General features: G+C 61.1%; 76 protein-coding genes and 3 tRNA genes (1 of these 79 cut by a window edge). 28 read left to right on the top strand and 51 right to left on the bottom strand.

Annotated features, from left to right (window positions below):
• Positions 1-137: 137 nt before the first annotated feature.
• On the bottom strand, positions 138-2,213 hold the full coding sequence (locus tag B1722_RS22095; RefSeq protein ID WP_041065591.1) for an AsmA family protein: 2,076 nt from the start codon (positions 2,211-2,213) through the stop codon (positions 138-140).
• A gap of 385 nt (positions 2,214-2,598) precedes the next feature.
• On the opposite strand from B1722_RS22095, the gene B1722_RS22090 reads away from it, so the two are divergent.
• The 7 genes from B1722_RS22090 (at position 2,599) to B1722_RS22060 (ending at position 7,865) form a co-directional block, all read left to right on the top strand.
• On the top strand, positions 2,599-3,105 hold the full coding sequence (locus tag B1722_RS22090; RefSeq protein WP_086794262.1) for a hypothetical protein: 507 nt from the start codon (positions 2,599-2,601) through the stop codon (positions 3,103-3,105).
• Between the two features lie 172 nt (positions 3,106-3,277).
• Positions 3,278-3,910 carry a TetR family transcriptional regulator gene (locus B1722_RS22085; RefSeq protein ID WP_007966952.1) on the top strand — a complete coding sequence of 211 codons (633 nt, stop codon included), beginning with the start codon at positions 3,278-3,280 and terminating at the stop codon, positions 3,908-3,910.
• A 244-nt stretch (positions 3,911-4,154) separates the two neighbouring features.
• Positions 4,155-4,655, top strand: a complete 501-nt coding sequence (gene ureE / locus B1722_RS22080) for an urease accessory protein UreE (protein WP_003221180.1) — start codon at positions 4,155-4,157, stop codon at positions 4,653-4,655.
• Positions 4,652-5,326: an urease accessory protein UreF gene (locus tag B1722_RS22075; protein WP_086794261.1), complete on the top strand. Its 675-nt coding sequence runs from the start codon at positions 4,652-4,654 to the stop codon at positions 5,324-5,326. Before ureE ends, B1722_RS22075 begins: the two co-directional genes overlap by 4 nt.
• A gap of 11 nt (positions 5,327-5,337) precedes the next feature.
• Positions 5,338-5,952 carry an urease accessory protein UreG gene (ureG, locus tag B1722_RS22070; protein ID WP_041065601.1) on the top strand — a complete coding sequence of 205 codons (615 nt, stop codon included), beginning with the start codon at positions 5,338-5,340 and terminating at the stop codon, positions 5,950-5,952.
• 27 nt (positions 5,953-5,979) lie between these two features.
• Complete coding sequence (locus B1722_RS22065) at positions 5,980-6,552, top strand: HupE/UreJ family protein (RefSeq protein WP_086794260.1); 573 nt, start codon at positions 5,980-5,982, stop codon at positions 6,550-6,552.
• Positions 6,553-6,731: 179 nt separating this feature from the next.
• Positions 6,732-7,865 carry an AGE family epimerase/isomerase gene (locus tag B1722_RS22060; protein ID WP_086794258.1) on the top strand — a complete coding sequence of 378 codons (1,134 nt, stop codon included), beginning with the start codon at positions 6,732-6,734 and terminating at the stop codon, positions 7,863-7,865.
• 130 nt (positions 7,866-7,995) lie between these two features.
• Here the strand turns inward: B1722_RS22060 and B1722_RS22055 are convergent, their stop codons facing one another.
• From B1722_RS22055 to B1722_RS22010, 9 genes are all read right to left on the bottom strand, one after another.
• Positions 7,996-8,901, bottom strand: coding sequence for a cation diffusion facilitator family transporter (locus B1722_RS22055; RefSeq protein ID WP_086794257.1), 906 nt, complete (start codon positions 8,899-8,901; stop codon positions 7,996-7,998).
• A gap of 198 nt (positions 8,902-9,099) precedes the next feature.
• Positions 9,100-9,864 (bottom strand): SDR family oxidoreductase, encoded by a 765-nt coding sequence (locus tag B1722_RS22050; RefSeq protein ID WP_041065617.1) that lies wholly within the window; start codon positions 9,862-9,864, stop codon positions 9,100-9,102.
• An 850-nt stretch (positions 9,865-10,714) separates the two neighbouring features.
• Entirely contained in the window at positions 10,715-11,431 is a 717-nt protein-coding gene (locus B1722_RS22040; protein ID WP_041065619.1) for an ABC transporter ATP-binding protein, read from the bottom strand.
• Positions 11,428-12,300, bottom strand: coding sequence for an ABC transporter ATP-binding protein (locus B1722_RS22035; protein WP_041065624.1), 873 nt, complete (start codon positions 12,298-12,300; stop codon positions 11,428-11,430). The genes B1722_RS22040 and B1722_RS22035 overlap by 4 nt, the downstream gene beginning before the upstream one ends.
• Complete coding sequence (gene livM / locus B1722_RS22030; protein WP_041065627.1) at positions 12,297-13,598, bottom strand: high-affinity branched-chain amino acid ABC transporter permease LivM; 1,302 nt, start codon at positions 13,596-13,598, stop codon at positions 12,297-12,299. Before livM ends, B1722_RS22035 begins: the two co-directional genes overlap by 4 nt.
• 3 nt (positions 13,599-13,601) lie before the next feature.
• Positions 13,602-14,516 (bottom strand): branched-chain amino acid ABC transporter permease, encoded by a 915-nt coding sequence (locus tag B1722_RS22025; protein ID WP_027613532.1) that lies wholly within the window; start codon positions 14,514-14,516, stop codon positions 13,602-13,604.
• 241 nt (positions 14,517-14,757) lie between these two features.
• The gene (locus tag B1722_RS22020) at positions 14,758-15,891 is read right to left on the bottom strand and encodes an ABC transporter substrate-binding protein (RefSeq protein WP_041065631.1); all 1,134 of its coding nucleotides are present in this window, start codon (positions 15,889-15,891) and stop codon (positions 14,758-14,760) included.
• A gap of 368 nt (positions 15,892-16,259) precedes the next feature.
• On the bottom strand, positions 16,260-17,543 hold the full coding sequence (locus B1722_RS22015) for an FAD-binding oxidoreductase (RefSeq protein ID WP_086794255.1): 1,284 nt from the start codon (positions 17,541-17,543) through the stop codon (positions 16,260-16,262).
• Positions 17,544-17,686: 143 nt separating this feature from the next.
• Positions 17,687-19,177, bottom strand: a complete 1,491-nt coding sequence (locus B1722_RS22010; protein ID WP_041065639.1) for an aldehyde dehydrogenase family protein — start codon at positions 19,175-19,177, stop codon at positions 17,687-17,689.
• A gap of 164 nt (positions 19,178-19,341) precedes the next feature.
• Here B1722_RS22010 and B1722_RS22005 point away from each other — a divergent pair, with 164 nt between their 5' ends.
• From B1722_RS22005 to nadE, 3 genes are all read left to right on the top strand, one after another.
• Positions 19,342-20,247: a LysR family transcriptional regulator gene (locus tag B1722_RS22005; protein ID WP_041065642.1), complete on the top strand. Its 906-nt coding sequence runs from the start codon at positions 19,342-19,344 to the stop codon at positions 20,245-20,247.
• 199 nt (positions 20,248-20,446) lie between these two features.
• Positions 20,447-21,670 (top strand): nicotinate phosphoribosyltransferase, encoded by a 1,224-nt coding sequence (pncB, locus tag B1722_RS22000; RefSeq protein WP_086794254.1) that lies wholly within the window; start codon positions 20,447-20,449, stop codon positions 21,668-21,670.
• A 4-nt stretch (positions 21,671-21,674) separates the two neighbouring features.
• Positions 21,675-22,502, top strand: coding sequence for an ammonia-dependent NAD(+) synthetase (gene nadE, locus B1722_RS21995; protein WP_041065647.1), 828 nt, complete (start codon positions 21,675-21,677; stop codon positions 22,500-22,502).
• A 75-nt stretch (positions 22,503-22,577) separates the two neighbouring features.
• On the opposite strand, the gene B1722_RS21990 is transcribed toward nadE, so the two are convergent.
• Both B1722_RS21990 and azu read right to left on the bottom strand, forming a co-directional pair.
• Positions 22,578-23,498: a hypothetical protein gene (locus B1722_RS21990; protein WP_052510581.1), complete on the bottom strand. Its 921-nt coding sequence runs from the start codon at positions 23,496-23,498 to the stop codon at positions 22,578-22,580.
• Positions 23,499-23,725: 227 nt separating this feature from the next.
• A complete protein-coding gene (gene azu, locus B1722_RS21985; RefSeq protein ID WP_041065650.1) occupies positions 23,726-24,172 on the bottom strand; it encodes an azurin in 447 nt (148 codons plus the stop codon).
• Between the two features lie 340 nt (positions 24,173-24,512).
• Between azu and B1722_RS21980 the strand changes: the two genes are divergently transcribed.
• Positions 24,513-25,100 carry a TIGR00730 family Rossman fold protein gene (locus B1722_RS21980; RefSeq protein WP_041065653.1) on the top strand — a complete coding sequence of 196 codons (588 nt, stop codon included), beginning with the start codon at positions 24,513-24,515 and terminating at the stop codon, positions 25,098-25,100.
• 68 nt (positions 25,101-25,168) lie between these two features.
• Entirely contained in the window at positions 25,169-25,360 is a 192-nt protein-coding gene (locus tag B1722_RS21975) for a hypothetical protein (protein ID WP_041065655.1), read from the top strand.
• A 153-nt stretch (positions 25,361-25,513) separates the two neighbouring features.
• Here the strand turns inward: B1722_RS21975 and B1722_RS21970 are convergent, their stop codons facing one another.
• The 11 genes from B1722_RS21970 to rnr all read right to left on the bottom strand — a co-directional run bounded on the left by B1722_RS21970 (position 25,514) and on the right by rnr (position 42,361).
• Positions 25,514-26,404, bottom strand: a complete 891-nt coding sequence (locus B1722_RS21970; RefSeq protein WP_041065658.1) for a transglutaminase family protein — start codon at positions 26,402-26,404, stop codon at positions 25,514-25,516.
• Positions 26,404-28,890, bottom strand: coding sequence for a circularly permuted type 2 ATP-grasp protein (locus tag B1722_RS21965; RefSeq protein WP_041065660.1), 2,487 nt, complete (start codon positions 28,888-28,890; stop codon positions 26,404-26,406). Before B1722_RS21965 ends, B1722_RS21970 begins: the two co-directional genes overlap by 1 nt.
• Positions 28,891-28,978: 88 nt before the next feature.
• A complete protein-coding gene (locus tag B1722_RS21960; RefSeq protein WP_086794252.1) occupies positions 28,979-32,254 on the bottom strand; it encodes a DUF2126 domain-containing protein in 3,276 nt (1,091 codons plus the stop codon).
• Between the two features lie 296 nt (positions 32,255-32,550).
• Positions 32,551-34,854, bottom strand: coding sequence for a YgiQ family radical SAM protein (locus B1722_RS21955; RefSeq protein WP_041065663.1), 2,304 nt, complete (start codon positions 34,852-34,854; stop codon positions 32,551-32,553).
• A 203-nt stretch (positions 34,855-35,057) separates the two neighbouring features.
• A complete protein-coding gene (gene dnaB, locus B1722_RS21950; protein ID WP_041065665.1) occupies positions 35,058-36,455 on the bottom strand; it encodes a replicative DNA helicase in 1,398 nt (465 codons plus the stop codon).
• Positions 36,456-36,575: 120 nt separating this feature from the next.
• On the bottom strand, positions 36,576-37,022 hold the full coding sequence (rplI, locus tag B1722_RS21945) for a 50S ribosomal protein L9 (protein ID WP_003186385.1): 447 nt from the start codon (positions 37,020-37,022) through the stop codon (positions 36,576-36,578).
• A gap of 19 nt (positions 37,023-37,041) precedes the next feature.
• Entirely contained in the window at positions 37,042-37,935 is an 894-nt protein-coding gene (locus B1722_RS21940; protein ID WP_047290989.1) for a hypothetical protein, read from the bottom strand.
• 36 nt (positions 37,936-37,971) lie between these two features.
• Positions 37,972-38,202, bottom strand: a complete 231-nt coding sequence (rpsR, locus tag B1722_RS21935; RefSeq protein WP_002551829.1) for a 30S ribosomal protein S18 — start codon at positions 38,200-38,202, stop codon at positions 37,972-37,974.
• A gap of 28 nt (positions 38,203-38,230) precedes the next feature.
• The gene (gene rpsF / locus B1722_RS21930) at positions 38,231-38,653 is read right to left on the bottom strand and encodes a 30S ribosomal protein S6 (protein ID WP_003221133.1); all 423 of its coding nucleotides are present in this window, start codon (positions 38,651-38,653) and stop codon (positions 38,231-38,233) included.
• 313 nt (positions 38,654-38,966) lie between these two features.
• A complete protein-coding gene (gene rlmB, locus B1722_RS21925) occupies positions 38,967-39,731 on the bottom strand; it encodes a 23S rRNA (guanosine(2251)-2'-O)-methyltransferase RlmB (protein ID WP_027611421.1) in 765 nt (254 codons plus the stop codon).
• Positions 39,728-42,361 carry a ribonuclease R gene (rnr, locus tag B1722_RS21920; RefSeq protein ID WP_041065679.1) on the bottom strand — a complete coding sequence of 878 codons (2,634 nt, stop codon included), beginning with the start codon at positions 42,359-42,361 and terminating at the stop codon, positions 39,728-39,730. Before rnr ends, rlmB begins: the two co-directional genes overlap by 4 nt.
• A 225-nt stretch (positions 42,362-42,586) precedes the next feature.
• Here rnr and B1722_RS21915 point away from each other — a divergent pair.
• The 5 genes from B1722_RS21915 to B1722_RS21895 all read left to right on the top strand — a co-directional run bounded on the left by B1722_RS21915 (position 42,587) and on the right by B1722_RS21895 (position 45,924).
• Positions 42,587-42,673 (top strand) — tRNA-Leu (locus tag B1722_RS21915).
• Positions 42,674-42,752, top strand: a tRNA-Leu gene (locus tag B1722_RS21910).
• Positions 42,753-42,933: 181 nt separating this feature from the next.
• Positions 42,934-43,020 (top strand) — tRNA-Leu (locus B1722_RS21905).
• A 328-nt stretch (positions 43,021-43,348) separates the two neighbouring features.
• Positions 43,349-44,359: an extracellular solute-binding protein gene (locus tag B1722_RS21900; RefSeq protein ID WP_041065682.1), complete on the top strand. Its 1,011-nt coding sequence runs from the start codon at positions 43,349-43,351 to the stop codon at positions 44,357-44,359.
• On the top strand, positions 44,359-45,924 hold the full coding sequence (locus B1722_RS21895; RefSeq protein ID WP_041065685.1) for an iron ABC transporter permease: 1,566 nt from the start codon (positions 44,359-44,361) through the stop codon (positions 45,922-45,924). Before B1722_RS21900 ends, B1722_RS21895 begins: the two co-directional genes overlap by 1 nt.
• Positions 45,925-46,003: 79 nt before the next feature.
• On the opposite strand, the gene B1722_RS21890 is transcribed toward B1722_RS21895, so the two are convergent.
• From B1722_RS21890 to B1722_RS21835, 12 genes are all read right to left on the bottom strand, one after another.
• A complete protein-coding gene (locus tag B1722_RS21890) occupies positions 46,004-47,938 on the bottom strand; it encodes a methyl-accepting chemotaxis protein (protein ID WP_041065689.1) in 1,935 nt (644 codons plus the stop codon).
• Between the two features lie 139 nt (positions 47,939-48,077).
• Positions 48,078-49,367 carry an adenylosuccinate synthase gene (locus B1722_RS21885; protein ID WP_003221122.1) on the bottom strand — a complete coding sequence of 430 codons (1,290 nt, stop codon included), beginning with the start codon at positions 49,365-49,367 and terminating at the stop codon, positions 48,078-48,080.
• 54 nt (positions 49,368-49,421) lie between these two features.
• Positions 49,422-50,609, bottom strand: coding sequence for an ATP phosphoribosyltransferase regulatory subunit (locus B1722_RS21880; protein ID WP_041065693.1), 1,188 nt, complete (start codon positions 50,607-50,609; stop codon positions 49,422-49,424).
• 313 nt (positions 50,610-50,922) lie between these two features.
• A complete protein-coding gene (hflC, locus tag B1722_RS21875) occupies positions 50,923-51,792 on the bottom strand; it encodes a protease modulator HflC (protein WP_041065696.1) in 870 nt (289 codons plus the stop codon).
• Entirely contained in the window at positions 51,792-52,967 is a 1,176-nt protein-coding gene (hflK, locus tag B1722_RS21870; protein ID WP_041065698.1) for an FtsH protease activity modulator HflK, read from the bottom strand. Before hflK ends, hflC begins: the two co-directional genes overlap by 1 nt.
• Positions 52,968-53,063: 96 nt before the next feature.
• A complete protein-coding gene (gene hflX / locus B1722_RS21865) occupies positions 53,064-54,365 on the bottom strand; it encodes a ribosome rescue GTPase HflX (protein ID WP_003221114.1) in 1,302 nt (433 codons plus the stop codon).
• Between the two features lie 12 nt (positions 54,366-54,377).
• Positions 54,378-54,638, bottom strand: a complete 261-nt coding sequence (gene hfq, locus B1722_RS21860; protein ID WP_003221112.1) for an RNA chaperone Hfq — start codon at positions 54,636-54,638, stop codon at positions 54,378-54,380.
• 94 nt (positions 54,639-54,732) lie between these two features.
• On the bottom strand, positions 54,733-55,704 hold the full coding sequence (miaA, locus tag B1722_RS21855; RefSeq protein ID WP_041065702.1) for a tRNA (adenosine(37)-N6)-dimethylallyltransferase MiaA: 972 nt from the start codon (positions 55,702-55,704) through the stop codon (positions 54,733-54,735).
• A complete protein-coding gene (gene mutL, locus B1722_RS21850) occupies positions 55,704-57,605 on the bottom strand; it encodes a DNA mismatch repair endonuclease MutL (RefSeq protein ID WP_174376993.1) in 1,902 nt (633 codons plus the stop codon). Before mutL ends, miaA begins: the two co-directional genes overlap by 1 nt.
• Positions 57,606-57,610: 5 nt before the next feature.
• Positions 57,611-58,990, bottom strand: a complete 1,380-nt coding sequence (locus B1722_RS21845) for an N-acetylmuramoyl-L-alanine amidase (protein WP_371260346.1) — start codon at positions 58,988-58,990, stop codon at positions 57,611-57,613.
• 51 nt (positions 58,991-59,041) lie between these two features.
• The gene (tsaE, locus tag B1722_RS21840; protein WP_086794250.1) at positions 59,042-59,512 is read right to left on the bottom strand and encodes a tRNA (adenosine(37)-N6)-threonylcarbamoyltransferase complex ATPase subunit type 1 TsaE; all 471 of its coding nucleotides are present in this window, start codon (positions 59,510-59,512) and stop codon (positions 59,042-59,044) included.
• Complete coding sequence (locus B1722_RS21835; protein ID WP_086794249.1) at positions 59,500-60,999, bottom strand: NAD(P)H-hydrate dehydratase; 1,500 nt, start codon at positions 60,997-60,999, stop codon at positions 59,500-59,502. The genes tsaE and B1722_RS21835 overlap by 13 nt, the downstream gene beginning before the upstream one ends.
• Before the next feature lie 63 nt (positions 61,000-61,062).
• Here B1722_RS21835 and queG point away from each other — a divergent pair, with 63 nt between their 5' ends.
• A complete protein-coding gene (gene queG, locus B1722_RS21830; RefSeq protein WP_086794248.1) occupies positions 61,063-62,142 on the top strand; it encodes a tRNA epoxyqueuosine(34) reductase QueG in 1,080 nt (359 codons plus the stop codon).
• On the opposite strand, the gene B1722_RS21825 is transcribed toward queG, so the two are convergent.
• Positions 62,124-62,735 (bottom strand): trimeric intracellular cation channel family protein, encoded by a 612-nt coding sequence (locus B1722_RS21825; protein WP_003221099.1) that lies wholly within the window; start codon positions 62,733-62,735, stop codon positions 62,124-62,126. The genes queG and B1722_RS21825 overlap by 19 nt on opposite strands.
• A gap of 188 nt (positions 62,736-62,923) precedes the next feature.
• Positions 62,924-63,466 carry an oligoribonuclease gene (gene orn, locus B1722_RS21820; protein WP_003221098.1) on the bottom strand — a complete coding sequence of 181 codons (543 nt, stop codon included), beginning with the start codon at positions 63,464-63,466 and terminating at the stop codon, positions 62,924-62,926.
• 107 nt (positions 63,467-63,573) lie between these two features.
• Here orn and rsgA point away from each other — a divergent pair, with 107 nt between their 5' ends.
• From rsgA to B1722_RS21800, 4 genes are all read left to right on the top strand, one after another.
• Positions 63,574-64,605 (top strand): small ribosomal subunit biogenesis GTPase RsgA, encoded by a 1,032-nt coding sequence (gene rsgA / locus B1722_RS21815; RefSeq protein ID WP_041065716.1) that lies wholly within the window; start codon positions 63,574-63,576, stop codon positions 64,603-64,605.
• A gap of 212 nt (positions 64,606-64,817) precedes the next feature.
• Positions 64,818-65,225, top strand: a complete 408-nt coding sequence (locus tag B1722_RS21810) for a TIR domain-containing protein (RefSeq protein WP_041065719.1) — start codon at positions 64,818-64,820, stop codon at positions 65,223-65,225.
• Between the two features lie 2 nt (positions 65,226-65,227).
• On the top strand, positions 65,228-66,187 hold the full coding sequence (locus B1722_RS21805; protein WP_086794247.1) for a caspase family protein: 960 nt from the start codon (positions 65,228-65,230) through the stop codon (positions 66,185-66,187).
• Positions 66,187-66,672: a toll/interleukin-1 receptor domain-containing protein gene (locus B1722_RS21800; protein ID WP_041065725.1), complete on the top strand. Its 486-nt coding sequence runs from the start codon at positions 66,187-66,189 to the stop codon at positions 66,670-66,672. The genes B1722_RS21805 and B1722_RS21800 overlap by 1 nt, the downstream gene beginning before the upstream one ends.
• Positions 66,673-66,724: 52 nt before the next feature.
• Here B1722_RS21800 and motB read toward each other — a convergent pair whose 3' ends face one another.
• Positions 66,725-67,801 carry a flagellar motor protein MotB gene (gene motB, locus B1722_RS21795; protein ID WP_047290970.1) on the bottom strand — a complete coding sequence of 359 codons (1,077 nt, stop codon included), beginning with the start codon at positions 67,799-67,801 and terminating at the stop codon, positions 66,725-66,727.
• 3 nt (positions 67,802-67,804) lie between these two features.
• The gene (gene motA, locus B1722_RS21790) at positions 67,805-68,656 is read right to left on the bottom strand and encodes a flagellar motor stator protein MotA (protein ID WP_007952169.1); all 852 of its coding nucleotides are present in this window, start codon (positions 68,654-68,656) and stop codon (positions 67,805-67,807) included.
• 166 nt (positions 68,657-68,822) lie between these two features.
• Between motA and B1722_RS21785 the strand changes: the two genes are divergently transcribed.
• The 4 genes from B1722_RS21785 to B1722_RS21770 all read left to right on the top strand — a co-directional run bounded on the left by B1722_RS21785 (position 68,823) and on the right by B1722_RS21770 (position 73,994).
• On the top strand, positions 68,823-70,361 hold the full coding sequence (locus B1722_RS21785) for an HDOD domain-containing protein (protein ID WP_086794246.1): 1,539 nt from the start codon (positions 68,823-68,825) through the stop codon (positions 70,359-70,361).
• Positions 70,362-70,403: 42 nt separating this feature from the next.
• On the top strand, positions 70,404-71,237 hold the full coding sequence (gene rhdA / locus B1722_RS21780) for a thiosulfate sulfurtransferase (RefSeq protein ID WP_086794245.1): 834 nt from the start codon (positions 70,404-70,406) through the stop codon (positions 71,235-71,237).
• Positions 71,237-72,097 (top strand): archaetidylserine decarboxylase, encoded by an 861-nt coding sequence (asd, locus tag B1722_RS21775; RefSeq protein ID WP_041065746.1) that lies wholly within the window; start codon positions 71,237-71,239, stop codon positions 72,095-72,097. The genes rhdA and asd overlap by 1 nt, the downstream gene beginning before the upstream one ends.
• A gap of 142 nt (positions 72,098-72,239) precedes the next feature.
• On the top strand, positions 72,240-73,994 hold the full coding sequence (locus B1722_RS21770; protein ID WP_086794244.1) for a molecular chaperone: 1,755 nt from the start codon (positions 72,240-72,242) through the stop codon (positions 73,992-73,994).
• A 59-nt stretch (positions 73,995-74,053) separates the two neighbouring features.
• Here the strand turns inward: B1722_RS21770 and serB are convergent, their stop codons facing one another.
• Entirely contained in the window at positions 74,054-75,268 is a 1,215-nt protein-coding gene (gene serB / locus B1722_RS21765) for a phosphoserine phosphatase SerB (protein ID WP_007967407.1), read from the bottom strand.
• Positions 75,269-75,402: 134 nt separating this feature from the next.
• Here serB and B1722_RS21760 point away from each other — a divergent pair, with 134 nt between their 5' ends.
• A complete protein-coding gene (locus B1722_RS21760; protein ID WP_041065751.1) occupies positions 75,403-76,917 on the top strand; it encodes an AhpA/YtjB family protein in 1,515 nt (504 codons plus the stop codon).
• A 248-nt stretch (positions 76,918-77,165) separates the two neighbouring features.
• Here B1722_RS21760 and B1722_RS21755 read toward each other — a convergent pair whose 3' ends face one another.
• The 9 genes from B1722_RS21755 to B1722_RS21710 all read right to left on the bottom strand — a co-directional run bounded on the left by B1722_RS21755 (position 77,166) and on the right by B1722_RS21710 (position 86,620).
• Positions 77,166-77,876, bottom strand: coding sequence for a membrane integrity-associated transporter subunit PqiC (locus B1722_RS21755; RefSeq protein WP_041065754.1), 711 nt, complete (start codon positions 77,874-77,876; stop codon positions 77,166-77,168).
• Positions 77,877-78,062: 186 nt separating this feature from the next.
• On the bottom strand, positions 78,063-80,327 hold the full coding sequence (gene parC, locus B1722_RS21750) for a DNA topoisomerase IV subunit A (RefSeq protein ID WP_003221074.1): 2,265 nt from the start codon (positions 80,325-80,327) through the stop codon (positions 78,063-78,065).
• A gap of 7 nt (positions 80,328-80,334) precedes the next feature.
• On the bottom strand, positions 80,335-80,859 hold the full coding sequence (locus tag B1722_RS21745; RefSeq protein ID WP_041065757.1) for a TIGR02281 family clan AA aspartic protease: 525 nt from the start codon (positions 80,857-80,859) through the stop codon (positions 80,335-80,337).
• Positions 80,856-81,845 (bottom strand): esterase-like activity of phytase family protein, encoded by a 990-nt coding sequence (locus tag B1722_RS21740; protein ID WP_086794243.1) that lies wholly within the window; start codon positions 81,843-81,845, stop codon positions 80,856-80,858. The genes B1722_RS21745 and B1722_RS21740 overlap by 4 nt, the downstream gene beginning before the upstream one ends.
• Positions 81,845-83,752, bottom strand: coding sequence for a DNA topoisomerase IV subunit B (gene parE / locus B1722_RS21735; RefSeq protein ID WP_041065763.1), 1,908 nt, complete (start codon positions 83,750-83,752; stop codon positions 81,845-81,847). Before parE ends, B1722_RS21740 begins: the two co-directional genes overlap by 1 nt.
• A gap of 42 nt (positions 83,753-83,794) precedes the next feature.
• Positions 83,795-84,403, bottom strand: coding sequence for a YqiA/YcfP family alpha/beta fold hydrolase (locus B1722_RS21730; RefSeq protein ID WP_041065766.1), 609 nt, complete (start codon positions 84,401-84,403; stop codon positions 83,795-83,797).
• Between the two features lie 241 nt (positions 84,404-84,644).
• Positions 84,645-85,460, bottom strand: coding sequence for a 3',5'-cyclic-AMP phosphodiesterase (cpdA, locus tag B1722_RS21720; protein WP_086794242.1), 816 nt, complete (start codon positions 85,458-85,460; stop codon positions 84,645-84,647).
• Between the two features lie 99 nt (positions 85,461-85,559).
• Positions 85,560-86,012: a DUF1249 domain-containing protein gene (locus B1722_RS21715; protein ID WP_086794241.1), complete on the bottom strand. Its 453-nt coding sequence runs from the start codon at positions 86,010-86,012 to the stop codon at positions 85,560-85,562.
• Positions 86,003-86,620 (bottom strand): NUDIX domain-containing protein, encoded by a 618-nt coding sequence (locus tag B1722_RS21710; RefSeq protein WP_041065772.1) that lies wholly within the window; start codon positions 86,618-86,620, stop codon positions 86,003-86,005. Before B1722_RS21710 ends, B1722_RS21715 begins: the two co-directional genes overlap by 10 nt.
• 230 nt (positions 86,621-86,850) lie before the next feature.
• Between B1722_RS21710 and B1722_RS21705 the strand changes: the two genes are divergently transcribed.
• A complete protein-coding gene (locus B1722_RS21705) occupies positions 86,851-87,597 on the top strand; it encodes an RsiV family protein (protein WP_041065775.1) in 747 nt (248 codons plus the stop codon).
• Here B1722_RS21705 and cytX read toward each other — a convergent pair.
• On the bottom strand, positions 87,566-88,858 hold the full coding sequence (cytX, locus tag B1722_RS21700; RefSeq protein ID WP_086794240.1) for a putative hydroxymethylpyrimidine transporter CytX: 1,293 nt from the start codon (positions 88,856-88,858) through the stop codon (positions 87,566-87,568). The two genes, B1722_RS21705 and cytX, sit on opposite strands and share 32 nt — an antisense overlap.
• Before the next feature lie 220 nt (positions 88,859-89,078).
• Positions 89,079-89,853, bottom strand: the 3' end of a protein-coding gene (gene thiC / locus B1722_RS21695) for a phosphomethylpyrimidine synthase ThiC (RefSeq protein ID WP_086794239.1). It continues 1,115 nt past the right edge of the window; 775 of the gene's 1,890 nt are visible here — the last part of the coding sequence; its start codon lies beyond the right edge, outside the window; it ends in the stop codon at positions 89,079-89,081.

The raw sequence follows: 89,853 nt of genomic DNA, 5'->3' as shown, positions 1-89,853 counted from the left end.
GCCCACCCCTTCAAGTCTAAACATACAAGCGAGCCTGCTCGCGAACGGGCCGCTACAGAAGCAAAAGATCGCAGCCTGCGGCAGCTCCTACATTCCACTGTAGGAGCTGCCGCAGGCTGCGATCTTTTGCTCTTGCCTTACTTGGTTGGCTTGACGGTCACTGGCGCCTTGCCCGCCTTCATCTGCTCAAGCAGAGGCGCACACTGATTCGGCTCCCCGCCACTCGGCGCCACCAGCGCCAGCAGCCCCGCCGCTGGTGCAGCGATCACGCCCAGTGCAACCATTCCCGCCCCGCGCAGCATCAACGGTACAGCCTTGACCCCGGCGTCCGGCTTGATGAACTTACCGCGCACGTACAGCGGTGAACGCAGCGAAATCAGACGCCAGCCCTTGGATTCCGGGGTCACGGTCAGGTCCAGTTGCTCGGTGGCCATGTTCGCCGTGCCGTCGATGTAGATGATCGCGTTCTCGGTATCGAACACAAACAGCCGCGTGGTCGCCAGGCCGGTCTTGATGTCGAAGTCCGCCGCCGCGCAGTTGATCTTCACTTCCTTGTCGCCAAAGATCTTGCCGACCACGTAGTTGCCGACGTTAAGCCCAGCCAGTTCCATCAGCTCGCGGCTGATTGCACCGTCGTTGATCAGCATCTTCAACTGGCCATTGGCGCCGCCGAGCAGCTTGGCCACCGAATTGCCACGGCCGCTGATATCAGCGTCGCCATTGAGCTCACCGAAACTGGTTTTCATCGGTTCGAAGGTCGGGAACAACTGCTTGAGCTTGAACCCGCGCGCGGTCAGTTTGGCCCGGCCTTCCAGCGGTTCGGCGCGACCGTTGAGGCGGATCTGCGCGTCCAGATTGCCGCCGGCCACGCCGAAGCGCAGTGGTTCGAGGCTGAGTTCGCCGTCGTTGAGTTTCAGATGGGTATAAAGGTCGGTAAAAGGCAGTTTTTCGCTGTGCACGATGCGCTTGCCGGTGAACTCGACGTCGGCATCCATCGCGCGCCAGCGGTCGGTCTTGAACTCTTCAACCGGCAGCACTTTGTCGGTCGGCTGCTTGCTCTCGCCGCCGCGGGCCTTTTGCTTGTCATTCGAGTCGGCGCCGATCAGCGGCGCGAGGTCGGCGAACAGCAGCTGATTGGACAGCAGCGCACCACTGAGTTTTGGCCGAGGCTGACTGGCGACATAGGTCAGATCGCCATGAATGTCACTGCCGCCGATCTTGCCGTTGAACTGCTCGTAGGTGAATTTCGCCCCGGCGGCGTCATGCAGTTTGGCGATCAAGTGACCGTCGGTGGAATACGGCGGCGTGTCCGGCAGGGTCACGCCGGTTAGCGGATAGAGGTTGCCGAGGCTGGCACCGGCCAGTTTCAGCCGCAGATCGAGGGCACCGAGGTTGAGCGGGTCGGTCAACGTGCCGGCGAGTTCGAGGCTGGTGGCGCCGATCTTCGCCTGGGCCTGCAGCGGGAACGGTTTGTTCGCGTCCTGCAACGCCAGCAATCCGCCGATTTTGCCCTGACCAGTGAGACTCTGGCCGTGGTATTGGCCTTTGACCTTCAGCGCGAACGCATAGTCCTGTGGCGCGGTGCCTTTGTCCTGGGCCGTTTTCGCGGCTTTGTCACCGACGATTTCGCTGAACGGAATCGGCTTGCCCAGTGGATCGATCACCACGTCGAGATTGGTCTTCAGCGTCTGGTCGTCCAGCGTGACGTGGCCCTTGTCGAAACCGATGGCGCCGATGTCCACCACCCAGTTCGATGGTTCGGCGTTCGGGTCTTTCGGGTCGAACTTGAAGGTCCAGTTGGCGCGGCCATCGGCCAAGCGTTGCAGTTGCGCGTTGGGCTCGGTCAGGTCGATGCGCGGGATCGTCACCCGTTGCGCCAGCAGGGCCAGCGGCGAGATGCGCAGCTCCACGCGTTTGAGCGTGACCATCTGCGGCTGCTTCGACCAGTCCGGATTACCCAGCGTCAGGTCTTCAGCCACCACATGCGGCCACGGCACCCAGGCCCGCCAGCCGCCCTCGTCCGGCTCGCGCTGCCAGATCACCGCGAGGTTGCCATTGATGGCAAACGGTCGATGCAGTTCTTCCGAGACTTTGGCGTTGAGCGGCGGTTTGATCCGATTCCAATCGAAGAACACGATGATCAGAACGAGTACCGCCAGCAGCAGTACGAGGATGGCGAAGGTCCAACTGAAGATTTTCCCGGTGCGCGTCATGCACAAAACTCCTGATGACGACCGCACGCCGACTTCGCGACGCACAGCTGAAACGGCGGGCCAAAGCGGCCCTCATGAAATCTACGACTGGCAAACAGTGCGCAGGTTTAATCGGAATATAGATTCCGTGGCAAAAAATCGCCCGAATGCTGACCGATTGGTCGAACAGCGTTACCGCCACCCGCACATTTGCGAGGCGCGAGTGAGTCGAAAATACCCACCGCGGTGCAAAACCGCCGCCCGCAAACGCCCGAGCTAGAGCGCCTCGGCAGAACAATCAATTCTGTTGATTATTACCATTGCGTTTATGAACTTTTATATCGACTTATCGAGAGTAGCATTGGCTTCGTACCCACTTTATCGCCCTCCCAAGGAGCAACCCATCATGAAACGCCAATTACTGCTCAGCCTTACCCTGTCGATGCTAGCCAGCACTGCTTTCGCCTTGCCCGCTGCCGATCAGGCTACCCCACAAGTGAAATCCAACCACTCGGTGTTCAGCCAGACTGTGGCTGCTGATGGCGGCAACCGCACGCCACAAGGCCAGACCTTGGCTGAAAACGGCCGTAATCGTCTGGAAGAGAAAGGCCTGGTACAAGATGGCTACGACAAGACGCCACAAGGCCAAGCTGTAGCAGAAGGTGGCCGTGATCGTCTGGAAGAGAAAGGTCTGGTGCAAGACGGCTATGACAAGACTCCACAAGGTCAGACCCTGGCTTCAGATGGCAGCGACCGCACTCCACAAGGCCAGACCCTCGCTGAAGGTGGTGGTGACCGCACCCCACAAGGCCAGACCCTTGCCGAAGACGGTTTCGACAAAACCCCCCTGGGCCAAGCCGTTGCCGAAGGTGGTGGTGACCGTGTGATCGAACGCAACAGCGCTTTGAGCTAAGCCCATGGCGGCCTGGAAAAAAAGCCCAATCACCGGATTGGGCTTTTGACTTTTTCAGCACTGGCAATCTGCAAAACCCTTTTTACCGCCGACATTCCCCCTGCCGTTCGACGCCAGCAAAGCCGATTTGCTAGAGTGCGGCGCTTGTCCCGCTCAAGAAAACGCCTTTGCGATGCTGCCCCGCGCCGAACAGAAACAACAGACCCGCAATGCCCTGATGGACGCTGCCCGCCATTTGATGGAAAGCGGCCGAGGATTCGGCAGCCTGAGCCTGCGCGAAGTAACCAAGACCGCCGGCATCGTGCCCACCGGTTTCTATCGGCATTTTGCCGACATGGACGAGCTGGGGCTGGTGCTGGTCAGTGAAGTCGGCCAGACCTTCCGCGAGACCATCCGCCTGGTGCGCCACAACGAATTCGTCATGGGCGGCATCATCGATGCGTCGGTGCGGATCTTCCTCGACGTGGTCAGCGCCAACCGCTCGCAATTCCTGTTTCTCGCCCGCGAGCAGTACGGCGGCTCGCTGCCGGTGCGTCAGGCAATCGGTCGTCTGCGCGAGAACATCAGCGCCGACCTCGCGGCCGACCTGACGCTGATGCCCAAGTTGCAACATCTGGATGCGGCCGGCCTGAGCGTGATCGCCGACCTGATCGTCAAATCGGTGTTCGCCACCCTGCCGGACATCATCGACCCGCCTGCCGAGGCCCTGCCAGAACATCTGACACCCCAGGCGAAGATCACCCAGCAACTGCGCTTCATCTTTATCGGCCTCAAGCACTGGCAAGGGCTGGGCAGTACCGAGTAAAGATCAAAAGATCGCAGCCTTCGGCAGCTCCTACACCAATCCCCTGTAGGAGCTGCCGAAGGCCGCGATCTTTTTTATTGGCTACAAATTGGTGCATGTAAAAATCTTCACGCACCAAAATCTTCCAAAATCCTGCAACATCTTGAAACATCCTCTACGCTCCGACAGGGATTTCCTACATCTCGCACGGTTGGCAAGCCCCTTGCTCTAGCCCTCTCTACAGTCCACTGCTGGAAGCTTTCCGATGCTGGTGATTCATCGCAGAATCGACCCTCAACCTGTCTGGTCCGCCGAGCTGCACCTGACGTTCGAAGCGCGGAGCAAAAGCCGTCTGCGCTGTTTCAGTGCCGACGGTGAAGACGTCGGGTTGTTTCTGGAGCGCGGTCAGGCACCGTTATATGACGGCGAATGCCTGCAGGCCGAGGACGGCCGCATCGTTCGCGTCTGCGCCCGCCCCGAGCAACTGCTGCACGTCACCTGCGCCAATGCCTTTGAACTGACCCGCGCCGCCTATCACCTGGGCAACCGCCACGTCGCTCTGCAAGTCGGCGATGGCTGGCTGCGTCTGCTCGATGATTACGTGCTCAAGGCCATGCTCGAACAGCTCGGCGCGCAGGTCGAAGCGATTGAAGCGCCCTTCCAGCCGGAGCACGGTGCCTACGGCGGCGGCCATCATCATTCGCGGCATGGCGACGAAGACTTCAACTACGCGCCCAAACTCCATCAGTTCGGCGTTCGCCTGTGAATCCGGCCTGGGCGCTGCTGCGCCTGGCCAGTCCGCAACTGCCGATTGGCGGCTACAGCTATTCGCAAGGACTGGAAATGGCGGTGGATAACGGCCGGGTGAACAACCCGGACAGCGCCCGGCGCTGGATCAGCGATCAACTGCTGCTCAACCTCGCCCGTTTCGAAGCGCCGCTGCTGCTCGCCCACTGTCAGGCCGCTATCGACGAAAACTGGCCCGAGTTGCTGCGCATCTGCGAAACCCACCGCGCCAGCCGCGAGACCCGTGAGTTGCATCTGGAGAGCCGGCAGATGGGTTACTCGCTGCAGCAATTGCTCAATGGCCTGCCGGAACTCGACGCGCCGGCCCGCCGCTTTCTTGAGCAATGCGCGGAACCGCATCTGGCCCTCGGCTGGGCACTCGCCGCCCGCGCCTGGGGCATCAGCCCGCAAGACGCCCTTGCCGCGTGGTTATGGAGCTGGCTGGAAAACCAGCTCGCGGTACTGATGAAAACCCTGCCGCTGGGCCAGCAAGCCGCCCAGCGCCTGACCAGCGAACTGCTGCCGCTGCTGCAACAGGCGCAGCAGGACGCCACGCGCATTAATCCCGAACACATCGGCAGCGCCGCGTTCGGCCTGTCCCTGGCGTGCATGGCGCATGAGCGCCAGTACAGCCGACTGTTTCGCTCTTAGGAGAACAAACCATGAACACACAACCCCTGCGCGTCGGCATCGGCGGCCCGGTCGGTTCCGGCAAAACCGCATTGACCCTGGCCCTGTGCCTGGCGCTGCGTGATCGCTACAACCTGGCCGTCGTCACCAACGACATCTACACCCGCGAAGACGCCGACTTTCTGGTGCGCAACGAAGCACTGGCACCGGAACGCATCATCGGCGTGGAAACCGGCGGCTGCCCGCACACGGCAATCCGCGAGGACGCCTCGATCAACCTCGAAGCCGTCGATCAACTGAACCGACGCTTTCCGGGGCTGGACCTGATTCTGGTGGAATCCGGTGGCGACAACCTGTCGGCAACCTTCAGCCCGGAGCTGTCAGACCTGACCATTTACGTGATCGACGTCTCTGCCGGCGACAAGCTGCCGCGCAAGGGCGGGCCGGGGATCTGCAAGTCCGATCTGCTGGTGATCAACAAGATCGATCTGGCGCCGCTGGTCGGCGCGTCGCTGGAAATGATGAACAGCGACACCCAGCGCATGCGTAACGGCAAGCCGTTCGTCTTCAGCAACCAGAAAACCGGCCAGGGCCTGGAAGACATCATTGCCTTCATCGAACGCCAAGGCCTGCTGAACGCCGCCTGATTCATTGACCAACAAGGAAGCTTCTCCATGACACTCAAACGCATTCTCGGCGCCGTGGCGCTGCTGCTGACCCCAACCCTCGCCTTCGCCCACCCGGGCCACGGCGACAGTGGGCTGGTCGCCGGTATCAGCCACCCGATCGGCGGCCTCGACCACTTGCTGGCGATGATTGCGGTCGGCCTGTGGGCGGCGCAGCAACAAGGTGCGGCGCGTTGGGCGCTGCCGTGCACCTTCGTCGGCACCATGCTGATCGGCGGCATGCTCGGTTTTGAAGGGCTGGAGCTGCCGGCGCTGGAAAGCGGGATCGCCGCTTCGGTGCTGGCGCTGGGTCTGGCAGTGGCACTGGCGGTGCGTCCACCGCTGGTGATGGCGGTGGCGGCGACGGCGTTGTTCGCGTTGTTCCATGGCGTGGCGCACGGCCTGGAACTGCCGGACATGAGCAGCCCGTGGGCGTATGCCGCCGGTTTTGTCGCGGCGACGGCAGCGCTGCATGCGGCGGGTTATGGCCTGGTGCGCGTGTTGCCTCAGGCTGCCGCGCCGCTGGTGCGACTGGCCGGTGCTGCTTCGGCGCTGACCGGCGCCTGGTTGCTGGCCGGCTGATCTCTACCGCCTGAACCGGCCCCATCGCTGGCAAGCCAGCTCCCACAGGTTTGTGGTTGATAACAATCCTTGTGGGAGCTGGCTTGCCAGCGATGACGGCCGATCAGACACCGAGACTCTAACAGCAGTCTCTCTGCTACCATGTCGCGCAATCGCCCCAGCCGTGACGACGTCCGCCAATGCCCCATGCTTGCCGCTCCACCTCCCTGCCCGAATTGACCGCCCTGTTCAGCGACGTGCAACAGCACTTTCTGAACGTGATCGTGCCGCTCTGGCAAGGCCCGGGCTGGAACGCCGACATGGCGCTGCCTTACGAGGCACTCGACGCGACGCATCAACCCTTGCCACCGCAACGCTACCGGGCGATGGCCTGCGCACGGCAGCTGTACCTGTTTTCCAGCCTGATCGGGGTTGTGGATAACGCCGAGGTGCGCGCCGCCGCGCTGTTCCGCTCGCTGCAACGGCACTTCCATGATGCCGAGCACGGCGGCTGGTTCTACAGCATCGACGCGCAGGGCCAGCCGCTGGATCAGCGCAAAGACCTCTACACCCACGCCTTCATCCTGTTCGCCTGCGCCCATTACTGGGCCAAGTCCCGCGAGCCGTTGGTGGAATCCACGCTCAACGCTGCACTGGAAGTGATCGGCCAGCGCTTCGCCACTGGCGATGGCTTGTACGAAGCGTGCCTGGACCGCGACTGGAGCAACCTGCAAAGCGGTCCGCTGCAAAACCCGCTGATGCACCTGGCCGAAGCGTTCCTCGCCACGCTCGCCGTGCGCGAGGATGCGGCAACGCAGCACGCGCTCGTCAAGTTATGCACAGGCATGCAGCAACACTTCGTCGATCCACAGCACGGCGTACTGATGGAGAAACCGCTGGGCGCTGTGGATAACTGGTACGAGCCGGGGCATCAGTTCGAATGGTATTTCCTGCTGGAGTCGTCATCACTGCTGCGCGGTTCGAAACTGCACTCGGCGCTGGAGCGAGCCTTTGCTTTCACCGAGCAATTCGGCGTTGAACAGCCTTCAGGGGCGGTGCGGGCGATGCTCGATCTGGAACTGGACGGTCGCCCGAAAGATTCGACTCAGCGCATCTGGGCGCAGGCGGAATACCTGCGCGCCCTGACCTTGCGCCCTAACAGCGAAGGCACCGTGCTGCGCCAGTTGCAGGCGCTGCAGCAGCGTTTTCTGCACGCGGGCGGGTGGCATGAATGCCGAGATGAGCTGGGAGAGGTCAGCCGCAAGGACATGCCTTCAACAACGCCTTATCACTTGGCGACGTGCTACAGCGGGCTGGCTGAATACCTGAACTGATTGACTGAACTTATCCTGTGGCGAGGGAGCTTGCTCCCGCTTGAGTGCGCAGCACTCACAAAAATCCGGGGCCGCTTCGCAGCCCAGCGCGAGCAAGCTCGCTCGCCACAGGAGATTCAGCAGCTCTGAATCAGGCAATCCACTTCTTGTCGCCCGTGAAGCTGATGGTCAACCAGCGCGCCGCATCCGGCTCGCCCAACTGCGCCGAAATCTCCTCCCGCAACGCATCCAGTTGCCCAACGCTGTGCAACCGGTAATTCGCCGGCAACACCACATGAATCTCGATGAACCGCGCCCGTCCGTGCTTCTGCACGTAGGTCACGTAATCGTCGAAACCGTGTTCGACCTTCGCCGCCTCCATGACCTGACGCACCTGGTCATCCAGCGTGTCCGGGGCAATACCCAGCACATCGCGCAGCGCGGGGCCGAGGATCTTGAACGCCGGCGGCAACATGGTCAGCGCCAGCACGATCAGGATCAGCGGGTCGACAAATTTCGCCCACGCCTCAAAGCCCTGGGCCTTGAGCAGCAGCGCCACGAGAAAACTGATCAACAGGCCGACCGAGAGCATCGCGTCCACCAGCCAGCTGATGTTGTCGAACTGGATCAGGCTGGACTTGAGTTTGCGATTGCGCCGACGCACGTAGAAGAAATAGGCGAATTCAACGACGGTGAACACCGCCGCATAAATGATCACCAGCCCCAACTCGATGTCGCGACCGCCGTTGATGATGCCGAACACACCGTTAAGAAACGCATAGATAGCGATCAACAGCAGGAAGCTGCCTTCGATCAGCAGCACCATCGGCTCCAGATGCCAGAACCCGAACTGGAAGCGATGATTGCTTTCTTTGGCGATCAACCTGGCGGTGATCAACATCAGTACTTTGATGAACGTTGCGATCAGCGAGAAAAAACCATCGAAAAGGATGGATTGCGAACCTGAAACAAAACCGGTGACGATCCCGGCAATCGACACCGCGAACATCAGGATGGTCGATTGTTTGAGCAGTGACTGCTCACCTCGGTTACTCACGTAGCCTCCTCTAAAAACCCTTGAACCGCGGGGTGCGGTGGGGTTGTTGAGGAGAGAGTTTACCTTATCGCCATGTTTTGCCTGTTACGGCCTCATCGCTGGCAAGCCAGCTCCCACAGGTACCGAGTCGATTACAAGATTTATGTATACCGACGATCCTGTGGGAGCTGGCTTGCCAGCGATGGCCATTATGCGGTCTTACGCCTTGTTACGCTCGATGGCGAACCCGGCCCAGGTCTGGCTCACCGGCATCAGCTCCAGGCTGTTGATGTTGATGTGCGCCGGGGCGTTGAGCACCCAGAAGATGGTCTCGGCGATGTCCTGCGGCTGGATCGGCTCGGCCCCGGCGTAGGTGGCGTTGTAGCGTTCCTGGTCACCGGCAAAACGCACCAGCGAGAACTCGCTTTCGCACAGGCCCGGCTCGATGTTGCTGACGCGCACGCCGGTGCCCTGCAGGTCGCAGCGCAGGTTCAGCGAGAATTGCTTGACGAACGCCTTGGTCGCGCCATACACGTGGCTGCCCGGGTACGGATAGTTACCGGCGATGGAGCCGAGGTTGACAATGCCGGCGCCACGGCCATGAGCGATCAACCGTGGCAACAGCAGGCGGGTGCTGTACATCAGGCCTTTGACGTTGGTGTCGACCATGGTGTCCCAGTCGTCGAGGTCGCATTTCGGTGCCGGATCGACGCCCAGCGCCAGCCCAGCGTTGTTGATCAAGCCACGCAGCTTGGCGAACGACGGCGGCAGATTGGCAATTGCCTCTTCCATCGCCTTGCGGTCACGTACATCGAGTACCAAGCCATGCACTTCAGTCTGCTTCGACAGTTCCGCGCACAGGGCATTCAGACGCTCTGCACGACGACCGGTCAACACCAGTTTCCAGCCAGCCTCGGCAAATCGACGGGCACAGGCTTCACCAAAACCGGAGGTTGCGCCGGTAATAAACAGGGTGTTGGACATCGTGTTCTCCTTGCGTCGGCCGCCAGCGCAGCCATTGGAATAGAAAATCAGCAGCCAGCATGCCCGGCCCGGCATTTACGAGCAACACCCGCACCGGGACATATTCCGATCAAATTTTGATCAACCGTCGCTACGCCATACCTGCCGTGGCCTGTAGCCATGTGCACGCACGTTATCCACAGTCCCTTCCACAGTTTCCGGGGGCAAGTAGAAACGCGCAAAGCCGCGCCACACAAGGCTTTGCGCGGGAAATAGAAAGTTTTTTGCTTGACCCTGAAGCCGCGGTTGTGCCGGAGATGGCATTTTGCACGACCGGCCGGTCAGTGCGGTGATTGCGCGAGGCCAGTAATTACGGCCCTCAGCGCGGTCTTTCCAGAGTTTAGTCACAGACTTATCCACAGGCTTGTTCACATGGAATAGCCTTTAGCGCGAGGCCTAGAAAAGGGTTGACAACAGCGTCTTCAGCTCCCGCAAAAACGCCTGATCAAAAAGCGATCACCAGCCTGTAAGCCACGTCAAACAAGGGCTTGAGCCAGCTACTCCCACGTTATTCACAGCCAGCTCCACAGCAAACGGGGACAAGTCAAAACTGTGGAAAAACAGCCATTTGCAGCGTCTATATGTCGCGCTTTGACAGCGATGGGAATTTGTTTTCCACAATTCTGCCGAAGGTCACAATTTTACCTGTGGGAGCTGGCTGGCCAGCGATGGCGGAGTCACTGCCAAGATCATTGCTGAATGGCAAACCGCTTTCGCTGGCAAGCCAGCTCCCACAGGGGCCTTGGTGAATTTGAGGAATGAAAAAGCCCCGGGACTTTCGTCGCGGGGCTTGTGCACAACTCGGGAAGAATCAGTGCCCGCCCAAATAAGCGTTACGCACCTCCTCGTTCACCAGCAGCTCTTTACCGGTACCGGTCAGGCGAATCTCGCCATTGACCATCACATACGCCCGGTCCGACAGCTTCAACGCATGGTTGGCGTTCTGCTCGACGAGAAAAATGGTCATGCCGGTTTTCGCCAGTTCACGCAGGGTGGCGAAGATCTGTTTCACCACGATCGGCGCCAGGCCCAGGCTCGGTTCATCAAGCAACAACAGCTTCGGCCGACTCATCAAGGCGCGGGCAATGGCGAGCATTTGCTGTTCGCCGCCGGACATGGTCATCGCCCGCTGAGTGCGGCGCTCTTCGAGCCGCGGGAACAGCTCGAACATGCGCTGCATGTCCTCTTTGGCATACTTGTCGCCAATCGGGATGGTGCCCATCAGCAGGTTTTCCTCGACGGTCATGTCGGGGAACACCCGCCGCCCTTCCGGCGACTGCGCGATGCCGTTGGAGGCGATGTAGTGCGAGGACTTGTGGGTGATGTCGATGCCTTGATAGAGGATCTGTCCGCCCGCCGCCCGTGGCTGGCCGAAGATCGACATCAGCAGCGTCGATTTGCCTGCGCCGTTGGAGCCGATCAGGCTGACAGTCTCGCCTTCGTTGATCTCAAGCGACACGCCTTTGAGGGCCTGGATCGGGCCATAGAACACGTCCAGGTCTTTGAGTTCGAGGATCGGTTTGCTCATACCAGTTCCTCTTCGTCGGCGCCCAGGTAGGCGGCAATCACTTTTGGATCGTTGCGAATCGCATCGGGTCCACCCTCGGCGATGACCACGCCGTGATCCAGCACCACGATGTGGTCGGAAATGCTCATGACCATGCCCATGTCGTGTTCGATCAGCACCACGGTCAGATCATGCTCGTCGCGCAGCAGCCGGATCATCGCGCTCAGCGCTTCGGTTTCCTGAGGGTTGAGGCCGGCGGCCGGTTCGTCGAGGCAGATGATCTGCGGCCGCGTGCACATGGCCCGGGCGATCTCCAGACGACGTTGCTGACCGTAGGACAGCTCACCGGCCAGACGGTTGGCGCAGTCCACCAGATCGACCACTTCCAGCCAGTAGAACGCGCAGTCCAGCGCATCGCTTTCCGCTTTGCGGTAGCCCTTGGTGTTGAGGATGCCGGCGAGCATGTTGCGGTTGACCCACATGTGCTGCGCCACCAGCAGGTTTTCCAGCACCGACATTTCCTTGAACAGGCGAATGTTCTGGAAGGTCCGGGCCAGGCCGGCGCGGTTCACCAGATGCGTGCCACCAAACATCTTGTAATACAGGCGACTGAGGAAGCTTTTCGGCGAGACGAAGTCGGTCGGTTTGAACGACTCGCCCAGCAACTGGATGACGTTGGTCTGCTTGCCGCGCACGTTGAGTTCGATCTTGCCGCCGGAGGCCTTGTAGAACCCGGTCAAACAGTTGAACACCGTGGTCTTGCCGGCACCGTTCGGCCCGATCAGGGCAAAGATCGAGTTGCGTTTGACCTTGAGGCTGACATCGCTCAAGGCCTTGATGCCACCGAAGTGCATCATCAGTTTTTCCACAGAGAGTACGACTTCACTCATGGCGCAGTCCTCTCATAGTGAATGGCACCTTTGCGTGGAGTAACCCCGGTACGGCTGATGCGGATCAGCCCTCGAGGTCGCCAGATCATCATCAACACCATCAGGATGCCGAACAGCAGCACGCGGTATTCAGCGAAGCCGCGCAGCAGTTCCGGAGCAACCGTGAGCACGAACGCTGCGATCACCACGCCGATGGTCGAGCCCATGCCGCCGAGCACGACGATGGCGAGGATCAGCGCCGATTCGAAGAAGGTAAACGAGGTCGGGTTGACGAAGCCTTGATAGGTGGCGAAGAACACCCCGGCCAGACCTGCGGTCGACGCACCGATGGTGAACGCCGAGAGCTTGACCAGTACGTGGTTCAGGCCCATCGAGCGGCAGGCGATTTCATCTTCGCGCAGCGCTTCCCAGGCGCGACCCACCGGCATTTTCACCAGACGATGCTTGATGTACAGCACGGCCAGCACCACCAGGAACAACACCGTATAGATGAAGTAATACTTCACGTCCGGGTTGTAGGCGATGCCGAAAAACTCATGAAACGGTACCCCGCCATCCTTGGCCCGCTTGCCGAATTCCAGGCCGAAGAACGTCGGCAAGGGCGCCGGCATGCCGTTCGGCCCGCCGGTCAGCGACAGCCAGTTGTTGAGGATCAGGCGGATGATTTCACCGAAGCCCAGGGTCACGATGGCCAGATAGTCACCGTGCAGACGCAGCACCGGAAAACCGAGGATGCAGCCGGCCAGGCCCGCGGTGATCGCCGCCAGCGGCAGCACAGTCCAGAAGCCCAGCCCGAGGTATTGATAACCGAGCGCCAGACCGTAGGCACCGATGGCGTAGAACGCCACGTAACCGAGGTCGAGCAGACCGGCGAGGCCAACCACGATGTTCAGCCCCAGCCCCAGCAACACGTAGATCAGCCCGAGGATGACCACACCCAGCAGGTACGAGTTGGAGACAAACGGCACAATCACCGCCAGCACTATCAGCAGTGGAATGATCCAGCGCAGGCGTGATTTGTGATCGGCAGGCAGCACATGTACACCGGAACCGGTGCTCTCGAATCCGTCGAGGATCTTCAGGCCCTTGGGCGTCTGCAGAAACAGGCTCAAGGCAAAGCGGCCGATCATGACAATACCGATGATCCACGCCACGCGGGTTGGTTCGAGGTTGAAGCTGTAGCCGTCGAGCACGACACCGACAATCGGGCCGAACACGATCAAGGCAATAAGGCCGGCCAGAATCGCCTCAACCAGGCTTTTTTTGATATCGATGTTTTTTTGAGTGGTTGAAGACATCGCTTACACCTTCGACACAAGAGGACGGCCCAACAGGCCCTGAGGCCGGAAGACCAGAACAAGTACGAGCAGCGAGAAGCTGAACACGTCTTTGTAGTCGGAGTTGACCAGGCCCGAGAACAGCGACTCGGAGATCCCGAGAATGATCCCGCCGAGCATCGCGCCGGGCAGTGAGCCGATCCCGCCGAGCACGGCGGCGGTGAACGCCTTGATGCCGATGACGAAGCCTGCGTAGAAGTCGAACGTGCCGTAGTTCATGGTGATCAGCACGCCGGCCAGAGCCGCCATCGCTGCACCGATGATGAACACGTAGGAAATCACCCGGTCGGTGTTGATCCCCAGGATCGAGGCCATCTTGCGGTCTTGCTGGGTGGCGCGGCACATGCGGCCGAGCTTGGTGTACTTGATCACGTAGGTCAGCAGGCCCATGCCGACGAACGCGGCCACCAGAATGAAGATCTTGGTGTAGGTCAGCTGGACGAAACCGCTGCCGACGTCAATGCGCCAGGCACCGGTGAGCAGCGTTGGAACACCCTGTTGGCGGGCGCCCTGGCTGATCTGGGCATAGTTCTGCAGGATCAGGGAGATACCGATGGCGCTGATCAGCGGTGCCAGTCGGGTGGAGTTGCGCAGAGGTTTGTAGGCGACGCGTTCGATTACCCAGCCATAGACGCCAGTGACGACGATGGTGAACACCAGCGTGCCGAGCATCAACAGCGGGAAGGATTCGATACCGAAGTAAGCCAGCAGAGCCAGACTGATTGCCGCCAGGTAAGCGGAAATCATGTAAACCTCGCCGTGGGCGAAGTTGATCATGCCGATGATGCCGTAGACCATTGTGTAGCCGATGGCGATCAGGCCATAGACCGACCCGAGGGTCAGGCCGTTGACCAGTTGCTGCAGGAAAATACCATCCATAACGCAATCTCACGCAATGAGAACCTGCCCGCCGGGGCGGGCGGTTCTTCTAGGAAAAATACAGATTTACGTCGGAGCAATGTCAGAGCGCGATGAGCCCAGACCCACCGATCTCCTGTGGGAGCTGGCTTGCCAGCGATAGCGGCGGATCAGCCAACCTGTGTGTCGACTGACCTGACGCCATCGCGGGCAAGCCCGCTCCCACAGGTATTGGTGGGGATCAAGCTGATCGCGTCAGCCCTTACTTCTGTTTTTCCAGCTGATGGTATTTGCCACTCGCGTCCCACTGGTAAACCACGTAGTCGGACACTTTCAGGTCGCCTTTCTTGTCCCAGGCTTTCTCACCCATCACGGTTTTCACCGGGTTGGCCTTGAGCCATTCGGCGGCTTTTTCGCCACTGTTGGATTTGGCGCCGTTGAAGGCGGCCGCCAGGGTCTGAACCGACGCGTACGCGTACAGGGTGTAGCCTTCGGGTTCGGTGCCAGCCTTGCGGAACGCATCGACCACGGTCTTGCTGTCTGGCAGCAGACGTGGGTCGGCGCCGAAGGTCATCAGCACGCCGTCAACGTATTGCGGGCCACCGGCGGTGGTCACCAGTTCGTCGGTGACGATGCCGTCATCAGACATGAACTTCACGTCTTTCAGGCCTTCGGTGCGCAGTTGCTTGACCAGCGGCCCGGCTTCCGGGTGCAGGCCGCCGAAGTAGACCACGTCGGCACCGGCCGCACGGATCTTGGTGACCACGGCGCTGAAGTCTTTCTCGCCACGAGTCAGGCCTTCATACAGCACCGGCTTCACGCCACGCTTTTCCAGTTGAGCCTTGGTCGCATCGGCCAGGCCCTGACCGTAAGTGTCCTTGTCGTGCAGCACGGCGACTTTCTTGCCCTTGAGCACATCGACAATGTAATCGCCCGCGACGATGCCTTGCTGGTCATCACGCCCGCACATACGGAACATGGCGCTCAGGCCGCGCTCGGTCACTTGCGGGTTGGTGGAACCCGGGGTGATCGCGATAACACCGGCTTCATCGTAGATTTCCGACGCTGGAATGGTGGAGGAAGAGCAGAAGTGACCGACCACACCGGCCACCTTCTGGTTGACCAGATCCTTCGCAACCGTTACTGCCTGTTTCGGTTCGCAGGCGTCATCGCCCTTGACCAGTACGATTTTCTCGCCGTTGACGCCACCCGCCGCGTTGACCGCGTCCGCCGCCGCCTGTGCACCCTTCATGTACTGCTCGCCAAATGCCGCGTTGGCGCCAGTCATTGGACCCGCTACACCGATTTTCACATCAGCTTGAGCAAACGCAGAAACACCCAACGCAGTAGCCACTGCGAGGGCCAGAAAGCCTTTCTTGTAAAACGTCTGGGACATGAGGTGGTGCTCCAAGGTTTTTTTTAGTTGGCACTGCGACTTCACTTCACTGAATGCTCTGAGCAAGCGCCGTGCCATCGGTTTTTTATTCTTCAAAAAGTCGCTGCTTTCTTGTTATTTCGACTGTTTCGTTCCCATTTTCATTGGGCGTGCAACCGTCTAAACCGCGGAAGGTGAAACCTTTTTAAATCTCAGGCGCAACCCGCTTGCGCCATCATTGCAACCGCGGCACCAAACGACGTGCAACCAGCCTGTAACAGCTCGCGTCACCGAACTGCACACTGCTGGTGCGGGACTGCTACAACCCGCACCATTACAGGCTAGTCGCTACGCCGAAAAGCGCCGCGTTACGCAACATATTTCAACACTCAGATGACGATGCGCAGGCACTGGCCCGCGTGATACAGCGAGAACCCGGCCTCGTACAGGCAACTGCGCAGGCCGACACCGGCCAGGGGCTGCATCGGTGCGAAGGGGATCGGCAAGGCTTGAGGATTTCCGTTACACAGATAGTCGGCGAAGGCTTTGCCGACCACAGTGCCAGTGGTCACGCCACGACCGTTGTAACCGGTGACGGCCACCAGTCCCGGCGCCGGTTCGAACAGGCGCATCAGGTGATCGGGGGTAAAGGCAATGCGCCCGGTCCAGGTGCATTCCCATTCCACCGGTTTCAGGTTGGGGAAGTAATGCTGCTGCACCCGATCGGCCCAGGCCTTGAGGAACCACGTCGGTTTCTGGTTGCCGTTGCCCAGACTGCCGAGCAACAACCGGCCGTCCCTGTCGCGACGGATACTGCTCAGCACCTGCCGCGTGTCCCACGAGCCCTGCCCGCCTGGGAGAATGTCATGGGCGGCATCTTCGGTCAGCGGCACCGAGGCGACCTGATAGTAGTAACCGGGGAAGAAGTTGCGCTTGAGTTCGGTCCAGTCGCCCTCGGTGTAGGCGTTGGAGGCGATCACCACTTGCCCGGCGAGTACCGAACCGTGCTCGGTCTGCACTGACCATTGCTGGCCCACGCGCTCGAGACGGCTCACCGGCGAATGATCGAACATCTGCCCGCCCAGCCCTTTCACCGCATTGGCCAGTCCGGTGACATAGGCCATCGGGTTGAGCGTGCCGGCGCGGCGGTCGAGCAGCGCGGCAGCGATCTTTTGCGTGCCGGTGGCTTGCTCGCAGGCCTTGCCGGTGAGCAACTCGACGGGCGCTCCGCGACGCTTCCATTGTTGCTCGCGACTGCGCAGATCCGCTTCGCCCTTGGCGTTGTGCGCCATGTGCAGGGTGCCTTCGCGGCGCAACTGGCAATCGATGTGGTATTTATCCACAAGGCTGAACACCAGCGCTGGCGCCGCCCCGAGCATGCGGTTGAGCTGACTGCCGACCGCTTCGCCGAACCCGGCCTCGATCTCGTCCGGCGGGATCCACATGCCGGCGTTGACCAGCCCGACGTTGCGCCCGGAGCCGCCGTGACCTGCGCGATGCGCTTCCAGCACGCAGACGCTTTTGCCTTTTTCCAACAGATGCAGCGCCGCCGACAACCCGGTAAACCCGGCGCCGATCACGCAGACATCGACTTTGACCTCGCCCCGTAGCGCGGCGTTATCCGGGCGCTGCGGCGTGAGTTTTTCCCACAGACATTCTTCGCGTAACGGCATTGCCAGACTCCAACAGAAACCTAACCAATTGCGTTGTGGGCACTAAAAAGATCGCAGCCTTCGGCAGCTCCTACAAAACCGCAGCCAACCGCAGCCCTGTAGGAGCTGCCGAAGGCTGCGATCTTTTCAGCTTTTGCTCAATTTCAGTCGAAGGTAATGCCCTGCGCCAGCGGCAACTCCAGCGAGTAGTTCACGGTATTGGTCTGCCGACGCATGTACGCGCGCCAGGCGTCGGAACCCGACTCGCGGCCACCGCCGGTCTCCTTCTCGCCACCAAACGCGCCGCCAATTTCCGCGCCGCTCGGGCCGATGTTGACGTTGGCGATGCCGCAGTCACTGCCGACCGCCGACATGAACTGCTCGGCCTCGCGCACGTCGGTAGTGAAGATGCACGATGACAGGCCTTGCGGCACCGCGTTGTTCAAGCGCAGCGCTTCCTGGAAGTCGCTGTAGCCGACCACGTAGAGGATCGGCGCAAAGGTTTCGCTGCAGACCACATCGCTCTGCTCCGGCATTTCCACGATCGCCGGCGACACGTAGTAGGCATTCGGGAATTGATCTTCCAGTTGGCGCTTGCCACCGAACACCCGCCCGCCCTCGCTCAGTGCCTGCTCCAGCGCGTCCTGCATATTTTCGTAGCTGTGTTTGTCGATCAGCGGGCCGACCAGATTGCCTTCCAGCGGATGGCCGATGCGCACCTTGGCGTACGCGGCTTTGAGGCGGGTGACGATTTCTTCCTTCACCGACTCATGGGCAATCAGGCGACGCAGGGTGGTGCAACGCTGACCGGCGGTGCCGACCGCGCTGAACAGGATGGCGCGCACGGCCATGTCCAGATCGGCGCTCGGGCCGAGGATCATCGCGTTGTTGCCGCCCAGCTCAAGAATGCTGCGGGCGAAACGCGCGGCGACTTTCGGTGCCACTTCGCGGCCCATGCGGGTGCTGCCGGTGGCGCTGATCAGCGCCACGCGCGGATCATCCACCAGCGCTTCGCCAGCGTCACGGCCACCGATGATCACTTGGCACAGGTGCGCCGGCGCATCGCTGAAATTCTTCACCACGCGATCGAACAGTGCCTGGCAGGCCAGTGCGGTCAGCGGGGTTTTCTCCGACGGCTTCCACACCACCGGGTTACCGCAGACCAGCGCCAACGTGGTGTTCCACGCCCACACCGCGACGGGGAAGTTGAACGCGCTGATCACGCCGACCACGCCCAGCGGATGCCAGGTTTCACGCATGTGGTGGCCCGGGCGCTCGGAGGCGATGGTCAAGCCGTACAGTTGACGCGACAGGCCGACGGCGAAGTCGCAGATGTCGATCATCTCCTGCACTTCACCGAGGCCTTCCTGGGTAATCTTGCCCGCTTCCCACGACACCAGCTCGCCGAGGTCAGCCTTGTATTCGCGCAGCACCTCGCCGAACTGACGCACCAGCTCGCCGCGACGCGGGGCCGGCACCTTGCGCCACTGCTCGAACGCATGATCTGCGCGACTGATGTGCTGCTCGACTTCGGCCGGGCCTTCCCAGTTCACGGCGGCGATGCGGCTGCCGTCGATGGGCGAATGCACCGGCACTTTGCCGTTCTGGTACAGGGCCGGGTTCACACCAAGACGATCAAGCAATGCGGCAACCATGGGTCACTCCTCAAGCGAAAAACTGAATGTGTGCGGCCGAATGTTCACGACCGGGCAGGCCTTTAGTTGTAGCTTCCCGAAGGCAAGGCAACAAACGACCTTTACGCGAGATATCATTCCGTTTATTCATGCTGCGCATAGAAAGACAAGAAAAAGGACCACCCATGCTGAACAAACGCCACCTGCCGTCGATCACCGCGCTGCAGTGCTTCGAGGCCGTGACCCGGCACTTGAGCTTCACCCGGGCCGCCGAAGAGCTGAACCTGACCCAGAGTGCCGTCAGCAAACAGGTCGCGCAGCTTGAGGAATTGTTGCAGCACTTGTTGTTTCGCCGGGTGCGTCGGCGTTTGCAGATGACTCCGGCCGGGGATTTGTACTTGGTGGAGGTCCGAAAAATCCTCACCCAGGTGGAAATGTCCACGCATTATCTGCGTTCCTACGGCGGCGAGACCGAAGTCCTGCGCGTCTCCACACCCTCGACCTTCGGCGCGCGCTGGCTGGTTCCGCGTCTGAAAGGCTGGCGTCTGCGCCACCCGTCGATCCATCTCGACCTGTGCAACGAGCAGGAGGCGGATGATCTGCTGCAGGGGCGCAGCGATCTGGCGTTCTATTTCGGCCAGGGTTCGCGCCCCGGCACCGAATGCCTGAAGCTGTTCGGCGAAGAGCTGGTGCCGGTCTGCGCGCCCGGCAGCCTGCCGGATCAGCCATTCACCGATCCGACGCAACTGACCGATCTGGTGCTGCTGCAAAACGCCTCGCGTCCACAGGCCTGGCACGACTGGTTCGACAGTCAGGGTTACCACACCGAACACAGCTATCACGGGCCGCGCTTCGAAACCTTTTATATGTGCATCCGCGCCGCCCAGGTCGGCTGCGGCGTAGCGCTGCTGCCACGGTTTCTGGTGGAAGAGGAATTGGCCGACGGCAAACTGGTCATTCCCTGGCAGCATGCAATGCCCAGTTCCGACGCCTATTACCTGGCCTACCCGGAGCATGCGGCGGAAGTGCCGAAAGTGCGGGATTTTGTGAAGTGGATGCTGGAGCAGATCGATAGCCCCGACGACCACTGATTCTCCTGTAGGAGCTGCCGAAGGCTGCGATCTTTTGATCTTGTTTTTCAGGATCAAAAGATCGCAGCCTTCGGCAGCTCCTACATTAAGCAAAATCCGCTACAGGCCAAAAATTGCTGGCAATCCCCACCGCTGATATGCGCCACTAGCGTCATTGATTGATACCGCGCCTTGCGCGGTGCACCTGGAGACCCCGTTTATGAGCGAGAGTGTGTTTGCCGATCGCATCGTGCAGAACCTGCTCGACACCGACTTCTACAAACTGACAATGATGCAGGCGGTGCTGCACAACTACCCCAACGTCGAAGTCGAATGGGAGTTTCGTTGCCGTAACAGTGAGGATCTGCGGCCGTATCTGGCCGAGATTCGCTACCAGATCGAGCGTCTGGCCGAGCTGAGCCTGAGCGCCGACCAGTTGAGTTTTCTCGAGCGCATCACCTTCCTCAAGCCGGATTTCCTGCGCTTTCTCGGACTGTTCCGCTTCAACCTGCGCTACCTGCACACCGGCATCGAGAACGGCGAGTTGTTCATTCGGCTGCGCGGCCCGTGGCTGCATGTGATTCTGTACGAAGTGCCGCTGCTGGCGATCGTCAGCGAAGTGCGCAACCGCTATCGCTACCGCGAAATCGAACTGGTGCAGGCGCGTGAACAGCTGTATCGCAAGTTCGACTGGCTCAGCGCCAACGCCTCGGACGACGAACTGGCGCAATTGCAGGTCGCCGATTTTGGCACCCGTCGGCGTTTTTCGTATCGCGTGCAGGAAGAAGTGGTGAATGTGCTCAAGCACGATTTCCCCGGGCGCTTCGTCGGCACCAGCAACGTGCACTTGTCCCGCGAACTGGACATGAAACCGCTGGGCACCATGGCCCATGAATGGATCATGGCCCACCAGCAACTCGGCCCGCGGCTGATCGACAGCCAGATTGCCGCCCTCGACTGCTGGGTGCGTGAGTACCGTGGTTTGCTCGGGATTGCGCTCACCGACTGCATCACCACCGACGCCTTCCTCGGCGACTTCGACCTGTTCTTTGCCAAGCTCTTCGATGGTTTGCGCCACGACTCCGGGGACCCGGTGCAGTGGGGCGAAAAATGCATCGCCCACTACCACAAGCTCGGCATCGACCCGATGAGCAAGACTCTGGTGTTCTCCGACAGCCTGACCCTGCCCAAGTCGCTGGAGATCTTCCGCGCGCTGCACGGGCGGATCAACGTCAGCTTTGGCATCGGTACCAACCTGACCTGTGACATTCCGGGTGTCGAACCGATGAGCATCGTGCTTAAAATGACCGCCTGCAACGGCCAGCCGGTGGCGAAGATCTCCGACGAGCCCGGCAAGACCCACTGCAAAGACCCGAATTTCGTCGCCTATTTGCGACATGTGTTCCAGGTTCCTGCCGTTTCCAGCCTATCTAGCAAGGAGTGAATTCATGCAAGCCGTACAGCGTGAGATTGCTGAACAGCTCAAGGTGCAACCGCCATTCGCCGGGCATCAGGCCCTCGAAGCGGAAGTCGCCCGACGCATCACCTTTATCCAGGATTGCCTGGTCAATTCCGGCCTCAAGACTCTGGTGCTGGGCATCAGCGGCGGGGTCGACTCGCTGACCGCCGGTCTCTTGGCCCAGCGCGCCATGCGTGAGTTGCGCGAGCGCACTGGCGACAACGCCTACAAGTTCATCGCCGTGCGCCTGCCGTACGAAACCCAGTTCGATGAGCACGACGCCCAGGCTTCGGTGGACTTCATCGCCCCGGACGAGCGCCACACGGTCAACATCGGCCCGGCAGTGAAGTCGCTGGCCAGTGAAGTGGCAGCGTTCGAAGGCAAACATGCGGTGTCGGTGGATTTCGTGCTCGGCAACACCAAGGCGCGGATGCGCATGGTCGCCCAGTACACCATCGCCGGCGCGGCCCACGGGCTGGTGATCGGCACCGACCACGCGGCGGAAGCGGTAATGGGCTTCTTCACCAAGTTCGGCGACGGCGCCTGCGACCTGGCCCCGCTCAGCGGTCTGGTGAAAAACCAGGTCCGGGCGATTGCCCGCAGCTTCGGCGCGCCGGAATCGCTGGTGGAAAAAGTGCCGACCGCGGATCTGGAAGACCTGTCGCCGGGCAAACCGGACGAAGCGTCCCACGGCGTGACCTACGCCGAGATCGACGCCTTCCTGCACGGCGAGCCGGTGCGTCAGGAAGCGTTCGACATCATCGTCAACACCTACAAAAAGACCCATCACAAGCGGGTCATGCCGTTTGCGCCGTAATGGGTGAGTGAATGAAAAGCCCGCTGAGGAGTGATCCTCAGCGGGCTTTTCTTTGCTCAGGACTCAATGGCAGATTTAACGGGCTTTTGCCGGAACCACCCTGAATGCCCAAGGGGACGAGATTTGACCACCAGCAGTTATCGTTCTAATGGTGTGAACCTTTTCAGCCAGATTCGATATCTTAGCCGTGTAGATTCCATTCGAGTCGGCCGTGAATTCAACCAAGTCGTTATCGTAGTCGACTATTTTTCCTTGTCCATTTGGGTGTGCCGTACCGACAACCGTTAACGATGTATCAGTCGTCTGCTCGTGGTTACCGATCAACTGCCCGCTTTCTCCCAGGAGAAACTGAATGCTGGGCAGTACGGAGGTCTTAATCTCAATGCTCCAGGGTGGAGACTCAACACCGTCTTGTCCTACCACGGTGAAATGATACTGCCCTGGAGATACTCCGTTCATTGCAGCACTCCAACGGGCATTTGCATCGATGTTGAGGGTAGCAACGAGAATTCCATTATCCAGAAGATTTACCGTTTGGTTGGGCTCCCCCCCGCCTACAAAGTACAGATCGACAAACGTAGTGCTTCCACCATTTTCGATAATGACTCCGTCGGGACCATTTACCCAGAAAATAGTGGCACGTAGCGGCACTTGAATGTGAACCGTAAACGTTTCTGACACTTGTCCATCACTGGTATGCACGGCGTACACATGTGAACCGTTCTGTTGATCAGTCACGATCAAACTGAAGTGACCATTGTTATCAACATTTACCGGGGAATGCGCAGGGGCACCGTTGTCGAAAAGCTGCGCCGTTTGATCGGGAGCAGCGAAACCAACAAAAGACAAATCTGCATTTGTGCTGATCCCGCCATGTTCGAGGCGTTCACCATTGCCATTGGTAACGCTCTCAATGCCGGTTTGGCTTAACAGAGCTCTGCTGTCGGGCCCCTGAACCAAGGTACGCTGCTGGGGTAATTTCTCTTGATCGGTCATACGATAACTCCTTTTTCCGGAATGGGTGCGCACAGTTATCTGAGCGCCTCCCCCATCAGAGGGCTCTTCGAAGCCCGCGTCTACTGTCAGAAATTACAGGTTCGGGGGTATTTCAGACCGACGGCCATGATCAGAGAAATGAGGTAATAGATGCAGATTTGATCGGCAGAAAAAAACGCCACTGCAATCAATTGCAGTGGCGTTTTTTGTGTCAGGCGTGAGTCGTATTACTTCAGGGTCACGGTGCCTTTCATCATTGAGATGTGGCCTGGGAACGAGCAGAAGAAGCCGTAGTCAGTGCCAGCGGTCAGCTTCGATACGTCGATGGTCAGCGAGTCTTTCTCGCCGGCACCGATGATCTTGGTGTGAGCGATAACGCGCTCGTCGCCGTCTTTCAGGTAGTTCTTGTCGATGCCAGCGGCCAGGCCGTCGGTAGCGATCGGCTGCATGTCAGCGGTTTTGCTGACCACCAGGTTATGGCCCATGACGTTCTTCGGCAGGCTGCCAGAGTGAGTCAATTCGACGGTGAAGGTCTTGCAGCTCTTGTCGATCACGATCGACTGGGTGTTGAAGGACATCTGATCGGTGGAGTCAACGGTGGTTTTGCACTCGGCAGCCATCAATTGGCTGCTGGCCAGCGCCAGCAGGGATACCGCAACAACTTTGGAAAACATGGTGAATCTCCAAGGCAGGGTTAACAAAAACACGAATGATGGAAAGACTGCCTGAAATCTTCGCAAGTTCCTATGACTTGAGTCAAAAATTGTATACAACTTTCAGGCTATGACACTCATCGAAACAATCTACCGGCCAGATTTCCCGGCCGGGCCTATGATCGGCGCATCTACTGAAACGGAGTGCCGGTCATGTTCTTTAACGGTCTGTTGTGCAGTTTGCTCGCCGCCTACGCCTGTGGCGCCAGCGGTACCTTTGAATCGCCGGAACGCGAAGTTTAGTCCTTGGATCAAGGCGTGCCAGCCATTACCCTGTGACGGATTGACCCAGGAGGAAGGCATGTCTCTCACATCCGTTTGTGTTTTTTGCGGTGCCAACGCTGGCACTGATCCGGCTTACACCGAAGCCGCCAAGGCCCTTGGCCGCGCGCTGGCCGAGCGTCAGCTGACGCTGGTTTACGGCGGTGGCGCCGTGGGCCTGATGGGCCTGGTGGCGGACGCCGCGCTGGCCGCTGGCGGCGAAGTGATCGGGATCATTCCGCAAAGCCTGATGGACAAGGAGATCGGCCACAAAAGCCTGACCCGTCTCGAAGTGGTCGATGGCATGCACGCGCGCAAGGCGCGCATGGCCGAACTGAGCGATGCATTCATCGCATTGCCCGGCGGCCTCGGCACGCTGGAAGAGCTGTTCGAAGTCTGGACCTGGGGCCAGCTCGGCTACCACGGCAAACCGCTGGGGCTGCTGGAAGTGAACGGTTTTTACAGCAAACTCACGGCTTTTCTCGACCATATCGTCGGCGAAGGCTTCGTTCGCGCGCCACACCGTGACATGCTGCAAGTGAGCGAATCGCCCCAAACCCTGCTCGACGCCCTCGATCAGTGGAAGCCGACCGTCACGCCCAAGTGGGTCGACCAAAAACCCGGCTAACCGCCAGGCACCGATACAGGGCAGAATACGCGCCGCTCAACCTCACCTTCGACCCCAGAGGATCGCCCATGGCCAAACCCAATTACTCCTTCGCCAAACGTCAACGAGACCTGGCAAAGGAGCAGAAGAAAGAGGAAAAGCTTCAGCGCAAGAAACAAATGGCTGAAGAAGCGGCACTGAACCCTGACGGTGAAGTGGCGACTGACCTCGATGATGAAGTTGATGTTGATGCACCGAAAGACCAGGCGCCTGACGCCTGAGCTGATTGCTGACTCGCTCCCAGAGGGAGCGATCTGTGGTGAGGGAGCTTGCTCCCGCTGGGTTGCGCAGCGACCCCAAATTGTTTTGCGACTGCTTCGCAGTCGAGCGGGAGCAAGCTCCCTCGCCACATTGGCTCCCGCCAGTGAAATTCCTTACTCCAATGGCATCACCGTGACCCGCACTTCCGGATCATGCGAACCGCCCCCCAGAATCACCCCGCGCAACGGCGACACATCGGAAAAATCCCGGCCCCACGCCAGGGTGATATGCTCCAGCGCCGGCTGCACGTTGTTGGTCGGATCGAAATCCACCCAGCCCGATACCGGACAGAACACCGACACCCACGCATGCGAAGCATCAGCACCGATCAGCCGTGGCTGGCCCGGCGGCGGCTGGGTCAGCAGATAGCCGCTGATGTAACGCGCTGCCAGCCCTCGCGAGCGCACGCAAGCGAGCATCAGATGCGCGAAGTCCTGACACACGCCACGCCGGCGCTCCAGCACCTCGACCAGCGGCGTCGCCACTTGCGTGGCCTCGGCATCGAAGGTGAACTCGCTGAAAATCTTCTGCATCAACGCCTGCACGCCCAGCAACAAGGGCCTTCCCGGTGGAAAACAGCTTTCCGAAAATTCGACGAAACTGCGTTTCAAATGCACGTAGGGTGATTGAAACCGATAGCGACAAGCCTCGAGCATTTCGGCGGACAACGGCTGACTGCTGTAGGTCAGCGCGTTGCGCGTCTGCTCCCACGCCGGGGACAGACTGAAATCCGCCAGTGGCCGCGCCAGCACCTCAACCGTGAGCCGGGCGTTGACCTGCAACTCGTCATGCGGGCGCTCGAAGGCCAGTCGGGTCAGCGGATTGCCGAACACATCCAGCTCATCCCGCCGTGTCGTCGGCTGCGGGCTGATCAGCAATCGCTGCTCGGTGCAGCGTTGCCACGTGCACTCACGCGGCCACAGGTGCGCGAGTTGCTGTGCCAGCGACACCGGGCTGTCGTAGTGGTAACAGGTGTCGTGGAAGATCTGGTAATGCGCGCTCATCAGACGGACACCGTGCGCTGGCTGACATCATCGACATGGGCAAAGTGGCGCAGCGCCAGACGATCGGACACCTGAGCGCTGGCCTCGGCAATCGCTTGCAGCAGATCCGCCAGACCATCGAGCGCCGCACGCACGCTGTTCTCCCCGAACAGCGGGTTCTCCAGACAGCCCAGATCGAACCGCGCCAGACGCTCGACCAATTGCGCCAGCCCGGCCTCGCGAGGCACGCCGAAATCATCGTTCAAGCGTTTTAACGTGCGGGTTACCAGTTTCAACTGGAACAGCACCGCATGCGGGTTCTGCTCATCGAGCAGCAACAGGTCGAGCACCGGAATCAACTGCGCCACCGCCAGGTACCGCGAACGGTAGGTGATACTGCTGTTGCCCAGTTCCAGCAGCCATTCCAGCCCGGCCTGATCGAACGCCCCGGCACCGCGCAGAAACGCCGCCAGACTGCTGCTGAGAAACTGCAAACGTTCGATGCGTCGGCCAATCATCAGAAAGCGCCAGCCTTCGTCGCGGGTCATGTCGTCGAGGGCAAACCCGGACAATGCCGCCAGTGACATCACCAGCCGGTTGAGGAAATCCAGCAACTCGCCGAAGTCCGGCTCCTCGGTGTCCAGTTCCAGCGCCTCGCGCTGCAACTCGACCAACGCCTGCCAGTTCTCCCGCGAAAGCTTGCCGCGCACCTGCGAGGCCGCCCACTGCAAGCGCTGCAGGTTGGAGCGCAGGCTGAACGACCAGTCCTCGCCGAGCAGCGCCGCCAGCAAGCGCTCCGGCAACTCGCCCTCCTCCGGCAACAACATAAGACGCTCGCCCAGCGCCACCGCTGCCTGCAAGGCTTGCGGATCATCACCATCGACATAACGCGCGAGCATGATCCGCAGCAGTCGCGCACTGTCGTCACAACGCTCGCAGTAACGGCCGAACCAGAACAGGTTCTCCACCACCCGCGAGGGCAGGTACGGATCACGGCGCACCAGATCGTGTACGCCGACGTTACGCTGGGTTTTCCATTGTTCGCCACTCGGCGCACGCTCGCCCAGCACCCAAGTGTCCTTGCTCGCGCCACCGCGCTGCATCGACACCACTTCGGCATCGGCCTCGGCGGCCACCCGGGTCAGGCCACCGGGCAGCACGCGATAGCCATCGCGACTGGCCACGGCGTACATGCGCATGCCGATGGCTCGCGGTTGCAACTGGCCGTCTTCGGCTTGCCAGATCGGCGCCTGCGACAGCTGCGCCAACTCTTGCGCGACATAAGCGTAGGGCCGGGCCTGCATGCGCTCGGCGAGCGCCTGACGCTGTTGTTCACTCAGATCGCGGCCGAATACCGGCGCGAAGCTTTGTGAAGGGAATGCCGGTTTGATCAGCAGCTCCGGCAGTTTTTCCAGCGCCTGCGCCAGCACCGGCGCCTCGCCGCACCACCAGGTGGCGATGGACGGCAGCAGCAGTTCTTCGCCGAACAGGTACTGATTGATCTTCGGCAAAAATCCGAGCAATCCCGGCGACTCCAGCACGCCGCTGCCCAACGCATTGGCCACCAGCACCCGGCCCTGACGCACCGCTTCCAGCAAGCCGGGCACCCCGAGTGCCGAGTCGGTGCGCAGCTCCAGCGGGTCGCAGAAGTCATCGTCGAGCCGGCGCATGATCGCGTGCACACGGCGCAGACCGCTGAGGGTTTTCAGGTACACCGTGGCGTCGCGCACCGTCAGGTCGCCGCCCTCCACCAGCGGATAACCGAGCTGACGCGCCAGATAAAGATGTTCGAAGTAGCTTTCGTTGAAGCGCCCCGGCGTGAGCAACACCACCAGCGGCGCGTCGTCAGCACATGGCGCCTGACGTGCGAGGGTTTCCTGCAGGGTGCGAAAGAATCCGGCCAGGTGCTGCACTTTCAGATCGCGGTACAACTCGGGAAACGCCCGCGAAACGATGGTGCGGTTTTCCAGCGCATAACCGGCGCCCGACGGCGCCTGGGTACGATCCGCCGTAACCCACCAGCGCCCGTCCGGCGTGCGCGCCAGGTCCACGGCATACAGATGCAGAAACGCCTCTTCCGGTGGCGCGATGCCCTGACAGGGCCAGAGAAAATTGTTGTGGCCGAACACCAGCTCCGCCGGCAACAGCCCTTCGCGGATCAGCCGCTGCGGCCCGTACAGATCCGCCAGTACCGCGTTGAGCAAACGCGCACGCTGGGCAATCCCTGCCGACAGGTGCTGCCATTCATCAGCAGCGATCACATGCGGCAGCAGGTCCAGCTCCCACGGGCGGTCTGCGCCCTTCGGATCGGCGTAGACGTTATAAGTGACCCCGTTTTCCTGAATCTGTCGGGCGAGCAACGCCTGCCGCTGCACCAGTTGCGCCGGGGTGCTGCGCTGCAATTGATCGAACAGCCGCCGCCAGTGCGGGCGCACTTCCCCGCTGTCATCCAGCAGTTCGTGATAAGTGCCCGCAGTGCGCGGGTAGCGGTCTAGCAGGTCAGGCATGGAAAGCTCGGCAGACAGCAGGGAACGGTCAGACTAACGCAGGCACATGACGTGCGGATATACGAAAAATCCGCATGTCGTGCAGGACTTAGAAACGTCGTAAATCGAGCGTCATCGGCAACTCGTCGGAGATTGTCAGGTTGGGTATCGGAAGTTTTCCCGGCGTGTGTCCGATGCGGAAAAACCGCGCCATGCGCCGGCTCTCCGCCTCGTTGGCGTTGACCGGCAACGTTTCGTAATTGCGCCCGCCCGGGTGCGCCACGTGGTACTGACAGCCCCCCAGCGAACGCTGCATCCAGGTGTCGAGCAGATCGAACACCAGCGGCGTGTGCACCGGAATGGTCGGTTGCAGACAGTTGGCCGGTTGCCAGGCCCGAAAGCGCACACCGGCGACGAACTCGCCGATGCGCCCGGTCGGTTGCAGCGGCACCGGGACGCCGTTGCAGGTCAGCAGATAACGCTGCGGCGGCAGGCCGTTGAGTTTGATCTGTAAACGCTCCAGCGACGAGTCGACATAGCGCACCGTGCCGCCCGCCGTACCTTCCTCGCCCAGCACATGCCAAGGCTCCAGCGCCTGACGCAGTTCCAGTTCGATGCCGTTGACGGCGTAATCGCCGACCTTGGGAAAACGGAATTCCAGGTGCGCGGCGAACCATTCGGCGCGCAGTGGGTAACCGGCATTGTTCAGTTCGACGATGACGTCGGCGAAGTCCTGCTCGATAAAGTGCGGCAGCATGAAACGGTCGTGCAGCTCGGTGCCCCAGCGCGCCAGTTTTGACGGCGCATACGGCTCGCGCCAGAAGCGTGCGACCAGCGCGCGCAGTAACAACTGCTGGGCCAGGCTCATGCGCGCGTGGGGCGGCATCTCGAACGCGCGCAGCTCCAGCAGACCAAGACGCCCGGTAGCGCCATCCGGCGAATACAATTTGTCGATGCAGAACTCGGCGCGGTGAGTGTTGCCGGTGACGTCGATCAGCAGGTTGCGCAGCAGGCGATCCACCAGCCACGGCGCGCACTCTTGGCCCGGTTCAGGCATCTGCGCGAAGGCGATTTCCAGTTCGTACAAAGCGTCGTTGCGAGCCTCATCAACACGCGGCGCCTGCGAAGTCGGGCCGATGAACAACCCGGAAAACAGGTAGGACAGCGACGGGTGGTTGTGCCAGTAGCTGATCAGGCTGCGCAACAGATCCGGACGGCGCAGGAATGGCGAGTCGGCCGGGGTCGCGCCACCGAGGACGAAATGGTTGCCGCCGCCGGTGCCGGTATGGCGTCCGTCGATCATGAATTTCTCGGTGGTCAGGCGGGTCTGCCGCGCCTGTTCATAGAGAAACTCGGTGCGCTCGACCAGTTCGTCCCACGTCGCCGATGGCTGCACGTTGACCTCGATCACCCCCGGATCCGGGGTGATACGGAAGTTGCTCAGGCGCGGGTCACTGGGCGGCTCGTAACCTTCCAGCAGCACCGGGCAATGCAGCTCTTCGGCGGTGGCCTCGATGGCCGCCACCAGCTCCAGATAATCCTCGACCCGCTCCAGTGGCGGCATGAACAGATACAGGCGCCCTTCGCGCGCCTCGGCGCAGAACGCGGTGCGGGTCAGCCAGTCGGCGGACTCGTCGATTGTCGGCGCACGTTCGTCGGTCGCGGCGGGTTCGGCATGACTGTTGAGCCGAATGGTGTCCGGCAGCTCGGGGAAGTCCTGATTCGGATCGTTGGGATGAATGAACGGATACTCGGCAGCCTTCACCCACGGCTGCGAACCGAGCGGCAGACGGTAACCCAGCGGCGAGTCCCCCGGCACCAATCGGCAATGCTCGTCGCGCAGATACCAGCGCCCGCTCTGCCATTGATCACCCTTGGCGGTGCGCGCCAGCGGCAGCACCTGGCCGATCACTTTATCCAGGCCCTGATTGAAGACCTTGCGCAGACGTGCGCGCTCCAGCGGTTCTTCAAGACGCGAGTCTTCAGCGCTGACGTTGCTCGGTAATGCGCCCTCACGCCAGAGGTAATAAAAATGGTCTTCGAAGGCTGGAAACACGAAACGAGCAGGCAGTTTCAGGCGTTCGGCAACACTCGCGAGAAAGCGTCCCGCCAGTTCGCCATCGGCGCCGTAGTCCTGCTGCTCATCGGCGATCAGCGCGCTGTTGTGCCAGATCGGCACGCCGTCGCGGCGCCAATAGCAGTTGAGCGACCAGCGCGGCAATTGCTCGCCCGGGTACCACTTGCCCTGACCGAAATGCACCAGGCCTTTCGGCGCATAGTGCTGGCGCATGCGCTGGAACAGTTCGGCGGAAAGGCGGCGCTTGTCTGGGCCCAACGCTGCTATGTTCCATTCGGCGCCGTCCGGGTCGTCGATGGAAACGAAGGTCGGCTCGCCGCCCATGGTCAGGCGCACATCACCTTCCAGCAGATCGGCATCGATCTGCCGGCCCAGCGCCTGAATCGCCAGCCACTGCTCATCGGTATAGGGCTTGGTCACCCGTGGCGCTTCCCAGATCCGCTCGACCGACATTTCGTGGCTGAACTGGCATTCGCACGGCTCGACCAGACCACTGATCGGCGCAGCTGAGGAAGGATCGGGACTGCAGGCCAGCGGGATATGCCCTTCACCGGCGAACAGCCCGGACGTGGCATCCAGACCGATCCAGCCAGCGCCCGGCAGGTACACCTCGCACCAGGCGTGCAGGTCGGTGAAATCGACGTCGGTGCCGGACGGGCCGTCGAGGCTTTTCACGTCGGCGGTCAGTTGAATCAGGTAGCCGGAGACAAACCGCGCGGCCAGCCCGAGGTTGCGCAGCAACTGCACCAGCAGCCACGCTGAGTCGCGGCAGGAGCCGGACGCCTGTTCGAGGGTGTGTTCCGGGGTTTGCACGCCCGGTTCCATGCGGATCAGGTAGCGAATGTCTTCGCTGAGACGCTGGTTGAGCATCACCAGGAAATCCACCGCCGGCAGCGGCGTGCGATCAATGCTATCCAGATAGGCTTTGAAGGCTGGGGTCAGCGGCAGGGTTTCGAGGTACGGCGCCAATTCCTTGCGCTCATCTGCGGCGTAACTGAAGGGGATTTTCTCGGCATAGGGTTCGAGGAAGAAGTCGAACGGATTGAACACCGCCATCTCGGCCAGCAGATCGACCTCGATGCGCAATTCGTTGGTTTTCTCGGGGAACACCAGACGCGCGAGGTAATTGCCCTGAGGATCCTGCTGCCAGTTGATGAAGTGCTGCTCGGGCGAGACCTTCAGCGCATACGACAAGATCCGCGTGCGGCTGTGGGCGGCCGGACGCAGGCGTACGATCTGCGGGCCGAGTTCGACAGCGCGGTCGTAGCGGTAATGCGTGACGTGATGCAATGCGACATGAATCGACACGGCGTGCCTCCTGCGAGCCTAAGCGTATTCGAAAGCGCGCAAGACTTATGCCATGCAGGGGCTTGGGCGCTTTCCCGGAATGCTCAGGGCAGTACAGCACCAAAATCGGGCGATGCGGGGAAATGGATTGAGGAAGTTGCGCCTAAATGTGGCGAAGATCAAAAGATCGCAGCCTTCGGCAGCTCCTACAGGGAAACGCACGAACCTCTGTAGGAGCTGCCGAAAGCTGCGATCTTTTGATCTTGAAAAAAAAACGCCAACCCGAAGGTTGGCGTTCTGTTGAAACAAAAAGTGACTCAGCGCGGAACGACGGGCTTGCGTGCCGGTTTCGGCCCCTTGCCCTTGGCCGCTTCCTTGCGCTCCTTGGCCGCCTGCTGGTTGCGGGCAAACGCCGCAGCCTTGGCTTGTTCACGCTTGTCCCAAGGGTTGCCACCGTCACTGGCACGCGGCGGCAGGCCGGTGTGCTGGGTGAGAATCTTGGTGGTCTTCTCTTTCGCGACCTTGTGACTGCCAGCCGGCGTCGAGTTCTTGCGACGGGCGCTCTGGTAGCTGTCGGTGGCCGGCTGATGCAGCGGGATCAACTGGTTCTTGCCCGGCCCGATCAGGTCGGCGCGGCCCATGCGGGTCAGCGCTTCGCGCAGCATCGGCCAGCCTTTCGGGTCGTGATAACGCAAGAACGCCTTGTGCAGACGACGCTGCTCCTCGCTCTTGACGATAGTCACACCGTCGCTCTTGTAGGTGACCTTGCGCAGCGGGTTCTTGCCCGAGTGGTACATCGCGGTGGCGGTGGCCATCGGCGACGGGTAGAACGCCTGCACCTGGTCGGCACGGAAACCGTTGCCCTTGAGCCACAGGGCCAGGTTCATCATGTCTTCGTCGGTGGTGCCCGGGTGCGCGGCGATGAAGTACGGGATCAGGTACTGCTCTTTACCGGCTTCCTTGGTGTACTTCTCGAACATGCGCTTGAAGCGGTCGTAAGTACCGATCCCCGGTTTCATCATCTGGTTGAGCGGACCTTCCTCGGTGTGTTCCGGGGCGATCTTCAGGTAACCGCCAACGTGGTGGGTCACCAGCTCTTTGACGTACTCCGGCGACTCGACCGCGAGGTCGTAACGCAGGCCGGAGGCAATCAGGATCTTCTTCACACCCGGCAAGGCACGGGCGCTGCGGTACAGCTGAATCAGCGACGAGTGGTCGGTATTCAGGTTCGGGCAAATGCCCGGGAACACGCAGGACGGCTTGCGGCACGCGGATTCGATTTCCGGGCTCTTGCAGGCGATGCGGTACATGTTCGCGGTCGGGCCGCCAAGGTCGGAGATCACGCCGGTGAAGCCAGGAACCTTGTCGCGGATCTCTTCGATTTCGCGAATGATCGACTCTTCGGAACGGTTCTGGATGATCCGGCCTTCGTGCTCGGTGATCGAGCAGAACGTGCAGCCGCCAAAGCAGCCACGCATGATGTTCACCGAGAAACGGATCATGTCGTAGGCCGGGATCTTTTCCTTGCCGTACGCCGGGTGCGGAACCCGTGCGTAAGGCATGCCGAACACGTAGTCCATTTCTTCAGTGGTCATCGGAATCGGCGGCGGGTTGAACCAGACGTCGATCTCGCCATGTTTCTGCACCAGCGCGCGGGCGTTGCCCGGGTTGGTTTCCAGGTGCAGCACGCGGTTGGCGTGGGCGTACAGAACCGGGTCGTTACGCACCTTTTCCATCGATGGCAGGCGGATCACGGTCTTGTCGCGGGTCATCTTCGGGCTGGCCAGAATCTGTACGACCTTGGCTTCCTCGGGATCGTCCACCGGGCCTTTTTCTTGCTCGATGGCGCAGGCCTGGGTGTCCTGGGTGTTCACGTACGGGTTGATGATCTTGTCGATCTTGCCCGGACGGTCGATGCGCGTGGAGTCGACTTCGTACCAGCCTTGCGGCGTGTCACGGCGGATGAACGCGGTGCCGCGCACATCGGTGATGTCTTCGATCTTGTGCCCATAGGACAGGCGCTGGGCCACTTCGACAATGGCCCGCTCGGCGTTGCCGTACAGCAGAATGTCAGCGCTGGCGTCGATCAGGATCGAGTTGCGCACGCGATCCTGCCAATAGTCGTAGTGGGCGATGCGACGCAGGGACGCCTCGATGCCGCCGAGGACGATCGGCACATGCTTGTACGCCTCTTTGCAACGCTGGCTGTAGACCAGGCTCGCGCGGTCCGGACGTTTGCCCGCCATGCCACCCGGCGTGTAGGCGTCGTCGGAACGGATTTTCTTGTCCGCGGTGTAACGGTTGATCATCGAGTCCATGTTGCCGGCCGCGACGCCGAAGAACAGGTTCGGCTCGCCGAGCTTCATGAAGTCGTCTTTGGACTGCCAGTTCGGCTGAGCGATGATCCCGACGCGGAAGCCCTGGGACTCCAGCAGCCGGCCGATGATCGCCATGCCGAACGACGGGTGATCGACGTAGGCATCACCGGTGACAATGATGATGTCGCAGGAATCCCAGCCGAGCTGATCCATCTCCTCCCTGCTCATCGGCAGGAATGGCGCTGGCCCGAAACATTCGGCCCAGTACTTTGGATAGTCAAATAACGGCTTGGCTGCTTGCATGTCGATAACCGGTGTTGGCTTTCATTGAATTTCGCGGGCGCGGAATATAGCACAAATTTTGACCAATTCCGACGGCTATGGTCGGAAATTGTGCTTTACCTGTGGCGAGGGAGCTTGCTCCCGCCGGGTTGCGAAGCAGCCCCCAGAATTCGACTGCTGCGCAGCCGATCGGGAGCAAGCTCCCTCGCCACAGGTGCTCGACGTTACTCGTCGTCGTCGAAGTTGTAACTGCCCGGCGCGAGGTTTTCGAAGCGGGTGTACTTACCGATAAACGCCAGGCGAATAAAGCCGATCGGGCCGTTCCGCTGCTTGCCGATGATGATTTCGGCGATGCCCTTGTGTTCGGTTTCCGGGTGATACACCTCGTCCCGGTAAACGAACATGATGACGTCGGCGTCCTGCTCGATCGCTCCGGATTCCCGCAAGTCGGAGTTCACCGGACGCTTGTTGGGACGTTGTTCCAGGGAACGGTTGAGCTGCGACAGCGCCACCACCGGGCAGTTGAATTCCTTGGCCAGGGCTTTCAGGGATCGGGAGATCTCGGAAATCTCGTTGGTCCGGTTGTCGCCACTGGAGCCGGGAATCTGCATCAGTTGCAGGTAGTCGATCATGATCAGACCGATATCGCCATGTTCGCGGACCAGGCGCCGGGTTCGCGCACGCATTTCCGACGGGCTGATGCCGGCAGTATCGTCGATGAACAGCTTGCGGTCGTTGAGCAGATTGACCGCCGAGGTCAGGCGCGGCCAGTCGTCGTCTTCCAGCTGGCCGGAACGCACCTTGGTCTGATCGATACGCCCCAGGGACGAAAGCATACGCATGATCAGCGATTCGCCTGGCATCTCGAGAGAGTACACCAGCACCGCCTTGTCGCTGCGCAGTACGGCGTTCTCCACCAGGTTCATGGCGAAGGTGGTCTTACCCATCGACGGACGGCCGGCGACGATGATCAGGTCGGCCGGTTGCAGGCCGCTGGTCTTCTCGTCAAGGTCGGTATAACCGGTGGACAGGCCGGTGATCGAGTCGGCGGTGTTGAACAGGGTGTCGATGCGATCGATGGCCTTGGTCAACAGTTCGTTGACGCCCACCGGCCCGCCGGTCTTGGGGCGCGCCTCGGCGATCTGGAAGATCTGCCGTTCGGCCTCGTCGAGGATCTCTTCGGCGGTACGACCTTCGGGGTTGAAGGCGGCGTCGGCAATTTCAGTGCTGATGCCGATCAACTGGCGCAACGTCGCCCGCTGGCGAACGATCTGCGCATAGGCCTTGATGTTGGCGACGGACGGCGTGTTTTTCGCCAGTTCGCCGAGGTAACCGAGGCCCCCGACCTGGGACGTCTGACCTTCCTTGTCCAGTTGCTCGGCAAGGGTCACGACGTCGATCGGCATGTTCTGATCGGCCAGTTTGGCGATCGCACGGAAGATCAGACGGTGGTCATGTCGGTAGAAATCGCCGTCGGAGACTTGATCGAGCACGCGTTCCCAGGCGTTGTTGTCCAGCATCAGACCACCGAGTACAGCCTGTTCGGCCTCGATGGAATGCGGCGGCACTTTCAGCGCGGCGGTTTGCAGATCGTATTGCTCGGGAGCGGTGATTTCGTTCATGGCCACTTGGAGTCAGGGTTGAAAACGGGAGTACCAGAAAGACAAAGGGCACGACCTGTAAACAGGATCGTGCCCGATGTTACCGGCTAGCACCCGAGGGTGCCAGCCGACAAGTATTGCTTAAGCTGCTACCACGACAACGCGTACGGTGGCTTCAACTTCGGCGTGCAGGTGCACAGCCACGTCGAATTCACCCACGTTGCGGATGGTGCCGTTCGGCAGACGAACTTCGCTTTTCGCAACTTCAACGCCGGAGGCGGTCAGTGCGTCAGCGATGTCGTGAGTACCGATCGAACCGAACAGCTTGCCTTCGTCGCCAGCGGTGGCAGTGATGGTCACTTCCAGCTCGGCCAGTTGGGCAGCACGGCTTTCAGCCGATGCTTTACGGTCTGCGGCGGCTTTTTCCAGCTCAGCGCGACGCTCTTCGAACGCAGCCAGGTTGGCAGCGGTCGCAGCGGTAGCTTTGCCGAAAGGCAGCAGGTAGTTACGGCCGTAACCGGCCTTAACGTTTACTTTGTCGCCCAGGTTGCCCAGGTTGGCGATTTTTTCCAGAAGGATCAGTTGCATGTGGAAATCCTCTTAACTTTTAACCTTCACCGTTCGCGTTGTCGGTGCCTTTCGACACGTGACGACCGCGAAAATCAATCAGGCTGTCGACAATGGCCAGAACCACGAGCAACGGATAGAGCAGCTGCATGAACAACAGCAGCGTGACGTACAACCCCACCAGCCAGAAACCGGCCAGTCGCTTCTGCCCGACCAGCCCGTGAATCAGGGCCAGTCCGGCGAACACCAGCGGTACACTGCACAACGGCGTCAACATGGCCATCTGTGCACCGAGATTCGGGCCCAGAAGCATCAACGCCAGCAGCAACATCGCCGGCCCCAGCGGGATCCGGATGGCGCGAAACTCGCGACCAAAACCACCCGGGTTGTACAACAACGCCTGCCAATGACGCCCGATAATCAGGCTCAGCACGCTGACGATCTGCAACAACGCCGCAATCAGTCCGGTCAGGACTGGCGCAATCAGGGACGCGAAACGCGCTTGCTCATCGACCGACAATTGCTTGTAGGTTTCACCAAGAAGCGCCGGCATGACCTTTATCAAGGCCTGCGCGAGCATCTCGATCTGGGCCGCAAACGCTGCCCCGAGCACCACAGAAAACACCACTCCAATCACTACGCTGACCAGCAGCGTGCGGACCCAGGATTCGCTTGCGCGCAACACCAACGCAAGCCCCGAAGACCCCAGCAGCACCAGAAGTGCCCGCGGATCATCGGCATACAGCCACCAGATCAATGCCGGCAGCAGCCCCAGGGACAGGACGCCAATGGCGTCCGTCAGTCCGCGCCGCAGAAGCACCAGGCTCCCGGCGGCAGCACCCAACCAATACAACAACGGCAATGTTGCACACCCGGCCACTACGAGAGTGGCCTGCATACGGCCGCGCATGATGAACTCAGCTAAGGCACGCATGCATTCAATCCTTTGCTACTTGTCGACTGCCCGGTCTCAGCGGCCGTGGCTGTCGGTGTAGGCCAGCAGGGCCAGGAAGCGGGCGCGCTTGATAGCGGTGGCCAGCTGACGCTGATAACGAGCTTTGGTACCGGTGATGCGGCTTGGAACGATTTTGCCGGTCTCGGATACGTAGGCTTTCAGAGTGTTGAGATCTTTGTAATCGATCTCTTTCACGTCTTCAGCGGTGAAGCGGCAGAATTTACGACGACGGAAGAAACGTGCCATTTGATAGGCTCCTTAAAAGGTCCGTGGATTACTCGTCAGCGTTATCGCTGTTGTCGCTGTCATCACCCTCAACGCCATCAGCGTCGGAGTGCTCAGGACGGTCGCGACGCTCACGGCGCTCACTGCGGTTTTCTTCAGCCTTGAGCATCTCGGACTGGCCGGTAACGGCTTCGTCGCGACGGATGACCAGGTTACGGATCACAGCATCGTTGTAGCGGAAGTTGTCTTCCAGCTCGGCCAGGGCCTTGCCAGTGCACTCAACGTTCAGCATCACGTAGTGAGCCTTGTGAACATTGTTGATTGCGTAGGCCAGTTGACGACGGCCCCAGTCTTCCAGACGGTGGATTTTGCCGCCGTCTTCTTCGATCAGCTTGGTGTAACGCTCAACCATGCCGCCGACTTGCTCGCTCTGGTCAGGGTGGACCAGAAAGATGATTTCGTAATGACGCATGAATGCTCCTTACGGGTTGTAGCCTGCCGCTCAAAAACGGTCAGACAAGGAGTGAATGACACTTATGGACTTGCTGGCGCGGGGCACATGCGTGCCTGCCGTCACAGCAAGGGGCGCAATTGTAGAGAAGGGACTGCAGAGGCGCAAGGCAATTGGTGATTATTTGAACAATCACCGATCTTCGACCTGACACAAAACACTGTGGGAGCGAGCCTGCTCGCGAATGCGATCTATCAGGCAACATTATTGTCGTCTGACACACCCCTTTCGCGAGCAGGCTCGCTCCCACATTTGAACCGATTTCAGCTCAAGATTACTTCTTCGCGGCAACTTTGGCCTTGGCGCCGCGTTGACGCTGCGCTTCGAACAGGCACACGCCGGTCGCCACGGACACATTGAGGCTGCTGACGCTGCCAGCCATCGGCAGGTTCACCAGATAGTCACAGTGCTCACGGGTCAGGCGACGCATGCCTTTGCCTTCGGCGCCCATGATCAGGATGGTCGGGCCGGTCAAGTCCTGGTCATAAATGCTGACCTCGGCCTCACCCGCGGTGCCGACGACCCACAGACCGCGCTGCTGGAGCTTTTCCAGAGTGCGTGCCAGGTTGGTCACCGCCACCAGCGGAATCACTTCCGCCGCGCCGCAGGCCACTTTACGCACCACCGGCGTCAGGGTTGCCGACTTGTCCTTGGGCACGATCACCGCCAGCGCGCCGGCAGCATCCGCCGAACGCAGGCAGGCGCCGAGGTTGTGTGGGTCGGTCACGCCGTCGAGCACCAGCAACAACGGTGCGCCTTCGGTGCGGTCGAGCAGCTCGTCGAGCATCGCCTCGCCCCAGACCTGGCTCGGACTGACGTCCGCGACCACGCCTTGGTGCACGCCTTCAACCCAGGCGTCCATTTCGCGGCGCTCGGCCTGACCGATCTGCACACGATTTTCGTTGGCCAGTTCGATCAGGGTCTGCACGCGCGGATCATTGCGGCTTTCGGCCAGCCAGATCTGCTTGACGCGTTTCGGGTGGTGACGCAGCAACGCTTCTACCGCGTGAACGCCGTAGATTTTTTCCAACTGACTCATGACTTCGCCTTCGGTTTACGCGACCCGCCACTTTTGGCTGGAGCCGAACCCGCTTTCGGCGGGCCTTTACGGTGTTTGCTCGGTTTGGCTGGTTTGCCGCCGACGGCCTTGTCAGGCGCCGACCGCCCGGTCTTTCCCCCAGACGCCGCTTTACCACCGCTTTTGGCTTCGGCCAGCAAGGCCTTCTTCAATTCACGGCTTTTGCGCAGCTCGGCGTTTTTCGCCACGGCATCGCTCGGGCGATAGGCCTCGACGGCTTTCTCTTTGGCTGGACGACGGCTGGCGGTTTTCGCCGGAGCCTTGTCTTCCACAGCCTTGGTCGCAGCCGGAGCGGTGCTTTCGCTGCCGCGCTTCTTACGACCAATCGGCGCGCTGATGGTTTTTTCGGCCATCTCGAAGTCGATCTTGCGCTCGTCGAGGTCGACGCGCATCACGCGCACTTCAACGGTGTCGCCGAGACGGAAACTGCGACCGGTGCGCTCGCCCGCCAGGCGGTGATGCACAGGATCAAAGTGGTAGTAATCGCCCGGCAGCGCGGTGACGTGCACCAGGCCTTCGACGTAGATATCGGTCAGCTCGACGAACAGACCAAAACCGGTCACGGCGGTGATCACACCCGGGAACGATTCGCCGACGCGATCCTTCATGAACTCGCACTTGAGCCAGTTCACCACGTCGCGGGTGGCCTCGTCGGCACGGCGCTCGCTCATCGAGCACTGCTCGCCGAGTTGCTCCAGCGCCGCTTCGTCGTACGGATAGATGCGCGCCTTCGGAATGGTCATCGCCCCTGCGCGGCGAACGTGCGGCGTGTCCTGCTTCGAATGGATCACGCTGCGGATGGCGCGGTGCGTGAGCAGGTCCGGATAGCGACGGATCGGCGAGGTGAAGTGGGTATAGGCCTCGTAGTTCAGACCGAAGTGACCTTCGTTCTGGGCGCTGTACACCGCCTGGCTCAGGGAGCGCAGCATCACGGTCTGGATCAGATGGAAATCCGGACGGTCCTTGATGCTCGCCAACAGGGCCTGATAGTCCTTCGGCGACGGTCCTTCCTTGCCTTTGTGCAGGGACAGGCCGAGCTCGCCGAGGAAGGCGCGCAGTTTTTCCAGACGCTCCGGTGGCGGGCCGTCGTGGACACGGTACAGCGCAGGGATTTCGTGCTTCTTGAGGAATTCGGCAGTGGCCACGTTGGCCGCCAGCATGCATTCCTCGATCAGCTTGTGCGCATCGTTGCGGGTGGTCGGACGGATTTCGGCGATCTTGCGCTCGGAACCGAAGATGATCCGGGTTTCCTGCGTTTCGAAATCGATCGCGCCGCGCACGTGACGGGCAGCCAGCAACACTTTGTACAGCGCATAGAGCTGCTTGAGGTGCGGCACCACGTCGGTGTATTCGCCGCGAAGCTTGCGCGCTTCGGTGGCTTTCGGGGTTTCCAGCATCGCGCTGACCTTGTTGTAGGTCAGACGGGCGTGGGAATGGATCACCGCTTCGTAGAAGCAGTAGTCGGTCATTTCGCCGGACTTGGAGATGGTCATCTCGCAAACCATGGCCAGACGGTCGACATGCGGGTTCAGCGAGCACAGGCCGTTGGACAGCTGCTCAGGCAGCATCGGCACCACGCGCTCGGGGAAGTACACCGAGTTGCCGCGCACCTGGGCTTCGTTGTCCAGCGCCGAACCGATCTTCACGTAGCTGGAAACGTCGGCAATTGCCACGTACAACTTCCAGCCGCCGGAGAACAGACGCAGTTTGCCCGGCTTGGCTTCGCAGTAGACCGCGTCGTCGAAGTCGCGGGCATCTTCGCCGTCGATGGTGACGAACGGCAGATGGCGCAGGTCGACACGCTTCTCTTTGTCTTTCTCTTCGACTTCAGGCTTGAGCTTGGCGGCTTCTTTGAGCACCGCTTCAGGCCAGACGTGCGGAATGTCGTAGGTACGCAGCGCGACATCGATTTCCATGCCCGGCGCCATGTAGTTGCCGACCACTTCGATCACATCGCCTTGCGGCTGGAAGCGCGGCGTCGGCCAGTGGGTGATTTTCACCTCGACGAACTGACCGATTTGCGCGTTGGCGTTGCGACCTGGAGTCACCAGCACTTCCTGCTGAATCTTCGGATTGTCGGCAACGACGAAACCGATGCCGCCTTCTTCGAAGTAGCGACCAACGATACTCTCGTGGGCACGGGACACCACCTCGACGATCACGCCTTCCCGGCGACCGCGACGGTCGAGACCGGAAACCCGAGCCAGGGCACGGTCACCGTCGAACACCAGACGCATTTGCGCCGGGCTCATGAACAAATCGTCACTGCCGTCGTCCGGCACCAGGAAGCCGAAGCCGTCACGGTGACCGCTGATGCGACCGAGGATCAGGTCGAGCTTGTCTACCGGTGCATAGGTGCCACGGCGGGTGTAGATCAGTTGAGCGTCGCGCTCCATGGCGCGCAGGCGGCGGCGCAGGGCTTCGATCTGGTCTTCTGTGGTCAGACCAAACTCTTCGACCAGTTGCTCGCGGGCAGCAGGCGAACCCCGATCAGCAAGGTGCTGAAGGATCAGTTCGCGGCTGGGAATAGGGTTTTCATATTTTTCCGCTTCACGAGCGGCCTCGGGATCGAGGGACTGCCAATCGGCCATTAGAGAGTTTTCACCTTGTCTATATGCGGGTTAGTTTGGCATAGGCGTCATCAAACGGGAAATTTCCGACTCTATAAGGCCCTTCTGAAGCCTTGTATCGACGCCTGAAAGCCCTTTTGAACACCGCCGGTAAAAAAAATCATTTTTTTTGCTGCCGGGGGTTTACAGTTAAAAAGGCGCTCCGTATAGTGCGCGCCATCGACGACGTACACACGTTGACGAGATGCCCAGGTGGTGAAATTGGTAGACACGCCAGCTTCAGGTGCTGGTGACCTTACGGTCGTGGAAGTTCGAGTCTTCTCCTGGGCACCAATTNAAATTGGTAGACACGCCAGCTTCAGGTGCTGGTGACCTTACGGTCGTGGAAGTTCGAGTCTTCTCCTGGGCACCAATTTCGAGTTTGAGACTAGAACAGTTTCAAGACTCACACAAAAACCCGCGAAAGCGGGTTTTTTGCATTCCGGGGAACGGTTTTGTCAAACCCGATTAATTAAAATTAAATCAGGGGTTTACAGATCAAAAAGCGCTCCGTATAGTGCGCCACATCAACAGCGGCAACGCTCGCGATGAATGCCCAGATGGTGAAATTGGTAGACACGCCAGCTTCAGGTGCTGGTGACCTTACGGTCGTGGAAGTTCGAGTCTTCTTCTGGGCACCAATTCAAACTCAAGGTTACGACGTTGAGTTCCCCAAAAACCCGCGAAAGCGGGTTTTTGCGTTTCTGGCGTTTGAAAACCTTCAAGCCCTTGTGGCGAGGGAGCTTGCTCCCGCTCGGCTGCGAAGCCGTCGCAATCTCTGAGCGCAACGTTAATTGAAGCAGAAGCGAGGGCCGCTTCGCACCCCAGCGGGAGCAAGCTCCCTCGCCACAATGATCTTAGCGACCAGCCTCTAGCAAACACTCAACCGACCCGCAAGGCGCACTTGAGAAACAATATCGTTTATCATTGTTGCAAGTTTTTGCAATGCGACAGTGAGGAACCCTGCGAATGATGTTTCGAAATACCCTGCGCCGCGGCTTGACCTTCACCCTGCTCGGCCTGGCACTCGCCACTCCCCTCACCCAGGCAGCCGATGCGGTTTCCCTGACGCTCTACAACGGTCAACACAAGGAAGTCGGCGATGCGATCGCCAAAGCTTTCGAGGCCAAGACCGGCATTCACGTCAACGTACGCAAGGGCAGCAGCAACCAGCTCGCCAGCCAGGTCATCGAAGAAGGCGACCGTTCCCCCGCCGACGTGATCTACACCGAAGAATCTCCTCCGCTGAACAACCTCGGCGAGCAAGGCCTGCTGGCCAAGACCGACGACGCCACGCTGGCCGTGCTACCCAAGCAATACGTCGCCGGCAACGGCACCTGGATCGGTGTCACCGCGCGGGTTCGCGTGGTTGCCTACAACCCGAAACTGGTCGATGAGAAAGACCTGCCGAAGTCGGTGATGGAATTCTCCGATCCAAAGTGGCAAGGCAAAGTCGGATTCGTCCCGACCAGCGGCGCATTCCAGGAACAAGCCGTGGCGATCATCAAGATGCACGGTCGCGACGCCGCCGAGGAATGGCTGACCGGCCTGCGCGCTTTCGGCAAGACCTACAGCAACAACATGGTCGCCCTCAAAGCCGTGGAAAATGGTGAGGTCGCCACCGTATTGGTGAACAACTACTACTGGTTCGCCCTGCAGCGTGAGAAAGGCAAACTCGACTCGAAACTGCATTACTTCACCGGCGGCGATGTCGGCGGACTGATCACCGTGTCCAGTGCTGCCGTACTGAAATCCAGCAAACACCCAAAAGAAGCTCAGCAATTCCTTGCCTACATGGCCAGCGAAGAAGGTCAGCGCGTGATCACCCAGACCACCGCCGAATACCCGCTGCACAAGGGCATGGAGTCGGATCGCGGCCTCAAGCCATTCAGCGAACTGCAAGCGCCGAACGTGACCCCGGCCGATTTGGGCAACGCCGAGGAAGCCCTGGAGCTGGAACGTGAAGTTGGCCTGAACTGATGGCCGCATCGTTATCCGCCCCCGCCGCGCGCGGGGGTTACGTGCCACGACGCAAGCGGCCATCGATCTGGCTGGTGCTGCCGGTTTTATTACTGGTGGTGCTGAGCCTGTTGCCGCTGGCCTATGTCGGTCTGAAAGCCTGGCAGGCTGGTTGGGCCGAGGCGCTGCACTTGCTGTGGCGCCCCTATGTGTTTGGCCTGCTGCGCAACACGCTGGCGTTGATGGTTGGCGTGACGCTGACGTGCGGCGTGATCGGCCTGTCACTGGCGTGGCTGCTGGAGCGCAGCAATCTGCCGGGACGACGCCTGTGGGGCGTGATTCTGTGCCTGCCGTTCGCGGTGCCGGCGTTCGTCAGCAGCTTTACCTGGGTATCGTTAAGCGCGCAGTTCGAAGGCCTCGGCGGGGCGATTCTGGTGATGAGCCTGTCGAAGTATCCGCTGATCTTTCTGCCGGTCGCGGCGACCCTGCGCAACCTCGATCCGTCCCTTGAAGAATCCGCCCGCACCTTGGGACAGAATCGCTGGGGCGTGTTCTTCCGCGTCACCCTGCCGCTGCTCTGGCCGTCGCTGCTGGCCGGTTCGCTGCTGATTGCCCTGCACATGCTGGTCGAGTTCGGCGCGCTGTCGATCATCGGCCTGCAAACCTTCACCACCGCGATCTATCAGCAATTCGAACTGGAATTCAGCAACGCCAACGCGGCGATGCTTTCGGCGGTGCTGCTCGCGCTGTGTCTGATGCTGCTGTGGCTGGAGTTGCGTGTCCGCGGCAAGGGTCGCCATGTGCGCACAGGCCAGGGCGCGGCACGTCAGGCCGAGCAAGTGCGATTGGGGCCATGGGCTATTGTCGGTCAGTTGTATTGCCTGTTGCTGGCGATTGTCGGCAGCGGAATTCCGCTGGGCATGCTCGCGTATTGGCTGGCGGTTGGCTCATCGGCAGCCTTCCCGGTCGCAGCGATCACAGAGGCGCTGCTGTCTTCGCTGGCCTTGTCGCTCGGTGGCGCGGCGCTGTGCCTGCTGCTGGCGGTGCCGGTCGGACTGCTGGTGGTGCGTTACAAGGGCCAACTGGCGATCTGGGCCGAGCGCCTGCCGTATCTGCTCCACGCCTTGCCGGGCCTGGTGATTGCGTTGACGCTGGTGTATTTCGCCCTGCATTACGTGCCGGCGCTGTACCAGACGTCGGCGCTGCTGCTGATCGCCTACGCGCTGCTGTTTCTGCCGCTGGCGCAGGCGCCGATTCGCACGGCACTGAACAAGGCTGCGCCACAGTTGGAAGAAGCGGCACGCACGTTGGGGGCCTCGTCGTTCACCGCGTTTTGCCGGGTGACCCTGCCGATCATTTTCCCGGCCTTGGGTGCGGCGTTTGCGCTGGTGTTTCTGGATGCGATGAAGGAACTGACGGCGACGCTGCTGCTGAGCCCTACCGGGCTTAACACATTGGCAACCGAGGTCTGGGCGCATACCGCGAATGTCGAATTTGCGGCGGCGGCGCCTTATGCGGCGCTGTTGATTGTGGTGTCGGGGTTGCCGGTGTATCTGCTGACGACGCGAATGTACCTGAGCCGCTAAAAGATCGCAGCCTGCGACAGCTCCTACATGGGGATATGCATTTCCCTGTAGGAGCTGCCGCAGGCTGCGATCTTTTGATTTAAGCCCTGAACTGTCCCAGGCTGGCCTTCAACTGCGCCGCCAACCCATCCAGCACCTTGCCGCTGGCCGTGGTTTCCACCACCGCCTGCGCCGCTTTCTCGGCCTGAGCATGGATCGTCTCGACCCGCCCGCGCACTGCCTGCGCGCCCTGCGCCTGATGCGCCGCCGCCTGCGTCGCCAGACCGATCGCCGCGTGCACCTGCTCGACCGAAGCCTGCACCGACTGCTGCAACCGCGCACTGTCGCGCAACACCAGCAACCCTTCGCTGGCCTGCCGCCCGGCCTGACCAATCGCCTCGACCGCCTCACGCGCACCTTGCTGCAACGCGACGATGTGCGCCTGGATATCGCCCGTCGAGCTTTGCGTCTTGCTCGCCAGGGCGCGCACTTCATCGGCGACCACCGCAAAACCGCGCCCGGTCTCACCGGCCCGCGCCGCTTCGATCGCCGCGTTCAAGGCCAACAGGTTGGTCTGCTCGGCGATGCCGTGAATCACCGTCAACACCACTTCAATCTGTTCGCTCTGCTGCGCCAGTCGCTCGATGACTTTCGCCCCGGTATCGACCTGCCCGGCCAGCGCCTCGATCAGACTGCCGACCTTCGCCGAGGTGCGAGTATTTTCATCGGTGGCCTGGCGAATATCCACCACCTGCTTCAACGCCGCCTGCATGGCATGGCTTTCCGATTGCGCCTCGTCAGCCATTTGCGACAGCGCGCGCAGGCTCTCCGCCACTTCATCACGCTGCATCCCGGCCGCGGCATCGGCACCGGCGTTGCGCAGGGTCATGGCGCCGATTTCCACGCCGGTACGCTGGGCCACATCGCCCGCCTCGCGCACGATCGGCTGCAACTTGTCCACAAAGCGATTGACTGCCGAGGCCATGTCGCCGATTTCGTCCTTGCTGTTGATCTGCACGCGCTTGGTCAGGTCGCCCTCGCCTGCCGCCAGATCGTCCATCGCCGCATTGAGCATCTTCAAGCGATTGACTACCCGGTGCCCGAGCACCACCGCCAGCAACAACAGCACGCCACAACCGACGAGCGCCAGGCCCATGCCGATCCGCCAGCGCAAGGTCGCGGCGGCATCCTGCACAGTGCTGCTGGTATTGGCTTTCATTTCGGCAGCGGTGGATTGCGCGGACTGCAGGCGTGCCTGCATGGCTGTCGCGCTGTCCGCTGCTGCGCCCTTGAGGCTGTCGCCCACCAATTGATCGCTGCTGGCGATCAGCGCCGAGAAGCGCTGGTCGAGCGCCGCCAGATCGGTTTCCACCGACGCGGTCGAGACGCCCATCAGCACTTTGCCGATTTCCACGCCGTTAGGGTTGATCGACGCTTCGAGGTAGTAGACCGACGGATCGTTCTTCGCCGCGTCCAGTACCTTGTCCAGCGCACGCTCGCCCTGGCCTTTTTCCAGCAGGGCTTTGTTGATCGGGTTTTCGCGATTGAGATAACGCGTCAGGTGTTGTCCGGTGGCGTCGTCGTAAACCACGAACAACACGTTGGGGTTACGCTGGGCGCGACGGGCGAATTCCGACAGGGTCGGCACGTCGCTGTCCCACATGGCGCGCGGCGCCACTGAGGCGAGCAACTGGGCCATGTCATTGGCCGAATCCTTCAGGTCTTTTTCCAGCGTCGCACGCAGTTGTGCCTGCTCATCCTTCAGACGCGCGGACAGACCAGCGGTCAGACGTTGCCGGGTACTTGAGGAAAGGTTATCGAGGCTTGAGGTGACTTCGCGCCCGGCCTGCTCCAGCTCGCCGGAGAGCTTTTGGCTGTCAGCGCCCAGACGAGTGCCGAGATCAGCCTCCAGCGCCGTGACCGTGCTTCGTGTCAGGGCGACTGCCACCAGCACTTGCACCAAAAGGGCGATACCAAGGGTAACGAACACGGGCCGCAACAAACGGCTTTGTAACAGTGAGAGAACGGCCGACACTGTGAATCCCTCTACGTCTGACGCCATTAATTTGATGGCACTCTTGTAGGAAGATTTACAGCAAAGGTCATGCCGTCCAACAGGCATAAACGACAAAGGCCCCGATGAAGGGGCCTTTGTTATTTACATCAACGACTTATCAAGCGAACGGATGACGCAGAACGATGGTTTCGTTGCGATCCGGGCCCGTCGAAATAATGTCGATCGGCGCGCCGATCAACTCTTCAACGCGTTTGATGTAGGCACGAGCGTTAGCTGGCAGCTCTTCCAGGGTTTTGGCACCCACGGTCGATTCGGTCCAGCCCGGCACTTCTTCGTACACAGGCTGCAGGCCCACGTAGCTGTCAGCGTCGGTCGGCGCCACGGCATTGCCTTGCGCGTCCTTGTAGCCGGTGCAGATGTTGATGGTTTCCAGACCATCGAGGACGTCCAGCTTGGTCAGGCAGATGCCCGAGATGCTGTTCACATCGATGGCGCGACGCAGGATAACGGCGTCGAACCAGCCGCAACGACGAGCACGGCCGGTGGTCGCGCCGAACTCGTGACCTTGCTTGGCCAGGTGCGCGCCCACGTCGTCGAACAGCTCAGTCGGGAATGGACCCGAACCGACGCGAGTGGTGTAAGCCTTGGTAATGCCCAGGATGTAGTCGAGGAACATCGGGCCAACGCCCGAACCGGTCGCCACGCCACCGGCGGTGGTGTTGGAACTGGTCACGTACGGGTAGGTACCGTGGTCGATGTCGAGCAGCGAACCCTGAGCACCTTCGAACATGATGTCTTTGCCGGCGCGACGCAGGTCGTGCAGCTCGGCAGTCACGTCGAGCATAAGCGGCTTGAGCAGCTCGGCGTATTCCTTGCACTCGGCCAGGGTCTTTTCAAACTCGATGGCCGGCTCTTTGTAGTAACCCACCAGCATGAAGTTGTGGTAGTCCACCAGTTCACGCAGCTTGTCTTCGAAACGCGGCATGTTCAGCAGGTCGCCGACGCGCAGGCCACGGCGTGCAACCTTGTCTTCGTAAGCCGGGCCGATGCCGCGACCGGTGGTGCCGATCTTCAGCTCGCCACGGGCTTTTTCACGGGCCTGGTCCAGCGCCACGTGGAAGGACAGGATCAGCGGGCAGGACGGGCTGATACGCAGGCGCTCGCGCACCGGTACGCCTTTCTCTTCCAGCTTGGTGATCTCACGCAGCAGGGCGTCAGGTGCAACCACCACGCCGTTGCCGATCAGGCACTGCACGCCTTCGCGCAGCACGCCCGACGGGATCAGGTGCAAGACGGTTTTCTCGCCGTCGATCACCAGGGTGTGGCCAGCGTTGTGGCCACCTTGGTAGCGCACTACGGCGGCAGCATGTTCGGTCAGCAGATCAACGATCTTGCCTTTGCCCTCATCACCCCATTGGGTGCCCAGGACTACGACATTCTTACCCATAACACTTGTCCTCATTCGCGCAAACTTGGTGCCGGCGATGGCCGGCAGGAAAACTCAAGAAGCCAGTGGCGATACTTGCCAAAGCCCGTTCTGCTGAATCAATTGCCGGTCGCAGTCCGCATCACGGGCGGCGGCCAAAGGTTGTCCAGGCAATGCCTGAACGACACGCTGACCCTCACTGCGCAACTGGCAAACCTGCTGCCAGAGTGCCGCATCCGTACTGTCAGGCATCCAGATACCGCCAGACGGTAGCTCGATCTCAGCACGCCCCAGGGTCACCAGGGTTTTCAAATCGGTAGAGAAGCCGGTCGCCGGACGGGCACGACCGAAGTCGGCGCCGATGTCGTCGTAACGACCGCCCTGAGCGATGGACTGACCCACGCCCGGGACAAACACCGCGAACACCACACCGGTGTGGTAGTGGTAGCCACGCAGCTCGCCCAGATCGAAGTACAGCGGCAGCTCCGGGAAACGCGTCGCCAGACGCTCGGCGATTGCCAGCAAATCTTCCAGCGCCGCCAAAACCGGCGCCGGCGCATTGGCCAGACGCTCACGGGCAGCGCTCAATACTTCACGGCCACCACACAGGTCGACCAGTGCCCGCAGCATGCCGGACAGATCGGCCGGCAGGCCTTCGGTCAAGCTAATGACCTCGTCGATGGCCTTGCGTTGCAACGCATCGAACAACTGCTGCTCAACCTCACCGGACAGACCGGCGGCACGCGCCAGACCACGGTAGATGCCGACATGGCCAAGGTCCATGTGCACATCCGGCACATCGGCCAGTTGCAGCATGGCCAGCATCAGGCTGATGACTTCCACGTCGCTGCTCGGGCTGGCATCGCCGTATAACTCGGCACCCAGTTGAATCGGGCTGCGCGAGGACGACAGCGCACGCGGCTGGGCATGCAGCACGCTGCCGGCGTAGCACAGGCGGCTAGGGCCTTCGCGACGCAGGGTGTGCGCATCGATGCGCGCCACTTGCGGCGTGATGTCGGCACGGAACCCCATCTGCCGACCCGACTGCGGGTCGATGACCTTGAAGGTACGCAGATCCAGGTCCTGGCCCGCACCGGTCAGCAGGGATTCCAGGTACTCGATATGGGGAGTCACGACAAACTCGTAACCCCAGCTCTGGAACAGATCCAACACCTGACGACGCGCGACTTCAATGCGCGCCGCTTCCGGTGGCAGTACTTCTTCGATGCCATCTGGCAGCAGCCAGCGGTCTACCGTTGCCATTACGCCATTCCCCTTTGATCCGGGCGGCCAGCCTGCGGGCGAGCCTTGAGTGAAGCAGAAAATGACCGAACCGTTCAAAACGCACGCGCATGAACGACGCGGCGAAAGGCCTGTTACCGGCTTCGCCCATCACTTTCCTCGAAAAACGCTCGGGCCATTCAACCCGATGCCTGCAACAAAAAACAGCAATCAAACGTGCAGACGCAAAAAAGCCGGGAATTTCCCGGCTGCCGCATCATACACACGTTTTCCCAAAGGATCACCCCGCCCGAGGTTTTAGCCGCCGGGCGGAATGATTCAGGTCAACGTCGTATCAAGGCTTGGACTTTTCCAGGTAACGGAAGAAGTCGCTGCTTGGGTCGAGAACCATGACGTCGGATTTGTTCGCGAAGCTGTCACGGTAGGCACGCAGGCTACGGTAGAAACCGTAGAACTCCTGATCCTGACCGTAGGCCTTGGAGTAGATCGCAGCAGCCTGGGCATCGCCGTCACCGCGAATCTCTTCGGATTCACGATAGGCCTCAGCCAACAGCACGCGGCGTTGACGATCGGCGTCGGCACGGATGCCTTCGGCCAGCTCGTTACCCTTGGCGCGGTGCTCGCGAGCTTCACGCTCACGCTCGGTGCTCATGCGCTCGAACACGCTGCGGTTCACTTCTTTCGGCAGATCGATGGCCTTGACCCGGACATCGACGACTTCGATACCCAGCTCTTTTTCCGCCATCTTGTTCAGCGACGCGGTGATGTCAGCCATCAGCGCATCACGCTCACCCGATACCACTTCGTGCAGGGTGCGTTTGCCGAACTGGTCACGCAGCCCGGATTCCAGACGACGGGACAGACGCTCGTCGGCGATTTGCTTGAGGCCGGAAGTCGCGGTGTAGAAGCGCTCGGCATCTTTCACGCGCCACTTGGCATAGGCATCGACCATCACGGCTTTCTTTTCCAGGGTCAGGAAGCGCTGTGTCGGTGCATCCAGCGTCATCAGACGTGCGTCGAATTTACGCACCTGGTTAACGTAAGGCACTTTCACATGCAGGCCCGGCTGAACATCAGCCTGAACCACACGACCGAATTGCAGCAGCACCGCACGCTCGGTCTGAGCGACGATGTAGAAGCAGTTCCAGCCCACCAGCACCACGACAACGCCAACGATCAGGGCGATCAGCGATTTATTGCTCATCAGCGGCTCTCCCTTGTACGTGTCTGCGGCAGGTCAGTGACATGCGGCGCGACGTCCGTGTTGTTGCTGGCGGCGGCCGAACCGGTCACCGGTGCATTGCTGCCCGAACTGTTCTGGATCATCTTGTCCAACGGCAGGTAAAGCAGGTTGCTCTGGCCGTTCTTGTTGCCGGTCACGAGTACCTTGCTGGTGTTGCTGAAGACTTCCTGCATGGTGTCCAGGTACAGACGCTGGCGGGTGACTTCAGGGGCCTTGCGATATTCCGCGACCAGTTTGGTAAAGCGGTCTGCCTCACCCTTGGCGCGCGAGACCGTTTCGTCACGGTAACCGTTGGCATCCTCGAGGATACGCTGGGCCTGACCACGGGCTTCCGGCACGACGCCGTTGGCGTAGGTTTCCGCCTGGTTGCGCGAACGCTGCTCGTCTTCCCGGGCGCGGATCACGTCGTCAAAGGCTTCCTGCACTTCGCGCGGTGCCGCTGCGCTCTGTACGTTGACCTGGGTGACGGTGATACCGGTGCGATAGGTATCGAGGAAACGTTGCAGACGCTCCTTGATTTCGCTGGCCATCAGTTCACGACCTTCGGTCAGCACCTGGTCCATGGCGGTCGAACCCACCACGTGGCGCAGAGCGCTGTCGGTCGCATGCTGCAGGCTGATTTCCGGCTGATCGACGTTCAGCACGAAATCCTGCAGGTTGCTGATCTTGTACTGCACGGTCAGCGGCACTTCGACGATGTTTTCGTCTTCGGTCAGCATCTGGCCCTGCTTGGTGTAGGCACGCTCACGCGTGACGTTCTCCATGTACTTCTTGTCGATCGGCGGGAAGTAGATGTTCAGGCCGGGGCCGACGGTCTCGTAGTACTTGCCGAAGCGCAGCACCACGGCTTGCTCCTGCTCGTCGACCACATAGACCGCGCTGTACAGCCAGACAGCCGCCAGCACGACGAGGCCGATGCCGAGCAGTCCGCCGAAGCCGCCACCACTCCTGCCCGAACCACCGCCGTCGTCACCACCGCGTTTCTTACCACCACCGAACAACCCGTTCAGGCTTTCCTGCAGCTTTCGGAAGGCCTCGTCGAGATCCGGTGGCCCCTTGCGGTCGCCGTTATTGCGGCGCTTGCCACCCCAGGGATCCTGATTATTCGAGTTGCCACCCGGCTCATTCCAAGCCATAGCGCTCTCCATCTGATAAAGCAAAGACGCACCCACGGCGCGCCGACCAATGCTACAGAATGCCTGCCGTTGCGGCACAACCGCTTTGCCAGGCTTTTATTGCAAAGTGTGTTGCTCGATGAATTCCATCGGCTGCAATCCTTCGCGGCTTACCAGTCGATTCAACTCGACCCGGGGCAAACGAACGGCCAGCAGGCAGATGCCTTCTTCGTCGTGTTCTTCTTTCTGTACCGCGCCGAGTTCGAAGAACTGCGCACGCAGTCGAGCGAACCGTTGCGGCAAGCGCAATGTGCCCACAAACAAATCACTGCCCAGCAACTCGGCAATGGCTTGCTCAAGCAATTCCAGACCCGTGCCATCACGCGCCGACAGCCAGACCCGTTGTGGCTTGCCATCGGCATCGCGCTGGATCTGTGGCTCAACGCCTTCAAGCAAATCGAGTTTGTTGTATACCTCGAGGATCGGCAAGTCCTGCGCCCCGATCTCGCCCAGCACCACCATCACCTGCTCGATCTGCAACATGCGATCCGGTTCGGCCGCATCGATCACGTGCAACAGCAGGTCGGAGTTGCTCGACTCTTCGAGCGTAGACCGAAATGCCTCGACCAGCTTGTGCGGCAAGTGGCGAATGAACCCTACCGTGTCCGCGAGAACAATCGGCCCCAGGTCGTCCAGTTCCAGACGGCGCAAGGTCGGGTCCAGCGTGGCGAACAACTGGTCGGCCGCGTACACCTCGGATTTGGTCACGTTATTGAACAGCGTGGATTTGCCGGCGTTGGTATAGCCCACCAGAGACACGGTAGGGATATCCGCACGGGAGCGGCCGCGTCGCGATTGCTCGCGCTGGCTGCGTACTTTTTCCAGACGACCCTTGATCTGGCGCAGACGAACCCGCAGCAGACGCCGGTCGGTTTCGAGCTGGGTTTCACCCGGGCCGCGCATGCCGATACCGCCACCCTGACGTTCAAGGTGAGTCCAGCCGCGAACCAGACGGGTGCTCATGTGATCAAGCTGGGCCAGTTCGACCTGGAGCTTGCCTTCATGGGTACGCGCGCGCTGGGCGAAGATATCGAGAATCAGGCCGGTACGGTCGATCACGCGACACTCGAAAACACGTTCGAGGTTACGTTCCTGACTGGGCGTGAGAATGTGATTGAAAATCACCAGATCGGCCTTCTCGGCATGGACCAGGTCGCGTAACTCTTCGACCTTGCCGCTGCCAATCAGGAATTTGGCGGTTGGCCGATGACGCGGTACGTTAAAAAACGCAACGGTCTCGGCGCCCGCCGAATTAGCCAATTCCTGAAACTCCTGCGGATCTTCGCGCGCCTCAGGGTCCTGACCTTCCAAGTGAACGAGGATGACTCGCTCACCACCACCGTGGCGCTCAAAGAACAAAGGAGACTCCTATCAGGCGTTACCTGGCTCAGCGTCACCTGCATCGGATTCGGTTGCGCTAGGCAGACGAATTGGACGTACTGGCACGACTGTCGAGATAGCGTGTTTGTAAACCATCTGGCTGACGGTGTTTTTCAGCAGGATAACGAACTGGTCGAACGACTCGATCGTGCCTTGCAGTTTGATACCGTTGACCAGGTAGATGGAAACCCCAACTTTCTCTTTACGTAAAGTATTCAAGTAAGGGTCTTGTAGCGAATGCCCTTTTGACATGTGCCGCACTCCTTTAAGGATTCAATAATAAAAATAGGTAATTCAGATGGCTTTGGCCGCCACACCCCCAAGGATAGACGGCAATTGCAAGGACTCAGCTCAATATGGAGATGGTCCCAAGGTATTTCAAGGCGCGTGGCAGATTGTCGCAATCAAGACTGTCCAGCCAGTGCAGTTCTTCCCAGCTGCGCAGCCAGGTGAACTGGCGCTTGGCCAATTGACGCGTGGCAATGATGCCGCGTTCCTGCATTTCAGCTAACGACAGCTTGCCATCCAGGTAGTCCCAGACTTGGCGGTAGCCTACCGCACGTATAGACGGCAACCCGGCATGCAGGTCACTTCTTTTACGCAGGGCTACGACCTCGTCGATGAATCCCTGTTCCAGCATATTTGTGAATCTTTGTTTAATGCGTTCGTGCAGTACCTGGCGATTTGCCGGAGCAATGGCCAAGTTCGCGACAGTATAGGGCAATTGTTGCCGTCCCGAAGCGGCTGCTTCAGTACTTTGCGCAGATTGTTGCTGACGCAGGGCGGTCATGCTCTGGCCACTGACCCGATAAACCTCCAGCGCCCGACTCAGGCGCTGCGGATCGTTCGGGTGAATGCGTGCCGCCGACACCGGATCGATGATCGCCAGCTGCTCGTGCAGGGCTTGCCAGCCAAGGCGCGCAGCCTCTTCTTCGATCTGTGCGCGGACTTCGGGATCAGCCGCCGGCATATCCGCCAGGCCTTCAACCAACGCCTTGTAATAGAGCATGGTGCCGCCGACCAGCAGCGGAATTTTCCCGCGCGCGGTGATCTCGGCCATGGCTTGCAGGGCATCGCGACGAAAATCCGCAGCCGAATAGGCTTCAGCCGGGTCGAGAATGTCGATCAGCCGGTGCGGAAACTCGGCCAGCAGTTCTTTCGATGGCTTGGCGGTGCCGATGTCCATGCCGCGATAGACCAGCGCCGAGTCGACGCTGATCAGCTCGCACGGCAGCACCTTGGTCAGCTCGATGGCCAGGTCGGTCTTGCCCGCAGCGGTCGGGCCCATCAGGAAAATCGCTGGAGGAAGCTGGCTCATCAACGACCGCGCAGGAACAGTTTGTCCAGATCGTCCAGGCCCAGTTGGGTCCAGGTCGGTCGGCCATGGTTGCATTGACCGCTGCGCTCGGTGTTTTCCATGTCGCGCAGCAGGCCGTTCATTTCTGGCAGGGCCAGGCGCCGGTTGGCGCGGATCGCACCGTGGCAGGCCATGGTCCCGAGCAGTTCGTTCAGATGTGCCTGAATCCGGTCGCTGGTGCCGTATTCCATCAGGTCCGACAACACGTCACCCACCAACCGATTGGCCTCGGCCTGCTTGAGCAGCGCCGGAATCTGGCGGATCGCCAACGTTTCCGGGCCCAGACGCTGCAGCTCGAAGCCCAGCTTCTGGAACCATGCAGCGTGTTCTTCAGCACAATCGGCTTCACGCTGACTGACCGCCAGCGACTCCGGCACCAGCAGCGGCTGACCGCTGAGACCTTCGCTGGCCATGGCGATCTTCAGGCGTTCGTACATGATCCGTTCGTGCGCGGCATGCATATCCACCAACACCAGACCCTGGGCGTTCTCGGACAGGATGTAGATGCCCTTGAGCTGCGCCAGTGCGTAACCGAGCGGCGGAATGTCCTCCTGACCAGCCGGCAGTGCGTTGGCATTCGCTTCCGGCAACGGTGCGAAGAACTCGCGGTAAGCGGCTTGAGCCTCGGCGGCCGGCGGCATCGCCGACTGCGGACGTGGCGTGTACTGATACTGATAAGCGCCGCCAGCGCTGGCACCCGAAGACGTGCTGAACGCCGGTTGCGCCTGCGGTTGCTCGAGCAGCGCATTGGCTGCCAGACGCATTTCGCCCTGTGGGCCGAATTCGCCGGCCTCGATGCCCGTTGGCCGAACGACAGCGGTCGTCACGGAACCGGCCAACTGATCCTCGGGACGCACATCGCCCAGCGCACGGTGCAGCGTGCCGTAAAGGAAGTCATGCACCATGCGCCCGTCACGGAAGCGCACTTCGTGCTTGGTCGGGTGCACGTTGACGTCCACCGCCGCCGGATCAACCTCGAAAAACAGCGCAAACGTCGGATGACGACCGTTGAACAGCACATCGCGATAAGCCTGACGCACCGCGTGGGCCACCAGTTTGTCGCGCACCGCACGGCCATTCACAAAGAAATACTGCAAGTCCGCCTGGCTGCGGTTGAAGGTCGGCAACCCGACCCAGCCCCACAGGTGCAAGCCGTTGCGCTCGATCTCGATCGGCAGCGCCTGCTCCAAAAAGCCCGAACCACAAATCGCCGCCACCCGCCGGGCGCGGGCCGCATCATCGTGGGCCTCGTGCAGGCTGAGGATGGTCTTGCCGTTGTGGCGCAGATGGAAGGCGACGTCGAAACGCGCCAGCGCCAGACGTTTGATCACTTCTTGCAGGTGATCGAATTCGGTTTTTTCGGTCTTGAGAAACTTGCGCCGCGCCGGCGTGTTGAAGAACAGGTCGCGCACTTCCACCGAGGTACCGACCGGATGCGCCGCCGGCTGCACCCGAGGCGCCATGTCGCGACCTTCGGTTTCAACCTGCCAGGCCTGATCGGCATCGCGGGTGCGCGAGGTCAGGGTCAGGCGCGCCACGGAGCTGATCGACGCCAGTGCCTCACCACGGAAGCCCAGGCTCATCACCTGCTCCAGATCTTCGAGGTTGCGAATCTTGCTGGTGGCGTGACGGGCCAGCGCCAGCGGCAGGTCGTCGGCGGAAATGCCGCTGCCGTCGTCACGCACCCGCAGCAACTTGACGCCGCCCTGCTCGACATCGACGTCGATGCGCTTGGCACCGGAGTCGAGGCTGTTTTCCAGCAACTCCTTGATCACCGAAGCCGGGCGCTCGACCACCTCACCGGCGGCGATCTGGTTCGCCAGCCGCGGGCTGAGCAGTTCGATGCGTGCGGCGTTCAACACCTGGTTCATTCTTTGGACGCCAGTTCGGTGCCAGGGATGGTCAGGTGCTGGCCGATCTTCAGCTCATCGCTGCTGAGGTTGTTGGCACTGCGCAGCGTCGCGGGCGACACCTGATAACGCACGGCGATCATCGCCAGCGTCTCGCCCGGACTCACGCGGTGATCGCGCGGGCCTTGGGCGATCTTGCCGGAGTCACGCAGCCAGGCAATGTAGGTGCCCGGTGGCGGGTTCTGCTGGAAGAACTGGCGCACGCCGCTGCTGATCGAGCGGGCCAGCGCCTGCTGGTGGCTCGATGCCGAGAGCTTGTTCGCTTCGTTGGCGTTGGAGATGAATCCGGTTTCGACGAGGATCGACGGGATGTCCGGCGACTTCAGCACCATGAAGCCGGCCTGCTCCACCCGCTGCTTGTGCAGCGGGGTCACGCGGCCAATGTTGGTCAGGACTTTCTGACCGACGTTGAGGCTGGAGGTCAGCGAAGCGGTCATCGACAGGTCGAGCAACACACCGGCGAGCATGCGGTCCTTGTCGTCGAGGCTGACGTTGCCGGCACCGCCGATCAGGTCGGAACGGTTTTCGCTGTCAGCCAGCCAACGGGCGGTCTCCGAGGTGGCGCCGCGATCGGACAGGGCAAACACCGATGCACCGAAGGCTGCTGCAGATGGCGCGGCGTCAGCATGGATAGAAACAAACAGATCGGCACCCTTCTTGCGGGCGATTTCGGTACGGCCGCGCAACGGGATGAAGTAGTCGCCGGTCCGGGTCAGTTCGGCGCGGAAGCCTTTCATGCCGTTGACCTGACGCTGCAGCTCACGGGCGATCTGCAGTACCACGTCTTTCTCACGCTGGCCGCGCGAGCCGGACGCACCCGGGTCTTCGCCGCCGTGGCCGGCGTCGATCACCACAATGATGTCGCGCTTGCCGGCCGGGGCCGGTGGGAGTTTGATCGCCGGTTCCGACGGTGTCACCGGCACGGCCGGCACGGTGGCGACCGATGGCGTCGGAGCTGGCGGCGGCGCAGCATCGGCCGGGTTGTCGAACAGGTCGACCACCAGACGGTTACCGTATTGAGCGTTCGGCGCCAGCGAGAAGCTTTTCGGGGTGACGGCTTTTTTCAGGTCGATGACCACCCGCAGGTCGGTCGGCGTACGCTGGGCCGAACGCATCGCGGTGATTGGCGTGTTGGCGGTCGAGACTTTCAGCGGCGCACCCAGGGTGGCGCCGTTGATGTCGATCACCAGCCGATCCGGTGCGGTCAGGGTGAAGACGCTGTGCTGCACCGGGCCGCTCAGGTCGAAGACCAGTCGCGTGTTGTCCGGCGCCCGCCACAGGCGCACGCTGTTGACCTTTGTCTCGGCCACAGCGTTGACGGTCACTGCCATCAACATCAGTCCAACGGCAGCCACCAACGCGCGAAAGCGCATACCTAACCCCATCATTTAATTGGATTCCAATGCCAAAGCGGCACACCAGGCCTCGCCACGCGAGCCCTGGGATAACATTTTCAGCGAACGCCCGCTGTCTTGCGGGCTAATGGTAATGGTCAGGTCAGGCTTTGGCAAAAAGCCTGCACCTTTATCGGGCCACTCGATCAGGCACAGGGCGTCGTCTTCGAAATAGTCGCGGATGCCGAGAAACTCCAGCTCCTCTGGATCGACCAAACGATACAGGTCGAAGTGGAAGGCGCGGATGTCACCGATTTCGTAGGGTTCGACCAGGGTGAAGGTCGGACTTTTTACTGCGCCAACGTGCCCCAGGCCACGAATGATGCCCCGCGACAGAGTGGTTTTGCCCATGCCCAGGTTGCCTTCGAGAAAAATCAGGCCGTGGCCCCGGGTAACGCGGGCGATCCGTGCGCCAAAGTCGCTCATGGCCTGTTCATCGGCCAGGTACAGGGTTACTTCAGACACGGTGCATGCTCCTCCAACAACTGACGAATGACTGGAATCAGATCACTGGCCGCCAGCCCACGGCCGAATTTACCTTGTTGCGCGCCGGCATTGGCGTGCAGCCAGACTGCGAGGCACGCGGCATCGTAGCCGTCCATGCCCTGCGCCAGCAGCGCCCCGATCAACCCGGCGAGTACATCGCCCAGACCAGCGGTGGCCATGGCCGGATGGCCTTGATGACACAGCGCCAGACGCCCATCGGGATGGGCGATGAGGCTGCCGGCGCCTTTGAGCACGACGACGGCCGAATATTTTTTGCTCAACGCCCGCGCGGCTGCCGGGCGGTCTGCCTGCACCTGGGCGGTATCGATTCCCAGCAGGCGCGCCGCCTCGCCCGGATGCGGAGTGATCACGCAATTATTGGGCAGGCTGACAAAACCGCTTGCCAGCAGATTCAACGCGTCGGCGTCCCATACCTGCGGCAACTGCGCATTGGCGGCGGCGGACAACAGCGCCCGGCCCCAGCTCGCTTGGCCGAGACCCGGGCCTACCACCAGCACCGAAACCTTCTCCAGTAGACCCATCAACTGATTGGCCGACGACGTGCCGAGCGCCATGACTTCCGGCATCCGCGTCAGCGCTGCCGGGACATGTTCCGGCCGGGTTGCCAGCGACACCATCCCGGCGCCGCTGCGCAGGGCCGTTTCGGAACTGAGCAGAATCGCCCCGCCCAATCCCTGATCGCCGCCGATCAACAGCAAATGCCCGAAGCGCCCCTTGTGCGCAGCGGGCGCACGCGCAGCCAGTCGTGGAAGATTAGCCGTCGCAAGGCGCACAGCGCTGGCAGGAGCGTCACGGTAGATGTCGGCGGCGGCTTGCAGATCGTTAAACACCAGCGCCCCGACCTGATCCGCCGCATCACCGGTGAACAGGCCGAGCTTCAAGCCGATAAAGGTCACGGTAAGGTCGGCGCGAACCGCAACGCCGAGAACATGCCCGGTATCGGCAGACAGTCCGGAAGGAATATCCACCGCCACCACCGGCAGGCCACTGGCATTGATTGCCTTGATCGCGGCGACATACGGCTCGCGCACATCGCCGGTCAGCCCGGTGCCGAGCAAGGCATCGACAATCACCCCAAGCAGCTCGCTGTGCGCAGTCCAGCCCTGCACGGCGACACCATCGTTGATGGCCTGCGCATAAGCCTGCGCCGCGTCGCCCTGCAAGCGTTGCGGATCACCGACGGCCAGCACCCGCACCGCCCACCCGGCACGGTGCGCCAGCGCGGCGATCAGAAAACCATCACCGGCGTTGTTGCCATGCCCGGCAAGCACAGTCATTTGGTTCGCCGCAGGCCACTGTCGCACCAATGCGCGCCAGGTCGCATGAGCGGCGCGCTGCATCAATTCGAAGCCCGGCGTACCCGCAGCGATCAGCCGCGCATCGAGTGCTCGCACCTGCGCGGCGCCATACAGCGCGTCGGGTAATTCATCTTTCGTGTGCGGCATGCGTCTTCGGGCTCCGATGTCTGGCAGAATTATACGCACCTCAGCTCCGGTTTCTCTCGCCTCATGTCCGCCATCACCACAGATCTGCCCGCCCTCGCCCAATCGATCAAAGATTGGGGCCGCGAGCTGGGCTTCCAGCAAGTCGGCATCAGCGGTCTGGACCTGGCCGAGCATGAGCAGCATCTGCAGCGCTGGCTCGCCGCCGGCTACCACGGCGAAATGGATTACATGGGCGCCCACGGCAGCAAACGCTCGCATCCGGAGGAACTGGTTCCCGGCACGTTGCGTGTGGTTTCGCTGCGCATGGACTACCTGCCCGGCGACACGCAAATGGCGCAAATGCTGGCGCAACCGGAGAAAGCTTACGTTTCGCGTTATGCCTTGGGCCGCGATTACCACAAATTGATCCGTAAACGTGTGCAGCAATTGGCCGACAAGATTCAGTCGCAGATCGGCCCGTTCGGTTTCCGTGCCTTCGTCGACAGCGCCCCGGTGCTGGAAAAAGCCATCGCCGAGCAGGCCGGGCTGGGCTGGATCGGTAAAAATACGCTCGTGCTGAACCGCAAGGCCGGCAGCTATTTCTTCTTGAGTGAACTGTTTGTCGATCTGCCGCTGCCCGTGGACGAACCGCACAGCAGCGAACATTGCGGGCGCTGTACCGCGTGCCTGGACATCTGCCCGACCAATGCTTTCGTCGGCCCCTATGTGCTGGACGCCCGGCGCTGCATCTCGTACCTGACCATCGAACTGAAAAACGCCATCCCCGAAGACCTGCGCCCGCTGATCGGCAATCGGGTGTTCGGCTGCGACGACTGCCAGATTGTCTGCCCGTGGAACCGCTTCGCCCGCCCATCCGGGGAAAGCGATTTCAAGCCACGGCACAACCTGGACAACGCCGAACTGGCGGAGCTGTTCATGTGGGACGAGGACAAATTTCTCAGCAGCACCGAAGGCTCACCGCTGCGCCGCGCCGGTTACGAGCGCTGGCTGCGCAATCTGGCGGTCGGCCTGGGCAACGCGCCATCGAGCATTCCGGTAATGGAAGCCTTGAAGGCGCGCCGTGATTTCCCATCAGAGTTGGTGCGTGAACACGTCGAGTGGGCGCTGAAACAGCACGCTGAACGTCAAGGCGCGTCGTTGTAGACGAACTTGGGCATTTCCCAATGGAAACGAATGGCCAGCAACCGCAGCAGAAAACCGCCGAACAAGGTGATCAGAATCGCCTGCTCGCTTGGTACATTCAGGTACAGGCAGAGCATGTAGCACCACGCGGCGGCGAACGAGACGCTGGCGTACAGTTCGCGGCGGAAGATCAGCGGGATGTCGTTGCAGAAAATGTCGCGCAGGATGCCGCCGAACACTCCAGTGATCACGCCGCTGACCGAGGCCACCAGCATGCCGTGGCCCATTTCCAGCGCAGTCATGCAGCCAATCAGGGTGAACGCCACCAGGCCGACCGCGTCGAGCACCAGAAACAGTGAGCGCAGGTGACGCATCCAGCGCGCGGTGAACACGGTGAGCATTGCGGCGGCCGAAGTCAGCACCAAGTATTCCGGATGTTTGACCCACGTCAGCGGATAGTGCCCAAGCAGCACATCACGCACCGAACCGCCACCCAGCGCCGTGACGCAGGCGATCAGCACCACCCCGAACCAGTCCATGCCGCGCCGTCCGGCAGACAGCGCGCCGGTCATGGCTTCGGCGGTAATGGCGATCAGATAGAGCATCAGCAACATGGTGGCGGTCCTGGCAGGAAGGCGCGCAGTCTAGCCATTTCGGAGCCGCACCAGAAGGGGGCGCGATCACGACAATCCTCTGTAGGCGCTGCCGCAGGCTGCGATGTTTTGATCTTGTTTTTTACAAGCAACATCAAAAGATCGTCCGATCGCGGCCCGAGCCTGCGGCAGCTCCTACAGGGAAGCCATCAGAACTTGATGAAATGCTTGCGGTAGTGCTGCAGCTCGGCGATCGATTCGCGGATGTCGTCCAGTGCCAGGTGCGTGCTGCCCTTCTTGAAGCTGTCGCGCACGTCCGGTGCCCAGCGTGCGGCCAGCTCTTTGAGCGTCGACACGTCGAGGTTGCGGTAGTGGAAGTAGCTTTCCAGTGCCTTCATGTGGGTATAAAGGAAGCGACGATCCTGGCAGATGCTGTTGCCGCAGATCGGCGACTTGCCCTTCGGTACCCATTTCTCGAGGAAAGCGATGGTTTCGGCCTCGGCCTCGGCCATGCTGATACGGCTGTCACGCACGCGCTGGGTCAGGCCCGAGTTGCCGTGGGTGCGGGTGTTCCACTCGTCCATGCGGGCGAGCACTTCGTCACTGTGGTGAATGGCGATCACCGGGCCTTCGGCCAGGGTGTTCAGGTCACTGTCGGTGACGATGGTGGCCATTTCGATGATGACGTCGTTTTCCGGATCCAGACCGGTCATTTCCAGGTCGATCCAGATCAGGTTCTGCGGGTTTTGCATATTCGGGCTCCTAGGCAATGCTGCGCAGTTTAGCCTAGGCCGGTGCCCGGGCGTGCTAAACTCGCGGCCGTTTTACCTAATCGCTGCATTCTTCAGACGGAACACCCATGGCCAAACGCCAACTCAATCGTCGTCAAAACTGGCGCATCGAAAAGATTCAGGGCGAGCGCGCCGCCCGCGCCGCCAAACGCGAGTCCTCGGCGGTCGAAGCCCTCGAGGGCGGCGATCTGGGGCCTGAGCAACACGGCCTGGTGATCGCCCACTTCGGGGTGCAGGTCGAGGTCGAGGCTGTGGACGGCGATCTGGCCGGTCAGGTATTCCGTTGCCACCTGCGCGCCAACCTGCCGGCGCTGGTGACCGGTGATCGGGTGGTCTGGCGCGCCGGCAACCAGGGCATCGGCGTGATCGTCGCACAACTGCCGCGCACCACCGAACTCTGCCGCCCGGACAGTCGTGGCCAGCTCAAGCCGGTCGCTGCCAACGTCGACATGATCGTCATTGTCTTCGCGCCACTGCCCGAGCCGCATGCCAACCTGATCGACCGCTACCTGGTGGCCGCTGAACACGCCGGCATCCGCCCGTTGCTGCTGCTGAACAAATTCGACCTGATCGACGAGCAAAACGCCCCGGCGCTCAATGCCCTGCTGGCGGTGTACCGCACGCTGGGTTATCCGGTGCTGGAAGTGTCCGCACATCACGGCAATGGCATGGAGCAGTTGCAGAAGCAGCTCGACGGGCGCATCAGCGTGTTCGTCGGCCAGTCCGGCGTCGGCAAGTCGTCGCTGGTCAACAGCCTGCTGCCGGAAGTCGAAACCCGTGTCGGCCCGTTGTCGGAGCTGTCCGGTCAGGGCACGCACACCACGACCACCGCACGCCTGTTCCACTTCCCGGGCGGCGGCGAGCTGATCGACTCCCCGGGTATCCGTGAATTCGGCCTGGGCCACGTCAGCCGCGCCGACGTCGAAGCCGGTTTCATCGAGTTCAACGACCTGCTCGGCACCTGCCGCTTCCGCGACTGCAAACACGATCGCGAACCCGGTTGCGCACTGCTCAAGGCCCTGGAAGACGGCCGCGTGCAGCAGCAGCGGATGAACAGCTACCGCTCGATCATCGCCAGCCTGCCGGAAAACGGCTACTAAACATCTGCACCGGCAGCCTCTCGCCCGAGGGCTGCCGGATGTCGGACCACGCCTGACAAATCCCCGATTCCGTTAAACGTCAGACTCTTCTGACGGACCCGCCCGCACCTGTTTGCAGGACATTTCTCTTTCACCGCCCAGCCCTTGTAGGCCCGCGTCAGATGCCTAGATTGGGGTCCTCCTTCGCACCTTCGCGACCTTCGAGGAACCCCATGCAGACCTACCATTTGTTCATCAGCCATTCGTGGAACTACGCCCACGCCCACGACAATCTGGTACGCCTGCTCGGCGCCAGACCGGATTTCAGTTTCAAGAATTTTTCCGTGCCGCCGCACAACCCGATCATGGGCGCGCAGACCGACAAGCAGCTTGAAGAAGCCATCGAAAACAAGATTCGTCCGTGTTCGGCGGTGCTGATCATGGCCGGGATGTATTCGACCTACAGCAAGTGGATCAACAAGGAAATCGAGATCGCCAAGCGCATGGGCAAAGTGATCATCGCGATCAAGCCGTTCGGCGCCGAGCGCATTTCCACTGTCGTGCGTGAGGCGGCTCACGCCGAGTGCGCGTGGAACACCAACAGCATCGTCAGTGCGATTCGTCTGCACACGGCGGTGTAACCATGCGCAAAGGACTGTTTATCGGCATCAACCACTACGACCACGTCTCGCCCTTGAGCGGCTGTAACAACGACGCCATGGCCATGGCGTCGGTGCTGGAGCGTCACGCCAACGGGCGACCGAACTTCAGCAGCAAAGTGCTGACTTCAGCCGAAGAAAAACTCACGCTCAGCCATATGAAACAGCAGATCCAGAGCCTGTTCTCAGGCGACTGTGACGTGGCACTGCTGTACTTCGCCGGCCATGGTCAGTTCGACACCAGCATCGACGAAGGACTCCTGGTTCCCCAGGACTATCAGCCTGGCGGAGACGGGATCCGCATCAGTGACATTCTGGAGTGGGCGGACAAGGCCCCGCACATCAAGAACAAAATCATCATTCTCGATTGCTGCCAGGCCGGCGCAGCAGGCGCCATGCGTAATCTGCGTGGCGGCAGCAGTGTGATCGGCGAAGGCGTGACCATTCTCACGGCTTGCAAAAAAGAACAGTACGCTGTGGAAAGTCGCGGTCATGGCGTATTCACGGATCTGTTGCTGCAAGCGCTGCACGGTGGCGCTGCCAACGTACTCGGCAAGGTCACCCCCGGTAGCGTTTATTCGTTTGTCGACAATGCGCTGGGCGCCTGGGAACAGCGTCCGGTGTTCAAGACCAATGTCTCGCAGTTCGTGCCGCTGCGCGAAGTCGCGCCGCTGATTGCCGAGGAAACCCTGCGCAAACTCAAGGACTGGTTCCCCGAGCCAAGTTTCGTCTTCCGGCTCGATCCCAGCTACGAGCCCACCGAAGCGCTGTTCGACCCCGAGCACGGCGACATCTTCAAGCAACTGCAAATGTGCAACCGCCACAGCCTGATCGAACCGGTGGATGCCGAACACATGTACTACGCCGCGCTTCACTCCACCGGCTGCCGCCTCACGGCGCTCGGCGCCTATTACCGCGAACTCGCCATAAAAGGACACTTCTGATGCCCGTATTCATCAGCTACCGCCACATCGATCGTCCGCAAGCCATGGCGATCAATGCCCAATTGATGCAGGCCAACATCAAGACCTACCTCGACGTACTCGACCCGGAATCGCAGACCACCGACGACATCACCGGGGTGATCACCCGCAACATCACCGAATGCACACACCTGCTGGCGGTGGTTTCGGAGAAAACCGCACTGTCGTGGTGGGTGCCGTTCGAAATCGGCGAAGCGACCATCAGCAACCGACGGATCTGCTCGTTCCGCACCGGGCCCGCGCGGTTGCCGGAGTATCTGGACAAGTGGCCGAAGCTGAGCACAGCCAGTGATCTGAATTTCTTCATCGATGCCTATCGTGAAGAAGTGTCGAGCAAGCGCTCGATGACGCTGGATTCGAGCAACGAATCCTTCAGTGGTACCTATAAGCGCAACGCCGATCTGTTCCATGAACAACTGAAAAACCGGATTCGACGCGGTTTTTGAAGCCGATCAACAGCCACAAAAAAGCCGACATCATTGTCGGCTTTTTTGTCGGTCACTGCTTCGGTGCGGGGGCCGGTGCAGCGGCTGGCGGAGCAGACGGCGCTGGCGCCGCAGTCCCCGGCGCGGCCGGTTTCGGTGCGGCGTCGTCGAACAGGTTCAAGCGTTCGCGCAACTCGTGGGCCGGCACCGGTTGCTGATCCGCCGGCAGCGCGTTCGGATCGACCGGCGTCGCCGGAGCGGCGCCGTTCTGACCTTCGGCGGCTGGCTTGGCCGCGTCGGCACCTTGCGAACCTTCGATGGCGGCCTGGGCCTTTTTGGTCAGGACCACAATGTCGATGCGGCGGTTGACCGGGTTGAACGGGTTTTCCTTGTCGAACAACGCCGACGAGGCATAACCGACGACCCGCGCCACCTGCGAATCCGGATAGCTGCCTGCCACCAGCGCACGCCGCGCGGCGTTGGCACGGTTGGCCGAGAGTTCCCAGTTACCGAAATCACCGGTGCCGGTGTACGGCTTGGCATCCGTGTGACCGCTGATGCTGATCTTGTTCGGCACCGCTTTGATGGTGTCGGCCATGGCCAGCAGGATGTCTTCGAAGTACGGCTTCAGACGCGCGGAGCCCGAGTCGAACATCGGCCGGTTTTCGGCGTCCATGATCTGGATGCGCAGGCCGTTCGGGGTGATCTCGAACAGGATCTGATCCTTGAACTTCTGCAGCTGCGGGTTCTCGTCGACCTTGTTCTGCAGTTCCTGCAGCAACAGTTCCAGGCGTTCTTTCTCGACCTGCTCGGCCATGCCTTCGACCTGCTCGGTGTCGACCGTGACCTTGTCCGGTTGCGGCTGCGATTTCACTTCAGGGTTGAGGGTGTTTTCCGGCGCCAGGGTCGGTGTGCCGCCCAGATCGATGATGTACGGCGTGCCGCTTTCGGAGAAGCCGACCGGATCCTTGAAGTAACCGGCGATGGCGATCTTCTGCTCCGGCGTTGCGGTGGACAGCAACCACAACACCAGGAAGAACGCCATCATCGCCGTGGCGAAGTCGGCGAAGGCGATCTTCCACGCCCCGCCGTGATGCCCACCGGCTATGCGCTTGACGCGCTTGATGATTATCGGCTGATTATTTTCCATGACTTAGCGACCGCGAACGGCTTGTTCCAGCTCGGCGAAGCTTGGACGGTGCGCCGGGTACAGAACCTTGCGCCCGAACTCCACCGCCAGCGATGGCGGCATGCCGGAAGCCGACGCCACCAGCGAAGCCTTGATGGCTTCATAGACGTTCAGCTCTTCCTTGGCATCGTGGGCCAGGGAATGCGCCAACGGGCCGAAGAAGCCGTAGGCCGCGAGAATACCGAAGAAGGTACCGACCAGAGCCGCACCCACGTGCAGACCGATGGATTTCTGATCGCCTTCGCCCAGGGACGCCATGGTCACCACGATACCCAGTACCGCCGCGACGATACCGAAACCAGGCATGGCGTCGGCGATGCCGTTCACCGCATGGGACGGGTGCTCAAGGTCTTCCTTGAGGCTGTAGAGCTCCATGTCGAACAGGCCTTCCAGCTCATGCGGAGCCATGTTGCCGGAGGACATGATGCGCAGGTAATCGCAGATGAACGCGGTCATGCGTTCGTCTTTGAGCACGGCCGGGTACTTGGCGAAGATCGGGCTCGCAGCGGCGTCTTCGATATCGCCTTCGATGGCCATCATGCCTTCGCGGCGGCTCTTGTTGAGGATCTCGTAGATCAGGCCCAGCACTTCCAGATAGAACGTGTGGCTGAAGCGCGAACTGAACATGCTCAGGGATTTCTTGAGCACGTGCATCGTCATGTAACCGGGGTTGGCCTGGAGGAATGCACCGAGGGCCGCACCACCGATGATCATCACCTCGAAGGGCTGGATCAGGGCGGCAATTTTGCCGTGGGAGAGCACGTATCCGCCGAGCACGCTCGCGAATACGACGATGATGCCGATAATTTTAGCCATAGGTAGAAAGTACTTACTTAAGTCGGGTTCAAGGTCATATTCGGAAGTTAAAAAATCTCTTCTTCTACTTATCGGCAAAACTGCGCCAGACTATAGCCAGTTCAGGCGAAAAGCCAATTTAGCCCATGCCGGGCGCGTCTACAGTCAGTGAAGATCCCGTCCAGACATGGCTAATGAAACGAACGTCCCACACGTAAAACCGACCACCCTCGAAGGCTGGGTCAAGCTGCTCGACAGCGTCCGGCTGCCCGTGCCGCAAGAGGCTCACGACAAGGTGTGCCGCGCGATCCGTGACAACCGCAGTTCGCTGCGCGACATTGCCGACCTGATGCAGGACAGCCCGGCACTGGCCTTGAGCATCATCCGTGAGGCGAATCGTCACACCCACGGCACCCTGGCCGCTGCGGCGGAAAATCTCGAGGTGGCGATCAACCGTCTGGGCCTGGCGCGTACCGAAGAATTGCTCGCGCGCCTGCCGGTCGAACCGCAGCTGCAAATCCCCAAAGCCCTGCGCCAACTGCAAATGATCAGCCAGCACGCCACACAACAGGCCAACGGTTTTTTTGCCAGTCGCCTCGCGCGCCTGTGGCAGGACATTCATTGGGGCAGCCTGTTGTTTCTGTCGCCGTTATGGCCGCTGGCGCTGACGTTTCCCGAGTTGCTCGAAGAGTGGGAGCTGCGGGTGATCCACAAGGGCGAATCGGCGCTGGTGGTCGAGAAGCAACTGTTTGGCGTACGCCTGCTGAAGATCGCCGAGGCACTGGTACAGGTCTGGCACCTGCCGATCTGGGTGCAGCAAGGCTATAAACTGCTGCTCAGCGAACAGCGCGAACTGGTGAAAGTGCTGCGTATCGCCCGCGACAGCGAGCATCCGCTGCGCCAGCAGAATCGCCTCGATGACGATCCGACTTTGCGCCGCTGGCTCAATCAACCGGCCAACACCGTATTGCTGGCCAACGGTCTGGCGCTGTCGGCGCAACAGGCCTGGGACAGTCCGCACAGCGAGCGCTGGCAGTACCTGACCAGCCTTTATCTGCAAATCTCGATGGATGAAGTGCAGCAGCAGTTGCACCAGCAAGCCGCCAACAGTGCGCGCCAGCATGCCATGCCCGATCTGTGGCACCCGGCCGTTTCATTATTGTGGCCGTGGGGTACCCATCGCTTGCCGGCCGGGATGCTGCCAGCGGCCGCGCCAAATGCCGAGGACCTGACGCAATGGCGCCGACAATGCGCCGAACTGCTGGCTGAGCCAAGCCGCTTCACCAATGCCATGAGCCTGACCGTCGCCGCGCGCGATGCGCTGGTCGCCAGCGGCATGCGTCGGGTGATGATTCTGATGGCCGACCGCACGCAGTCCAATCTGCGCGTACACCAGACCTTCGGTTTGCCGAAGGAAGCCGCCGCGCTGAATTTTGTCGTCAGTCAGAGCAAAGTCCTGCAACGGTTACTCGCGCAGCAGGCACAAGTACGGATCAACCCCGAGAACAACGCACAGTTTTCCGCATTGTTGCCGCCGGGCCTGCGTTCGCTGTTCCGTGGCGAGCACCTGTTCCTGCGTTCACTGGTCAATAACGGCCGGGTGATCATGATCGTCGTGGCCGATCAGGGCGGCGGGCCGTTCGCCGACATCACCGTGCAGGCATTCGGCAAAACTGCACAATGCATCGAGAAAGCCCTGCACAGCTTTAGCAGCCGTGGCCGATGAGGCTGCGCTACAATCCCCCCCTTTGTGCTCTGGAGACCTCACATGTCTGACTTCTCTGGCTTGCCGCTCGTCATCGAGCCGAGCGACCTGCTCCCGCGTCTCGATTCCCCTGAACTGATTCTGGTGGATCTGACCAGCCCTGCCCGTTATGCCGAAGGTCATCTTCCCGGCGCACGCTTTGTCGACCCGAAACGCACCCAGCTCGGCCAGCCGCCGGCGCCGGGGCTGCTGCCGGCCAAAGCCGATCTGGAGGCGTTGTTCGGTGAGCTGGGGCATCGCCAGGAGGCGGTCTACGTGGTCTACGACGACGAGGGCGGCGGTTGGGCCGGACGTTTCACCTGGCTCCTGGATGTGATCGGTCACGACAAATACCACTATGTCGACGGCGGTCTGCCGGCGTGGCTGGAAGCGGGCATGCCGATGTCGATCCAGGTGCCGCCTGCCGTGGGCGGCCCGGTGGCGCTGACCCTGCACGAAGGGCCGACCGCCACCCGCGAATACCTGCAAAGTCGACTCGGCGCCGCCGATCTGGCGATCTGGGATGCCCGTGGGCCGCTGGAATATTCCGGCGAGAAAGTGCTGGCCGCCAAGGGCGGACACATCCCCGGCGCGGTCAATTTCGAATGGACGGCGGGCATGGACAAGGCGCGTCAGCTGCGGATCCGCACGGACATGCCGCAGATCCTCGAAGACCTCGGGATCACCAAGGACAAAGAAATCATTACCCACTGCCAGACCCATCACCGGTCGGGCTTCACTTATCTGGTGGCCAAGTCCCTCGGTTATCCGCGGGTCAAGGGCTACGCCGGTTCCTGGGGCGAATGGGGCAACCACCCTGATACGCCTGTCGAGATTCAAGGTTCTAAGGACAACTAATGAAAGAGCGTCTGTTTATCCTCAGCCAGTACTTGCTGCCTCATCACCTGCTGTCGCGTCTGGCCGGCTGCATTGCCGAGTGCCGCGTGCGCTGGTTCAAGAATGCCTTCACCCAGTGGTTCGCCAAGCGTTATCAGGTGGACATGTCGCAAGCGCTGGTCGAAGACCTGACCGCCTACGAGCACTTCAATGCCTTCTTCACCCGTGCCCTGAAAGACGGCGCGCGCCCGCTGGACCAGACCCCGGGCGCGATCCTCAGCCCGGCCGACGGTGCGGTCAGCCAGCTCGGCCCGATCGAACACGGTCGCGTGTTCCAGGCCAAGGGCCATAGCTTCAGCGTGCTGGAACTGCTCGGCGGTGACGCGGCGAATGCCGCACCGTTCATGGGCGGCGACTTCGCCACCATTTACCTGTCGCCGAAGGATTACCACCGCGTGCACATGCCGCTGGCCGGCACCCTGCGCGAAATGGTCTACATCCCGGGCCGGATTTTCTCGGTCAACCAGACCACCGCGGAAAACGTGCCGGAACTGTTCGCCCGCAACGAACGTGTGGCGTGCATTTTCGACACCGAGCGCGGGCCGATGGCTGTGGTGCTGGTGGGTGCGATGATCGTCGCTTCGATTGAAACCGTATGGGCCGGTCTGGTGACCCCGCCGAAGCGCGAGCTGAAAACCTTCCGCTACGACGAAGCTGCCCGTGCGCCGATTCATCTGGAAAAAGGTGCTGAACTGGGACGCTTCAAGCTGGGTTCGACCGCGATCGTGCTGTTTGGCCCGGATCAGGTGAAATGGGCTGAAGAGTTGGTCGCCGGTTCGCCAGTACAAATGGGCCAGGCTCTGGCGCTGCCAAACGCCTGATCCATTGGCGCCCCCTGTGGGAGCTGCCGCAGGCTGCGATCTTTTGACTTAGTTTTTAAAAACCAGGATCAAAAGATCGCAGCCTGCCGCAGCTCCTACCGGTTGAAGGCCGACATGCTCATTTGCTGCTATGGTTTTTGGCATGAGCCAGACCATCTCCCCCCCGCTGCTGAGCGCTCCGATTCCCACGCAGTCGCGCCTGTCGTTCTGCGAAGCCACCCCGCGCGACCTCAAGCGCTGGATCGCCGGCCTGCCCAAGGCCAACATCGGCGAAACCGCCCGCCAGTTGTACCAAGGCCTGGGCGAACTCAATCAATTGCTGACCCCGAGTGACAATCGCCTGCAACTGCTGGAGCTGCTGCGTCCCGAGGTGTATTTCGTCTGCCAGCATCTGGAACGGCACTTCCTGCATCAGGCGATCATGCTCGATGACCGTTCGCGCAAGATCAGCAACCTGTGTCAGGCACTGCAAAGTCAGTTGGCCATCGGTTACAAACAGATCGTGCTGCGCATCGTGCCCAAGTACCACAAGGATCGTGCGGCGCTGGTCAGTCAGGCCCTGCAACGCGCTGCGCATGCGCTCAAGGGACAACTGCTGCGCGCCGCGCAGCTGTATAGCCCGGCGCCGGAACAACTGTGGTTCGAGCTGCATCAGTTGTATCGCTGCGCCTGCGGCGTGCAACTGCAACAGCGTCGGGTGCACGACGACCTGGCGAGCCTGACCACCGAGCTGAGCCTGGAGCAGACCTACATCGCCGCGCTGCTGCTGGGCAGCGCTCGTTGCAACCAACTGCGGCAGAACCAGATCGCCCGACTGGCTGAGGTGCTGGAGCCGTGGAGCGCCCTGCTCAGACTGCATCCCGGCAGCCCGGACGACGGGCTGTTCGCCATCTGCGCCGATCTGGACACCGGCCCGCGCTACCGCAGCATGTTTCGCAAGGAACAACAGGGCACCCTGCTCGGCGTCAATCCGCAGCCGCTGGTGAATGTCATCGAAGCGCATTTACTGCATCAGGAAACATCGACACCACTGCCCGTCCCGTCGGGACTGAGCCTCGACACCCTGCAGCATCTGCACGCCAGTTGGGGCCAGACCGCCGAGCGCAGTTTTCAGCGCACCCCCGGCCAGGGCAACCTGACCGTGTGCGTCGGCATGAGCGCCCTGCACTTCTACTTGGGCGGCGAACGTACCTTCAGCGAGCTGCTCAAGCATCCCGGTGCCCGTGCAGCGAACTTCAGCCGCGCCGTGGCCAAGGGCGAAAAAGACAGTTGGAGCCAGGCGTTCGACGCCGCCCCGCAAAACAGCGCTGAGGAATTTCTGCCGTACGAAGAGATTCAGTACGACCATATCGGCGAAGACGACAGCACAGCCGACCACACTCCGCACTACCCGACTTACACCTTGCCGGTGATCAACCATAGCCCCGGAGGTTATTGCCTGGGCTGGCCGAACGAAGTGCCCGCCGAGTTGCAGGCCGGGGAAATGGTCGGGATTCAGGACAGCTCGAATCAAGGCTGGAGCATTGCGGTGGTGCGCTGGATTCGTCAGGTACGCGGTGGCGGACCGCAAATGGGCATTGAGCTGGTGGCGCCGCACGCCGAGCCCTGCGGTTTGCAACTGGTGCGTTCACGGGACGATCACAGCCACTACTTGCGAGGCCTGCTGCTGCCCGAGATCAGTGCCATCGACTTGCCCGCGACCTTGCTGGCTCCGCGCCTGCCGTTTCAGGAAGGCAATAAAGTGCTGATCAACACCCATGGCGAAGAACACCGCGCCGGGCTGGATCGACGGGTGGCGAGCACGCACAGTTTCAATCAGTTTGCCTATCGCTCGCTGGAAGCCGCGCAGCATGGCGGGGGCGAGGAGGATTTCGACTCGTTGTGGAAATCGCTTTAAAGCTTTAAAGAAACTGTGGCGAGGGAGCTTGCTCCCTCGCCACAGAGGCCGCCTCAGGCTCAGAGCTGCCCGTCGCGATCGCGAAAGCCCAGCAGATACAGCACGCCATCCAGCCCCAGCGTGGAGATCGCCTGCTTCGCCGACTGCTTGACCAGCGGCTTGGCGCGGAATGCCACACCCAGACCGGCAATCGCCAGCATCGGCAGGTCATTCGCACCGTCGCCGACGGCGATGGTCTGCTCCAGGCGCAAACCTTCCTTATGGGCCAGCTCCTTCAGCAGGTCAGCCTTGCGCTGGGCATCGACAATCGGTTCGATCGCCACGCCGGTGCACTTGCCGTCGACCACTTCCAGTTCGTTGGCGAACACGTAGTCGATGCCGAGTTTGGCCTGCAACTGCTTGGCGAAGTAAGTGAAGCCGCCGGACAGGATCGCAGTCTTGTAGCCCAGGCGTTTGAGCTCGGCGAACAGGGTTTCGGCACCTTCGGTCAGGCGCAGCGAGGCGCCAATCGAATCCAGTACGCTGACATCCAGGCCTTTGAGCAATGCCAGACGCTCTTTGAAGCTGGCGCGGAAGTCCAGTTCGCCCGCCATCGCACGCTCGGTGATGGCCGAGACTTGCTCGCCGACACCGGCGGCCTTGGCCAGCTCGTCGATGACTTCGGCTTCGATCAGGGTCGAGTCCATATCGAATACCGCCAGACGCCGGTTGCGCCGGAACAGCGAATCTTCCTGGAAGGCGATGTCGACGTTCAGCTCCTGCGCGACGCTGAGGAATTCGGCACGCAGCGCCTGCGGATCAGCCGCTTCGCCACGCACGGAGAACTCGATGCAGCCCTTGCCCTTGTCCGCCGGAGTGTCCAGCGGCATGCGACCCGACAGACGGTCGATATGGTCGATGTTCAAGCCATATTTGGCGGTGATCGAGCTGACCGCCTGCAATTGGCCGGCGGTCACTTTGCGGGTCAACAGGGTGACGATGTGGCGTTTCTTGCCCTGATTGCCCACCCATTGCTGGTAGTCCTCTTCGGACACCGGGGTGAAACGCACCTGCTGGTCGAGCTCGTAGCCCTTGAACAGGATGTCCTTGAGCACGGCTTTGCCTTGCTCGGAGTCGGGAATCTCGACCAGGATGCCGAACGACAGGGTGTCGTGGATCACCGCCTGACCGATGTCGAGAATGTTCACACCACCTTGTGCCAGAACGCCAGTAATGGCCGCAGTCAGACCCGGACGGTCGACTCCCGTGATGTTAATCAGGACGATTTCGCGCAACGCGCACCCCCGCAACTGGAAAAAAACCGCATTCTACCCACTTTCAGTGACCATCGGGCACCGCGAGCGCTTTGCCGGTCTAGGGCCTGTCGCTATACTGCGCGTCAACTTCACGGACAAAAGAGCCGAGCTCAGTGAACCGGCCCACGCCAGTTAAAACCGATAACTTCTTCCTGCTGATCTTCCGTGCACTGCGTCATCGCCGTGTGCCGATTGCATTGCGCATTGCCAGCCATAACGTGATCCTGGTCGCTCTGGCCCTGGTGATCTATGCCGGGGTGATGGGCTTGCAGTTCAAGCAGGCCATGCACGAGCAGGCCGACGCGCTGGGCGAAAGCCTGACCACGCAGACCGCCACCTCCGCCACTGAACTGTTGGTATCCAACGACATCCTCAGCCTCAACGTGCTGCTCAACAACCTGACCAAGAACAAGCTGGTGGCCCACGCGGCCATCTATAGCGTGGACAACCGCATCCTCGCCGAATCCGGTCAGCGCCCCAAGCACAGCCTGTTGGGCGAAGCCGAGGGCATGTACGAGAGCAAGATCACCTTCCAGGACGTGACTGCCGGGCAACTGCGCATCAGCCTGGACATGGATCAGTTTCAGCAGCCGATGACCATCAGCCTGCAGAGCATGGGCATTCTCAGTGCGATCCTGTTGGCGCTGTCGCTGGCTCTGAGTCTGCGCATGGGCCGCTATCTGTCGACGCCCCTGCTGCAATTGCGCGTCTGGCTGCGCAACATCGACGAATACACCCCGGGTACCGACCGTCAGGACGAGATCGGCGATCTGGCGCGTCAGCTGCACGCCAACTTCGCCCCAGAGCCTGCGCCCAAACCCGAGCCCGAGCCGGAACCCGAGTTCGAAGAAGAGGATGAGCCAGAGTTCGAAGTGCGCAACCTGCGCGACCCGAGCTTTGACGAAACCCGCCCGATGGCTGCGCAAAAACCTGCACCGCGCCATGTGGTCAGCACCGTTGAAGATGATGAAGACGACGACGCTTTTGCTGACCTGCGCGACGAATCGCTGGATGCAGCGCCGCAACCGATCACGCGCAAGGCCACGCCTAGCGTGCCCCAGCACAGCGCGGTACTGGCCGTGCAACTGGGCTCGCAGGAACAACTGCGGCGCCTGCCGCGTGCCCGTCTGGAAGAGTTGCTGGAGCGCTACCGCGATTGCCTCGATCAGGCCGCTTCGCTGTATCAGGGCGAGATCGAAACCCTGAACGACGGCAGCACGCTGATGCTGTTCCACACCGAAGACAGCGGTGACGACTACCTGACCAATGCGATCTGCTGCGGTGAATTGCTGCGGGCGCTGGGCCATCAATTGCAGATCGAAGTCGCCGACAGCGGCATCACCCTGCAATTGCAGTTGGGCCTGACCCTGGGTGAAGACCTGTTCGGTCTGAGCCAGATCGACTTGCTGCTGACCGACTCGGCCCAGGATGCCCTGGCCCTGTCGCAGCACAGCCGCAACCTGCTGCTGGTCGAGCGCAAGATCGGTGACGACGGGCTGATTCGCCAGCGTGCGCGGATCCGTCCGATCGCCAGCCCTGAGGGGGCTTGCTGTGTGGAGCGCTTGATGGAGCCTTATCCGTCGATGCTCGAGCGGCAACTGGCGCGGATGCATGAGCGCCGGGCGTAAGCTTCAGGCCTGATGCACAGAAGCCCGCAAACAAGTGATTGTCTGCGGGCTTTTTTGTGGCCTGTACCGGCCCTTTCGCGAGCAAGCTCGCTCCCACAGTGGACGGTGGCTGCCACAGACCTTGTGAACACCTTCAAGACCTGTGGGAGCGAGCTTGCTCGCGAAGAGGCCCGCACTGACGGCAAAGATTTCCAGCCCCCAGACACAACAAAGCCCGCACAAGGCGGGCTTTTTGACTCGAACCAGACTCAGAAGCGGAACACTTCCATATCCGTGCGAATCGGCGAAGCCATCGGAATCTTCGGCTGCTTCTCTGCATCCGCCGCCGGCGCTGCCGGTTTAGGCGCTGCCTTACGCGGTGCTTCGGCCACCGGCGGCTGGTTGGCCAATGGCTTGAGCGCCACCGACAACTGCTCGGCCAGACGCTGCAGCAGAATCCCCTGTGCTTGCACCTGCGAAGCCGTGGTCCCGGCATGCAACTCTTGCAGATGAACGATGCGGTTATCGCGTACCTGCCCACGACGGTCGATCAGACGCCATTGCGCATCGAGGATTGCCGGTTGTTTCTGACCGGAATCCAGTCGCGTGATGGTTAGCAATACCTGCACATCCGGCGTGAAGCCCAACGTCGCGGGTGCCAGCACTACACGCTGACTGTCCAGATGACCCGCCACCTGTCGCATCAGCAACTGATCGATATCCGACGAAAGGCTGCCCGCCCAGCGACCATCGGTCGAGGCTTGCAGGCTGCCGTCGGGCTGACGCTGCAGCAGGGTTTCTCGTTGCAGGTAATCGGCCACGACGATCGGGCCCAACAAAACCGCCATGCCAGCGCTTTGCGCAGGCTGAACCGGACTTCCGCTGTCCAGTTGATACAGCGACACCGGCTGGTGAACGCTGCAGCCCGCCAGGCCCAAAACGCCAGCGAGCAGGAAAATAAGAGGGCGCAGAGCAGTCATCATCCCGTCCAGGTGGCCGCCACAAGGCTGACCACAGTGAAAATACTCAATAAATATGAAGAACGCTCGGCCACGCCGGCGCTTGGAAAGGCCATATCATCCGTGAATATGCGTTCCGACTCCAGCGCCAAAGCGTCGATCTACGCGTTAAATCGTAGTTCGACGCCTCTAGAGGGGCGTTTTCGCCTAATTGAGGTTTTCGACGAGCAGCGCATCCACCCGCTGGAAGCCCCTCGGGAGTTTATTCCCGCGACGTCCACGCTCACCTTTATAGTGTTCGAGATCGTCGGCCTTCAGCGACAGGGTCCGTTTTCCGGCCTGCAGCACCAAGGTTGCGCCTTCCGGAAGTACGGCGATGTCCGTGACGTATTCTTCGCGACTGGCCACACGCTCACCGGAAATACCGATGATCTTGTTGCCTTTGCCCTTCCCTAATTGTGGCAGATCGCTGATTTTGAAGATCAGCAGGCGACCTTCGGTCGTGACCGAGGCCAGCCAGTTCTGCTCACGATCGGCCACTGGGCGCGGCGCGATAACTTTGGCGTTGTTCGGCAGGCTCAACAGGGCTTTACCGGCCTTGTTTTTGGCTTGCAGGTCTTCACCCTTGACCACGAAACCGTAACCGGCATCGGAGGCGATCACGTACAACGCATCGTCTTCGGGCATCAGCACGCATTCGAACGTGGCGCCGGGCGGCGGGGTCAGACGACCGGTCAATGGCTCACCCTGGCCTCGAGCCGACGGCAAGGTGTGCGCGGCCACCGAGTAACTGCGACCGGTAGAATCGATAAACACCGCAAACTGATTGGAGCGCCCCGCCGCCGAGGTCTTGAAACCATCGCCAGCCTTGTACGACAGGCCGGTGGCGTCGATGTCGTGACCCTTGGCCGAGCGGATCCAGCCCTTCTCGGACAGCACGACGGTGACTTTCTCGTTCGGCAGCAGATCGTGTTCGGTCAGCGCCTTGGCTTCGGCACGCTCGACGATCGGCGAACGACGATCATCGCCATAGGTTTCAGCGTCTTTCAGCAGCTCGGTGCGCACCAGCTTCTTCAGTTTGGCTTCGCTGCCCAGCAAGGCTTGCAACTTGGCCTGTTCCTTGAGCAGCTCGTCCTGCTCATCGCGCAGCTTCATCTCTTCCAGGCGCGCCAACTGCCGCAGCCGGGTGTCGAGGATGTAGTCGGCCTGGATTTCGCTGAGGGCGAAGCGCTCGATCAGCTTGGCTTTCGGATGCTCCTCGGTGCGGATGATGTGGATCACTTCATCCAGATTGAGGTAAGCGATCAACAAACCGTCCAACAGGTGCAGGCGGCGCTCGACCTTGTCGAGGCGGAATTGCAGGCGACGACGCACGGTCAGTACGCGGAACTCCAGCCATTCGACCAGCAATGCGCGCAGGTTTTTCAGCTGCGGCTTGCCATCCAGACCGATGATGTTGACGTTGACCCGGTAGGTCGATTCCAGCTCGGTGCTGGCGAACAGGTGCTGCATCAGCGCTTCGTGATCGACGCGGCTGTTGACCGGAATGATTACGATGCGGCACGGGTTTTCGTGGTCGGATTCATCACGAAGGTCAGCGATCTGCGGTGCTTTCGACGGCTTGGCCTGCATCAGCGCGGCGATCTGCTCCAGCACTTTGGCCCCGGAGACCTGGTGCGGCAGCGCGGTGACGATGATGTCGCCGTCCTCGACGTGGTACACGGCGCGCATGCGTACCGAGCCCTTGCCGGTTTCGTACATTTTCAGCAGGTCGGCACGCGGCGTGATGATTTCCGCTTCGGTCGGATAGTCCGGGCCTTGAATGTGTTCGCAGAGCTGTTCGACCGTGGCTTTCGGCTCATCGAGCAGGCGCACGCAAGCGGTAGCGACTTCGCGCAGGTTGTGCGGCGGTACGTCGGTGGCCATGCCGACAGCAATGCCGGTGGTGCCGTTGAGCAGGATATTCGGCAAACGTGCCGGCAGAACCAAGGGTTCCTGCAAGGTGCCGTCGAAGTTCGGCCCCCAGTCGGCCGTGCCCTGGCCCAACTCGCTGAGCAGCACTTCGGAATAGCGCGACAGGCGCGCTTCGGTATAACGCATGGCGGCGAAGGACTTCGGATCGTCCGGCGCACCCCAGTTACCCTGACCGTCAACCAGCGTGTAGCGATAGCTGAACGGCTGAGCCATCAGCACCATCGCTTCGTAGCACGCCGAGTCGCCGTGCGGGTGGAACTTGCCGAGCACGTCACCGACGGTACGCGCCGATTTCTTGTGCTTGGAATCAGCGTCCAGCCCCAGCTCGCTCATGGCGTAGACGATACGCCGCTGTACCGGTTTCAGACCGTCGCCGATATGCGGCAGGGCACGGTCCATGATCACGTACATGGAGTAGTTGAGGTAGGCATTTTCGGTGAAGTCAGCCAGCGAGCGGCGTTCTACACCGTCCAGGCTGAGATCAAGGGAGTCGCTCATGCGGGCCTCATCGGTTCGTTGTCTGGCGCAGCAGCATGGTGCCACCGCGCTGGGTGAATTCAAGTTTGTTCAGGGCGCTCATGCCGAGCAGCACCTGATCGCCATGCAGCCCCGGCGCCACCAGTGCGCGGACGTCCCGCAGCACGATGTCGCCCAGTTGCAGGCGCTCGATCTTTGTCCGGTAGCCCTGGCTCAGGCCGTTGGCCGTGCTCAGGGTCACACCGAAACCTTCTTCCAGTTTCAAGCGTTTGGCCAGATCCGCCGGGATCGCCACATCGGTCGCGCCGGTGTCGAGCATGAACTCCACCGGCTCACCGTTGATCTGGCCACTGGCGACGAAATGCCCTTGGGCATTGCCCGCCAGTTTTACTTCGACCACGCCGTCATGCTGCTCGGACGTGACCACCACGTTCGGATTCTGCTGACGTTCTTCCCACTGGCCGAAAAACCGTGTGGCCAGAAACAGTCCCGCGCACCAGGCCAGAATCATCAACACCCGGCCGGCGCGTTTGCCCGGCGGTTGCTGACTCACGGTTTGGCGCTCCAGCCACCTTCAGGCGCGGCGAAGCGCCAGACGATCGGCCGAACCTCACCGTCGGCGCGCGGGCCGAAATTATTGTCGACGCCGACCCACGCCCCCTCCGCATCAACGATCAGCGCCTCTTCCAACCCGAAGTTCTGCGAATAACGGCGGTTGGCCTGCAACAGTTCAGCAGCGTACGACCAGCAACGCTCGACCTTGGCGGTCTGCGCATCACGCCGACAAATCTGGAAGGCGTTGCGTTCAAGGGTAAACAATTTGCCGTTGAACAACGAAAGGTCGGAAAAGTCGCGGTCGACTGCTTTGGCGTGCGGGAACTGCGGCGGCTGCATCTCCTTGCCGCCCTCGCTGAGCAGCACGCAACGACCGTCGCAATCCCACACGGTCTGCTGACGCTTGATCAACAGCAAGCCACGGTTTTGCCGTTCCCCGGCCAGCCACATCTGATCGCCCGCCGGGTTGATCGCCAGACCTTCGAAGATCGCATTGAAATGCAGGAGCATGCCACTGGCCCGCGCTTCGCGAACCATCATCGGCGAAATCTTCAGCCAGTTGACCGGGCCGCTGACGGGCACTTGCAGGACCGCCGCGTGGCCCTCGCTGACAATGTAGCGATTGCCGGCGCTGTCGCAGCTGATGCCTTCGAAATCCAGGTCGCCACCGCGCACGAACGACGCGGCCCAATTGCGCGAGCGCAATCCCCACGGCAAACCGGTCTCCGGCACCAGAGGCACGTCGATGTGCAAGGCTTCAGCCTGCCAGACCTGATCGGCGGTGTTGAGTCGATAGATCTGGTCGTCATCGCGGTCCGACACCGTCCACAACTCGCTGCCACACATGGCCAGTCCCGACAGGTTGCCGCCACGCATGCCTTCGACCGGGTGTTCGGAGAGCACGCGCAGCTCCTGCAGCGGTTCGGCCGACACGCTCATCGCACTCAGCAGCAAGGCACCCACCAAGGCCCAGCCAAACCGCATCAGGCCAGCACCTCGGCCAGGTTGCCCTTGGATTCGAGCCAGGTCTTGCGGTCACCGGCGCGTTTCTTCGCCAGCAGCATGTCCATCATTTCCGAGGTTTGGGCAAAATCGTCGCCCAGTGTCAGCTGCACCAGACGCCGGGTGTTCGGGTCCATGGTGGTTTCGCGCAGCTGCGGCGGGTTCATTTCACCCAGGCCTTTGAATCGGGTGACCTGTGGCTTGCCGCGTTTCTTCTCGGCCACCAGACGGTCGAGAATCCCGTCGCGCTCGGCTTCGTCGAGGGCGTAGTAGATCTCTTTGCCGAGGTCGATGCGGTACAGCGGCGGCATCGCCACGTAGACGTGCCCGGCATCCACCAGCGGGCGGAAATGCTGGACAAACAGCGCACACAGCAGCGTGGCGATGTGCAGACCGTCGGAGTCGGCGTCGGCGAGGATGCAGATCTTGCCGTAGCGCAGCTGGCTCATGTCCGTGGCGCCCGGATCGACACCGATGGCCACGGCAATGTTGTGCACTTCCTGGCTCGCCAGCACTTCGCTGCCGTCGACTTCCCAGGTGTTGAGGATCTTGCCGCGCAATGGCAGGATCGCCTGGAATTCCTTGTCCCGCGCTTGCTTGGCGGAACCGCCGGCGGAGTCACCTTCGACCAGGAACAGCTCGGAGCGCATCGGATCCTGACCCGCGCAGTCGGCCAGTTTGCCCGGCAGCGCAGGGCCCTGGGTAACGCGCTTACGCTCAACTTTCTTGCTCGCCTTGAGGCGACGACCGGCGTTGTTGATCGCCAGTTCGGCCAGCGCCAGACCGGTTTCCGGATTGGCGTTGAGCCACAGGCTGAAAGCGTCCTTGACCACGCCGGAAACGAACGCCGCCGCTTCACGGGACGACAGACGTTCTTTGGTCTGGCCGGAGAACTGCGGTTCCTGCATCTTCATCGACAGCACGAAAGCGATGCGTTCCCAGACGTCTTCCGGCGCCAGCTTCACGCCGCGTGGGAGCAGGCTGCGGAATTCGCAGAACTCGCGCATTGCGTCGAGCAGGCCCTGACGCAAACCGTTGACGTGGGTACCGCCCTGCGCCGTCGGGATCAGGTTGACGTAGCTTTCCTGCACCGCGTCGCCACCTTCCGGCAGCCACAGCAGCGCCCAGTCCACCGCTTCTTTATTACCGGCCAGGCTGCCGCAGAATGGCTCGTCCGGCAGGCGTTCGAATTCGCTGACCGCGTCCACCAGATAGGAGCGCAGGCCGTCTTCGTAATGCCATTCGACTTTCTCGCCGGTGCTTTTGTCTTCGAAACTGACCAGCAGCCCCGGACACAGCACAGCCTTGGCCTTGAGCACGTGCTTGAGGCGGCTGATGGAGAATTTCGGTGAATCGAAATATTTCGGATCCGGCGCGAAGTACACGCTGGTGCCGGTGTTGCGCTTGCCGACGGTACCGACGATTTCCAGTTCGGTGGCCTTGAAGCCATCCTTGAAAGTCATCTGGTATTCGTTGCCGTCACGCTTCACCCGTACCCGGACTTCGGTCGACAAGGCGTTGACCACGGAAATACCCACCCCGTGCAGACCGCCGGAGAACTGGTAGTTCTTGTTGGAAAACTTGCCGCCCGCATGCAGCTTGGTGAGGATCAGCTCGACACCCGACACACCCTCTTCCGGGTGAATGTCGACCGGCATGCCGCGTCCGTCGTCGCTGACCTCCAGCGAGTGATCGGCGTGCAGAATCACCTGCACCGATTTGGCGTGGCCGGCCAGGGCTTCGTCGACACTGTTGTCGATGACTTCCTGGGCGAGGTGGTTCGGCCGACTGGTGTCGGTGTACATGCCGGGGCGTTTGCGCACCGGGTCGAGGCCCGAGAGGACTTCGATGGCGTCGGCGTTATAAGAGCTAGCGCTGGGAGTGGCCATAGGGTCTCGTCGTCAGTAATTCAATGAAAAAGGGGCAAGACGTCACAGTGCGGTGAAATCGATTGCCTGATACAAATCGGCGCCAATGCCGGCAAAACTCAACAACGCCGGTAATTGTTCGGCAAAACCCTGGTAACCATGGTCGCCGCCGGCCTGAATGCGCAAGGCGCAGGCCCGGTAATACTGCTGGGCGAGGCGATAATCCAGTGTTTCATCGCCGGTCTGCAACCACACCTGATAGCGCTGCGCATCCACGGGTGCCGGCACTTCCAGCTCGGCCAGGGCCGTCACATGGTCATGGGTCAGTTCCCAGGTCTCATCGGTATACAGGTTTTTCTGCGTGCCCAGGTAGCCGTCGAACATCCGGTGCGGGCTGACCGCCGGGTTGACCAGCAGGGCTTTCAAGCCGTGGCGCTCAGCCAAGTGAGTCGCATAGTAGCCGCCGAGTGAGCTTCCCACCAGCAACGGCCGGCCCAGCTCGGCAATCGCCTGCTGCAACTGACCGATGGCTTCATGCGGGTGGTGATGCAGCGCCGGGACACGCAATTGCTCGCTCAAACCCAGCCGTTCCATCACCTCGACCAGCTGACAGGCCTTTTTCGAGGCCGGCGCGCTGTTGAAACCGTGGATATAGAGGATCGAACCGGACATTTGAGCTCCCTGAGTGTCGGCGAAAGATAGCGGAGTTTACAGGGAGAAAGCCCCTCACCCTAGCCCTCTCCCGGAGGGAGAGGGGACTGAATGGGGGATATTCAAGAGCTACACCGACTTGAGCGAGTTTCAGCGAATCCATAATCGACACATTCTTTCAGGTCGATGGATAATGCCAGACACCTCGGTCAGCTCCCTCTCCCTCCGGGAGAGGGCTGGGGTGAGGGGCTCTTGATCGAAATCAGTAGCCTTCGGAGCCGTAATCGACGGTGAATTCGAAGTCGGTCACACGCTCGACACCGGTCTCCAGCCGCCCATCCGGCAACAGCCGCAACCAGCGATAGCCCGGCGCCTGTTCGCCGACCTTGAAGTCGTGACTGCCCGGTTCGAACTGGATGCAGGTCGACGGTGAGGCCATCAGCCGTACGCCGTTGCGTTCGCGATCGATCTCTTGATGCACATGCCCCCACAGCACCGCGCGCGCCTGTGGAAAACGATCGAGCACGTCGAAAAACGCTTCCGGGTTGCGCAAGCCGATCGGCTCCATCCACGAGCATCCGATCGACACCGGATGATGATGAAAACACACCAGATGATGGCGCTCCGGCGCTTCGCTCAACGAACGGGCCAGCAGTTGCAGCTGATCGTCCTGCAGATAACCCGGCACCGAGCCCGGCACCGCCGAATCGAGCAAGGTCACGCGCCAGTTGCCGACATCGACCACCGATTCCAGCAATGCACTTTGCACCGCGGCCTGAGCCATGATTTGCGGCTCATCGTGATTGCCGGGAATCCAGCGCGCCGGCGCATCGATCTGCGCGGTCATCTGGCGAAACAGTTGATACGACTCAAGTGTTCCGTCCTGTGACAAATCCCCCGTGGCCAGCATCAGGTCAATCCGCGGCTGCTGCTTGAGTACCTGCCCAATGACCTTTTGCAGACTCTCGCGGGTGTTCATGCCCAGCAGCGTGCCGTCCGCCTCGGCGAACAGGTGACTGTCGGATAACTGCACCAGCAACGCCGGATCGGCGGTGGTCAATGTGGATACGCTCGGCAAGGCGTTCTCCCAGGGCAAAAGCACGGAATCGGTTGAGTGCCGCAATTATGCTGGGGGATGGCGCAAAGGGGAAACCGGCGAACCGGACGCAGTTCACAACTAGCGTACGACTTCGTACTCGTGCCCCAGGGCCAGGCAATGGCTCAGCCATTCCCCCAGGAACAGATTGAGCTGGGCCTTTTCATCCGGCTGATACATCGCGGCGTTCGGGTAAGGATAGATGCCGCGAAAGCGTCGTGCATGTTCGGCGCTGATCACCTCGGCCATGCGCGCATCGTGATAGACCTGCACCTCCAGTTGCGGCACCGGCAACCACGGCAGACTGTGCTCCTGGCGCACCTGCAAAGTGGTGGTGTACGGGCAGGTCTGCAGCACTTCGAGGGCCAGCACGCCGAGCATCTGCTCGCCCTGGGTCACGGCGATGCGCCGCGCTTCGGGGTCGTTGCGCATGTCCGGCACCAGTCGCATCAGGCGCGCGTAGTTGGCCTCGCAGGCGGCTTGCAGCCCCGCAAGGTCAACTCGATAACGATCGCGCAGCTTGTTTACGACCATAACCCCCTCACTTCGGCGCGGTTCAGCGCCAGCCATTGCAAGGCGATGATGCTCGCCGCATTGGCAATGCGTCCGTCACGGACGGCCTGCAAGGCATCTTCAAAGGCCCAGACCGTAACGCGGATATCTTCTGCTTCTTCCTCCAGCCCGTGCAGGCCGCCTACGCCGTCGGTGCTGCAGTGCCCCAGGTACAAATGCACGAATTCGTTGCTGCCGCCCGGCGACGGAAAATATTTGGTCATCGGCCACAGGGCCTTGATGTCCAGTCCAGCTTCCTCCTGTGCCTCGCGGTGAGCAACTTCTTCCGGCACTTCAACTTTGTCGATCAGACCGGCGACCAGCTCAACCAGCCACGGGTTGTCGGTCTTGCCCATGGCCCCGACGCGAAACTGCTCGAGCAGCACCACTTCGTCACGCTGCGGATCGTACGGCAGCAGGCACACGGCATCGTGGCGCACGAAGACTTCGCGGTTGATCTCGCGGCTCATGCCGCCGGCGAACAGCTCATGGCGCAGGTGCAAACGGTCGAGCTTGTAGAAGCCCTCGTAGCAGCGCTCGCGCTTTACGACGTCGACGTTGGCCGGAGTGGCGTTGGCAAAATCTGTCATGAGCATCCTCTCTTACTGCAAATCCCGATACGAGGTGCCTTGTGGTGACCGGCAACCTCGACTTCGCGCCATCCTAACGCGCCGGTGATGATTGATGCAGCCCCTTTACCGTCAGCGGGATGGACGGTGGCGGCGAAACCCACTCTAATTAGCTTAGTGGCGAACTGACTGCCTCGGCGAGAGTCGAAGCGGATAACTTTTTGCCTTCCCCTGTTTCAGAAAGGACGCCCATGTCGCTTTTCAAAATTGCCTCCGTGGCCGCCATCGCCCTGACCCTGGGTGCCTGCGCCAACCTGTTCCAGCCCAACTACCGCACGCCGCTGGAAACCACCCGCGACGCCTCGGAAACCCTGAAACCCGGCTGTTCCAACCCTGATTGTCCGCTGGTGAATATCGATACCGTGCACTTCGCGGCCGAGCCTGCACTGGACGGCATTATCGAAAAGCGCCTGCTGCAAATGACCCGCACCGAGCAGAACGCAGCGGTCGCGCCAACCCTGGCGGCCTATCGTGATCAATTCCTGCGCACCGCCGGCCCGCGCAACAGCAGCTATCTGCAGGCCAAGGTACGCGAGCAGCATGACGGCTTGGTGATCATCGAACTGTCGAGCTACCTCGACACCGGCGGCGCCCATGGCACCCCGGGGCGCGGCTTCATCAACTACTCGCGTCAGCAGCACAAGGTGCTGAACCTGTCGGACATGTTGCTGCCGGGTCAGGAAGACGCGTTCTGGAAGGCCGCGCAGGTGGCGCACAACAGCTGGCTGATCAGCACCAAGCTCGATCAGGAAGCGGATTTCGTGAAGAGCTGGCCGTTCGTGAAAACCCCGAACGTGGCGCTGACCTACGGTGGCGTGATCCTCAAGTACGACGTGAGCACCATCGCGCCTTACGCGCTGGGCCACGTCGAACTGAAGATTCCTTACCCGCGTCTGAACGGCATCCTCAAACCCGAGCTGTTTCCCGGCCGTAACTGAAAGCCCGGCCCAGCACCAGTTGCAACAGCCCTGCCAGCACCAGTGCCGGCAGGGTCGCGCCGACATCCGGATACAGATTCGCCAGCAAGTGGTAGGTGCTGATCCCGCCCAGCCACGCCAACAGCGCCGGCCAGCGCAATGCGGCTGACGCCACGTGGGCGCTGCGCTTGCGCAGAATGAAGTGATCCACCAGCACCACGCCGAACAGCGGCGCGAACACCGAGCCGATCAGCAACAGGAAGTTCTGGTACTGCGCCAAGGGCGCCAGCAGTGCAATCAGGGTGCAGATCACGCCGATGGCCAAGGCCAGATGCTCGACCTTCAAGCGCAACAGAATCCCGCTGGAAACCGCTGCCGAATGAATGTCGGCGAAAGCGTTTTCCGACTCATCCAGCAGAATCAGCAACAGCGGAATGCCCAGACCGGCCCCGGCCAGTGCCAGCAGCAACGCATTGACCTCACCGCTTGGCGCAAACGCCAGGGTGTAGGCCACACCGAGGCTCATCAACCAGAAGTTGCCGACGAAGAAACCGATCGCCGTGCCGCCGAATACGTTTTTTGCGCGTTTGCCGAAACGCGAGTAATCGGCGATCAGCGGCAGCCACGACAGCGGCATCGCGATGGCAATATCGAAGCCCACGGCAAACGGCATCGAACCGTTCCCCGCACGCGCCCAGAGTGCTGCCAGATCAGCCTTGGCGAACAGATTCCAGGTCAGCCAGATGCACGCCGCCAGGATCAGCCAGATACCCCATTTGCGCAGGATCTTGCGCACGAACGTCAGCGGCCCGCTGACTGCGAGCAAGGTCGCCAGCGCACCGAAGCACAACGTCCAGAGCATCGGGCTGGCCCACAGCGAACCTTCGCTGAACGCGCGAGTGCCGAGCAGGCTGGCGGCATCGCGCATGACGATGATTTCGAACGACCCCCAACCGATCAGTTGCAAAAGGTTGAGCAGTGCCGGCAGGCTCGCGCCTTTGCTGCCGAGGCTCAGTTTAAGCGCGGCCATCGATGACAGGCCGGTGTCGCTGCCGATCACGCCGACGGCAGCCAGCAGCAACACGCCAACCAGCGTGCCGAGGAAGATCGCCAGCAGCGAACCGGACAGGCCCAGACCAGGCGCGAGCAACGCGCCGGTCTGCAACACCATCAGGCCGATGCCGAGGGAGAACCACAGGGAAAACAGATCGCGACCGCCGAATACTCGCTTGTCGGCGGATACGGCGAGGTCGGGGGAATAAGTGCCGGGTTGAATGCTCAAGGGTGTTATCTCAGAGGGACATTTGTTGTTGTGTGTGATCGCACACCATTCCTGTGGCGAGGGAGCTTGCTCCCGCCGGTCTGCGCAGCAGACCCAAAACCGGCCAACGCGTTCTTTCAATCAGAACGCGTTGGCCGGATTTACGACTGCTTCGCAGCCGGGCGGGAGCAAGCTCCCTCGCCACAGAGGCTCCGGTCATCCCAGAGCCTATCAGGTCAGATCAAACCTTCTTGTACAGCTGACTGCCTTCCTTCTTGAACCGCTCGGCCTGTTCCGCCAGGCCTTGGGCGACGTCCACGTCGACCGCGTCGATCCGCTGGTTGGCCGCGTATTCGCGGACTTCCTGAGTGATCTTCATCGAGCAGAACTTCGGCCCGCACATCGAACAGAAATGCGCGACCTTGGCCGAGTCCTTCGGCAGGGTTTCGTCGTGATACGAACGCGCGGTGTCCGGGTCCAGACCGAGGTTGAACTGGTCTTCCCAACGGAATTCGAAACGCGCCTTGCTCAAGGCGTTGTCGCGAATCTGCGCGCCCGGGTGCCCTTTGGCCAAGTCCGCTGCGTGGGCGGCGATCTTGTAGGTGATGATCCCGGTCTTCACGTCATCCTTGTTCGGCAGGCCCAAGTGCTCCTTCGGTGTCACGTAGCAGAGCATCGCGCAACCGAACCAGCCGATCATTGCCGCACCGATACCCGAGGTGATGTGGTCGTAACCCGGGGCGATGTCGGTGGTCAGCGGGCCGAGGGTGTAGAACGGCGCCTCGTCGCAGCACTCCAGCTGCTTGTCCATGTTTTCTTTGATCAACTGCATCGGCACGTGGCCCGGGCCTTCGATCATGCACTGCACGTCATGTTTCCAGGCGATCTTGGTCAACTCGCCGAGGGTTTCCAGTTCGCCGAATTGCGCTTCGTCGTTGGCGTCGGCAATCGAGCCCGGACGCAGGCCATCGCCCAGCGAGAAGCTGACGTCGTAGGCCTTCATGATTTCGCAGATT

This window comes from Pseudomonas sp. SCPG-7, from assembly GCF_002156405.1.
GTDB classification, from domain to species: Bacteria; Pseudomonadota; Gammaproteobacteria; order Pseudomonadales; family Pseudomonadaceae; genus Aquipseudomonas; species Aquipseudomonas parakoreensis.
Note: the sequence above shows the minus strand (reverse complement) of the source record. Positions and strands in the feature narration are given on the sequence as shown.

What these genes read in the sequence shown, in the direction of transcription:
- B1722_RS22050 (WP_041065617.1), bottom strand. Translation starts at nt 9,864, where the DNA reads ATGTCCAACACCCTGTTTATTACCGGCGCAACCTCCGGTTTTGGTGAA.
- B1722_RS21980 (WP_041065653.1), top strand. Translation starts at nt 24,513, where the DNA reads ATGTCTCTCACATCCGTTTGTGTTTTTTGCGGTGCCAACGCTGGCACT.
- motB (WP_047290970.1), bottom strand. Translation starts at nt 67,801, where the DNA reads ATGGAAAATAATCAGCCGATAATCATCAAGCGCGTCAAGCGCATAGCC.
- ureE (WP_003221180.1), top strand. Translation starts at nt 4,155, where the DNA reads ATGCTGGTGATTCATCGCAGAATCGACCCTCAACCTGTCTGGTCCGCC.
- hflK (WP_041065698.1), bottom strand. Translation starts at nt 52,967, where the DNA reads ATGGCTTGGAATGAGCCGGGTGGCAACTCGAATAATCAGGATCCCTGG.
- B1722_RS21955 (WP_041065663.1), bottom strand. Translation starts at nt 34,854, where the DNA reads ATGCAAGCAGCCAAGCCGTTATTTGACTATCCAAAGTACTGGGCCGAA.
- B1722_RS21965 (WP_041065660.1), bottom strand. Translation starts at nt 28,890, where the DNA reads ATGCCTGACCTGCTAGACCGCTACCCGCGCACTGCGGGCACTTATCAC.
- B1722_RS22015 (WP_086794255.1), bottom strand. Translation starts at nt 17,543, where the DNA reads ATGCCGTTACGCGAAGAATGTCTGTGGGAAAAACTCACGCCGCAGCGC.
- dnaB (WP_041065665.1), bottom strand. Translation starts at nt 36,455, where the DNA reads ATGAACGAAATCACCGCTCCCGAGCAATACGATCTGCAAACCGCCGCG.
- miaA (WP_041065702.1), bottom strand. Translation starts at nt 55,704, where the DNA reads ATGAGCCAGCTTCCTCCAGCGATTTTCCTGATGGGCCCGACCGCTGCG.
- rpsF (WP_003221133.1), bottom strand. Translation starts at nt 38,653, where the DNA reads ATGCGTCATTACGAAATCATCTTTCTGGTCCACCCTGACCAGAGCGAG.
- asd (WP_041065746.1), top strand. Translation starts at nt 71,237, where the DNA reads ATGAAAGAGCGTCTGTTTATCCTCAGCCAGTACTTGCTGCCTCATCAC.
- B1722_RS21900 (WP_041065682.1), top strand. Translation starts at nt 43,349, where the DNA reads ATGATGTTTCGAAATACCCTGCGCCGCGGCTTGACCTTCACCCTGCTC.
- B1722_RS21770 (WP_086794244.1), top strand. Translation starts at nt 72,240, where the DNA reads ATGAGCCAGACCATCTCCCCCCCGCTGCTGAGCGCTCCGATTCCCACG.
- B1722_RS21715 (WP_086794241.1), bottom strand. Translation starts at nt 86,012, where the DNA reads ATGGTCGTAAACAAGCTGCGCGATCGTTATCGAGTTGACCTTGCGGGG.
- parE (WP_041065763.1), bottom strand. Translation starts at nt 83,752, where the DNA reads ATGGCCACTCCCAGCGCTAGCTCTTATAACGCCGACGCCATCGAAGTC.
- B1722_RS22090 (WP_086794262.1), top strand. Translation starts at nt 2,599, where the DNA reads ATGAAACGCCAATTACTGCTCAGCCTTACCCTGTCGATGCTAGCCAGC.
- B1722_RS21710 (WP_041065772.1), bottom strand. Translation starts at nt 86,620, where the DNA reads ATGACAGATTTTGCCAACGCCACTCCGGCCAACGTCGACGTCGTAAAG.
- hflC (WP_041065696.1), bottom strand. Translation starts at nt 51,792, where the DNA reads ATGAGCAATAAATCGCTGATCGCCCTGATCGTTGGCGTTGTCGTGGTG.
- B1722_RS21975 (WP_041065655.1), top strand. Translation starts at nt 25,169, where the DNA reads ATGGCCAAACCCAATTACTCCTTCGCCAAACGTCAACGAGACCTGGCA.
- B1722_RS22005 (WP_041065642.1), top strand. Translation starts at nt 19,342, where the DNA reads ATGCTGAACAAACGCCACCTGCCGTCGATCACCGCGCTGCAGTGCTTC.
- B1722_RS21990 (WP_052510581.1), bottom strand. Translation starts at nt 23,498, where the DNA reads ATGACCGATCAAGAGAAATTACCCCAGCAGCGTACCTTGGTTCAGGGG.
- B1722_RS21970 (WP_041065658.1), bottom strand. Translation starts at nt 26,404, where the DNA reads ATGAGCGCGCATTACCAGATCTTCCACGACACCTGTTACCACTACGAC.
- hfq (WP_003221112.1), bottom strand. Translation starts at nt 54,638, where the DNA reads ATGTCAAAAGGGCATTCGCTACAAGACCCTTACTTGAATACTTTACGT.
- orn (WP_003221098.1), bottom strand. Translation starts at nt 63,466, where the DNA reads ATGCAAAACCCGCAGAACCTGATCTGGATCGACCTGGAAATGACCGGT.
- rlmB (WP_027611421.1), bottom strand. Translation starts at nt 39,731, where the DNA reads ATGAGTCAGTTGGAAAAAATCTACGGCGTTCACGCGGTAGAAGCGTTG.
- rsgA (WP_041065716.1), top strand. Translation starts at nt 63,574, where the DNA reads ATGGCCAAACGCCAACTCAATCGTCGTCAAAACTGGCGCATCGAAAAG.
- B1722_RS22020 (WP_041065631.1), bottom strand. Translation starts at nt 15,891, where the DNA reads ATGTCCCAGACGTTTTACAAGAAAGGCTTTCTGGCCCTCGCAGTGGCT.
- B1722_RS21845 (WP_371260346.1), bottom strand. Translation starts at nt 58,990, where the DNA reads ATGTTGATGGCAGTGACCGTCAACGCTGTGGCCGAGACAAAGGTCAAC.
- rplI (WP_003186385.1), bottom strand. Translation starts at nt 37,022, where the DNA reads ATGCAACTGATCCTTCTGGAAAAAATCGCCAACCTGGGCAACCTGGGC.
- B1722_RS21755 (WP_041065754.1), bottom strand. Translation starts at nt 77,876, where the DNA reads ATGACTGCTCTGCGCCCTCTTATTTTCCTGCTCGCTGGCGTTTTGGGC.
- azu (WP_041065650.1), bottom strand. Translation starts at nt 24,172, where the DNA reads ATGTTTTCCAAAGTTGTTGCGGTATCCCTGCTGGCGCTGGCCAGCAGC.
- rnr (WP_041065679.1), bottom strand. Translation starts at nt 42,361, where the DNA reads ATGGCCGATTGGCAGTCCCTCGATCCCGAGGCCGCTCGTGAAGCGGAA.
- B1722_RS22085 (WP_007966952.1), top strand. Translation starts at nt 3,278, where the DNA reads ATGCTGCCCCGCGCCGAACAGAAACAACAGACCCGCAATGCCCTGATG.
- nadE (WP_041065647.1), top strand. Translation starts at nt 21,675, where the DNA reads ATGCAAGCCGTACAGCGTGAGATTGCTGAACAGCTCAAGGTGCAACCG.
- B1722_RS21835 (WP_086794249.1), bottom strand. Translation starts at nt 60,999, where the DNA reads ATGCCGCACACGAAAGATGAATTACCCGACGCGCTGTATGGCGCCGCG.
- B1722_RS21800 (WP_041065725.1), top strand. Translation starts at nt 66,187, where the DNA reads ATGCCCGTATTCATCAGCTACCGCCACATCGATCGTCCGCAAGCCATG.
- parC (WP_003221074.1), bottom strand. Translation starts at nt 80,327, where the DNA reads ATGAGCGACTCCCTTGATCTCAGCCTGGACGGTGTAGAACGCCGCTCG.
- B1722_RS22060 (WP_086794258.1), top strand. Translation starts at nt 6,732, where the DNA reads ATGCCCCATGCTTGCCGCTCCACCTCCCTGCCCGAATTGACCGCCCTG.
- B1722_RS21880 (WP_041065693.1), bottom strand. Translation starts at nt 50,609, where the DNA reads ATGGCAACGGTAGACCGCTGGCTGCTGCCAGATGGCATCGAAGAAGTA.
- B1722_RS21705 (WP_041065775.1), top strand. Translation starts at nt 86,851, where the DNA reads ATGTCGCTTTTCAAAATTGCCTCCGTGGCCGCCATCGCCCTGACCCTG.
- B1722_RS21805 (WP_086794247.1), top strand. Translation starts at nt 65,228, where the DNA reads ATGCGCAAAGGACTGTTTATCGGCATCAACCACTACGACCACGTCTCG.
- ureG (WP_041065601.1), top strand. Translation starts at nt 5,338, where the DNA reads ATGAACACACAACCCCTGCGCGTCGGCATCGGCGGCCCGGTCGGTTCC.
- B1722_RS22035 (WP_041065624.1), bottom strand. Translation starts at nt 12,300, where the DNA reads ATGAGTGAAGTCGTACTCTCTGTGGAAAAACTGATGATGCACTTCGGT.
- B1722_RS22065 (WP_086794260.1), top strand. Translation starts at nt 5,980, where the DNA reads ATGACACTCAAACGCATTCTCGGCGCCGTGGCGCTGCTGCTGACCCCA.
- B1722_RS21825 (WP_003221099.1), bottom strand. Translation starts at nt 62,735, where the DNA reads ATGTTGCTGATGCTCTATCTGATCGCCATTACCGCCGAAGCCATGACC.
- B1722_RS22040 (WP_041065619.1), bottom strand. Translation starts at nt 11,431, where the DNA reads ATGAGCAAACCGATCCTCGAACTCAAAGACCTGGACGTGTTCTATGGC.
- rpsR (WP_002551829.1), bottom strand. Translation starts at nt 38,202, where the DNA reads ATGGCACGTTTCTTCCGTCGTCGTAAATTCTGCCGCTTCACCGCTGAA.
- pncB (WP_086794254.1), top strand. Translation starts at nt 20,447, where the DNA reads ATGAGCGAGAGTGTGTTTGCCGATCGCATCGTGCAGAACCTGCTCGAC.
- rhdA (WP_086794245.1), top strand. Translation starts at nt 70,404, where the DNA reads ATGTCTGACTTCTCTGGCTTGCCGCTCGTCATCGAGCCGAGCGACCTG.
- B1722_RS21730 (WP_041065766.1), bottom strand. Translation starts at nt 84,403, where the DNA reads ATGTCCGGTTCGATCCTCTATATCCACGGTTTCAACAGCGCGCCGGCC.
- B1722_RS22025 (WP_027613532.1), bottom strand. Translation starts at nt 14,516, where the DNA reads ATGGATGGTATTTTCCTGCAGCAACTGGTCAACGGCCTGACCCTCGGG.
- B1722_RS21940 (WP_047290989.1), bottom strand. Translation starts at nt 37,935, where the DNA reads ATGCGTGCCTTAGCTGAGTTCATCATGCGCGGCCGTATGCAGGCCACT.
- livM (WP_041065627.1), bottom strand. Translation starts at nt 13,598, where the DNA reads ATGTCTTCAACCACTCAAAAAAACATCGATATCAAAAAAAGCCTGGTT.
- motA (WP_007952169.1), bottom strand. Translation starts at nt 68,656, where the DNA reads ATGGCTAAAATTATCGGCATCATCGTCGTATTCGCGAGCGTGCTCGGC.
- B1722_RS22095 (WP_041065591.1), bottom strand. Translation starts at nt 2,213, where the DNA reads ATGACGCGCACCGGGAAAATCTTCAGTTGGACCTTCGCCATCCTCGTA.
- B1722_RS21810 (WP_041065719.1), top strand. Translation starts at nt 64,818, where the DNA reads ATGCAGACCTACCATTTGTTCATCAGCCATTCGTGGAACTACGCCCAC.
- B1722_RS21885 (WP_003221122.1), bottom strand. Translation starts at nt 49,367, where the DNA reads ATGGGTAAGAATGTCGTAGTCCTGGGCACCCAATGGGGTGATGAGGGC.
- B1722_RS21740 (WP_086794243.1), bottom strand. Translation starts at nt 81,845, where the DNA reads ATGCGGTTTGGCTGGGCCTTGGTGGGTGCCTTGCTGCTGAGTGCGATG.
- queG (WP_086794248.1), top strand. Translation starts at nt 61,063, where the DNA reads ATGTCCGCCATCACCACAGATCTGCCCGCCCTCGCCCAATCGATCAAA.
- B1722_RS21785 (WP_086794246.1), top strand. Translation starts at nt 68,823, where the DNA reads ATGGCTAATGAAACGAACGTCCCACACGTAAAACCGACCACCCTCGAA.
- B1722_RS22010 (WP_041065639.1), bottom strand. Translation starts at nt 19,177, where the DNA reads ATGGTTGCCGCATTGCTTGATCGTCTTGGTGTGAACCCGGCCCTGTAC.
- B1722_RS21895 (WP_041065685.1), top strand. Translation starts at nt 44,359, where the DNA reads ATGGCCGCATCGTTATCCGCCCCCGCCGCGCGCGGGGGTTACGTGCCA.